Consider the following 87,559-nt stretch of genomic DNA (forward strand, 5'->3'; position numbering starts at 1 on the left):
GGCGGTCGCCGCGGCGGCCCTGGTCCTCGTGCTCGCGGCCTGCGTGCCGTCCGACGCGCGCATCCTCACGCTCGACGCGACGGAGATCCAGGACCCGCCGTGCGCCGCCGTCCGCGACATCCCCGCCGACGAGCTCGACGACGCCGACCGGGAGCCGTGCGTGCCGATCGGCTCGACGATCGTGTTCCCCGCCGGGGAGCGCCTCGAGATCGGGGACGGCGGAGGCGGCGGCACGTCCGACGTCGACCCGGCGGCGTGGATCGCGTACTCCACCGTGGGCGACTACGGCGTCATCGCGGGGCGCTACGGACCCGGGTGCACCGACCTGCAGGTCTGGGGCCCGGCGGAGGCGCTCGAGGTGGTGCGCGCGGCCTTCGGGCAGTGGTGGCCGTGCGACCCCTGAGCCTGATCCGCGTCCGCGGCGGACGCGTCAGCTCTCCGGGTCGTCCCCGAAGGCGCGCAGCTCCTGCGGGCAGCGGCACGCGGCCGCGATGCGCGCCGCCCACTCGAGCGCGGCCTGGCGGGTCGGGAGGTCGAGGATCGCGTAGCCGCCCTCCAGCCGGCTCGTCTGCGGGTAGGCGCCCGGCGTCACGATCCCGTCGGCCGCGACCCGCACGGGTGGGATCCCCTCGTCGATGCCGCCGCCGAAGACCCAGACGCCCGCCGCCTTCGCCTCCCGCACCACGGCATGCGACTCGTCCACCACGGTCTGCCACTCGCCCTCGGGCACGACCATCTCGCCGCTCGGGAACGAGATCAGGTACTTCGTCATCTCCGGCCTCCTCGCCGTCCTCGCGCCGCCTCCGCCGCGCGACCCCATCCTGGCCCCGGACCGCAGGGCCACGGGGACGAGGGGACGGCCGACCGGGCGCCTCCCACCAGGTCCCCCGCCCGACCCCCGCCCGCTCCGCCGCCCGCTGTGGAGGGGTCGCGAGGTAAGGGCACCCTCACCTGCACGATGTCCCGATGACCCCGATCCCCTCCATCGCACCCCTGCCCGCCCGCCTCCCGGAGCGCGCGGGCCCGGATCCGCGGACCCTCACCCGGCTCCGGGCCGCCGCCGCGCTCCGCATCGCCTTCGGCCTCGTCTGGGCCGTCGATGCGGCCCTCAAGTGGATGCCGGGGTTCATCGAGGGGCAGACGCTGCCCGACGAGCTCGGCAGGGCCGCGGACGTCGACACGCCCGTGGTCCACGACTGGCTGCTGCTGTGGAACCGCGTGGGCCTGTCGGACCCGTCGCTCTTCGCGCACGTCATCGCGATCGTCGAGACCGCGGTCGCGGTGCTCCTGGTCCTCGGGCTCCTGTCCCGCACGGCGCTCCTCGCCAGCGCGGTGCTGAGCCTCGGCATCTGGACCGGAGCGGAGGGCATGCACCTGCCGTGGTTCCGCGACGGGCAGACCGACCTCGGGCCCTCCGTCGGCTACGTCGTCGCGTCCCTGGGTCTGTGCCTGTCGTCGGCGGGTGCCGTGTGGAGCGTCGACGCCCTCCTCGCACGGCGGCGGGGCGGCGCCCCGGGCCGGGTCGGGAGCGGGCGCGCCTGACCGCCGTCAGCGGGTCGCGGGATCCAGCTCCATCCGCATGAAGACGCTCGCGCGCGCGTACGGGACGTGGCCGGCCTCCTCCGGCGCGACGTGGCGGAAGCCGACGGCCTCGTAGAGGTGCACGGCGGCCGGCAGGTCGACGCTGCTCGCGAGCACGAGGGCGGCGGCGCCGCGGCGACGGGCCTCGGCGACGGCCGCGTGGAGGAGGCGCCGCCCGGTGCCGCGGCCGCGCACGGTCTCGTCGACCGCCATCTTCGCGAGCTCCCACACGCCGTCGCCCTCGGGGATCAGCGCGACGCAGCCGAGGATCCGGTCGCCCGCGCGGGCCAGGAGCACCTCGCCACCGTGGTCGACGATCTGTCCGCGCGGGTCGGCGAGCACGCGCTCGTCCTCGGGCTCGATCACGAAGTGCGTGGTGATCCACGCCTCGTTGAGCGCGCGGAAGGCCGCGGCGTCGGCCGCGTCGCGCATCGGGCCGATGTCGAGGGCGGGGGCGGCGGGGATCTCGCGGGCGGGCTCCTCGGCGGACGGGGTGCGGGTCTCGCTGCTCGTGCTCATGCCCCCAGCCTCGTCGCTCCGCACCGTCGCCGTCCAATGTGGAAGGCGCGTGATCGATAGCTTTTGTGCATGGATCTCGACCTCCGCCTCGTGCGCGCCTTTCTCGCCGTCGCCGACGAGCTGCACTTCGGGCGGGCGGCGGAGGAGCTCGGCATCGCCCAGCCGGTGCTGTCCCAGCAGGTGCAGCGCCTAGAGCGGCGGCTCGGGGTCGCGCTGCTGACCCGCACCTCGCGGAGCGTCGCGCTGACGCCGGCGGGCGCCGCCCTGCGCGACCGCGGCCGGGCGCTCCTCCGCCAGGCCGACGCGGGGATCGACGAGGTCGCGCGCATCGCCCGCGGCGAGGTGGGCCGGCTGGAGATCGGCATGGTGCACTCGACCGTCGCGATCGGCGCGGAGGACCTCGGGCCGGTGGAGAGCATCCGCCGCTTCCGCGCCCGGCACCCGGACGTCGAGGTGCGCGTGCGCGAGGGCTTCACCGTCGACCTGATGGACGCCCTCCGCCGCGGCGAGCTCGACGTCGCGGTGGTGCGCGACCCGGATCCGACCCCGGGGGTGGACCTGCGGGAGCTCGTGACGGAGCCGTTCGTCGCGGTCGTGCCGGCCGCGCATCCGCTCGCGGACGCCGACGAGGTGGACGCGGCGCTCCTCGCCGACGAGCCGTTCGTCTTCCCGCCGCGGCGCGCCAGCGAGGACGCCTACCGCCGGAACCTCGCGCCCCTGACCGAGCGCGGGCGGGTGGTCCGCGTGGTGCAGGAGGGCTCGACGTGGACGATGATCGTGCACCTCGTGGGCGCCGGCCTCGGGGTCACGATCGCACCGCGGAGCGCGGCCGTGGGGGCGCCCGCCACCGTCCGGGTGCTCCCGCTCACCGGATCCCGGGCCGTCTCCACCGTGCACCTCGCGACCCACGCCGGCGGCAGCCGGGCCGTCGTCGACGCGTTCCTCGCGGCCCGGCTCGGCTGACCGCGGAGCCCGACCGGGTCGCGCCGACGCGCCCTGCTGCCGGCCGTGCCCGCTCGATATCGTGGGCTCGACCGCGCCACCCGCGCGGCGTTCGAGGAGGAGCATCATGAGCAGCTACGCCGTCACCGATCCGACCACCGGCGAGACCGTCGCCGAGCATCCCGGGATCACCGACGCGGAGCTGCAGGACGCGATCGCGCGGGCCGAGGCCGCCTACCGCGGCTGGTCGCGCCGCACCACGGTCGCCGAGCGCGCCGCCCTCGTCGCCCGCGTCGCCGAGCTGCACGTGGAGCGCCGCGACGAGCTGGCCCGCATCATCGTGCGCGAGATGGGGAAGCCCCTCGACCAGGCGCTCGGGGAGGTCGACTTCGCGGCCGACATCTACGGCTACTACGCGACGAACGCGGAGGTGTTCCTCGCCGACGAGCCCATCGCGCTGGCCGACGGCACCGGATCCGCGTTCGTGCGCCGCTCGGGCCTCGGCGTCCTCCTCGGGATCATGCCGTGGAACTTCCCGTACTACCAGGTGGCCCGGTTCGCGGGCCCCGCGATCGTCACCGGCAACGCGATCCTGCTGAAGCACGCGCCGCAGTGCCCGGAGTCGGCCGACGCCATCCAGCGCATCCTCAGCGACGCGGCAGCGGACGTCGACGCCGACCCGGGCGTCTACGTGAGCGTGCTCGCCGCGAACGAGCAGATCGAGGGCGTCATCGCCGACCCGCGCGTGCAGGGCGTCTCCGTCACCGGGTCCGAGCGCGCGGGCGCCGCCGTGGCCGAGATCGCGGGCCGCCACCTGAAGAAGGTCGTGCTGGAGCTCGGCGGATCCGACCCCTTCATCCTGCTGTCGACCGACGACCTCGACGCGGTCGTCGCCGACGCGGTGGCCGCGCGCCTCGACAACAACGGCCAGTCCTGCAACGGCGCCAAGCGCTTCCTCGTGATCGACCACCTCTACGACGACTTCGCCGCCCGCTTCACCGCGGAGCTCACGGCCGCGCAGCCCGCGGATCCGCTGGCCGACGGCACCCTGCTCGGCCCGCTCTCCTCGCGCGCCGCGACCGAGCGGCTCACCGAGCAGCTGGCCCGCGCGGTCGACCAGGGCGCGACCGTGCTCGCGAGCGGCGACCCCGTGGGGAACATGTTCCCGCCCGCGGTGCTCGCCGACGTGACGCCCGCGATGGAGGCCTACCGCGAGGAGTTCTTCGGGCCGGTCGCCGCGCTGTACCGCGTCTCCTCCGCGGAGGAGGCGGTGGAGCTCGCCAACGACACCCCGTTCGGCCTCGGCTCGTACGTGTACACGACCGATCCGGAGGAGGCCCTGCGGGTCGCCGACGGCATCGACGCGGGCATGGTCTGGGTCAACCTGGTGCTGGGCGACGCGGCCGAGCTGCCCTTCGGCGGCGTGAAGCGCTCCGGCTCCGGCCGTGAGCTCGGCCGGCACGCGGTCGACGAGTTCGCGAACCGGAAGCTGATCCGCATCGCCTGACACCGGCGTGGGCGGATCGGCCGCTCCCATCCGCCTCGTCGAATACCCTGCACGTGTGAAGGATCCACAGGGGTCGACCCTGCGCCCGAGGTCCCGCGCCTGGCTGCTCGGCTGGCTGAGCCTCGTCGGGCCGGTGGGCGTCGTCGCCTCCATCGCGCTCGGGCGGCTGCTCGGCGAGCCGCAGCTCTACGTCGGCGTGTTCCCGTCGTCGATGCTGTCGGTCGCCACCTGCGTCCTCGGCATCGTCGCCGTCCGGCGCGGGATGCGCGACGGGCGGCAGCACGCGGCGGAGCGCCCGCGCCTCATCGGGGGCGGCATCGCGATCGGCGTCGTCGGGATCCTCGCCTCCGGCGCAGTGGTGCTCGTGGCCGGCTCCCTGCTCCTGGCGCTCAGCCAGTACCGCTGGGCCTAGCCGCGGAGCGGGTTGTCGCCCGCCGGCACCTCGCGGAGCGGCCGACCGATCCCGGTGGCGCCGTCCCTCCTCCTGGCCCGTGTCCTCGTGTGACGCGGGCGCTCGCCACGGCGGGGGGAAGCCCGGCATCGTGGCGTCATGGTGAAGGTCACGACGGCGCCGATCGACGAGATCCGCGGCCAGCGCACGAGCATCAAGTGGACGCGGTTCCCCGCGGACGTGCTGCCCCTGTTCGTGGCCGAGATGGACTACGCGATCGCCGAGCCCGTCGTCGACGAGCTGGTGCGGCGGATCCGCGCCTCCGACGTCGGCTACCTCGACGGCCCCGGCCCGATCGCGCCCGCCTTCGCCCGGTTCGCCCGCGAGCGCTGGGGCTGGGTCGTCGACGAGAGCCGCGTGCGCATCGCCACCGACGTGAGCGTCGGCATCGTCGAGACCCTGCGGCTCGCGGTCCCGCGCGGCGGCCGCGTGGTCGTCACGCCGCCCGTGTACCCGCCGTTCTTCGAGCTGGTGGAGGAGGCGGGCGCGCGCGTCGAGGAGGTGCCGCTCCTCGTGTCCGACGGCCGCGCGTCCCTCGACCTCGCGGGCCTCGAGCGCGCGTTCGCCTCCGGGGTCGACGCGTTCCTCCTCTGCAACCCGCACAACCCGATGGGGCTCGTGCACGACGAGCGGACCCTCGCCGCCGTGGCCCGGCTGGCCGCCCGCCACGACGTGCTCGTGGTCAGCGACGAGGTGCACGCGCCGCTGACGCTGCCGGGCGCGGCCTTCACGCCGTTCGCGCCGCTGGCCGAGGCGCTCGGCGCCAGCTCCGTGTGCGTCACGTCGGCGAGCAAGGGCTGGAACCTCGCGGGCGCCAAGTGCTCGCTCGTCATCGCGGGGGATCCGCGCACGCACGACCTCCTCGGCGGCCTCGTCGAGGAGGTGGCCTGTCGAACGAGCATCCTCGGGCTGCACGCCAACGTCGTCGCCTTCTCCTGTACCGACTGGCTCGACGACGCCATCGCCCGGATCGTCGCGAACGACCTGCTCCTCGCCTCCCTCCTCGCCGAGCACCTGCCCGGCGTGGTGCACCCACCGCCCCGCCGCCGGCTACCTCGCCTGGCTCGACCTCCGCCCGCTCGGCCTCGGCGCCGACCCGACGGCCGTGATCCTCGACCGCGCGCGCGTCGCCCTCAACGCCGGCCACCTCTACGGCACCGGTGGCGCCGGGCATGCCCGCCTCAACCTCGCCTGCGACCCGGACGTGCTGCGCGAGGCCGTGCGGCGGATCGCGGCGCTCGCCGCGTCCGGACCGGCGCCCGCGCCCGGATCCCGATCCGGATCCGCGCCCGCCGTCGCTCCGTCCACCACCGCCGGCGCCGACCTCCGCGCCACCGCCCGCGCCTCCGCCGTGCCCGACCACCGCGCCGCCCCCGCCCTCCGCGCCCACACCGCCATCCACCGAGGAGTCCCCGCATGACCGACCGCATCCTGACCACGCACGCCGGCAGCCTCCCGCGCACGCCCGAGCTGACCCGGCTGCTCGTCGCCCGCGACCAGCGGCGCGCGTTCGACTCGGACGAGCTGGCCGAGGTCACCGCGTCCGCGGTCGCCGACACCGTGCGGCGGCAGCTGGAGACCGGCCTCGACATCGTGAACGACGGCGAGGTGCCGCGCGTCGGCTTCTCGACCTACGTGCTCGAGCGCATCGACGGGTTCGGCGGCGCCGGCCACCGGAAGCCCACGCTCGACTCGATCAGGTTCCCCGACTACGCCGCGTTCCAGGCGCGGCAGATCGTGGAGGGGGCGGACGTGGCGCGCGTCCGGGACCCGCCGGTCGCGGAGGGCCTCCTCGAGTACGACCCGACGCTCGCCGGGATCACGGAGGACCTCGACGGCTTCGCGCGCGAGCTCGCCGTGCAGGCGGATCGCGGCCTCGCCCCCGCGGGCACCTTCTTCTCAGCCGCGACCCCGGGCATCGTCTCGACGACCCTCCTGCTCGACGCCGCCAACCCGCACTACGGCGACGACCGCGCCTACGTGTTCGCGCTCGCCGACCAGCTCAAGACCGAGTACGACGCCATCGTCGCGCGCGGGCACACCCTGCAGCTCGACGCGCCCGACCTCGCGATGGAGCGGGTCATCCAGTTCGGCGACGCCACCCTCGAGGAGTTCCTCGCGGCCGTCGACCTGCACGTGGACGCGCTCAACCACGCGATCCGCGACATCCCGCGCGAGAGGGTGCGCCTGCACGTGTGCTGGGGCAACTGGCAGGGCCCGCACCAGGACGACGTGCCCGTCGACGTGCTGCTCCCGCACCTGTACCGGGCCCGCGTCGGCGCGTTCAGCATCCCGCTCGGTAATCCCGCGCACCAGCACGAGGCGCCCGCCTTCCGCGACCACCCGCTGCCCGAGGGCGCCGTCCTCATCCCGGGGGTCGTGGACGTGACCACCAACTACCTGGAGCACCCGCAGGTGATCGCGAACCGGATCCTCGACGTCGTCGACGCGGTCGGCGACCCCGCCCGGGTCATCGCCGGCACCGACTGCGGCCTCTCCACGTTCGCGAGCTACGAGTTCGTCGCGACCGACGTCGCGTGGGCGAAGCTCGGGGCGCTCGTCGAGGGCGCGGCCATCGCCTCGCGTCGGGTGTTCGGCGCATGAGCGTCGTCGAGGGGATCCGCGCGGCCGCGTCCGATGCGCCCGCGCCCGCGCCCGACGCCCCCGCGCCCGCGGACGGCGCCCGGGTCGGCGGGGTCCCGGCCACGGCCGGCTTCACCACGCGGCAGATCCACGCCGGCGCCGCCGTCGACGCCGAGCACGGCGCCCGCGTCTCGCCCGTGCACCTCACCGCGGGCTTCGTCTTCGACAGCTTCGCGGAGGCCCGCGACCGCTTCGCCGGGGCCGACGAGGGCTACCTGTACACGCGGAACGGCAACCCCACCACCGACGAGGTCGAGAAGCGGCTCGCCGAGCTCGAGGGCGGCACCGAGGCGATCCTCCTCGCGAGCGGGCAGGCCGCGACCACCACCGCGCTGCTCGCGATCCTGCAGGCCGGCGACCGGATCCTCTCCTCGAGCAGCATCTACGAGGGCAACCGCGGCCTCTTCCGCCAGAACCTCGGCCGGCTCGGCATCGGGGTCGACTTCGTGGACGACCACCGCGACCTCGACGAGTGGGCCCGCCGGATCACGCCCTCGACGCGCGTGCTGTTCGGCGAGCCCATCCCGAACCCGAAGAACGACCTGCTCGACCTCGCCGGCATCGCGGACGTCGCGCACCGGCACGGCCTGCCGTTCGTGGTCGACGACACGCTCGCGACCCCGTACCTGCTCCGCCCGATCGAGCACGGCGCCGACGTGGTGGTGCACTCCACGAGCAAGTTCCTCGCGGGCCACGGATCGGTGCTCGGCGGCGTGGTCGTCGACGGCGGCACCTTCGACTGGGCCGCGCGGCCGGAGCTCTTCCCGCACCTGACCCAGCCCGAGCGCTCCTTCGGCGGCGCCAGCTGGGCCGACCGCCACGGCCGCGGTGCCTTCGTCGCGTACGCCCGCGAGATCGTCGCGTCCCGGTTCGGCCCGACGCCCGCGCCGTTCAGCTCGTTCCTCCTGCGGCAGGGCATCGAGACCCTGTCGCTGCGCGTCGAGCGGCACTCGGCGAACGCGCTCGCGGTGGCGCGCTTCCTGGAGGGGCGGCCGGAGGTGTCGTCGGTCGACTACGCGGGGCTCCCGTCGAGCCGGTCCCACGAGCTGGCGCTGCGGTACCTGCCCGACGGGCAGGGATCCGTGTTCTCGTTCACGCTCGCGGGCGGCGAGCCGGCGGCCGAGGCGTTCACCGACGCGGTGCGGCTCTTCAGCCGCATGACCCACCTCGGCGACGTGCGCTCGCTCGTGCTGCACCCGGCGTCGACCACGCACGCGGGCCGCACCCCCGAGGAGCGGGACGCCGCGGGGATCTGGCCGGGGCTGTCTCCGCGTCTCCATCGGGATCGAGGACATCGCCGACATCCTCCGCGACCTCGAGCGCGGCCTCGACGCCGTGCGCGCCCTGCCGGCGACCGGATCCTGACGGTGGCCCGCCGCCAGCACCTCGGCTGGTTCCTCTCCCGGGGCTTCGGCCCGCAGGGCTGGGGCCACCCGTACCGGGAGTGGAACCGCGACTGGACCCGCCCCGACCTCTACCAGCAGTCCGCCCGCGAGCTCGAGCAGGCGGGCTTCGAGCTCATCGTCATGGAGGACGCCGTCTCCCTCGGCTCGCCCGAGACCCTCGACCTCCGCGTGCGCGGCGCGTACGGCGGCCCCAAGCACGACCCGCTGCTCCTCGCGCCGTGGCTGTTCGCCGCCACCTCGCGGATCGGCCTGGTGCCGACGGTCAACGCCGGGATCACGCCGCCGTACCTCGCCGCCCGGCAGGCGCAGACGCTGCAGCACCTGAGCGCGGGCCGGTTCGGGATCAACCTGGTCACCGACGTCGGCAGCGCCCGGCACGTGGGCCTCGATCCGCTCTCGCACGACGGCGCCTACGACCGCGCCGACGAGTGGATGGAGGTGGTCCGCCGCCTCTGGCACAGCTGGGACGGCGGCGCCCTCGTCGAGGATCCCGCCTCCGGTCGCTTCGCCGACGGTGCCCTGCTCGACGCGTTCCAGCACCGCGGCGAGCACTTCTCCGTCGACGGCCCGCTCAACGCCGTGCCGTCCGCGTACGGCGACCCGGTGATCGTCTCGCCCGGCGGATCCCCGCGCGGCCTGTCCTTCGCGGGCACGCAGTCCGACGTCCAGCTCGGCCTGGCGCCGCTCGAGCCGGCCGCGCTCCTCGCCTACCGTGCGAAGGTGCTGGACGCGGCGGCCCGGCAGGGGCGCGGACCAGGACGGCATCCGGATCCTCTTCGTCGTGAAGCCCGAGATCGTGTCGAGCGAGGAGGAGGCGCGCCGGGTCGTCGACGCGTCGCGCCACCCCTCCGACGACGTGCTCCGGGCCATCGCGCTCGGCTGGTCGAGCGACCTCGAGACCGACCTCACGGGCCTCGACCTCGACCGGCCCGTCGACCGCGGCGTCTTCGGCGAGCACGTCTCGCACGGCACCATCGCCGGGCTCTACGGCGGCACCGAGGATGCGCCGCTCCGGGAGCTGCTCACCCGGAAGGCGCGCAAGGGCCTCGTCGCGGAGCGGTCCGGGTTCGTCGGCACGGCGGAGCGGTTCGCGGACTTCGTCGAGCAGCTGGGCGACGACGCCGACAACGACGGCCTGCTGCTCTCCGGCGACCTGCATCCCGTGACGCTGCACCGGATGCTCGACGAGCTCGTGCCCGTGCTCCGCCGCCGCGGGATCCTCCGCGACGAGCTGGCCGCGGGCGGGCTGAGGGCGAACCTGTTCGACTGATCCCTGAGGCGGACATCGTCCCGCCCGGGTCAGGCCGCGCCGGTGCCCGCGATGTCGCGCAGTCGGCGGCGCACCGCCGCGTAGGAGGCGACGAGGGTCGCGTCGAGGCCGGCGGCCCGCGCATCCGCCCACTCGTCGAAGGCCGTGCGCACCGCGACGCCCGCGAGCTCGGTGACCAGGCGCGCCTCCTGGGCCGTGATGCGCCCGTCGAACGCGGTCGTCATGCGCTCGGCCAGCTCCCACGAGCGCGTCGCGTCGAGGGAGACCGCGGCGGAGCGCAGCTGCGGCTCGTCGGCCATGAGGCGCCGCACGCGCAGCTGCTGCTGCGCGAGGGCGGCCAGCTCGCCGTCGAGGGAGGCCAGGACGCGCTCGTAGACGCGCTCGAGCTGGGGGAGCGGCGCGGATCCGCGGTCGACGTCGGCGAGCCAGGCGTCGATGGGCGGGTCGAACGCGGGGTGGAGCGTGAGGACCGACTCCTCCTTGCTCGGGAAGTAGCGGAAGCAGGTGCGGTCGGAGACGCCCGCGGCCTGGGCGATGTCGTGGATGGTCGTGGCGGCCATGCCGCGCTCCTCGAAGAGCGCGAGCGCGGCCTCGCTGATCTCGGTGGTGGTCGCCATGCGCCGCCGCTCGCGGAGGCCGGCGCCCGCGCCCGCGCCCACCGGCGCCAGGGCCTCGCCGGGGTCCGTGCTCGTGCCCACCGCGCTCATCCCGTCACCGCCGTCCGCTCGCGTGCAGCGTCCGGCCGCATCTGTCGTCGACGCCGATTGTGTCATAGACTGCCACTCGGTCCCAGTCTGACATCCGGACCTCCCCGGCCTCGCACCGTCGCGCGCGCCCCGCCATCCACTCCCGGAGAACGCATCCCATGAGCACGCCGCCCACCGCCGACACCGCACGCGACGAGACCCTGCCCCCCGCCGGGCACGCGGAGGCCGACCGCGCCGCGACCGCCGGCCCCGCGACCGCGGGCGCCGCGACCGCCGGCGGCACCGCCCGCCCCGCGACCGGCGACGACGAGCGCCTGCCCGCCGGCGCCCCGCTCGTCATCGGACTGCTGGTCGTCGCCGCCTTCGTCGTGATCCTCAACGAGACGATCATGAGCGTCGCGCTGCCGAGCCTCATGGTCGACCTCGACATCACCACGGCCACCGCGCAGTGGCTCACCACCGGCTTCATGCTCACCATGGCCGTCGTGATCCCGGCCACCGGCTTCATCCTGCAGCGCTTCTCCACCCGCCAGGTGTTCGGCGCCGCCATGACGCTGTTCTCGCTCGGCACGCTGGTCGCGGCGATCGCGCCCGGGTTCGGCGTGCTGCTCATCGGCCGCGTGGTGCAGGCCAGCGGCACGGCCATCATGATGCCGCTGCTGTTCACGACCGTCCTCAACCTGGTGCCCGCCGCGCGCCGCGGCCGCCTCATGGGCGTCATCTCCATCGTCATCGCGGTGGCCCCCGCCATCGGCCCGACGGTCTCCGGCCTCATCCTCAGCGCGCTGTCGTGGCGCTGGATGTTCCTCATCGTGCTGCCGATCGCGCTCATCGCGCTGGCGCTCGGGCTGTGGAAGATCACGAACCTGACCACGCCGCGGAAGCTCCCCTTCGACGTCCTCTCCGTGGTGCTCTCCACGCTCGCGTTCGGCGGCCTCATCTACGGCCTCAGCAGCCTCGGCGAGTCGGCGGAGGGCGAGGCGCCCCTGCCGCTGTGGATCCCGATCACGGTCGGCGTGCTCGCGCTCGCCGCGTTCATCGCGCGCCAGATCGGCCTGCAGCGCGAGGACCGCGCCCTCATGGACCTCCGCACCTTCCGCAGCCGCTCGTTCGTGGTGGCCGTGATCATGGTGAGCGTCAGCATGATGGCGCTGTTCGGCAGCCTCATCGTCCTGCCGCTCTACCTGCAGAACGTGCTGGAGCTCGGCACGCTCGAGACGGGCCTTCTCCTGCTCCCCGGCGGCGCGCTCATGGCGGTGCTGTCGCCCATCGTCGGCCGCCTCTTCGACCGCGTCGGCCCGCGCCCGCTCGTGATCCCCGGCGCCATCGTCGTCTCCATCGCCCTGTGGGGCATGACCGCGATGCTGCACGAGGGCACCTCGGTCGGCTGGGTCATCGCGGTGCACCTGGTGCTGAACGCCGGCCTCGCCTTCATGTTCACGCCGCTGCTCACCTCGGCCCTCGGATCCCTGCCCCCGCGCCTCTACTCGCATGGCAGCGCCACCGTCTCGACGATGCAGCAGCTCGCCGGCGCCGCGGGCACCGCGCTGTTCGTCACGGTCCTCACGACCACCACGGTCGGCGGCGTCGCCGACGGCCTGTCCGAGGTGTCCGCGACCGCGGCGGGCGTGCAGGCGGCATTCATGATCGGCGGATTCATCTCGCTCGCCGCGATCGTCGCCTCGTTCTTCGTGCGCCGCCCGGCGGAGCCGCTGCCCGAGGGCATCGCCGCGCACTAGCGCGTCCGGCCCGGCGCATCCGCCCGGCGCGGCGATGCCCTCAGTCCAGGACGCCGAGCCCGGCGGCACCGCCGCCTTCGTGCCGCCGCGCCAGCGCGCGATCGACTGCTCCACGTACTCGCCCACGAGCGCCGGCAGGTCGAGGCTCGGGTTGTGGATCCACTGGATCTCGAGCCCGTCGAGGATCGCGAGGAAGCAGGCGGCCTCGTAGTCGAGGGTCGCGTCGTCCATCGGCGGCACCTGCTCCAGGGCGACGGCCTCGGCGATGCGGCCCCGGATCTGCGCGATGGTCCGCGCGTACCGGGAGCGCATGTACACGTGCGCGGGATGGGTCGCGTCGCTCGTCTCGGTGGCGAAGGTCAGGTACAGCTCGAGGAAGCCGCGGTGCTCCACGTGGTACCGCATGAGGTCGACGAAGGCGCGGAGCGCGGGGAGGCCCGGCGCCGCCTCCGACACGAACGGCTGCTGCCGGTCCCACTGCCGCAGCACCTCGGTCAGCAGCTCCTCCTTGCGGAAGTAGCGGAGCACGGCCGCGGGGGAGACGCCGACCTCGTCGGCGATCTCCTTGATCGTGGCCGCGCCGTAGCCGCGGACGCCGAACACGCGGACGGCCGCGGCGACGATCTCCGCACGGCGTCGGACGCCCGTCGAGTAGAGCCCGCGGGACGCCATCCCGGCCGCAGCGGCCGGATCCGTGGCCGCGCTCTCATCCGCATCAGCATGCGGAAAGTTTTCCGTCGCGCCGTCAGATCCCCGGCGTTGCGGGGCGGCGCTCGTCGACTTGGTCACGATGTAGATCCTCCCCCTTGTGCCTCCGTGGACCCGGACGTACAGTGACGCAACCGTAAACGACGAGTCAGTTTTCGCCGTGCGGATCATTGCTAGGGACGAGGGCGTCGTGGGCGAAGAGGTGTTCGGTGTGGGCCTTGTCGGGGCCGGACCGGTAGGGCAGGCCATCCACCTGCCGACGTTGGCGCGCATGGCCGACCGGTTCCGGGTCGTCCACGTGATGGACGTCGACGCGGAGGTGGCCGAGCGGGTCGCGGCACGGGCGGGGGCCCGGCACACGACCGACGCGGACGCGCTGATCGCCGACCCGGCCGTCGCCGTGGTGGTCATCGGCAGCCCGAACCGCTTCCACGCCGAGCAGGTCATCGCCGCGTGCCGCGCGGGCAAGCGCGCCGTGCTCTGCGAGAAGCCGCTCGCCGTGTCCGCCGAGGAGGGCCGGGCCATCGCCGCCGCGTCCGCCGAGCACGGGGTGCCCGTCATCGTGGGGACGATGCACGCGTTCGACCCCGCGTGGATCGCCGCGGTCGACGCCTGGGACTCCTCGGGGGAGGCGCCGCACACCGTGCGGATCTCGGCCGTCATCCCGCCGAACCCCGACTCGGAGGACTCCGCCACGGAGATCGTCGGCCGGCCCGCGCCCCGCGCGGCGGGCGAGCCCGATCGGGAGGCGCAGGCCCTCGCAGTCAGCGGCGGCGTGCTCGGCCTCGCCATCCACGACCTGCCCCTCGCGCGCCGGCTGCTGCCCGCCGCGGCGCCGCGCGTGGTCAGCGCCCGCGCCCTGAAGCCGTGGGGCTACGAGATCGTCGCCATGGTGGGCGAGAGCGTGCTCGAGGTGCACGGCATCGGCGGGGCGTCGTGGGATCCCGAGTGGACGCTCGACGCCGTCGCCCGCGACCGCTCGCTCCACGTCGACTTCTCCCTCTCCTACGTGCACGCCGGATCCAGCACCGCCGCCCTCACCGACGCCCGCAGCACCACCGCCTGGGGCCCGTTCCCGGACAACGGCTACGTGGGCGAGTGGGAGCACGTGCACGACGTGATCACGGGCGCGGCCGATCCCGTACCCATGGACGTCCAGCTCTCCGACCTCGACCTCGCGACCGACATCGCGGAGCAGAGCGCCGCCATCATCCGCGCCGGCGGGGGGCTCGCCTCGGCGGACGCCGGATCCGCGCGCCACGCGTCCCGGACGGAGGTCGCGGCATGAGCGCCCTCACCCTCCGCATCGACCCTGCTGCGTCGGCCACCCACGCGCACGCGGCCGTCGCGACCCTCGCCTCCCTGCCCGAGTCCTTCCGGCGCACCGACGACGCGGGCGACGTGGTCGTGGTCGCCGGCGGCGACGGCTGGGCCGCCCGCGCTACCTCGGCCGCTCGCGCCGGGGCCCGTGCCCTCCTCGTGCTCGACCCCGTCCCCGCCGCCGACTCCGAGCTGGCCGAGCTCGCCGCGGCGGGCGTCCCCGTGGTCCTCGACGTGCCGTGGCGGCATGACGAGGCGGTCCGCCGGGTGGCGCCGCGCATCCACCGCCTCGCCGCGCCCGGCGCCCTGCTCGAGGCGCGCGCGACCGTCGCGGACCCGGGCGACCTCCCCGGCGCCGCCCGGGCGCTCGCGCTCACCGCGCAGACGCTCGTCGGCTCGCCGCTCGCGGAGCTCGCGCCCCTCGCCGAGACGCCCGACCACCTCATGCTCACGGGCACGACGGAGACGGGCGTGCACGTCATCGTGAGCGCCCTCGTCACGGCGCACGCCCACGCGTGCGCCACCTTCCGCCTCATCGTCGGCGACCGGGCCGCGCACGTGGCCCTGCCGGCGCCGGGCACCGCCGCCCCGGGCCGGTCGAGCGTCACCGACGCCGCCGGCCGCGAGGACCTCCCCGTCGTCTTCGAGTCCGGCCACCGCACCGCGATGCGCCTCGCCCGCGACGCCGCCCACGGCCGCTGCGTCCCCGACGACGTGGCCGACCTCCGCTCGCTCCTCGCCGCAGCCCCCGCGCTGGCCGGCGAGCGCCCGAGCTGATCCACGAACCCAACCCCTCCACCACACATCAGGCACCACAACATGCAACGGAGCACGAAATGCCACAGCAGTCATCCAGCGCCTTCGGCAACGGACTCACCCGTCGATCCCTCCTGAGCGCGGGCGTCGGCGCCGCGGCCGTCGGCCTCCTCGCCGCCTGCAGCGGCGGCGGAGGCGGCGCGAGCGGCGCCGCCGCGCCCCTGAAGTTCTGGAACATGCCCTGGGGCGCGCCCGCCTTCCTCACGGAGGACAAGGCGATCTCCGCGGCGTACAAGCCGGCGAGCGGCATGGGCGCCGTCAGCTACCAGCAGGTCCAGTGGGCGAACTTCACCCAGACGTTCTCCACGGCCGTCGCGGCCAACAACGGCCCCGCCGTGAGCTCCGGAGGCGGGACGACGGCGTTCCTCTTCGAGTCGCAGGGCAAGATCGCGTACGCCGACGACCTCATCGAGTCGTGGAAGAAGAGCGGGCTGTACGACGACTTCCTCCCGGGCCTCGTCGACACCCTGAAGACGGACAACGGCTACGCCGCCGTCCCGTACAACCTCGACATGCGCATGTACTGGTACCGCAAGGACCTCCTCGAGAAGGCCGGCGTCGAGGCGCCCACCGACTGGGACTCCTACGAGGCCGCGTGCGCGGGGCTGAAGAAGATCGGCGTCTACGGCTACGGCACCCGCTCGGGCGCCGGCGCCTTCACCGGCTTCCACCAGATCGTGGCCCACATGATCAACAACGGCGGCGGCCTCTTCGACGGCGACCAGAACCCGGACGTGGTGACGGACAAGAACATCGAGGCCGTCGAGTGGGTGCTCGGCATGGTCAAGAACGGCTACGTCGACCCCCGCAGCGCCACGTACACGTCCGACAACGCGTACCAGCAGATGGATGCCGGCACGTTCGGCATGCTCTGGGACGGCGCGGGCGCCACGGCGAACGTCAGCCCGGAGACCGCGGCCAACATGGTGGTCGGCGACCCGCTCGTGGGCCCCGGCGGCGAGAAGGGCGCGCTCTACTTCCCGAACAACATCATGATGTACAAGTCCACGCCCAGCCAGGAGAACAGCGAGGCGTTCCTCACCTACTACTACGAGAACATGAAGACGCTGTGGACCAAGCAGACCGGCATCGGCCTGCCGCCGCTGAAGTCCATCGCCGAGGAGGCGTACGCGGACGACGCGAACACCACGAAGATCCTCAACGACTGGCAGCCGATCTCGAAGACGTGGGGCGCCCCGGGCTCCAACACGGTCTTCCAGAACGTGACCAAGGTCGACGGCACCCAGCCGACCATCTCCTTCGCGCAGGCCGTCCTCGGCGGCACCGTCACCGCGAAGGGCGCCCTCGAGACGCTGCAGAAGGAGCTGGAGGCGGGCGCCTGATGCGCGCGCGTCCGGAGTCCCTGACATGGACGGGGTGAGCTGATGGCGCTCGACACGAGGGTCGTCGACAAGATCGGGCAGGCGCGCCGCGGCGTCGGCGTGGCCGGCTCCGGCCGGCCGCCCGGCGCGCCCCGGAAGGGGCGCGGCAAGACGCCGCTCGGGCGGGCCGGCAAGACGCTGGCGCTGTTCGCGCTGCCGTCGCTGATCCTGCTGGTGCTGCTCAACGTCTACCCGGTCGTCTACTCGTTCCTGCAGTCCCTGCAGCAGGGCACGCCGTCGACGCTCCCGTGGGAGACGCCGTTCGTCGGCCTGCAGAACTACACGAACGTCTTGACCTCCGAGTCGTTCCGCAACGCGACCACGTTCACGATCGTCTTCACGGTCACGGGCGTGTTCGGGTCCTGGCTCGTGGGGCTCGCCCTCGCGCTGCTGCTCCGCACCCGGATCCCGGCCAACGGGCTCTTCAAGGTGCTGCTGCTCCTGCCGTGGATCGTCCCGGTGGTCGTCTCGTCGACCTCCTGGAACTGGCTGGTGGCGACGCCGCAGAGCCCGGTGCCGATCATGCTGGAGACGCTCGGGATCCCCGACGCGAACTTCCTCGGCGATCCCGTCCTGGCGCAGGTGGTGGTCTGCGTATTCAAGGTCTGGATCAGCTTCCCGTTCATGCTGATGATGATGTCCTCGGCCCTCGCGTCGGTGGACACCAACGTCTACGAGGCGGCGAAGATGGACGGCGCGAACGCCTGGCAGGCGTTCCGCGGCGTCACGCTGCCGATCATCTCGCGGACCACCTACATCAGCTGGGTGCTGATGACGATCTTCTGCGTCAACGACTTCCCGACGATCTTCCTGCTCACGCAGGGCGGTCCCGTGAACGCGACGACGTCGCTCATCGTGCTGGCGTACCAGCAGGCGTTCCAGAACCTGCAGACCGGGCCGGCGACGGCGGTGGCGTTCATGATGACCGCCGTGCTCGTCATCGTCTCGACGCTCCTGTACCGGCAGATCAAGAAGGCGGACATCGAATGAGCCAGGCACTCGCGGTCGGCGGAGCCACCTCGGCGACCGTCGGCGACATCAAGCGCGGCGACACCAAGCGGACGTCGGCGAAGGAGCGGGAGCAGAAGGGCCAGTGGTGGCGCTTCCTGTTCATCGCGATCATCACCCTGATCGTGATCACGCCCATCCTCGCGGTCCTGTTCCTCTCCACCCAGCCGGGCCAGAACTCGACGGCGACCGGCTTCACGCTGGAGAACTTCGAGCGCGTGCTGGGCGGCACCGACGTGATGATCTGGCTCGGCAACAGCCTGCTCGTCGCGCTCGTGACCGTCGTGGTCTCGGTCGTCATCGCCGCTCCCGCCGGGTACGTGCTGAGCCGCTCGCGGTCCAAGCTCGTGTCCGGGTACTCGCTCGTGCTGTTCGTGGTGCAGGCCCTGCCGGTGGTGACGGCGGCGATCCCGCTGTTCATCACCTTCTCGGCCATGGGCCTCATCAACACGCTGCAGGGCGTGGCGATCATCTACATCGGGTCGACCATGTCGGTCGCGATCTGGATGATGGCGGCGTACATCGACTCCATCCCGATCACCCTGGAGGAGGCGGCCTGGATGGACGGCGCGAGCGTGTTCAGCGGCTTCGTCCACGTGGTGCTGCGGAACTCGCTGCCCGGCATCCTGTCCACCGCGATCTTCTCGTTCCTTCTGGCCTGGAACGACTACCTGATCGCGCTCCTGTTCCTGCAGGACTTCACGAAGTACACCCTCCCCATCGGCCTCAACACGTTCTTCCAGCAGAACGCGGCCGACTGGGGCTCGGTGATGGCGGTCGCGGTCATCATGATGCTGCCGCCCGTGCTGATCTTCGCCTTCCTGAACAAGTACTTCAGCGTCGGCGGGATCGGCGGCTCGCTCGCCGGCAGGTGATGCGCGCCGGGCGCAGGTGAGACCGCGCCCACGACGAGAGCCCGCCCTCGCGGATCCGATCCGGATCCCGGGGGCGGGCTCTCGTCATGCGCGGTGGCCGCCGCGGTCACACTCCGTCACGTCCCGACATGCACCCCTCCCGAGATGACAGGCTCCCGAGCACCCGGACAGGAGCACCACGTGACGATCACCGCACCCACGACCGCCGCCGCCGCGCGCCCGCTCCGTCCCGTCCCTCCCACGGAATGGCCGCTCATGACGGACGAGTTCGCGTTCAGCATCACCACCACCCCCTTCGACGAGGACTACACGCCGGCCGACAGCTCGCGGGTCACCACGAACTTCGCGAACCTGGCCCGGGGGGAGCGTCGCCGGGAGAACCTCCGCGACGCCCTGGCGATGATCGACGCCCGGTTCAACGGGCTCGCGCACGCCGCCGCCGACGCCGACGCCGGGGACCGGGACCGCTACACCGTGGGACTCGACATCGTCTCCGTGGGGCTGCGCTTCGCCGACGGGGGCGACGAGGACTTCCCGCTGCTGGAGATGCTGAAGACCCGCATCCTCGACCGCCGGACCGGTCGATGTCACCCGGGGATCCTGGGCAACAACCTCTCGTCCTACATCCGCGACCACGACTTCAGCGTGGTGCTGCCCGCCCTCGGCGGCTCGCCGGCCGGATCCGCCCTCCCCGACGACTTCGGCGCCCTGCACGGGGCCCTCTTCCGGCACTTCCGCGAGTCCGCCGCGTACGCGGAGCACTCGGCGACGCCGCCCGTCGTCTGCATCAGCGTGTCGACGAGCAGGACGTACCGCCGGACGGGGCTGCACCACCCGGTCCTCGGCGTCGAGTACGCGCAGGACGAGCTCTCGCTGACCGACCGCTACTTCGCGAGGATGGGCCTGCGGGCCCGCTTCTTCATGCCGGCCGGCAGCGCGGCGCCCCTCGCCTTCTACACCTGCGGCGATCTGCTGCGCGACCACTCCGACCTGCAGCTCATCGGCACCATCAGCACGATGGAGACGTTCCAGCGGATCTACCGGCCCGAGATCTACGGCGCGCGGACGGCCGCCGCCGACGTCTACCGCCGGACCTGACGGCCGAGGACCACGTGCGTCCCCTCATCGCCTACGACCGCGAGGAGCGGGGGCGGCTCGCGGTCGAGCAGGGCAGGTACGCGGAGGAGCACCTCATGGCGCCGCACGGGGACCGGCTGCGGCGATGGGCCGCCGCGCGCGTCGGGGCAGCCCGATGACCGACCGCGCATCCCGGGGGACGCCCCGGCTCCTGCCCACCTCGCCCGTCGGCAGCCTGCCCAAGCCGTCGTGGCTCGCGCAGCCGGAGACCCTGTGGTCCCCGTGGCGGCTGGAGGGCGATGCCCTGGTCGAGGGGAAGCAGGACGCCCTGCGCGCCGCCGTCCACGAGCAGCACCAGCGCGGCATCGACGTCGTCAGCGACGGGGAGCAGACCCGCCAGCACTTCGTCACGACGTTCATCGAGGGCCTCTCCGGCGTCGACTTCGAGCGGCGGGAGACCGTGCGGATCCGCGACCGGTACGACGCCGAGCGTGCCGACCGTCGTCGGCGCCGTCGGCCTCGAGGAGCCGGTGTTCGCCGCCGACGCCCGGTTCCTGCGCGAGCAGACCGACCAGCCGATCAAGTGGGCGCTGCCCGGGCCGATGACCATGATCGACACCCTCGCCGACCGTCACTACGGGAGCCGGGAGGCTGGCGTGGGAGTTCGCGGCCATCCTCAACGAGGAGGCGAGGGCCCTCGAGGCGGCGGGGGTCGACGTGGTCCAGTTCGACGAGCCCGCCTTCAACGTGTTCTTCGACGACGTGCGGGACTGGGGCGTCGCCGCCCTGGAGCGGGCTGCCGAGGGGCTGCGCGTGGAGACCGCGGTGCACATCTGCTACGGCTACGGGATCACGGCGAACACCGACTGGAAGGCGACCCTCGGGTCGGAGTGGCGGCAGTACGAGGAGTCGTTCCCGCTCCTCGCCCGGTCCACGCTCGACATCGTCTCGCTGGAGTGCCGGAACTCGCACGTGCCGCTGGAGCTGCTCGAGCTCGTCCGCGGGAAGAAGGTCATGCTCGGCGCCATCGACGTGGCGAGCGCCGGGATCGAGACCCCGGAGGAGGTCGCCGACACTCTCCGCCGGGCCCTGCGGCACGTCGACGCGGAGCTGCTCATCCCGAGCACCAACTGCGGGATGGCCCCGTTGGCCCGGCCCGTCGCGCTGGGCAAGCTGAGCGCGCTGAGCGCGGGAGCGGCCCTCGTCCGCGAGGAGCTGGGGTCCTAGGCTGAGCGGCGCGTCCCGCACGCTGGAGTGCGCGGCGTCGACCCGAGGAGCACCATGAGCGCCGCACCGCACCCCGCCGACCGGCACGACCTCATCCGCGTGCGGGGTGCCCGCGAGAACAACCTCAAGGACGTCTCGCTCGACATCCCGAAGCGCCGCCTCACGGTGTTCACGGGCGTCTCGGGATCCGGCAAGTCGTCGCTCGTGTTCGGCACGATCGCGGCGGAGTCCAAGCGCATGATCGACGAGACGTACCCGGCCTTCGTGCAGGGCTTCATGCCCTCCCTCGCGCGGCCGGAGGTGGACCGCCTCGAGGGCCTGACGACGGCGATCATCGTCGACCAGGAGCGCCTGGGCGCGAACCCCCGCTCGACCGTCGGCACCGCGACCGACGTGAACGCCATGCTGCGCATCCTCTTCTCGCGTCTGGGCGACCCGCGCATCGGCTCGGCCAACGCGTTCTCCTTCAACGTGCCCAGCGTGCGCGTCCAGGGGTCGCTGACGGTCGAGGGGCGCCGCGACGCACCCGGTCGAGCAGGACCACACGATGCTCGGCGGCATGTGCCCGCGCTGCGAGGGACTCGGCCGCGTCAACGACATCGACCTGACGCAGATCCTCGACGACTCGAGGTCGCTGCTCGAGGGCGCGATCACCGTGCCGGGCTACACGGCCGACGGCTGGATGGTGAAGATCTTCGCCGCCTCCGGGTTCGTGCCCGGCGACGTGCCCATCCGCGACCTCACCGACCAGCAGCGGCGCGACTTCCTCTACAAGGAGCCGACCAAGGTCAAGGTCGACACGATGAACATGACCTACGAGGGTCTCGTGCCGCGGATCCAGAAGTCGATCCTGTCGAAGGACCGGGAGTCCATGCAGCCGCACATCCGCGCGTTCGTCGACCGCGCGGTGACGTTCCAGACGTGCCCCGACTGCGACGGCACGCGGCTCGCGGCGCCGGCGCGGTCCTCGAAGGTCGCGGGGATGTCGATCGCGGACGCCTGCAGCGTGCAGATCTCCGACCTCGCCGCCTGGGTGCGGGGGATCGACGAGCCGACGGTCGCGCCCCTCGTGCAGTCGCTCGCGCAGACGCTCGACTCGTTCGTGTCCATCGGCCTCGGGTACCTGTCGCTCGACCGGTCCTCGGGCTCGCTCAGCGGGGGCGAGGCCCAGCGCACCAAGCTCATCCGGCATCTCGGCTCGGCGCTCACCGACGTCACGTACGTCTTCGACGAGCCGACGATCGGCCTGCACCCGCACGACATCCAGCGCATGAACGACCTGCTGCTGCAGCTGCGCGACAAGGGCAACACGGTGCTGGTGGTCGAGCACAAGCCGGAGACGATCGCGATCGCCGACCACGTCGTCGACCTGGGGCCTGGCGCGGGCTCGCAGGGCGGGGAGATCCGGTTCGAGGGCACGGTCGAGGAGCTGCGCGCCAGCGGCACCCTCACGGGTCGGCACCTCGACGACCGGGCGGCGCTGAAGGACGCGGTGCGCGAGCGGACGGGCGTGCTCGAGGTGCGCGGTGCGTCGACCCACAACCTCAAGGCCGTGGACGTCGACGTGCCGCTCGGCGTGCTGACCGTGGTGACGGGCGTCGCCGGCTCCGGCAAGTCGTCGCTCATCCACGGCTCGGTGGCCGGGCGCGACGGCGTCGTGTCCATCGACCAGACGGCGATCCGCGGCTCCCGGCGATCCAACCCCGCCACGTACACGGGGCTGCTAGAGCCCGTCCGCAAGGCGTTCGCGAAGGCCAACGGGGTGAAGCCCGCGCTGTTCAGCGCGAACTCCGCCGGGGCGTGCCCCACGTGCAACGGCGCGGGCGTGATCTTCACCGACCTCGGACCCATGTCGACCGTGTCGACGACCTGCGAGGACTGCGGCGGCAAGCGCTTCATGGCCTCGGTGCTCGAGTACACGCTGGGAGGCAAGGACATCAGCGAGGTGCTCGCGCTGCCCATCGCCGAGGCGCGCGCGTACTTCGCGGACGGCGAGGCGAGGACGCCGGCGGCGGTGGCGATCCTGTCGCGCCTCGAGGACGTGGGGCTCGGGTACGTCACACTCGGCCAGCCGCTCACGACGCTGTCCGGCGGCGAGCGGCAGCGGCTGAAGCTCGCCGTGCAGATGGCCGAGAAGCAGGGCGGCGTGTACGTGCTCGACGAGCCGACCACCGGTCTGCACCTCGCCGACGTCGCGCAGCTGCTGGGCCTCCTGGACCGCCTCGTCGAGTCGGGGAAGACGGTGATCGTCATCGAGCACCACCAGGCGGTGATGGCGCACGCCGACTGGATCATCGACGTCGGGCCGGGTGCCGGTCACGACGGCGGCCGGATCGTGTTCGAGGGCACGCCGGCCGAGCTCGTCGCGTCGCGCTCGACGATCACGGGGGAGCACCTCGCGGCGTACGTCGGCGGGTGATCGGGCGCCCCGGAGGCGGGGTTCAGCCCTCCCCGAGGTCGACCGGCTCTCCCGTGTGGTAGTCGACGAGCGCCCCGGGGGACCCGAGCACGGGCCGGTCGAAGCGGCCCGTGAGGTACATCGGCGTCACGAGGTAGGACTCGCGGGCGCGCTCCGGTCGCGCCCAGCGCACGCCGTTGGCGATCACGCGCTGCACGTCCGGGTGGTGGTAGACGGGGTAGACCTCGTCGCCGGGGCTGAAGTAGAAGACGCGCCCGGTCGCCGCGCCGGTAGGTGATGCCGCTGCGGAACACCTCGCCACCGGAGAAGCTGCTGATGAAGATGAGCTCGTCGGGCTGGGGATGTCGAAGAACTCGCCGTACATCTCCTGGCCGGGGATCTGGATGGGCTGCGACACGCCCTCGGTGATGGGGTGCCGCGGCGCCACCGTCCACACCAGCTCGCTGTCGCCGTCGTTCCGCCAGCGCAGGCTGCACGTGGTGCCCATGAGCCGGCGGAAGATCCTGGAGTGGTGCCCGGAGTGCAGCACGATGATGCCCATCCCCTCGAGCACGTGCCGCTGGATCCGGTCGACGACCTCGTCCGACACCTCCTCGTGGGCGGTGTGGCCCCACCAGAGGAGCACGTCGGTGCGGGCGAGCAGCTCCTCCGTCATGCCGTGCTCGGGGTCGTCGAGGACGCGCGTGGTGACGTCGGCGTCGGCCCCGAGGAGGGCGCGGATGCCGTCCGCGATGGTCGTGTGCATGCCGTCGGGGTAGATCTCCGCGACGACCGGCTTCACCTTCTCGTGCCGGAACTCGCCCCAGACGACGACGCGGATGGGGGCGGGGGCGCTCGTGGCGGTGTCGGTCATCGGGCGCCTCCTGACGCGGTCGGGGTCGTGGCGAGGGCAGATCCCAGGCCGGGGTGCGGATGCCGTCGGCCGCGCTCGTCCACGAGCGCAGCAGGTCGGCGACGTCGGCGCTGCGCTCATCGGCGATCGCCTGGGCGAGCGCGTCCTCGAGCAGGTCGGCGATGACGACGCGCTCGCCTCCCCGCTCGCTGCTGCGGATCGCGCCCTCCACCATGGCGAGGCTCATCACGTTGAGACGCACCTCGCTCTGCGGGGTGGTGCCGGTGCGGAGGGATCCGACGAACTCCTCGAGCGAGGCCGCGATCCCCTCGGGCGCGTCGAGCACGTCGAACCGCGAGCCCGGCACGTCGAGCCCGACGACGTCGTCGCCGTCCCAGTGCGCGGCGCCGTGCTCGCCGTAGGCCCGCCAGTCGGCGTTCCACGACGTCGGCATGCCCGGGGTGCAACGGCTCCCGACGTACGCGAAGCGGGCGCCGGACGCGAGCTCGAAGTCGGCGGTGGCGGCCGCGTCGCCCGCGTACCAGCTCCACGGCGGGTTCCACGAGCTGCAGCGCACGGCGACGGGCTCCTCGCCCGTCGCGTACCGCAGCTGGTCGAAGTGGTGGATGGACATGTCGATGAGGAGCGGATGCGCCATCTGCTCGCGGAAGCCGGGCTCGTGGTCCTCGTGCAGGAACTGCGCGTGCACGACCGCGAGCGGCCCCAGCCTGCGCGACCGCCTCGCGGAACGCCACGAGGTGGTTGAAGTACCGGCGCGACTGGCTCACCATCAGGAGCCCGCCGGTGATGTCGGCGAGGGCGACCTGGCGGAGGGCCTCCGCGACGGTCGGCGCGAGCGGCTTCTCGCAGAGCACGGGGAGGCCCGCGCGGAGCGCCTGCTCGTTCACGACCCGGTGCGCCTGCGGCACGGTCACGTTCACCACGGCCCGGGCGCCGGAGCGCTCGGCGACCTCCGCCACGGACGCGCCGACGGCGACTCCCTCGAGCCCGGCCTCGCGCACGGCGGCCTCCGCGAGCGGCACGTCGAGGTCGACGACCCCGGCGGGCGCCGCGTGCGGGCTGTCGGCGAGCATGCGGATCCACGCGCCGCCCATGGCGCCGGCGCCCACCACCACGACGGGCAGGCGCCCGTCGTGGTCGGCGGGCGAGGGAGCCGGGTGCTGTCGGAGGTCGGTCATGGTGGTCATCCCTTCACCGTCGACGCGCGGCGGACGCCGCACGGGGAGGGCGGCGCCGGTCAGCCGTCGGCCGGCCCGGTCGTGCCCGATGGAGACGTCGGAGCGGCTATCGCGATCGCGGACCGTGCGGGAGGGCCTGCGTCACGCCGTTCTCGCGCGGCGTCGCAGGGGCCTGGTCCCCGCGGGCGGCGAGGGCCGCGATCCACCGTGGACGTCCCATGGCGATGCCCCTCTCCGCGCCCCGGCCGGCGGCTGCCCTGCCACGTGGATCCGGGGGATCGCTGCGTCGATGTTAGGACATGCCGACATATGGCGTCAACGACACGGGTTCAGGCCGGCGGCTACTCCCCGGGTGCCCCTGCCGGGCGCTCCCGCCCCGGGCTCCGGGACGAGATGCAGGCCCGCGGCCGTGTCGGCCGTGCGCATGAGCGCCTCGGCCCACACGCGGTCGATGACGGATGCGTCCTCGGCGAAGTGGAACTCCACCGGGACGCCCGGGTGGATCCAGACGGTCCGGCGCCCGCCGCCCTCGGAGCCCGGGTTCCGCCAGGAGAACGCGAAGCCCTCCCGTCGGCGCAGCTTGGCGACGATGACGAGCTGCAGGTGGGCGAGTGCGCGGTCGTCGACGTTGACGCGGGTCGAGGCGCCGTAGACCAGGCGGCCCATCGCCGGTCCCGCCTAGGCGCCGGTCGCGCGGATCGCCCGGTCGACCGCACCGGACGGGAGGGAGGTCGCTTCGGCGCCGCGCTGATTGTTCATGCACAAGACGTTACGGGGATCTCGACATGGTGTCCGCGGGGTTGACACGGGGCTGTGGCGTCTGTGAGCGGCTGACACGCTCCGGCGCCGGACGGCCACCCGGGAACCGAGGGCGGCCGCCCGTGCGTGAGCCTCAGTCGCGCGGGGCCGCCGCCGTCTCGGCCTGGATCGTCGTCGGCGTGGGCGGCTCCGCATGGGCGCCGTGCCCGCCGTCGGCCGGCAGGCCGTCCGGGAGCGCATCCGCCGTCGCCGGGTCCGCGGCGCCCGGGTGCGTGCGCTCCAGCGCCGCGCCCTCGATGTCCACGTCCGGCAGGATCCGGTCGAGCCAGCGCGGCAGCCACCAGGCCGAGCGGCCGAGCAGGTGCATGAGCGCGGGCATCAGCAGCATGCGCACCACGAACGCGTCGAGCAGCACGCCGAACGCGAGCCCGAAGCCGATGGATCGGATGATGGTCGACTCGGAGAAGATGAACCCGCCGAACACCGACACCATGATGAGCGCCGCCGCGGTCACGACCGCGCGGCCGGCCCGGAAGCCCTGCACCACCGCGAGCCGGGCGGACGCGCCGTGCACGTACGCCTCCCGCATGCCCGAGGCCAGGAAGAGCTGGTAGTCCATCGCGAGGCCGAACAGGATCCCGACGAGGATCACCGGCAGGAAGCTCAGGATCGGCCCCGGGCTCTCCAGCCCGATGAGGCTCGCGCCCCAGCCGAACTGGAACACCGCGACGATGAGGCCGTAGGTCGCGAAGAGCGACAGCACGAACCCGCCCGTCGCGATCAGCGGCAGGAGGATCGAGCGGAACACCACGATCAGGATCAGCAGCGACAGGCCGACGACCACCAGCAGGTAGAGCGGCAGCACCGCGGCCAGCGCCTCGGAGATGTCGATGTTGGTGGCGGCCTGGCCGGCGACGCCCAGCGAGATGCCCCCGTCGAGCTCGGGCAGCGCGCGGATGTCCTGCACCAGCTGCTCGGTGGACGCGCTGTTCGGGCCCTCCTCGGGCAGCACCTGGAACGCGAGCACCGTGTTGTCGTCCGTGTTCGCGACCGGGGCGACGGCGACCACGTCGTCGAGGTCGTGCAGGGTCTGCGCGACGTCGACCTGCGTGGCGAGGAGGTCGTCGTCGGCGAGGCCGGCGGGCACGTCGGCGACCACGAGCAGCGGGCCGTTCGCGCCCTCGCCGAACTCCTCGGCGACGGTGGAGAACGCGCGCTCGCTGGTGGATCCGGAGGGCTCGCTCGAGCCGTCCGGCAGGCCGAGCCGCAGCGAGAGGCTGGGGATCGCGATGACGAGCAGGGCGACGACCGTGCCGACGACGGTGAGCACCGCGCGGAGGTTCGACATGGGCGCCAGGGCCTTGGCCGCCTGGTGCGGGTGGCGCTCGTGGCCGACGGCGGCGCGGTCGCGCTTGCGCAGCACCCGGGTGCCGGCGAGGCCGAGGACCGCGGGCGTGAGCGTGATGGCGACGAGCACCGCGACGGCGACGCAGACGGCCCCGACCGTGCCCATAGAGCCCGAGGAACGGGACGCCCGTGACGTTGAGGGCGAGGAGCGCGACGATCACGGTGGATCCCGCGAAGACGACCGCGGTGCCCGAGGTGCCGGTCGCGAGGCCGATCGACTCGCGCACGCCGGTGCCCTGGAGCATCTGCTTGCGGTGCCGGTTCACGATGAAGAGGGAGTAGTCGATGCCGACCGCGAGGCCGAGCATGACGCCGAGCACCGGGGTCACCGACGCCATGTCGACGACGCCGGAGAACGCGAGCGACGCCGTGACGCCGACGCCCACGCCGACCACCGCGGTGACGATGGGGAGGGATGCGGCGATGACCGTGCCCAGCATGACGATGAGGACGATCGCCGCGAAGAGGAGGCCGACGACCTCGCCGATGCCGAAGATCTCGGGGACGCCCTGCGCCAGGTCGGTCGCGAAGTCGACGCTGGTGCCGGCCACGGGCGCGTCCTGGAAGTGCGCGATGGCCTCCTCCTTGGTCTCCTCGGAGAGCTCGAGGCGCGGATCCGTGAAGGAGATGTTGACGATCGCGGTGGAACCGTCCTCCGAGACCACGCCGATGCCGTCCGTGAGGCCGAGCAGCGTGCGGCCGAGCTCGGCCTGCTCGGCGCCGGAGTCGAGCTGCGCCCTCGACGCGTCGACCGTGGCCTGCTGCTCCTGGAGCGCGGCGGTCTGCTGGTCGAGCTGGGCCTGCTGCGCGTCGAGCGGGGCGAGCTGCGCCGCCGGCGCTCCCGCCGCCTCGGCCTGCTGGCGGGCGGCGGTGAGCTGCTGCTGGCCAGCCTCGAGCTGCGCCCTGCCGGCGTCGAGCTGCTGCTGCGCGGCGTCGAGCTGGGCGCGCCCCGCGGTGATCTGGTCGTCGCCGGACGCGAGCTGCGCGGCCTGGTCGGCGCGCTGCTGCGTGACGGCGAAGGGATCCACCACCGAGGCGACGCCCGGCAGGTCGCCCGCGCTCGTCGCGAGGGCGGAGATGTCCTGCTGCTGCTCGGGCGTGAACGCCTGGCCGTCCTCGGTGCGGTAGACGACCGTGCCGGTGCCGCCCGCGGTGTCGGGCAGCGTCTCGGCGAGCTCGTCGGTGACCGCGCCGGACGCGGTGCCCGGGATGTCGAAGCTGTTGCCGAGGGTGCCCGCGAAGGCGAGGAACGAGCCGACGCCGATGCCGAGGATCACCACCCAGGAGACGATGACGAGCCACGCGCGACGCGCAGCCAGCGAGCCGAGCCGGAACAGCAGTGATGCCATGGGATCTCCTTCAGACGCCTCGACGATACGCTACGTCTCGTCTAGTTTTCTGGAGCTACCCTGTGCAGGTGAACGAGCACCGAACCGGACGGGTCCGCAGCGAGGCGGCCCGCGAGGCGATCCTGGGCGCCACCGTGCGCCTCATCCACGCGCGCGGCTACGACCACCTCACGATGGAGGGCGTCGCCCGCGAGGCCGGCGTCGGCAAGCAGACCATCTACCGGTGGTGGCCGTCCCGCGGCGCGCTCATCGCGGAGTGCCTGACCGAGGGGCGGCTGATCCCGGTCGACTTCGACGTGCCCGACACGGGCGACCTGCACGCCGACATCGAGCGCTGGCTCACCGGCGTGCTCGCCGTGCTCGACGCGCCCACGGGCGGGCCGCTCCTCCGCTCGCTGATCGCGGCCGCCGCGGAGGACGCGGCCGTCGGCGACCGCCTGAGCGCCAGCCTCGGCGTGGACCGCGGCCTGTCGGAGCGCCTGGCCGCGGGCATCCGCGCGGGCCAGCTGCCGGCTGACGCCCCCGTCCGCGAGCTGGGCCTCGCGATCCTCGGCCTCATCGTGCTCCGCGGCCTCGGCCGCGAGGGCGACCACGCGGACAGCGTGAGCCGGCTGGTGCGGTTCGTGCTGGGGGCGCGGGGCGCCTAGCGACCTGGGCCGGCCGGCGGGCGTCGACTACCATCGACGGATGACGACGGACCGGCTGCGAGGGCTCGCCGAGTCGCTGAGCGGCGAGGGGCCCGCCGCCGCCCTGCGCATCGTCGCGGAGCTCCGGGGCGAGCTCGCGCGTACGGAGGCGGGCCTCGTGCGTAGTGCCCGGCAGGCCGGCCTGTCCTGGGAGGCCATCGCGGAGTGCCTCGGCGTGAGCAAGCAGGCGGTCCACCGCAGGTACGGCAAGCAGTAGCGGCGCGCCCGGGCGCTGCTAGCCGGGGCGTCAACACTCGTCGACTCGAGGAGCGAGTGCCGATACGGTCGGGCGAGGGAGGTCGTCAACAGGTGTTGACGACCCGCACGCTCGCCGGCACGCTCGGCGCCGACGGAGGGGATCACGCCATGCGCAGCGACTGGACCGGGACGCGGAGCTGCGCGAGGCGGCGGGTCGGGCGCACCGCACGTCCTGGCCGGCAGCGGTGGCGGTCGCCTCCCCGCGGCGGGTGCTCGTCGCCACGGCGCGCGCGGACCGGCGGAGCGCCTTCGAGATCGGCTCGATCTCCAAGGTCGTCACGGGCATGCTCTACGCCGACGCGGTGCGCCGCGGCGTCGTCGCGCCGACCACGGTGCTGGGGGAGCTGCTCCCGCTCACCGCCCACGGGGAGGTCGCCTCCGTGACCCTGGCGAGCCTGGCCGTCCACGCCTCCGGCCTCCCGCGCCTGGCGCCGGGGATGCACGTGCTCCGCCGCAGCGTCGCCTCCTCCCTGCGGGGGGCGAACCCGTACGGCGACTCGCTCGCGGAGCTCCTCGAGCAGACGCGGGGCGTGCGGCTGGGCCCGCGACGCCCGCGGTACTCGAACCTCGGGTTCCAGCTGCTCGGTCACGGGCTGGCGAGCGCCGAGGGACGCGACTACGGGCGGCTCGTGCGCGACCGGTTCGGCGACGGGTTCTCCACGCCCGCGCGCGCGGAGGAGATCGATGCGGCCGACCTGCGGGGATCCTCGCGGACCGGCCGCCCGGTGGAGGCGTGGGTCGGGGAGGCCGTGGCGCCCGCCGGCGGCATCCGGGCCGGCGTCGACACGATGGGCGCCTTCCTCCGCTCCCTCCTCGACGGATCGGCTCCCGGCCTCGCCGCGCTCGATCCGGTCGCGGGCCTGTCGCCCCGGGTGCGGATCGGTGCCGCCTGGATCACGCTGGAGCACCGCGGCCGCACGATCACGTGGCACAACGGCATGACCGGCGGGTTCGCGAGCTGGATCGGTGTCGACCGCGAGGCCGGAGTCGGGGCGGTCGTGCTCTCGGCGCGGCAGCAGGCGGTCGACCGGGCCGGCTTCCGTCTGCTCGGCGACGCGGTGGCGGGCGGCATCGACCTGTCCTAGGCTCGGATTACAACGTTGTAATCGGAGGCGGCATGTACCGGATCGACCTTGCACGAGCTCGGAACCGCTGGCTCCTCGCCATCCTGGGCGGGTTCGCGCTGGGCGGCTTCACGCTGTCGAGCTGGGCCGCCCGGCTCCCGTCCATCCGCGCGGGGCTCGACCTGGGGGATGCGGAGCTCGGGTTCGTCCTGCTGGCGACGACCGCGGGATCCGGCGCGGGCCTCCTCGCGTCGCGCCTGCTGCTCGGCGGCGGGGGAGCCCGGCGGTCGTTGGCCGTCGCGGCCCTCGCGATGGCCGCGGGCGTCGGCGTCGTGGGGGTGGGCGTGGCGGTCGGGAGCGTCCCGGTCCTCCTGGTCGGGTTCGCGATCGCGGGGGCGGGGTCGGCGCCACCGACGTGCTCATCAACATCGACGGCGCCGTCATCGAGCGGCTGTCGCGCCGCACCCTCATGCCGCTCATGCACGCGGCCTGGCCGGCCGGCGCGGTCGTCGGCGCCGGGGTCGGCGCGGGATGCGCGGCGCTCGGGATCACCGCCGAGGCCCAGTTGATCGCGCAGGCCGTGGTCATCGCGGTCGCCGGGCTCGTGCTGGTGCGGGCGGTGCCGGCCGGCAGCCGCGGGACCCGTCGCGCGCGGCGACGACGCGGCCAGGCGCGGACGCGGCGGGCCCCGCACGTGGACGCGCGCCTGCTGGCGATCGGCGTCGTCATGCTCGCCGCGGAGTTCGGCGAGGGGGCCGCGAACGGCTGGATCAGCGTCGCCGTCCGCGACGCGATGGGCCGTCCGGAGGCGTTCGCCGCCGCCGCGATCGGCATCTACGCTGCAGCGCAGGTGGTGGTGCGGGTCGCTGCCGGCCCCCTCGTGGACCGCTTCGGCCGGGCCGCGATGATCCGCTGGACCTCCGCCCTCGGCCTCGCGGGCGTCGTCCTGTTCGTCCTCGACCTCGGCACGGTGCCCCTGGTGATCGGCGTGGTGCTCTGGTCGGTCGGCGTCTCGATGGGCTTCCCGCTCGGCATGTCCGCCGCGGCGGAGGGCGACGACCCGACCGCCCGCGTCACGCTCGTCGCGAGCGTCGGCTACGTCGCGAGCTTCATCGGCCCGCCGCTCATCGGCCTGCTGGCCCAGGGATTCGGGCTCCTGCCCGCGCTGTGGCCCGTCGCCGTGCTGTTCCTCGTGGCGGTGCTCCTGGCCCCGTCCTTCGCGCCGCGGCGCCGGGGCCCGGATCCCGTGGCTGCCGCGACGGCGTGAGGCCGCGGGCCCGTCGCGCTCACCGGTACGCGTAGAACCCCTCGCCCGACTCCACGCCGAGCTTGCCCTGGTCGAAGGTAGCTCGCCGTCGAGGTGCGCGGCCCACGCCTGGGCGCCCGGGTCGTCGCTCGCGGCGGAGATCGCGTAGGCGGTGCGGAGGCCGACGACGTCGTAGATCTGGAACGGGCCGAGGGGCGCGCCGGTGGCGATGCGCCACGTGGTGTCGACCGTGGCGGGATCCGCCACCCCCTTCAGCACGAGGGCCGCGGCGGCCTCGAGCAGCGGCACGAGGAGCGAGTTGAGCACGTAGCCCGGCTGCTCCTTCCTCAGCGGGATCGGCACCATCCCGATCTCCCTCCGCGAACGCGACGACCCGGTCGAAGACCTCGGGCGACGTGCGCTCGGTCCCCATGATCTCGGCGGTGTTCTGCACCCACACGTGGTTCGCGAAGTGCAGCGCGAGGAAGCGGTCGGGCCGGCCGGTGGAGTCGGCGATCGCGCTCGGCAGGAGGGTCGAGGAGTTCGTCGCGAAGACCGTGCGCGCCGGCGCTGCGTCCGCGATGCGGCGGTACACGTCCTGCTTGAGCTCCAGGCGCTCCGGCACCGCCTCGATGACGAGGTCGGCATCGGCGACGGACGCCGCCAGGTCGCTGGTGAGCGCGATCCCCGCGGCGGGCGGCCTCCGTGGCCGCGGCGCGGTGATCCTCGCCCGCGTCGGCGACGAACTGCGCGACGATCGCGTCCAGCCGGCCGCGCGCCGCCTTCGAGCGCGGCGTCGTCCACGTCGTTGAGCAGCGCACGGCCTTGCCGTGGTTCGCGGCCTGGAACGCGATCTGCGCCCCCAGCACCCCGGCTCCGAGCACGGTGACCTTCTCGAATGCGGGCATGGGGGCTCCTCCGTCGTCGGGCGCGGCCCGGCGGATCCGCGGGCGTCCCCTCCAGCGAAGCACCCGGCACCGCGCCCGACGCGGTCCGTGCGCCAGGGCGGACTCCCCGACCGTCATCCGTCGTGCCCGGTCCCGTCGGCGAGCCGGTCCAGCGGCAGGCGGGCCTCCTCGCGCCACGAGGGCCCGTGCCGAGCACGGGCCCTCCGGAGGATCACGCGGTCATCGGCGAGCCGATGTCCGGCGGTGGGTCATCGCCTGACGGTGATGGAGTCGAGCTCCGCGAATCCCGTGCCACCGGCGTAGTTCGGCGAGCCCTTCGCCAGGCGGATCACGTTGTACCCGGCGCGCAGCGTGACCGACGACGCAGCCGAGTCCTGGAACCGCCCCCAACCACCGGTCGGTGCGTACGACACGTTCGCGAAGGCGCTGCCGTTGACGGCCAGGCCCTGCGTCGATGTGGCGCTCCCGCCGTTCGCGTAGCGGCGTGTCAGGGAGTAGGTCCCGGCCGTGGGCACCTCGACGATGAAGTCGACGAAGCTGTTCGAGCGCCCGTCGCCCAGGCCGTCGATGCGTCCGACGTAGCCGCCGTTGGAGGCGCCGCTCGAGCTGAGGCGCTGCGCGTTGACGACCGTGGCGTTCTCGGCCTCGTAGACCTGCTGGTAGGAGGTGGTCGGTCCCGTCGAGGGCGTGACGACGACCTGGTAGGCGCCGAGGTAGTCCTGGTCGCGGATCGGCACGGTCACCGCTCCGTTCACGATCGGCACGGTCGTGGAGGACAGCCGCGTGGAGCGTCGACGTTCGTCATGCGGCCGGACCGAGGTGTGTAGTTGACCGTGACGGTCGCATTCGCCCCGAAGCCCGCGAGTCCCTTCACCTGCACGCTGTTGTCGCCGAAGGTGCCGCCGAGGGCGACGTTGACGATCTTGCGCGTGGAGTCGTAGGAGGCGAAGCCGTCGAGGTCGCCGGACGGGGTGACGGCGAGCATGTTGCCCGCCATCTCGCCGTACCACTTGTAGAGCCAGTACGACCCGGTGGGACGGTCGTTCCAGACCAGGCCGCCCACGGTGCCGGACGCGTACCAGTACGCGCGCTCGGCGTCGTTGATGCCCGTGCGCTCGAACTGGGCGATGTAGTGCGCGGCGACGCTGGGAGTGTCGACCTGCGACGGCGAGCCGTACTCGTTGATCGAGATGGGGCGCGGGCTGATGCCCAGCGAGCGCTCGATGGCCCGGTAGTCCGCGACGTGCTCGTCGACCGAGTTGTAGGTCTCGTCCTCCAGCTCGTGCCAGACGACGACGTCGGGCAGGGTGCCGTCGGCCTTCGCGCGGGCCATGAAGTCGCGCATGAGGTCCGGGTAGTAGCGGCTGTAGCTCGGGCCGACGATCGGGGTCGTCGTGTCCTGCAGCTTCACCTGGCGGTAGGTGCGGGTCCAGCCGTCGAGGAACGGCCCCGCCTTGGCGGTGTCCCAGGTGCCGTCGGGCTCGTTCCACAGCTCCCAGCCGTTGATGTTGGTGGTGCCGCGGGCATCGACGCGGGCCTTCACCATGGTGTCGATCTTCTGCGTCCAGTCCGCCCAGCTGATCCAGCGGTAGGGGAAGTTCGGGTACACGTCGGGCATCCGGGCGTAGGACTGGGCGCCGTCGCGGGTGAAGGCGGGCGCGGTCTTCAGGATGTCCCCGGTGGGGACCGTGGCGCCGTTGCCGAGCTGCTGCACACCCGGGGCCGGCTGCGTGTGCTGCTTGAGGCGGAGCGGCGTGAGCAGCCCGGGCGCCGGATCGGTGTCGGACGCGACGGCGTACAGGCCGCCTGCCCCGACGTGCGTCACCGGTCGGATGGGTGCCGCGGCGTCGACGACCAGTTGGTTGTCCGCCGCGAACGCGGGCGAGACCGGACCGGTGATCATTCCCCCGGCCAGCGCTGCCGCTGTCGCCACCCCCAGCAATGCGTATCGCTTCTTCATCGGTGCTCCCTTGCACTCGGATCCGGCCGTCCATGGCCTCATCTCCTGATGAGCCGCCATCGGCCGCATTCACAACATACGACGTGGAAATGTTTTCCGAAAGCGGTTTCTGCATATTGTCCGGAAATGGTTGAGAATGCGATGGCGATTCACGCCGAATAGCCCTCCGGGTGTCGCCGGTGGGCTATTCGAGGTCTATTCGAATTAGTTTCGGGAAATGGATGGGATCATCGATCCGGACATTCCACCGGAGCGATGATGCAGGGCCTGCAGCGCTGCGGGAACGGCTGCCGCCATCGCCTCGTGCTCCGCGGGCGGCCGCTCCCGCCAGTAGCGGCCCGCGGTCCTCCTCGGCTCAGCCCGCGGTCGGCAGCCACACCCGCATGGTCGACGGGCCGCGGTTGGCCCAGCTCGCGTAGGGCACCAGGGCGACCTCGTCGAGCGGCTCCTGCACCTGGTCCCGGGACCCGTAGGGCCACCCGTCGGCGTCCGGTCGGATCCGCTCGGCGTGGACGGCGGCTCCGGTGGCCGTGGTGCGCGGGGGTCGGGTCGTGTCGACGGCGACGTCGTTGACGCTCCCTGCGGGAGGTCCGTCGACTCGAGCACGAGCACCAGGGGGCCGCGTTCGACGGCGACCTGGCCGCGGACGGCGTCGATCCGGGGATCCGGAGCCACCCAGCGCGCCTCGATCGGGAACTCCATCGACATCTCGTCCCCGGGACGGAACCGGCCGCGGACCTTCGTCATGCGTCCTTCGTGCCGGGTGCCGCCGGTCTCGCCGGGGAGGGCGATCCGCGCGGAGCCCGCCCACGCGGGGATGCGCATCGTGAGGTCGACGGACGGCCGGTGTCCGTGCGCCAGGTGATCGTGACATCGCCGGCCAACGGGTACCCGCTCCGCACCGACAGGGCGATGGGGGTGCCGTCGTCGAGGGTGGTGTCGATGTCGTAGTCCCCGTACTGATGGAGCTGGACCCCGGCGGCCGTGCGGGTGGCGAAGGAGAGCTCGACGCTCGCGAGCGTGCGCGCCACGTTCGTGGGGCAGCAGGAGACCTCGAACCAGGGCGCGCGGAGGCTGGCCAGGGCGCGCGCGTTCAGCTCGTCCTCGTCGGGGGCGACCCCGTCGGTCCGCTGGTGGAGCGTGTTCGTGTAGTAGAAGGCCCGGCCGTCCTCGCGGGGCGACGCCATGACGTTGTTGAGCAGGGTGCGCTCGATGAGGTCCGCGTAGCGGGGGTCGCCGTCCTGCAGGAGCAGTCGCCAGGACAGCATGTTCGAGGCGATGCCGGCGCAGGTCTCCGAGTAGGCGCGGTCCGGCGGCAGCTCGAAGTCGGCGCCGTAGGCCTCGTCCTGGTGGTGGGAGCCCATGCCGCCGGTGATGTACGTCCGGCGGGCGACGGTGTTCTCCCACTGGGTGCGCACGGCGTCGACGAGCTCGTCGTCGCCCGTGTCGACGGCGACGTCGAGGGCGCCGGCGGCCAGGTAGAGCGCACGGACGGCGTGGCCCCGGAGGACGTGGGCGTCGCGCACGGGCACGTCGTCCTGGAAGTACTCCTGCCCGTACTCGATGGGCGCCAGCAGGCCGTGGCCGCGGCGTTCGACGAAGAGGCGGGCGAGCTCGATCCAGCGCGGTTCGTCGAGGGCTCGACCGAGCTCGGCCAGGGCGACCTCGACCTCGGGGTGCCCGCACACGGCGACGCGGCCGTCGGGGCCGAAGGCCTCCCACAGGTGCTCGGCGAGCCGGCCGGCCACGTCGACGAGGGCGTCTCCGGCTCCGGTACGGGCGGCGGCGACGGCGGCCTGGATGAGGTGCCCCGCGCAGTACAGCTCGTGCCCCCATTCGAGGTCGCTGTAGCGGGGGCGCTGCCAGGGGCGGCCGAAGGCGGTGTGGAGGTACCCGTCGTCGTCCTGCGCGGCGGCGACGCGGGCCACGAGCCGTGCGTAGCGCTCGGCGAGATGCTCGTCGTGGGTGCGGCCGAGCTCCCAGGCCATGGCCTCGAGGAGCTTGTAGACCTCGGAGTCGACGAACTCGATCCCGGAGTGCTCCCACTCGGCGGTGTCGGATGCGGCGCGGTCGAAGTTGCCGGTCCAGCCGATCCGCTCCATCCAGTCCTCGCAGTGCTGGAGGATGACGTCGGCGTTGAGCCTCTGCTTCTCGCCCCAGTAGCCGCCGGTGAGGCGGATCTCGGTGGCGTCGAGCGGGGTGAGCCTCGCGTGGCGGGGGGCGACGGGGCCGCCGAGGGTCGGGGTGCGGGTGTGGACGGTCGTCACAGGGATCCTCCTGGGTGGGTGGTGGTCATGGTGCGTCAGTCCTTCACGGCGCCGGCGGTGACACCGGCGGCGACGTAGCGCTGGGCCACCACGAGGAGGACGGTCGCGGGGATGGAGGCGACGACGGCGGTGGCCATGATCGAGTTCCACTCCTGGTTGTTGTTGCCGATGTAGCGGTAGATGCCGAGGGTGATGGTCTGCGCCGTGCCGCCGCTGTTGAGGGTGGAGGAGAAGACGAAGTCGGACGACGCCCAGAGGAACGCGAACAGGCCCACCGTGACGGCGGAGTTGCGGCTGACCGGCAGCACGATGGACGTGAAGGTGCGCCAGGAGCCCGCGCCGTCGAGCTTCGCGGCGCTCATGAGCTCGTCGGGGATGCCGCGCATGAACGCGGTGAAGATGAGCACGCCGAAGGGGACCGCGAGCGTGGAGTCCGCGATGACGAGGCCCCACCACTCGTTGAGGATGCCGAGGTTCAGGTAGATGGCGTAGAAGCCCATCGCCATGATGACCTGCGGGATCATCTGGGCGACGATCATCACGAAGCTCAGCGCACCTCCGCCCTTGGGTCGCAGCTTCGCGAGGGAGTACGCCGCCGGGGCCGCGAGGGCGATCGTGACGACGACGGTGCCGATGCCCACGAGCAGGCTCGTGCCGAGGTAGGGGAGCTGATCGGCGACGACCGCCTGGTAGCCGTCGAGCGTCGGCGCCGAGGGGAACCAGGAGGGCGGGCTCTGGCGCATCTGCGCGGTGGGGGTGAGGGAGACGTTCACCATCCAGTAGATGGGGAACAGCATGATCGCGGTGAGCACGACGCCGATGGCGGTGGTGCCCAGGTGCCGCTTCGGCCGCCGGGTCGCCCCGTGGCGACGGGCCGCGGGCCCGGTGCCGGCGCTGCGTGCTCCGGCCGGTCGGGGGCGGGTCAGGGTGCTCATGACGCGTCCTGCTTCCTCTGCACGCGCAGGTAGACGAAGCCGCAGACCAGGGCCATGACGATCAGCAGGTTGCCGACGGCCGCAGCCGGTCCGAAGGAGGGGAGGGTGGAGCCGAAGCCGAGCTGGTACGACCAGATGGCGAAGGTCGTGGAGGCGTCTCCTGGCCCGCCGCGGGTCATGATCCAGATGATGTCGAACACCTTCAGCGTGTAGACGAGGCCCAGCAGGATCGTGATCGCGGACACCGGGCGCAGCAGCGGGAACGTGATGCGCCAGAACACCTGCCAGGCGTTCGCGCCGTCGAGGCTCGCGGCCTCGTAGACGTCGCCGGAGATGTTCTGCAGCCCGCTGTAGAGGATCACGAGGTTGAACGGGATGCCGATCCAGATGTTCGCGATGATCACGCTGGTCAGCGCCCACTGGGGCGAGGTGAGCCAGTTGACCGGCGATCCGCCGGCGGTGCCGATGACGGAGTTGATCACGCCGCTGTCGCTGTTCATCATCCACGACCAGGTCGAGGCGCTGACGATGAGCGGCAGCAGCCACGGCACGAGGAACAGCGCCCGCAGGGTCGCCGAGAGCGGGAACCTCTGGAAGAAGAAGACCGCCAGCGCCATGCCGATCGTGAACTGGAACGCGATGGAGACCCCGGTGAACAGGAGCGTGTTGACCAGCGCCGGACCGAAGGTGGGGCTGGCGAACACGGCGGTGAAGTTGTCGAGGCCGATGAACGGGCGCTGCCGTCGACGAAGGAGCGGATCGTGTAGTCGTGCGTCGAGAGGTCGACGTTGCGGACCAGCGGCCACACGTAGAAGACGCCGAGGTAGGCGACGACGGGGGCGAGGAACGCCCACGCCACGGCCTGGCCGGCGTCCAGGCGCGTGCGTCGTCGAGGTGCGGTCTCGGGGAGCGGGACGGGGCGCCCGGGAGGTCCGACGAGCCGGCCTCCGGTCGCTCCATCGTGTGCGTGCTCATGGTTCTCCTGTTCGTGGTGGTGCGTGGCCCTGCATCGCAAGGAGGGGAGGGGGCCGCGTGAGCTGCGGCGGCCCCCCTCGGGTCGTGCTACTGCGTGAGGGCGGCGGCGGCCTTCTGGGCCTCCTGCAGCGCGGACTCCGGGTCGGCTCCGCCGCTGAGGCTGTTCTGCACGGCCTTCCACATCTGCTCGGAGATCTTCGGGTAGTCCGTGCCGAGGTCGTCGCTCGTGCGGCCCTTCGCGTCGGAGACCGCGGTCACCCACGGCTCGAGGTCGGGATCCGCGGCGACCTGCTCGGCCTGCGCGTCGGTGGTGGGGGCCACGTACGACAGCGTCGTGTCGGTGGCGACGAGGTTCTCCTCGTGCTCGCGAGGCAGGCCTGGATCTTCGCGCTGACCTCGTAGCGGGCGTCGTCGCTCTGGACCGGGACCGTCAGGAACTCGCCACCGGTCGGCGCGGGAGCCGCGCCGCCGTCCTTCGCGGGGATCGAGATGATGCCGTAGTCGATGCCGGACTCCTTGACACCGGCGAGCTGCCACGTGCCGTTCTCGCCGAACGCGAAGTCCCCGGTGAGGAACTCCTGCCAGCTCGTCGTCTGCGTGTTGCCGATGACCGAGTTCGGGGCGTAGCCCTTCTCGACCCAGTCGGTCCAGAGCGTCAGCGCGGAGACGGCGTCGTCGGAGTCGAGCTCGGTGAGGTCGGCGCCGGAGCCCCAGTACCAGGGCAGGAACTGGAAGCTGCCCTCCTCGGTGCCGATGCCGGAGAACGTGATGCCCTTCTTGCCCGAGGCGGTCACCTTCTCGAGCGCCGCGGTGAGGCTGTCCCAGTCGGTGATGGACGCGGGGTCGACGCCGGCCGCGTCGAGGACCGCCGCGTTGTAGTAGAGGGCGAGGGTGTTGGCGCCGATGGGGACGCCGTAGGTCTTCCCGTCCAGCTGGCCGGCGGCGAGGATGTTCTCCTCGATGCTGCTGGTGTCGGCGCCGGTCTGCTCGGTGTCGGTCAGAAGGCCGCCCTCGGCGAGGGTCGACACCACGGGGTTGTCGACGAGCAGCAGGTCGGGGCTGTTGCCCTGCTGGCCGGCGAGCAGGGCCTTGCTGGTGAGGTCCGACGTGTCGTAGCCGGTGCGCTCGACGGTCACGCCGGCGTCCGTGCCGCACTGCTGGACGAGCTTCACCCAGTCGGACGACTCGTCGAACTGGGGGTACGGGTCCCAGAAGGTGTAGGTGCCGGACGCGGCGTCCGGCGAGTCGCCGGATCCGCCGGCGCAACCGGTGAGCGCCGCGGTCGCGGCGAATCCGATGACGGTGACGAGTGCTGCCTTGCGGCGGAAGGACGAGTGCACGGGGTTCCTCTCAGGTGGTGCAGGTCTCGCAGAGAGGCACGCGTGGTCGCGCTTCTCGCCGTCGAGAAAGGATGGTGGGCGCTTGTCGGCTCGGACCGAAAGTGCTTTCGGGTTGAAAGCTATGTCGCCGTCCCTTGCTTGTCAACACCGTGATGAACTATTTTCGGACGGTGACGTACAGCGGCAATCGGAGTGGGGTGTCCGTGGCGACCCTGGCGGACGTGGCCAAGATGGCGGGGGTCTCCATCGCCACCGCCTCGAAGGCGCTGAACGGTCGCGCGCAGGTGGCCGAGAGCACCCGGCGACGCGTGCAGGAGGCGGCGTCCGCCCTGTCCTTCACGCCGAACTTCTTCGCGCGTGCCCTGAACTCCGCCCGCACCGGCACCATCGGCATGGTCACCAGCGACCTCGACAACCGCTTCGTGCTGCCGATACTGCTCGGCGCCGAGGACGCGTTCGGCTCCGGGTCGCTGTCGGTGCTCCTCGCGGACGCCCGCGACGACGCCCTCCGCGAGCAGCTGCAGATCGACTCCCTGCTCACCCGTCGGGTGGACGGCCTGCTCATCGTGGGACGGACCACCAACCCCCGGCCGCCGGCCGCCGTCCCCGGCGACGTGCCCGTCGTCTACGTCTACGCGCCGTCCACCGGGGAGGGCGACGTCTCCTTCACTCCCGACAACGTGCAGGCGGGAGCGGAGGCGGCTCGACACCTCCTCGCGCAGGGTCGCCGCCACCTCGCGCTCGTCAACGGGGAGTCCTCCTACGCCGCCGCGCGCCGCGACCGCGCCGAGGGCGTCGCCACCACCGTGCGGGAGGCGGGGCTCGAGCTCGTCGGCGGCGACGCCCTGTACGGGCAGTGGGGCGAGGCGTGGGGACGGGACTGCGCGCGCCTGCTCGTCCGCGGATCCGACCCGGTGGGGACGCGATCATCGCCGGCAGCGACCACATCGCGCGAGGGGTCCTCGACACGCTGCGGGACGAGGGGCTCCGCGTCCCGGAGGACGTGGCGGTGATGGGCTTCGACAACTGGGATCTGCTCGTGACCGAGTCGCGGCCTCCGCTCACCAGCATCGACATGGAGCTCGAGCAGCTCGGCCGGACCGCCGCGCAGCACCTCGTCGACGCCATCGACGGGACGGCTGCGGCGGGGGTGTTCCCCCAGCCGATCCGCGTCGAGGGAAGGGCGTCCACCTCACGCCCGACGGACCCCGCATGACGCACGGCGCGACATCGGCCCTGGGGGCGTCCGTCCTCCTGCCGGGAAGCGGCTGCCGCCGCTCGGCCGCTGCCGCCAGTCGTGCACGGTCCCGTCGGCGAGCCGGTTGAACGGCAGGTAGGCCTTCTCGTAGGGGTACTTGCCGGCTTCGTCGACGTCGAGCTCGACGCCGATGCCGGGGGCCCCTGCTCGCCTGGGTGCAGGAACCCGTCCGACCAGGTGAACGACTGCTGGAAGACGCGGTCGGTCGCCTCGCCGTGCTGCATGTACTCCTGGATGCCGAAGTTGTGGATCGCGAGCCCGAGGTGCATCGCGGCGGCCATGCCGACGGGGGAGATGTCGGTCGGTCCGTGCATGCCGGACTTGATCTGGTACTGCGCCGCGTAGTCGAGCACCTTCCTCAGGTGCGTGATCCCGCCGGTGTGCGTCACGGCGGAGCGCACGTAGTCGATGAGCTGCTCGCGGATGATCTGCTGGTAGTCCCACACCGTGTTGAAGATCTCGCCGATCGCGAGCGGCGTGGTCGTGTGCTGCCGCACGAGCCGGAGCGCCTCCGGGTTCTCGGCGGGCGTCACGTCCTCCAGCCAGAACAGGTCGTAGGGCTCGAGGCTCTTGCCGAGCTGCGCGGCCTGGATCGGCGTCATCCGGTGGCGCCCGTCGTGCAGCAGCGGCAGCTCGGGCCCGAACTCGTTCCGCACCGCCTCGAAGACGCCGGGGATGTGGCGCAGGTAGCTGCGGGTGTCCCAGTCCTCCTCGGCGGGCAGGGCGCCGCGCTGGGCGGGCTCGTGGTCGTAGCGCTTGCCCGCGTTGCCGTCGAAGGTCGCGTTGGAGGCGATGCCGTAGATGGACTTGAGGCCCGGCACGCCCGTCTGCACGCGGATCGCCTTGTAGCCCTGCTCCTGGTGCGCGCGCACGCTGTCGAACAGCTCCTCGTTCGACTTGCCGGACGCGTGGCCGTAGGCGAGGAGCCCGGTGCGGGAGGCGCCGCCGAGCAGCTGGTAGAGCGGCATGCCGGCGGCCTTGGCCTTGATGTCCCAGAGGGCGACGTCGACCGCGGCGATGGCCGCCATGGTCATACGGGCCCGCGTCGCCAGTAGGCGCTGCGGTAGAGGAACTGCCACGTGTCCTCGATCCGGGACGCGTCGCGCCCGATGAGCAGCGGCGCCACGTGCTCCTGCAGGTACGCGACCACGGCCAGCTCGCGCCCGTTCAGGGTCGCGTCGCCGAGGCCGGTGATGCCGTCCTCGGTGGTGAGCTTCAGGGTGACGAAGTTGCGGTCGGGGCTGGTGACGATGATCTCGGCGCTGAGGATGTCCATGCTCGAGTCTCCCCGGAGTGCGGGGTGCGCGTCCACGGTCGCGCCGGTCGCGCCGCCGCGCGATCGGTAGCCTGGCGACGACGGGGGCGATCGACGATGGTGAGGGATTCCGCATGAGCGACACTCCCGGGCGCGAGCCCGTGCGCACGACCGGACCCCGTCCGAGCGAGCAAGGGCCCGAGGGCGAGATCCGGCAGGACCGCTTCCTCGGCGACCGCGACCTCACCCGCTGGGTCACCCCGCTCGGGCGGCTGCTCGCGCGGCTCGTCGAGCGGATCACCCGCGCGCTCGGCCCGTACGCGGCGCTCGTGGTGACGCTCGCGGTGGGCCTCGCGCTCGCCGTGGGGCTCTCGGCGATCGCCGCGCAGGTCTACGACAACGTGACCGACGCCGACGGGGTCGCCGGCCTCGACAAGCCGCTCCTCGCCTTCATGATCGGCCTGCGCTCGCCGTGGCTGGACACGGCGGCGACCGCGTACACCGACATCGCGGGCGTCGTGATCATGCCCGCCATCGCGGTGGTGACGATGCTGTTCCTCGCGATCCGGCGCCGCTCGTGGACGCCGGTCATCCTCGTCGTCGCGGCTGGCGGCGGATCCCTCCTCCTCACCATCGCGGGCAAGCGCATCATCGGCCGCGCCCGCCCCAACCTCGCCGACGCGGTGCCGCCGTACGAGACGTCGCCGTCGTTCCCGAGCGGCCACACGCTGAACGCCGTGGCGATCGCCGGGATCCTCGCCTACCTGCTCCTCCTCCGCCAGCACCGCCGGGTGACGCGCGTGCTCTCGATCACGATCGCCGTGGTCTTCGCCGTGACCATCGGCATCTCCCGCGTGTACCTCGGCCACCACTGGTTCACCGACGTGCTCGCCGCCTTCTTCCTGAGCGGCGCGTGGCTGGCGCTGGTGATCACGGCGCACCGGCTGTACCTGACGGCGCGTCGGCCGGATCTGGTGGTGGCGGTCGCCGACCGCTGACCCGAGCGGCATGTGGGACGGTGGAGACATGGACGACAGGCACAGGTTCGAGGGCGACTCCGCGGCACGGCAGCGGCTGACCGGTGAGCCGTCCGCCCGTCAGGTGCTCGTGCTGACCGCGATGGCCGCGTTCCTGTCTGCCTCTGCGCTCGCGTTCGTCGAGCTCGACTTCGTCATGCGGATCGTCCTCATGGTGGTCGTGATGCTGGTGCTCGTGCTGATCGGCCGGGTCGTCATCCGCCGCATGAACCTCCGCCGGAACCGCTAGCCCGACGGCACGCGGTCGCTGCGTGGGACGCTTGCCGCATGGACCTCCCGGTGACGCGCGCGCTCACCATCCCCGCGGCGGAGCTGCGATGGCGGTTCTCCCGGTCGTCGGGGCCCGGCGGGCAGCACGTGAACACGTCCGACAGCCGCGTGCAGCTCACGTGGGACATCGCGGGGTCGCTCGTGCTGGGGACGCCCAGCGCGAGCGGATCCTCGAACGGCTCGGCCGGCGCCTGGTCGCGGGCACGATCACCGTGACGGTCTCCGAGGAGCGGTCCCAGCTGCGGAACCGCGTGGCCGCTCTCGACGCGCTCCGCGAGCTCGTGGCCGATGCGCTGGCCCCGCCCGCGGCGCAGCGGCGCCCGACGCGGCCGACCCGCGGATCCGAGAGGCGGCGTCAGGCCGCCAAGACGCAGCGGTCGGCCACGAAGCAGCAGCGCCGGCGCCCGATCGGCGACTGACGGCTGGGCCGGCGACCGGCGGAAAACGACCGCGGTCTCGCCGGTGCCGACCGCCGCGCGGGTCAGGCGGTCGCGCCCACCGTGGCGTCCGTGCGATCCCACCCGAGCTCCCGCCCGATCTCCTTCAGCGCGGCGAGCGAGCGCAGGTTGAAGTCCACGCCGAGCTGGTTGGGGATCGTGACGAGGAGGGTGTCGGCTGCGGAGATCGCCGCGGTCGGCCCCGAGTTCCTCGATGAGGCGCTCCGGGGTGCCGATGTAGGAGCGGCCGAAGCGCCACTTCTCGCCGCCGACCTGGCCGACCTGGTCCCGGCCCTCGAGTTGCGCGCGGATGCCGAAGAACGCCTCACTCGTCGTCCACGATGGGGATGATGCTGCGGCTCACGCTCACGCGCGGCTCCCAGGCGTGCCCTGCGGCGGCCCAGCCGTCGCGGAACAGCTGGATCTGCTCGGCCTGGAGCACGTCGAGCGGCACGCCGGTGTCCTCGGAGAGGAGCGTCGACGACATGAGGTTCATGCCCTGCTCGGCCGCCCACTGGCCGGTGGCGCGCGTGCCGGCGCCCCACCAGATCCGCTCGCGGAGGCCGGGCGACTGCGGCGTGATCGCGACGCGTCCCGTCGGCATGCCGCGCTGCGGGGCGGCGTCGGCTGAGCTCCTCGCCCTCGAGGGCGAGGAGGAACAGGCCCGTGTGGCGGCGGGCCATGTCGGCGTCGGTCTCTCCGTCGCGCGGCACGTAGCCGAACGACTCGTAGCCCGCCTCGACCTGCTCGGGCTGATCCGCGGCTGACGCCGAGTTGCACCCGGCGGTTGGAGATGAGGTCGGTCATGGCCGCCTCCTCCGCCATGTAGAGGGGGCTCTCGTAGCGCATGTCGACGACGCCGGTGCCGATCTCGATGCGGCTGGTGCGGCTCGCGATGGCCGCCAGCAGCGGGAACGGCGAGGCCTGCTGCGGCGCGAAGTGGTGCACGCGGAAGTACGCGCCGTCGATGCCGATCTCCTCGGCCGCGACCGCGAGGTCGATGGACTGCAGGAGCGAGTCCTGAGCGGTGCGCACGCGGGATCCCCGCACGTCCTGCCAGTGGTTGAACGACAGGAAGCCGATCTTGGTGCTCATGCCCGCTCCTCGGTGCTGGGGCGACGCCACCTGGATGGATGCGTCTGCATGGAAGTGGAACCCGCGCGGGGCCCGGCCCATTCCCGCCTCCCATCACCGGGATCCCGCGCTCCTCGGCCTGGACCCCGCGCCCCTCCCGGCCTACGCTCCCGACATGGAGCACCGCATCTTCCGCACGCCGTTCGCCGCGGTCTACCCGCACTACGTGGCGAAGGCCGAGCGGAAGGGCCGGACGCGCGCCGAGGTCGACGAGGCGATCACGTGGCTCACCGGCTTCGACGCCGCGGCGCTGCAGCATCACCTCGATGCGGAGACCACGTTCCAGGACTTCTTCGCCGCCGCACGCCGGAATCCGTCCGCCGACGAGGTGCGCGGCGTGATCTGCGGCGTCCGCATCGAGGAGATCGAGGACCCGCTGATGAAGGAGATCCGCATCCTCGACAAGCTGGTCGACGAGATCGCCCGCGGTCGGCCGATGGTGAAGGTGCTGCGCAGCTGACGCTTCATGCTCAGTAGTGATCACGCGCCTGCAGTACGACCACGTGGGCATCGGTCACGAGGTAGACGAGGCGGTTGGCCTCGTCGATGCGACGTGACCACGCACCGGACAGGATGTGCTTGAGCGGCTCGGGCTTGCCGGGGCCTGCGAAGGGGTCCCGCATGACGTCTCGGATCAGTGCGTTGATCCGCTTGAGCGTCTTGCGATCCTGGCCCTGCCAGTACGTGTAGTCCTCCCAGCCGTCGGCGTCGAAGGCGAGCCGGCGGGTCACTCCTCGATCAGCTCGTGCGTCTCGAACTCGCCGCGACGTGCGCGCTCGAGCGCGCCGAGCAGGCGCTGGGCGCCCTTGGCGTTGCGGAGCAGGTAGGCCGTCTCCGTGATCGCGTCGAAGTCGTCCTTGGAGATCAGCACGGCATTGCCGTGCTTCGAGACGACCTCCACGGGCGAATGGTCGTCGTTGACCTGCTGGATCAGGCCGAACAGATTCCGGCGAGCGTCGGATGCGGTGATGGCGGACATGTCGTGTCTCCTCCTAGTGGTACCAGAAAGCGTACCACTCACGCATGGATCAGGCGAGATCCTTCTCGGCGTCGTGCTTGAGTCGCTCGGCGTCCGCCAGCACACCAGTCGGCAGCACCGCGCTCGCGTGCAGCACCTCGATGCCGAGGAGGCGGCCGTCCGCGTCGAAGTCGAGGGCGACCTCGCCACGGTCGCCGGGTGTCGTGATCGAGTGGACCTGCGTCGCGGACTCGCCGTCGCCGATCGGGCCCGCGAGGTACAAGTAGGCGGCGTCCGCGGACGGGTCGTAGGTGAGGCGCATCAGGCGCCCGTCGCCATCAGTCGACGGAACGCGTCGAGCGTGTCGTGCAGCACGGCGGCGAGGTCGGTCTCGGGGCCGCTCTCGGTGAGCCAACGGCCGATGGAGACGCCGAAGACCGTGGCGGTCGCGTGGGCGACGAGCAGGGCGGTGAGCGGATCCGACCCGCGCTCCACGAAGCCCGCGCGCACTGCCTCCTGCATCGCGTGGACCTTGCGCAGCTCGCGCTCCTGCAGCCCGGCGTCGTCGCCGATGATGCGCTTGCGGGCGAGCATCGCGTCGCGTCCCTCGGCGAACTGCGAGGCGATGACCTCCTCGAAGCCGTCCGCGACGACCTGGAGCGGAGTGCGGTCGGCCGGAGCGCTGCGGATCATGCGGGTCACGAGGGCGGGGAGGTCGTCCTCCCCGGCGAACAGCACCTCGCGCTTGTCGGCGAAGTGGCGGAAGAACGTGCGCGTGGTGAGGCCGGCGCGCGCGGTGATCTCGGGCACCGTCGTCTCGGCGAAGCCCTGCTCGCCGAAGAGCTCGAGGGCGGCGGCGGCGAGCCGCTCGCGCGCATCGGGCTGCCATCTGCTCATGCGTCGATCCTGAGTGATGACATCTCGTGCCATCACTCGCTATGGTGATGACACGCGATGTCATCGGGCAGCGCGACGACCGATCGGAGAACTGCCGTGCCCACCGAATCCGCCGCCTGGCTCGCCTCGTCCGCCGCCGACCTCACCGTCGGCCCGGCACCGCGCACCGCACCGCGGGCGGGCGAGGTCGCGATCCGCGTCCGCGCCGTCGCGATCAACCCGCTCGACACCATGAAGCAGCACATGGGCGACCTCATGTACCGCTGGCTCCCGCACCCCGCCGTGCTCGGCGAGGACGTCGCGGGCGTCGTCGACGAGGTCGGCCCGGGCGTCACGCGCTTCGCCGTCGGCGACCGCGTCGTCGCGTACGCGGTGGGCATGGAGAAGGGGCGGCGGCACGCGCCGGAGGGCGGGTTCCAGTCGCGCACGATCGTCCGCACGGACCTCGCCGCCCCGATCCCGGACGCCGATGCGCTTCGAGGACGCCGCCGTCCTCCCGCTCGGCATCTCGACCGCCGCCTCCGGCCTGTTCGGTGCAGGTCAGCTGGCGCTCCGCCACCCCGACGCGAGCACCCCGCCCACGGGCGAGACCGTGGTGGTCTGGGGCGGATCCACGAGCGTCGGCGTCAACGCGATCCAGCTCGCGGTCGCGGCCGGCTACGACGTGGTCACGACGGCGTCGCCGCGCAACCACGAGCTGGTGCTCGCCCTGGGCGCGGGTCGGGCGTTCGACTACCGGAGCCCGACGGCGGTGCGGGACATCACGCGGCACCTGGCGGGGCGCCGGGTCGCGGGCGTGCTGGCCATCGGCACCGGATGCGGCGACCCGGCCGTGCGCATCGCCGCCGCCACGGGCGCGACGCGCGTGAGCATGGCGAGCCCGCCCGTCGCGTTCGACACCCTGCCGCGCGGCGGGCGCATCGGCCTGCCGCTCGTGCGCCTCGGGATCCGCATGGGCACCGCCACCCCGGCCCTGATGCTGCGGGCGCGCGTCCACGGGATCCGCGCGACCTTCATCTGGGGCAGCGCCCTCATGCACGACGGGGTCGGCCCGATGCTCTGGGAGCGGTTCCTCCCGGCGGCCCTCGCCGAGGGGCGGTACGTCGCCGCGCCCGAGGCCGAGGTGGTCGGCACGGGGCTCGCGGCGATCCAGCCCGCGATGGACCTCCTGCGCGCCGGCGTCTCCGCGCGGAAGCTCGTCGTCTCGCTGGACGACCGCGCGTGACCCGCGCGGCTAGCGTGGGGGGCACCGACACCGAGGAGCACCCGCATGAGCCGCATCACCGTCGACCAGCTCGCCGCCCTGGACGCGCCCGTCCTCATCGACGTGCGCGAGCCCGACGAGTACGCCGCGGGGCACGCGCCCGGCGCCGTCAACCTGCCCATGTCGCAGCTCGACGCGCGCGCCGACGAGGTCCCGACGGACGCGCCCGTGCACGTGATCTGCCAGTCCGGCGGGCGCAGCGCGCGGGCGACCGAGGCGCTCGTCGCCCCGCGGGGTCGACGCGGTCGACGTCGAGGGCGGCACGAGCGCGTGGATCTCCGCCGGTCACCCGGTCGACCGCGCCTGAGCCTGGCGGCGTCCGCCGTCGCGTCCGTACGATCGGGGCATGCCCGCCGCCGCGCACGAGCTCCTGACCGTCCCTGACCGCGCGGCCTGGCGCGCCTGGCTCGACGCCGAGGAGGACGCGTCCGACGGCGTGTGGCTCGTGCTCGCGAAGAAGGGCACGACGGATCCGACCTCCCTCACCTACGCGGAGGCCCTCGACGAGGCGCTCTGCAGCGGGTGGATCGACGGGCAGACCGCGAGCATCGACGAGCGGGTGTTCCGCCGCCGGTTCACCCCGCGGCGGAAGGCGTCGCTCTGGTCGGAGCGCAACATCGGCCTGGTCGCCACGCTGACCGCGGAGGGGCGGATGCGTCCGGCGGGGATCCGTGAGGTGGAGCGCGCGCAGGCGGACGGCCGCTGGGAGCGCGCCTACGCGGGCCAGGCGTCGGCGTCCGAGCCGGAGGACCTGCTGGCCGCGCTCGCGGCGTCGCCCGACGCCGCGGCCACCTTCGCGACGCTGTCCAAGGTCAACCGCTACGCCGTGATCCACCGGGTGACCACTGCGCCGAGCGCCACCGTGCGGGCGAACCGCCTGGCGAAGCTCGTCGCGATGCTCGAGCGCGGCGAGTCGCCGCACCCGCAGTAGGGGAGCGGTTGCGGGCGCCCACTCGGCCGCGTGGGCGTCAGGTGCCCGAGAGCGTGACCGTCAGGACCCCGTCGCGCACCTCGACGGTCGTCCCGCGGTGATCGCGGACGCGGGGGAGGCCGGCGGTGGCGTCGCTCTCGTGGTCGCCGACGACGACCACGCGCATGCCCGCGGCGAGGCCCGCGCGGATGCCCGCCTCGGCGTCCTCGTAGACGATCGCGTCGGCGGGATCCACGCCCAGGCGCGACGCGGCCAGCAGGTAGCCGGACGGGTCGGGCTTGCCGGCCGTCACGTCGTCCGCCGACACCACGACGTCCGGCACGCGGATCCCGGCGCCCGCGAGGCGGGCCCGCGCGAGGTCGGGGCCGGCGCTCGTGACGAGGGCGTGGTTCGCCGCGGGCAGGGCGGCCACGAGGTCGCGCGCGCCCCGGATCTCGACGGTGGCGGGGCTGCCGTCGAGCTCGAGACGGTCGAGCTCGGCGAGGAGGGCCGGCACGTCGCTGCCGGCGGGCGCGAAGCGGGCGATGCTGTCGGCGGCGCGCACGCCGTGGATCCGCCGCATCAGCTCCGCGGGATCCTGCCCGAAGCGCACGGCGAGCCCGGTCCAGATCTCCTCCACGAGCGCGGTCGAGTCCACCAGCGTCCCGTCCATGTCGAGGAGGAGCGCGCGGGCGGTGAGCGTGACGGGTGCGGTCATGGGTCCATCCTCCAGGACGCGCGTCGGCCAGGATGGGGAGCGTCCGGCGATCCGGCGCGGGACGAGTGGAGGCGGCATGGGCTCGGGGGACGCGCACGAGGTCGAGGCCACGAAGGTGCGCACCCTGGCCGGCATCGCCTCCTTCACGCTGATGCTGGGGCTGCTCATCGTCGGGCTCGTGCCCGACCTGTCGGCCCTCGGCGGTCGAGGCGGCGGCGTCCCTGCCTGGTTCGGCGCCGGCCTCTTCGTCGTGCTGGGAATGGCGGGCCTCGGCTGGGCGGTGCTGCGCGCGATCCGGTTGCGGCGGCGAGCCCGTGGATGACGCCGTCGGGACGGCGCTCCTCGTCCTCCAGCTCGTGGGCATGGTCGCGATGGCCGTGACGGCCGTGCGGGTCCTGTCGTTCGGCATGGTCTCGCGCGAGCGGCCGCCGCGCCGCATCGTCATGCCGGGACTCGTCTGCGGCGGCGTCGGGCTCGTCGCCTTCGTGCTGCGCCTGTTCCTGGCCTGACCGGCGGATGCCCGGCGCCTCCGCGTCGTCGATCCAGTCGTGTGGACCGGGTCAGGCGGCGCGCACCGCGGCGTCGATGAGCACCTCGGCGGCGCGGCGGGCGTGGCGGGCGGGCTCCGCGGATCCGGAGATGGCGGCCGTGGTCTGCGCGCCCTCGGCGAGGATCGCCAGCTGGTCGGCGAGGTCCGCCGGGGCGCCGGCGTCGCGCACCAGGCCCGCGACGTATGCCTGGAACGACGCCTTGTGGCGACGCGCGAGGTCGGCGACGGCCGGGGAGACCGCGCCGAGCTCGCCGAACGCGTTGATGAAGCCGCAGCCGCGGAAGTCGTCCTCGTCGAACCAGTCGGCGAGGTAGTCGTAGACCGCCAGCAGGCGCTCGCGGGGAGCGGCGGCTCGGGCGACGCGGCCGGCGACGCCGTCGGTCCACATCGCGTGCCGGTGCTCGAGCACGGCCACGACGACGGCCTCCTTCGACGGGAACTCGGCGTAGATCCGCTTGAGCGAGACGCCGGACGCAGCCCGGAGGTCGTCCATGCCCACGGCGGTGATCCCGCGGCCGTAGTAGAGCCGGTCGGCCTCGGCGACGATGCGCTGCCGCACGTCGGGCGCGGGGCTCGTCGTCGGGGCGGGAGCGGGCGCCGGTGCGCTCGGCGCGTCCACCGTCGTGACCGCGCCGCCCGCCGATCGTCCATCTGCCATGCACCGATCCTACCTTGCGCGGAGAACGACCGTTCCCCTATGGTGGGCACACCGGAGAACGTTCGTTCTCCGCCTTCGTCTCATCGAGAGGACACCGCTCATGGCATTCGTGACCGTCGGCACCGAGAACAGCACCGACATCGACCTGTACTACGAGGACCACGGCACGGGCCGGCCGGTCGTGCTCATCCACGGCTACCCCCTCGACGGGGTCCTCCTGGGAGAAGCAGACGGCGGCGCTCCTCGACGCCGGCTACCGCGTCATCACCTACGACCGCCGCGGCTTCGGGCGCTCCAGCCGCCCCACCGTCGGCTACGACTACGACACCTTCGCCGCAGACCTGAAGACCCTGGTCGACACCCTCGACCTGCAGGACGCGGTGCTCGTCGGCTTCTCGATGGGCACCGGCGAGGTCGGCCGCTACCTCGGCGCCTACGGGTCCGAGCGCATCGGCAAGGCCGTGTTCCTCGGATCGCTCGAGCCCTACCTCCTGAAGACCGACGACAACCCCACCGGCGTGCCGCAGGAGGTCTTCGACGGCTTCCTCGCCGCGGTGCAGGACGACCGCTACTCGTTCTACACGGCCTTCTTCCAGAGCTTCTTCAACACCGACGAGAACCTCGGCTCGCGCCTCAGCCAGGAGGCGCTGACCGCCAACACCGCCCTCGCCTACGCCGCGTCGCCGCACGCCTCCGTCTGGGCGCAGCCGACCTGGCTCACCGACTTCCGCGCCGACATCCCCCGCATTGACGTGCCGACGCTGATCGTGCACGGCACGGCGGACAACGTGCTCCCGATCGACGCGACGGGCCGCCAGTTCGCCAAGGCGCTGCCGTCGGCCGAGTACGTCGAGCTCGAGGGCGCCCCGCACGGCATGCTCTGGACGCACGGCTCCGAGATCAACCAGCTCCTGCTCGACTTCCTCGCGAAGTAGCCGCTGGGCGTACGGCGGGCGGTCGACGCCTGCCGAGCCTGAAGAGGCCGGGATCCGCATGGATCCCGGCCTCTCTCCGTCTCCACGGCCGTGGCGCGCCTCCGCCACGGGTCGGGACCCCTCACGGCTGCCCGAGCGACCGGTGCGCCGGCTCCCCGTCCACGTAGCCTGGATCGATGACGGCACGGCAGACGAGGGCGGGCGGCGCCCGGGCGACCGCATCGCACCACGTCGTCATCGGCGCCGGGCTCGCGGGGGCGGCCACCGCATGGCAGCTCGCGAGCCGCGGCCACGAGGTCACCGTGCTCGAGCGCGACCGGCCGGCCAGCATGCTCGGCAGCTCGCACGGGTCCGCCCGCATCCTCCGCTACGCCTACGAGGACCCCTTCTACGTGCGCCTCGTGCGCGACGCCCGCGTCCTGTGGGACCGCCTCGAGCGCACCACGGGCGCGCGGCTCGTGACGCCGACCGGATCCGTCGACTCGGGTCTCGTGCGCCGACCCGCGGAGCTCGCGCGCGTGCTCGAGCGCGTCGGCATCGACCACGAGCTCCTCACCGCGCGCGCCGCCGAGGACCGCTGGCCGGAGATGGCGTTCGACTCCGACGTGCTCTGGCACCCGGCCGCCGGCGTCGTGGACGCCGAGGCCGCCGTGCGCACGATGCTCGACCTCGCCGTCGGCCACGGCGCCGTCGTGCACGAGGGCTGGACCGCCGCGTCGGTCGAGCGGGTCGGCGCGGGCCTCGCCGTGGTGTCCGACGACGGCCGGCGCGTCACGGGCGACAGCGTGGTGGTGGGCGCCGGCGGCTGGCTGCCCGACCTCCTCGGCGCGCTGCCGCTGCCCCGGGCCGCCCTCGACCGCGTGCCGCCGCTGCGCGTGCGCCAGGAGCAGGTGTTCCACTTCGCCTACATGGACGGCCCGCGCCCGGTGCCGACCTCCATCCACATGGACGAGCTGATGCAGGTCTACGCGCTGCCCGGCGGCCGGGACGTGGAGGGCCGCGGCCACAAGGTCGCCGAGTTCGACGGCGGGCGCGTGATCCCGTCGGCCGCGCACCAGGACGGCCACGTGGATCCCGCGAACCGCGCCCGCGTCGTCGACTGGGTGCGGCGGAACCTCCCGGGCGCGGAGCCCGTGCCCTACGCCGAGGCCACGTGCCTGTTCACGAGCACGCCGAGCGAGGACTTCGTGATCGACCGGGTCGAGGGGATCACCATCGTGTCGCCATGCTCCGGCACGGCGCCAAGTTCGCGCCGCTCATCGGCAGCCTCGCGGCCGACGCCGCGACCGGCGAGCGCGTCGAGCCGCGTTTCGCGCTCGCGCCCTGAGCCGGGCGGCCCGCCTCCGCCTCCGCTCCTGACCCGAGGTGATCCGGGTGGTGCGGTCGCGCCGACCCTCAGACCTTCGTGCGTCCCCGGCCGCCGGCGCGCGGGCGGTCGCGCTCCGGGCGGTCCGGCGACGGACCGGCGCCGTCCGTTCCGCTGCGGGCGGAGGCGCGCTGCCGTTCCGCCGCGAGCCGGCTCAGCTCGTCGCGCAGCTCGGCGACGCGGTCCTCTCGCCCCTCCTCGGGCACGGCGCCGGGCAGCAGCTGCGGTGCGAGCCGCGCGCGCACGATCTGCTCGAGCGCCGAGTCGCGCGCGATGACGAGCACCTCGCGGAGCGCGTCGGGGTCGCGGCTGAGCGCGCCGAGCCGCTCGACGATCTCCTCCGCGATCTCCGCGCGGAGGGTCAGTCCCGGCACGTCGCCCTCGCGGTAGTCGTCGGGTCGCTTCCCCTTGCCCTCGCGCAGCGCCGCGCGGTCGCGGGCCATGCGCAGCCGCTCCGCCTCGCCGCGCTTCTCGCCCGTCAGCTCGGCCAGCTCGCCGCGCAGCGCCTCGATGAGCGACTCCTCGTCGAAGGCGCGGCGCTCCCGCAGCGTGCGCAGGATGATCAGGTTCTCCATCTGGAGCCGGAGCGCGACGCCGACGAGCAGCAGGGACTCCTCGATCAGCACCTCCTTCTGCGCCGGATCCGCGGCGACGCGGGCGGCGACGGAGGGCGGCGGGGCGCCGGGCTTGGAGGGCTTCACGGGGCGGATGCGGGGCCGGGGCATGACGTCCTCCCGCTCCGCCCGCTCCACCGGCGAGGTGCTCCCAGGGTACGCGGATCCTCCGACGCGGGGGCGGGTCGCGCGTCAGGCCAAGCGCTGCCGGAGGAACGCGAGCGTGCCGAGCTCGTCGTCGATGCCGCCGCCCTCGTGGCCGCTGTACTCCCACTCGGCGATCTCCTTCTCGCCCGCGTACGCCTCGAACGCGCCGTAGACGGTGGAGGCCGGGCAGATGGCGTCCATGAACGCCACCGAGAAGCGCGCGGGCGCGGTGGCCCGACGGGAGAACGCGACGCCGTCGAAGTAGCGGAGCACCGCGTGCACGTCGTCGGCGCGGCCCCGGTACGTCTTCAGGTAGTCCGCGATCTCGCGGTAGGGGTAGGCGTCGGTCATGCGCGCGGCGCGTTCGATGTCGCAGAGGAACGGCACGTAGGCGGAGACGGCGGCGAGGTCGTCGCGGAGGCCGGCGACCGCGAGCGCCAGCCCGCCGCCCTGGCTGCCGCCCTGCACCGCGATGCGGGCGGGATCCACGACGTCGAGCGAGCGCGCCACGTCCACGGCGCGCACGGCGTCGGTGAAGAGGCGGCGGTAGTAGTAGGTCTCGCGCGAGCCGATCCCGCGGGTCATGAAGCCGGGGATCTGCGGTCCGGAGGCGTGGTCGTCGGCCGTGTCGCCGGTGCTCCACACGGAGCCCTGCCCGCGCGTGTCCATCTGGAGGTGCGCGTAGCCGGCGGCCACGTACATCAGCGACTCCTCGGCGCGTCCGCGCCCGCCGCCGTATCCGACGTAGGAGACCACGGTGGGCAGCGGGCCGGTCGCGCCGGCGGGGGTGCGGAGCCAGGCCCGCACGTCGGTGCCGCCGGATCCGGCGAAGGTCACGTCCTGCACGTCGACGAGGGCGAGGTCGGTCTCGACCGGCGTCCGCCGCACGTCGAGGTCGTGCTGCGCCGCCTCCGCGAGCGTGTCGGCCCAGAACGCGTCGAAGTCGTCGGGATCGACGTGGCTGCTGACGTGGGCGCGGGCGGCGTCGACGGGTTCGATGAGCATGGATCCTCCGGGGCGGTGCGATGGGCGGTCGGCGTCCCGCGAGCCCCGGTGGGCTGCGTCGCCTCGATCATCATGCCCGGAGGGCGGCGCCGGCTGCACGTCCGGCAGCGGCCCTTGACCGGCGCGCTGACCCGGGCGGCGTGTGGCGGCGGGCCGGATGCGGGGCGCCCTCAGCTCACGTGCACGTCCGGCCGCCGCGATCGCACGGGCTCGGCCCGGCGGAGCACCTCGCGCGTGACGGGCGCGACCTCGCCCGTGCCCGTGACCAGGAAGCGGAGGAGGTTGCCGACGGGCGAGCCCTCGGTCCACTCGAAGTAGACGCCGGGCTTCACGCCCGTGAGGTCGCGGACGGCGAGGAGCACCGCGGCGATCGTGTTGGGGACGTTGCCGCTCGTGACCTGGAGCACGCGGAAGCCGCAGCGCACGATGCCGCGCACCACGAGGTCCTCCTCGAACTCGGAGGAGTCGCCGGGCGTGACCTCGAGGAAGATCACCGGCGCACGCGCCGGGATGCCGCTGTCGCGCCGCTGGTCGCTGGCCTTCCGGCGGTACTCGGCGATGCGCTCGTCCTCGGTCAGGCGCTCGTCGGGCTCGTCCGGCTCGTGGGCGATGATGCTCACCGCGCCGTAGTCCTCGGCGTCCTCCATGACGAAGGCGCGCGCCCGCTCGTCCATGGTGAGCGAGGTGGCGCGCAGCTGGAAGGAGCGCTGCACGCGGCTGACGATGGACACCGCGAGGATCCCGAGGATGAACAGCGCGGCGATCCGCACGCCGTCCGGCCGCTCGATCACGTTGACGACCGTCGTGTACGCGAACACCGTGGCGATCGCGGCGAACCCGACCGTGCGCTTCCGCTGCCCGGCCTTCCGCGCGGACAGCGTCACCGCGACCGACGCGGAGGTGATGAGCACCAGCACGCCGGTCGCGTAGGCGCCGGCCTGCGCGTCGACGTCGGCCTGGAACACGAGGGTCACGATCACGGCGATGGCCGTGAACACGAGCACCAGCGGGCGGACCGCCGCCGCCCAGTGCGGCGCCATGCCGTAGCGGGGGAGGTAGCGCGGCACGATGTTGAGGAGGCCCGCCATCGCGGAGGCGCCCGCGAACCAGAGGATGCAGATGGTGCTGATGTCGTAGAGCGTGCCGAACCCGTCGCCGAGGAACCGGTGGGCGAGGTACGCGAGCGCCCGGCCGCTGGCCTTCCCGCCGTCCTGGAACTCGGCCTGCGGGATCAGCAGGGTCGTCACGAAGCTCGACGTGATGAGGAAGGCGCTCATGATGAGCGCCGCCGTCGCGAGCAGCCGCTTCGTGCCGTGGATGCGCTGCCGCGGCACCCCGTCGGCGTCGTCCTCGCCGCGCACCTGCGGCATGACGGCGACGCCCGTCTCGAAGCCGGAGAGGCCGAGCGCGAGCTTCGGGAAGACGATGAGCGCGATGCCCACCATGACGAGCGGGTTGCCGTGCTGGGCGGTGAGGGCCGCCCACCAGTCGTCGATGACGACCAGGTTCCCGGCGACGTGGAAGATCGAGACGACGATGACGATCGCGTTGAGCGTGAGGAACACGGCCACCAGCACGACGGCGATCGAGATCGCCTCGCGGAACCCGCGGAGGAACACGAACGCGAGCGCGGCGAGGAGCACGAGCGTCAGGAGCACCTCGTTGCCCGCGAACCACGACGGCGCGAACGGGTTCTCGACGGCGTGGGCGGTCGCGTCGGCCGCCGACAGCGTGATGGTGATGAGGAAGTCGGTCGCCGCGAAGCCCAGCAGCACGAGCACGAAGAGCTTGCCGCCCCACCAGGGGAGGAGGCGCTCCAGCATCGCGATGGAGCCCTCGCCGCGCGGGCTCTCGCGGGCGACGCGCCGGTACACGGGGAGCGCGCCGAGCAGCGTCAGGAGGATGAGGACGAGCGTCGCGAGCGGCGACAGGAGCCCGGCCGCGACGGCCGCGATGGCCGGCTGGTAGCCGAGGGTGGAGAAGTAGTCGACGCCGGTGAGGCACATGACCCGCCACCACGAGTGCGTCTTCCCGACCGTCTCGGCGTGCGGGCCGGGGTGCGCGCCGGACGCGCCGGGCAGGCCGTCGAGGAGCCAGGCGGTGATCCCGTCGCGCGCGCGACGCTGCTCGGGTGCGCGCAGCAGCTCGGGGGCGCTCACGCGCGGGCTCCCGGTGGCGCAGCGGAGCGGGGACGTCATCCGACCGTGATCCGGGCAGTGCACGGGGATCCTCCTGAGGCGGCGCCGGGACCCCGTCTCGCGGATGCGACGGTCGGGCCCGGCTGCATCGTCGCCTCATCGTGCCACCTCCGGCGGCGTGCGGCGTGCGCGTGCAGGCGGCGGTCAGGTGGGCGGGCGCTCCGCGGTCATCCGCCCGTCCGGGCGCGGGATGCCCAGAGCTGCGCGGCGAGCCCGACCACGATGAAGCCGGACATCAGCGCCCCCATCGCGGTCGCGGTGCCGCCGAGCGCGCCCGTCAGCGGCGTCGCCAGGCCCCCGAGGCCGAACTGCAGGCCGCCGACGAGCGCCGAGGCCGTGCCGGGGTGCCGGTGGCCGAGCGCCTGCGTGAGGGTGATCGAGCCCGGGATCACCCACCCCCAGCCCGCCGTGACGAGGGCGAGCGCCGGCCAGACCAGCGCGGGGCCCGTACCCGCGACCGCTCCGGCCAGCACGAGGATCGAGCCGGTCGCGCAGGTGACGAGGCCGATCGTGAAGAGGCGGTCCTCGTCGAAGCGCCCGATGAGGCGTCGGAACACGAGGGTCGACACGATCATGCAGGACGCGTTCGAGGCGAACACCACCGTGTAGAGGCCCTCGCCGAACCCGTACTGCTCCTGGAACACGAAGGAGGAGGCGGCGATGTAGGAGAAGAAGCCGATGGTCGCGGCGCAGCCGGTGACGAGGTACCAGCGGAAGCGGGGGATGCGCAGCAGCTCCGCCATGCGGCCGAGGACGGCCCGGGCGAGGTGCCGCCGGTGCCGGTGCGGACGAGCGTCTCCGGCAGCAGCCGGGCCGCGGCGACGGTGAGCACCAGACCGAGAGCGGCCAGCACGGTGAACGCCGCGCGCCAGGACCAGGACGTGAGCACGAGCCCGCCGACGAGCGGGGCGACGACCGGGCCGACGGAGTTGACGACGGCGAGGGTCGCGAACAGGCGGCTGCGGAGGGTGCCCGTGGCCGCGTCGCCCACCATGGCGCGGGCCGAGACCGCGGCGGCGGCACCGCCCAGGCCCTGCACGACGCGGGCGAGCACCAGGGTCGTCACGTCGGGCGCGAGGGCGCAGACGACGCTGGCGAGGGTGAAGAGGGCGGTGCCGGTGAGGAGGATCCGCCTCCGGCCCACGCCGTCGCTGATGGGCCCGACGACCAGCTGGCCGACGGCGAACGCCACGAGGAACGCGGTCAGCGTCAGCTGCACCGAGGCCGTGGAGGCGTCGAGGTCGGTGGCGATGGCCGGCAGGCCCGCGATGTAGAGGTCGGTCGCGAACGGCGAGATGCCGACGATGAGGGCGACGGTCAGGAGCGGTGCGCGGCGCGCGGTCCACGACGTCCGCGGGTCGGGATCGGGGCCGGATCCGGGTGTCGGGCGTCGTCGCTCATCCATCCCGACAGTAGCCCGGTCCGCTCGCGTCCTGCCGCCGTCGCGGGATGCGCCTAGCCTCGACGGAGGGCGCCGCGACGGCCGCCCCCACGCATCCACGAGGAAGAGGAACGCGCATGACGACCTGGCTGATCACGGGATGCTCCACGGGGCTCGGGCGCGCGTTCGCCGAGGAGGCGCTGTCGCGGGGCAACGACGTCGTCGTCACGGCGCGCGACGCCGCGAGCGTGCAGGACCTCGCCGACCGCTTCCCGGAGCACGCGCTCGCGCTCGACCTCGACGTGACCGACCCGGCGCAGGTGTCGCTCGCGGTGGATGAGGCGACCGCCCGGTTCGGCGGCGTCGACGTGCTCGTCAACAACGCCGGCTACGGCTACCGCGCGGCCGTCGAGGAGGGCGACGACGCCGACGTCGCGCGCCTCTTCGACACCCAGTTCCACGGCAGCGTCCGCATGATCAAGGCCGTGCTGCCCGGCATGCGGCAGCGTCGGAGCGGCACCATCGTGAACCTCTCGTCCATCGGGGCGGCCCGCACGGGCGCCGGATCCGGGGTACTACGGCGCGGTCAAGGCCGCGATCGAGCAGATGACCATGGCGCTGCGCACCGAGCTCGAGCCGCTCGGCATCGTCGCGACGGTGGTGGCCCCGGGCTCGTCCGCACCGACTTCTCCGGCCGCTCGCTCACGCAGTCCTCCACCGTGATCGACGACTACGCCGAGACCGCGGGCAAGCGCCGCAAGGAGGTCGACACCACCGACGGCACGCAGCCCAACGACCCCGCTCTCGGCGCGAAGGTGCTCGTGGACGCGGTCGAGGCCGGCGCGCCCTACTACCTGCTGCTCGGCGGCGACGCGATCGAGATCGTCACCGGCGCGCTCGACGACCTGCGGCGGGACATCGACGACTGGGCCGACGCCAGCCGGTCGACCGCGTACGACGCGGGCTGAGGCGCGCGGGGTCGGGCCTCCGCGGCCGGCCGCGTCCGTCGGACCGTCCTCGGCAGGACCGTCGGCCGCGGGCGCGGCCTTCCCGGTGACCATCGACGAGCGGATGACCTTCGCGAAGTAGAAGAGGCCGAGCACCAGGAACGGCAGCCCGACCACGCGGGCGTCCTCGAGGAGGAGCATCAGCACGGCGCCGGGCACCGCGAAGGCGATCGCGAGCGCGACGTCGTTGTCCGACGAGTCGTCGTCGTCCGCCGGGGCGGCGGGCCGGGTCGGCGCGTCGGGCACGTCCGGGGTGCCGGCGGTGGGGTCTGCGTCCTTCGGTTCCTGTGTCCCGTCCATGCCCTCCACGCTAGGCAGGGTGCGGGGTCGGGCGCGTCCGCCGGAGGGGGAGGGCTCGCGGTGGACGCGGCGCCCGCATCACGCGCGCCCCTCCAGCTCCAGCAGCGTCGTCTTGGCGGCGAGCCCGCCGATGTAGCCGCCGAGCGTCCCGTCGGAGCGGAGGACCCGGTGGCACGGGATCACGACCGGCAGAGGGTTGGTCGAGCACGCCGTGCCGACCGCGCGGGTCGCCGCCGGGCTGCCCGCGGTCTCCGCGACCTCGCGGTAGGTGCGCGTCGACCCGTACGGGATCTCCGGCAGCAGCCGCTGCACCCGGTCGCGGAAGCCCGACGACAGGCGGCGGTCGAGCGGCAGGTCGAACGTGCGGCGGCGGCCGGCGAAGTACTCGTCGAGCTCGCGGGCGGCCCGGTCGAGGCGCCTCGGGGCACGGAGGATCCGCGGGCCGAGCCGCCGGGCGAGGTCGCCGAGCACGGTGTCGTGGTCCTCACGGGAGTAGGCGACGCGGATCAGGCCGCGCTCCGTGGCGGCGAGCAGGAGCGGGCCGACGGGGGAGTCGATCGTGGTGAAGCCGACGTCGAGGGCGTCCGCGTCGTCGGCCGCGTCGGCGAGGCGCAGGCGGAGCGCCGCCAGGGCGGGAGCGGTGGGGGCGGCCTGCTCGAGCGAATCCGCGTCGAGGAAGGGGGCCTCGAGGAAGGGAGCATCGTGGGCGGGGTCGGTCACGGTCGTCCTCCTCGGGCGGGTGCGGGTGCGGGTGCGGCGGATGCGGATGCGGGGCCCTCCCGCTCGCCCGGCGGATCCGTCCCCATCGTGCGCCGCAGGCTCGCCACCCCGTCGGAGGCCGCACGTCGCGCCGCCTCCGGGGTGCCGCCGACGATCGCGGCGACCTCCGCGTAGGGCAGCCCGCCGAGGTAGCGGTACGCGACCGTCAGGCGCTGCCGCTCGGGCAGGCCCGCGACCGCGGACCACAGGTCGGGGTCGCCAGATCCCGGCACGCCGAGGTCGGAGATCTCCTCGGGCACGTCCTCCACCGGCAGGGCGCGACGGCCGCGGGCGCGGATCGCGTCGAGTGCCTTCCGGTGCGCGATGGTCACGAGCCAGGCGCGCACGTCGGCGCGCGGCCCCAGACCCGGGTACGCGACGAGCGCCGACAGGAACGTCTCCGACCAGGCGTCCTCGGCGTCCGCGTGCCCGCCGAGCACCGCCCGGCAGACGCGGAGCACCACGGCGCCGTGCTCGGTCACGACCCTGTCGAACGGCTGCATCATCTCCACACCGGGTAGACGCCGGGGCGGGGTGGTCCGTGAGGTCGGCGTGCGGATCAGTCTCGCGGATCCGGCGGCCGGCGCGCGCTCCCGGACGCGCGGCTTCGCCGGCGGACGGCCCTGCGCCCCGGAATGTCCTCCCTGCGGACGCGCCGTGCGTGCGCTCGCGGTCTCCGGTGCCCCGGCAGTGCGGGTCGTAGGGACTACCCGTGACCCTCCCCGGGGATGACGACCCGGGACGCGCGCGTGACGAGGATGGAGACGCGGCGTCCCCCGTCCGCGAACCGCTCCGTCCGGAGCGTCCCGTCGCCGGCTCGACCCCCTCGGGTCGGCGGCGGAGCCCGCGCGACAGATGAGGATCCGCATGGACAGCACCCTGAGCCCGGCCGCCCGCGACGACGAGGAGGCCCTGCCCGGCACCGCCCCGCGCGCCCTCCGCGTGTTCGTGGTCGACGAGGAGGCGCCCATCACGCAGCTGCTCTCGCTCGCGCTGCGGATGGAGGGCTGGGACGTGCGCGTCTTCGCGACCGGTCGCGGCGCGATCGCCGCCGCGGTGGACGACGCGCCCGAACGCGATCCTGCTCGACATGACGCTGCCCGACGTCTCCGGCGTGGAGGTCGTGGGCGAGCTCCGGCGCGCGGGCATCGCCACGCCCGTGCTCTTCCTCACCGGCCGCGACTCCCTCGAGGACCGGCTCGCGGCCTTCGGCGCCGGGGCCGACGACTACGTGACGAAGCCCTTCGGCCTCGAGGAGGTCGTCGAGACGCTGCGCGTGCTCTTCCGCCGGCGCGGGCTCGCCGCGGCGATGGTCACCGCGGGCGACCTCGTGCTCGACCCCGCCTCCGGCGAGGCGTGGCTGGCGGGCGTGCCGCTGGACCTGGATCCCATGGACCTCGTCGTCGTGCGCGCGCTGGCCGAGGAGCCGTCCCGGCGGCTCTCGCGTCGGGAGCTCGTGCACCGGCTGACGGACGCGGGCTTCGACCTCGTCGCGCCGCGCGCGCTCCTCGACCTGCCGTCGGTCACGGGCCGACGCGCCGGGCGCGACCAGGTGGTCCTGGTGGCCGTCGCGGGCGACGAGCTGGTGCTCGCGCCGGTCGTCTGACGTCGATCGGCCAGCGACCGTCCCGGTCGGCCACCCCAGTCCGGGGGTGTATCCCGCAGTGTCACCCCCGCAACTCCGGGGATCACGAGTCACACGCGTAGCACTGCGCCGGAGATTTCCCCAGGTGAGTAGCGGGAATCCCTACAGTCGGCGGTAGGGAGCAGATCCTCCCCGCCGCGTTCCCCGGACGAAGGAGCGCGTCCCCACTACCGCACGGACGCGGCACAGCCATGGCGCGGACGGCGGTCGGCACCACTGGAGATGTCATGACCCGTCCCACCCCCGCCGCATCCCGCGGCAGGTCGTTCCGCCGCGCCGCCGCCGGCGCCTGCCTCTCGGCGTCGCTCGTGATCCTGCCCCTCGCCATGGCGCCCGCCGCCCACGCCGAGACCGTCCCGGTGGACTCCGCTCCCGTCGCCGTGGAGGCACCCGCCGAGGCGCCCGTCGCGACCCCGACCCCCGAGGCGGAGGCGCCCGCGCCCGTCGACGAGGCGGCGCCGACGCCCGCCCCCACCGAGGTCCCCGAGGAGGGCGCGCCCGCGCCCGTCGTCGACGCGCCCGTCGAGTCGACGCCGGCCCCGACCCCCACGACCGGCACGCCCGCGCCCGGCACCCCGACCCTCGAGCCCACCGTTCCCGTCGTCGAGCTGCCCTTCACCTGGACCGCGCCCGACCGCGGCGTCGCCCTCCCCATCACCGAGGCCGTGCCGTTCGCCGGCACCGGCACCGCGGGCAGCATCGTGACGGCCAGCTACTTCAACGCGGTGGGCGTCAAGTCCATCGCGGGCATCGGCATCGTCGGGGCGGACGGCTCGTACGCGTTCCCCGCGAGCTTCACCGAGCTGCTCGAGGGCTCCCGGACCGCCAGCGTCACGCTCACGCAGGTCGGCCTCGACCTCACCGTCAAGGGCGAGATCCGCGGCCTGGTGCGCTTCACCGAGGCGCCCGTCGGCCCGTTCGTGCGCGCCGAGGCGTCGTTCTCGACCATCTCCCCGATCACCGTCACCGAGGCGACCAGCCTCCTCGGGGGCCTCAAGGTCTCCGCGACGGGCTACCTGCGCTACGAGGCCGTCGAGGTCACGGTCACCGCGCCCGACGGGCGCGTCATCGAGATCAGCGACGCGAACGCCGGTGTCGGCGTGGGCACGCGGTCGCTCGAGGACCTCGTGCGCGCCGACGTCGACGGCACCTTCGCGCAGCCGATCATCCTGTTCGGCGACGTCCAGCCGGGCGTCTACACCGTGTCCGTCGCCGGCCTGGAGTCGGGCCTCACGCAGGGCGGCACCGTCGAGCTGACCGGCGCGGACGCGGGCGGACCGGTCCTGCCGGGCGTGCCCACGCCGACCCCGGCGCCCACCGCGCCGTCGGTCGAGCCCGCGGGCATGCCGGCGAAGCCGATCCACAAGCCCGCCGCGCACCACGGCGACACGCTGCCCGTCACGGGCACCGACGGCGCCGCGGCCCTCGGCCTCGGCGGCCTCGGCGCGCTGCTCGCGCTCGCCGGCGCGGGCACGCTCGTCGCCCGTCGTCGCCTGCGCTCCGCGGAGTAGCGGCACCGCACCACCCGCACGACCGACGGCCGGATCCCCACGGGGTCCGGCCGTCGGTCGTGCGGCTGGGCGGGGGCGCGGCGGACGAGGACGGGTCGGCGCCTGTGCACGGACGGCGTCACGATCCGCGCCGGGCGGGCAGGATCATCCGGTCGCGGCGCGCCCGGTCGCCGCCCACCCACCCGACGTCGATCCACTCGAGGACGAACATGCCTGATCCCGTGCGCCTCCGCGCGCCCGCCCGCACCCTCCGCACGACCATCGCGCTCATGCTCACGGGGCTCTGCTGCCTCGGCGCGGGAATCGACCCCGCGTCCGCGTCGACGCAGCCGCGAGAGACGTCGGTCACCATCCAGTCGCGCATCCTCTCGACGGGCCATGCGGTGCGGTCTGTCCGGATCGGCACCGTGGGCCGTGCGACGGGCGCGCACTGCGTCGACCTGCCCGACCCGACGCCGCCGGAGTACGGATGGCGGCGCACCGACCGGCGCCTCTACCAGGACGTCTACGAGGTGGTCAGCTTCAGCGTGCCGGGCTGCAGGCTGGGGTTCGGCATGGCGGGGTCGCACGGGTACATCGACACCCGTCGCGGGGACCGGTGGACCGTGTACGGGGGCATCTCACCGAAGCGCAACGCCTGACGCGGTGGGCCGGGGAGCGCCGCCCGCCTGCCTCCCATCGCGGGACCGGAGGCCGTCGAACGCACCTGGTCCCCTCGGCCCCGCCTAGGGCAGCGTCGCGTACTGCACGGCGCAGGCCGCGCCCACGGCGAGCAAGGCCGGCGCGGCGAGCATCCCGCACCAGGAGCTCGGCGCCTGCTTCACGCGCGGCAGACGGAAGGCGGCGATGCCGACGAGGATGCACCAGGCGGCGATGAGCGCGAGGACGGGCTGCTGGAACACCCAGATCATGGGGATCCAGTGGATGCCGACGACGATCATGATGACGGGGGCGACGAGCTCGGGCAGTCCCCGGCGGACGAGCACGGCGGCGGCGATCCCGCCGGCGACGAGCTCCACGGCGACCATCGCGACGTAGACGGCGAACGGGGCCGAGTCGACCACGAGCGCGGTCGGGGTCTCCCAGTCGCGGATCGCGGCGGGCAGCGTGAGGCCCACCACGGCGACGCCGGCCAGCGCGAGCGCGCCGAGCACGATGCGCCAGGCGGTGCTCGGGGGCCGCTCCTGCGCCCAGCCGGCCCAGACGAACGTGGCCATGCCGAACACGGCGGCCATGAACGCGACGTCGCGCGGGAACTCCAGCGAGATCACGTCGTCCCCCTCCGGCCGGTCCCTCCACCCTAGGGCGGCGTCGGGCCGAGGGGGAGGGAGGCCGGTGGTGCGCCTTGTCAGGCCCAGCGGCGTGCCCGTAGGTTTGGGGCGGGCCGCAACGAATCACCCGACGCGGATCCGCAGAGCCAGAGCACGACCACGAGCCAGAGCACCAGCACGCCACCCGCACGCCGGAGACGAAGGAGTCCCATGTCCGACACGCAGCCCGCAGCGTCCGCCCCCGAGACCGGAGGCGCCCTCGGCGTCGCGATGATCGGGCACGGCTTCATGGGCGCCGCCCACTCGCAGGCCTGGCGCGTCGCCCCCGCGTTCTTCGACCTGCCGCTCGCGCCGCGCATGGTGTCCGTCGTCGGCCGCGACCGGGCCCGCACGCAGGAGTCCGCGGACCGCTGGGGCTGGGACCGCGCCGAGACCGACTGGCGCGCCGCCATCGAGCGCGACGACATCGACGTCGTCGACATCTGCTCGCCGGGCAGCACGCACGTGGAGGTCGCGGTCGCCGCCCTCGAGGCCGGCAAGCACGTGCTGTGCGAGAAGCCGCTCGCCAACACGGTGGAGGAGGCGGAGATCATGGCCGCGGCGGCCGAGAGGGCCGCCGCGAAGGGGATCCGCGCGATGGTGGGCTTCAGCTACCGCCGCGTCCCCGCGATCACCTTCGCCCGCGACCTCGTCGCCCAGGGCGCCATCGGTGAGCTCCGCCAGGTGCGTGCGCTCTACCTGCAGGACTGGCTGACCGACGCCGAGGCCCGATGACCTGGCGCCTCGACAAGGAGGCGGCCGGATCGGGCGCCCTCGGTGACATCGGCGCCCACATCGTCGACGCGGTGCAGTTCATCACCGGCGACCGGCTCGACGCGGTCAGCGGCCTGCTCCGCACGTTCGTCGAGGAGCGCCCGCTGCTCGCGGAGACGCGCGGCCTCGGCGGCGTCGCCTCGAGCGAGCGCGGCAGGGTGACCGTCGACGACGCGGCCTACTTCACGGGGAGGCTCTCCTCCGGCGCCCTCGCGAGCTTCGAGGCGACCCGCATGGCGACGGGCCGCAAGAACGCGCTGCGCCTGGAGTTCAGCGGATCCGACGGCGCGATCTCCTTCGACCTGGAGCGCCTCAACGAGATCGAGCTGTACGACGCGACCGCGCCCGCCGACCGGCTGGGCTTCCGCCGGATCCTCGTCACCGAGCCCGAGCACCCCTACACGGCCGCGTGGTGGCCCACCGGCCACGGCCTCGGCTACGAGCACGCGTTCAGCCACCAGGTGCGCGACCTCGTGCACGACATCGCCGAGGGCCGCGAGCCGCAGCCGTCGTTCGCCGACGGGCTCCGGGTGCAGCGCGTCCTCGACGCCGTGGAGCGCAGCTCGGCTGACGGCAGCGCGTGGACGACGGTCGACCCCGCCGGCGCCTGACCGTCGATCCCCTGCTCTAGCCTGGACCGGACGACCGGGAGGCGGACGGGTGCAGGCACGGCAGGAGCGGACGCTGCGCGCCGTGCTGTCCGCGCTGGTCTGCACGCTCGTCACGGCGACCGCGCACGCGGCGGCCGGCGGCGGGATCCCGCATCCGCTCGTCCTGGCCCTCGCGCTCGTGCTCGGTGTGGCCCTCTGCTCCGCGCTGGGCGGACGCCGCGTGACGCTGATCCACCTCGTCCTCGCGATCGGGGCGACGCAGGGCGTGCTGCACGCGGCCTTCACCTTCGGCGGGACGGCCCACGGCGCGTCCGCGTCCGCCTCCGCCGGCATGACCTCGGGCGCCGCGGCCGGCGGCCACGCCCACGCCGCGGCGGCCGACGCGACCCGCGCGCTCGCCGACCCCGGGGCGATGGCCGCGATGCCCGCGGGGCACGAGGGCGCCATGCTGCTCGCGCACGTGATCGCCGGGATCGTCAGCGTCTGCTCGCTCCGCGCCGGTGCCGACGCGGTGCGGAGGGTCGTGCGCGCCCTCGCCCTCGGGGTGGGCGCCGTCGTGTCCGGTGCCGTCGGCGCGCTCGTCGGGGCCGCGGTCGCGCTGGCCGCCGCCCTCGCCGCACCGGCCGCCGCGCCCCGACCCCGCCGGCTCGTCACGGACCCCCGGCCGGCGCGCCTCGCCTCGCTGCGCGCAGCGCGCATCCCCGACCGTCGCGGACCCCCGCGGCTCGCGCTCGCCGCCTGATCCCGCGCCCGCCGCGGCTCCCCGGAGCCCGGGGCGCGGTCCCGCGCCGCCGCGCACGACCGCCCTGCCGCCGCGCCTCCCGCGCGCTCCGGCCGGGGGCCGTCGTGCCGCCGCGCGCCTCCCGCACGCCCGGACACCGCACGGCCTCGCCGTGCCGCCCCCGAAGGACAGCCATGCCCGCACGAACCGATCCCCGTCCCGCCCGCTCCCTCTCCCGCTGCCGTCCCGGCCGCGCCGCCGCCGGCCGCCTCCTCGCGGGCGGCGCCGTCGGCCTCGCCCTCGCCGTGTCGGCGCCGCTCGCCGCCTCCGCGCACGTCGAGCTCGACGCGTCGTCGACCGCACCCGCCACCCTCAGCGTCCTGACCTTCGCGGTCGGGCACGGCTGCGAGGGATCCGCCACGACCGCGCTCGCCATCCGCTTCCCCGCCGGCGTGCAGGCCGTGAAGCCGACCCTCGCGCCCGGCTGGTCGGTCGCCGAGCAGGAGGCCGCCGAGGGCACGACCGTGACCTACACGGCCGACGCCCCGCTGCCCGACGCGCTGCGCGCGACCGTCCAGGTCGAGGCGCTCCTGCCGGTGGACGGCGCGGCGGGCGACGTCGTCGAGTTCCCCACCCTGCAGACGTGCGAGGTGGGATCCACCGACTGGTCCGAGGCCTCCACCGCGGGCACCGAGCCGGACCACCCGGCGCCCGCGATCACGCTCGCCGACGCGACCGCCGAAGCCGCCGATGGCGCCCCCTCCGCCGACGGCACCGCGGCGACGACCGCCCCCGCAGCTGCCCCGGTCGACCCGGTCGCGCGCCTCCTCGGCCTCGGCAGCCTCGTCGTGGGGGTCGTCGCCGTGATGCTCCTCACGCTCGGCATGCGCCGCCCCGAGCAGGGCGGCCGCCGATGACCGCCGTCGACGATCGCGCGGGCGTCGCGGATCCCGCTCCCGAGGCCCCCGCTCCCGTGCTCACCCGCCCGCAGCGCGGCTGGTTCCTCCCGCTGCTGCTGCGCCTGCACTTCCTGGCGGGCATCCTGGTGGGGCCCTTCATCCTCGTCGCGGCGCTGAGCGGCGCGGCCTACGCGCTCGCGCCGTCCGTCGAGCAGGTGGTCCACGCGGACGAGCTGCACGCCCCCGCGACGGGCAGCACCGTGCCGCTCGCGACGCAGATCGAGGCGGCGGAGGCCGTGGTCGGCGGATCGGGTGCGCTGGTCGCCGTGCGGCCCGCCCCGCGCCCGGCGACACGACGCGCGTCATGTTCACGGGAGACGGCCTCATCCCGAGCCAGACGCGCGCGGTCTTCGTCGACCCGGCCGACGCGTCGATCCGCGGCGACCTGCCCGTCTACGGCACGAGCGGATCCCTGCCGCTGCGCACCGCGATCAGCCACTTCCACCGCACCCTCGGGCTCGGCGACCCCGGCCGCCTGTACAGCGAGCTCGCCGCGAGCTGGCTCGGCATCGTGACGCTCGCGGGCCTCGGCCTGTGGGTGGCGCGCTGGCGCCGGGCGCCGCGCCGCCTCGACCTCGTGCGACCGGACCGGCACGCCACCGGCTACCGGCGGATCCTCTCGTGGCACGCGTCCACCGGCGTGTGGCTCGTGGCGGGGGCGCTGTTCCTCTCCGCCACGGGCATCACGTGGTCGCAGCTCGGCGGGCAGAACGTGACGGACCTCCGGGCGGCGCTGAGCTGGCAGACGCCCGCCCTCACGACCGCGACCGGGACCGCGACCGGCGGCGCTGCTTCCGCGGATCCGCACGCCGGCCACCATGCCACCCCCGTGCCGTCCGCACCCACCGCGGCGGACCCCGCGACCTTCGACGCGGTCCTCCGCGTCGCCCAGGGCGTGAACGTGGACACGGGCCTGCGGTCGAGATCAAGCCCCGCGGAGGCCGGGACGGCATGGACGGTGAGCGAGATCCAGCGCAGCTTCCCGACCGAGGTCGACCAGGTCGCCGTCGACGGCAGCACGCTCCAGGTGGTGGGCCGCACCGACTTCGCGGACTACCCGCTCCCCGCGAAGCTCGCGCGCTGGGGGATCGACACGCACCAGGGGACCATGTTCGGGCTGGCCAACCAGCTGCTCCTCGCGGTGACCGCGCTCGGCATCGCCGCCATGGTCGTCTTCGGGTACCTCATGTGGTGGAGGCGACGGCCCGGCGTCGCGCGTCCCGGCCGTCCCGCGCCGTCGGGCGCGCTCGTGCGCGCGCCGTGGTGGGGGCTCGCGGCCGTCGTCGCGGTCGGCGTCGGCGTGGGCCTCTTCCTGCCGCTCGTCGGGATCCCGCTGGTCGGCTTCGTGCTGCTCGACGCGCTCATCACCGCGGCACGGGCGCACCGGGCGATCTCGACCCGGCGCCCGCGGCCTGATCGCGGCCGGTCCCGGTCGTCCGCGCGTCAGCGGACGGCCGGCGCCGGCCCCGTCGACGCCGCCACGTGCAGCCGGCAGGGCAGGAGGGCGTGCGGCAGCTCCGTGGCCGTGCCGTCGAGGCGGGCGAGGAGCAGCTCGACCGCGAGCCGCCCGAGCTCGGGGCCGGGCGCGTCCATCGTGCTGAGGGCGGGCTCCACCAGCGCGCCCACCTCGGTGGACGTGGCCATCGACAGGATCGACACGTCCTCCGGCACGCGGCGCCCGGCGTCGTCGAGCCCGGAGATGAGGCCGCGCGCGGCCTGGTCGTTGAGGATCATGACCGCCGTGATCCCCGGATCCGCGGCCATCAGCTCGGCCGCCGCCCGGCGTCCGCCCACCGGCGTGGGGGCGCAGCGCACCACCGCGGCATCGAGCCCGCGCGCGGAGGTCTCCGCGCGGAAGGCCGCCTCGGTGCGCGTGGTGGGCCCGTAGCCGCGGAGCGGTCCGCTCTCCAGGTCCTCGACCATGAGGCCGAACCGGCGGTGCCCGAGCGACTGCAGGTGGTCGAGCCCCTCGGCGACGGTGCGCTCGAAGTCCATGTCGACGAAGGGCAGCTCGCGGGTGTCGGCGGTGCGCCCGATGGAGACGAACGGCACGTCGAGCGCGGCGAGCTCCCGGATGCGGGCGTCGTCCATGCGCACCTCCATCACGATGACGCCGTCGACGAGCCGCCCGCTGACCAGGTCGGACACGTCGTCGGGCGACGTGCCGGTGGGCCAGAGCACCAGGTGGTAGCCGAGCTCGGAGGCGCGCGTGGCCGCGTTCATGAAGATCTCGAGGGCGATGCGGCTGAGCCGCTGCACGTCGGCGGGGAAGAGCAGCGCGATGATGCGGGTGCGCTTGCTGGCGAGCGCGCGGGCCACGACGTTGTTGCGATAGCCGAGCTCCTGCATCGCCGCGGTGACGGCCCGGCGGGTGGGCTCGGACACGGCCTTGGTGCCGTTGACGACGAAGGAGACCGTGGCGATCGAGACCCCCGCGCGTGCGGCGACCTCGCGCATGGTCGGGATGGCGGCTCCTCGCGGTCGGGCGGCGCCCGGCGGGCGCGACCTCAGCGTATAGCGGGGACGGCCACGGGGAGCGGGACGACGGCCTCACGTCGGCGCGAGGTGCGGATCAGCACGAGCGTGATCGCGCACACCACCGCCGTGAGTCCGAGCACGTACGCGGCGACCATGCCGTACCCGCTGGGCGACGACGCCGGGTCGAGGAACCCGTACGGGTAGTAGGTGGCGGACCCGTGGACCTGGTCGCCCGTGACGGGCCCCCGGAGGAGCGTGACGAGCACCCACGCGAGCGGGAACGGGACCACGCGCCCGAGCGCACCGGCGCGGAGCGGTCGGCGGTCCGGCGCCACGAGCCAGTCGAGCAGCACGATGGCGGGGACGGCCACGTGCACGATCTGGTTGGCCCAGTCGAGCTCGAGCTCGGGCGGGCCGGGCTGGCCCCGGAGGAGCACGTTCCACACGATGCCCGTGATGAGGAGGTACACGGTGGTCGCGAGCCGCAGCGTGACCCATGCGGTGCTGGGATCGGCGACCCGGCCGCGCAGGAGGCGCACGCCGCCGACGACCAGGACGACCATGCCGAGGAGGTTCGACTCGATGGTGAAGAACAGGAGGAAGTCGAGCGACTTGCCGGCGATGCCGGTGACGCCGAGCCCCTGCCAGTAGGCGAGGTTGACGAGGTACTGGGCCACGACGCCCACGAGGGCGGCGACCGCGGTCGCGAGGCGGACGAGGGCGAGGAGGAGGATGCGCACGGGAGACGACGTTCCCATGCGCCCGTCCACTCGTGCGTCCCACTGTCCACGGGGACGGGTGCCCGCGTGCTCGGGTGCTTGGCGTCGCGGCGCGGGGTCCTGCCCGCGCCGGCTCCCGCGCGCGGTGGCTCGCGCAGGCGGCGGCCCCTGTCAGGCGCGGCCCGGTCCGGACGCGCGGCGGGCGTCCCGGGCCCGCCGGCACGCCTCCTCGACGCTCCGGGCGTGCGCATCCGGCGCGACCGCGGCCGCGAGGCGGGCCGCGGCGCGCGCGGGGGCGTCGAGCTGGCCCCGGTCCGCGGCGAGACGCAGGATCGTCGCGGCGAGCCCCTCCGCGTCCGGACCGTCCGCCGCCAGCGCGGCGTCGCCGAACTCGACGGCGAGGACAGGGTCGCTGACGATCACCGGCCGATGCTCCGCGAAGGCCTCCATCGCGATCATGGGCTGGTTGTCGAAGCCGTGGGAGGTGACCACGGCGGCGTGCGCCCCGCGGAGGAGCGCGGCGACCTCGGCGGTCGACAGGCGACCGTGCACCGTGACGCCGGGCGGGACGGCGGCCCGCGGGTGCCCGCCCGCGACGTCGAGGTGGACGGCGTCCGGCCCCCCGCGCTCGCCGACCAGGGCCACGGCCCGCAGCATCACGTCGAGCCGCTTCTCCGGCGCGAGCCGGGCCGCCCACACCAGCCGCAGCGCACGGGAGGCGGGGAGCGCGGCGGACGCCTCGCGCGCGGTGCAGCTGGTGTTCGACAGCACCTCGACGCCGCCGAGGCCCCGGCGCGGCGGAGCGCGGCGGCCTGGTGCGCGGACGGGGAGAGGACGACGTCCGCCTCGCGGCACGCGGCGAGCGTCATGCCCCGGAGGGCGCTGTCGAGGCGGCGCGGGGAGAGTCGCACGCGCGGGTCCGGCAGCCCGGTCATCGCGCGATGGACCGCCGTCACGGCCGGAGCCAGGAAGCCGCCCCACGCCGGTCCGCGCAGGAAGAACGTGTGCACGGTGTGCAGCGTCGGGATGCCGCGCTCGCGGCCGAGGCGCAGCGCGGTCGCGGCGAGGCCGTGCTCGGAGTGCGTGAGGACGAGGTCGGTCCCGGCCTCGTCCATCAGCGCGGCGAGGTCGCGCCGCGTGACGGCGTCGGCGCGGATGAGCGGCAGCCCCAGCAGCGGCACCGGCACGGAGGGCGCGACGTCGTGGAGCGTCACGCCGGTGCCGCGCAGCGCGAGGACCGAGCTCGCGTCGGGGGCTGCGACCGTGACCGCATGCCCGGCGCGCGCGAGCGCGAGCGCCTGCTGGACGACGGCCGTCTGCGCGCCGCCGAGGTAGGAGAAGGCGTAGTCCATCACGAGGAGGGGGTGGAGGGTGCTCACCGCGTGACGCTATCCGTCCGGGTCGGCGCGCGGATCCGGCCTGGGGATGCAGCCGCGGGCTCGGGAGGGATCGCGCGCGCGGAGGGCGGATGCGGTATCGGTCCCGCCGATCAGGTGCGGGGCTCGGCGCGGTCCCGCGCCCGCCGCAGGACAGCGACGACGATGGCGAGCGGCTTCATCCACGCCACCTCGCCGAACCGGTAGTCCTGGGCGCGGGCGAGCCGGTCCGCGAGGTCCGGGCGCAGCCCGCGCAGGATGCGGCGCGCCTCCTCGGCGTGCACGGGATCCGAGACGATGCGGATGGTGTCGGCGTGCTCGACGAGCGGGATCGCGTTCGCCACGTTCTCGCGGGTGCTCCGGCTCGTCTCGTCGAGCGCGACGGGGCCGGCGTAGTCCAGCCCCTCGCGGGCGTACCGGGCGAGGATCCGGGCCTCGGGCTCGTCGCCCCGGACGGATCCGCCGCACAGGACGAGCACCGTCGACGCGGCCCGCGGGTCCATGGAGCGCAGCGCCGCGCGCACGCGGTACCGGTTGACGCTGTTCGCCCGCGGCCCGGCGTCGCCGAAGCCCAGCACCACCACCGCCTCGCGGCCCACGTCGCGGCGCGGGCGGCCGAGCCCGCGCGTGCTCGCGAGCCGGTGGATCCCCTCGCTCGCGAGGAGCAGCGCCGCGAGGGCGGCGAGGAGCGCGGCCGGCACGGCGACGACGATCCGGCGGGTCCGCATGCGCCCAGGCTACGGGGCGGACGCCGGCGGAGCGGGGCGTGACCGGCCGGGACCCGGACCGGCACCGGGTCCGTCAGCCGGAGGAGCGCGCGGCCTTCACGAAGGCGACGACCGCGTTGGCGTGCCCGTGGCCGAGGCCGTGCTCCGCCTTCAGCCACGCCACGACCTGCATGTGCGGCTCCTGGTCGAGACGGCCGTCGGCGAGGTCGATCCAGTGCTGGACGGGCTGCCCGTACGTCCGCTCGATGCTCGGGAAGTAGGAGGCGGGCCCGCGGGCCCCCTGCCCGTCGGCGGGCGGGGGCGGGGCGACGATGCCGTGCGCGTTCATGGTGCGACGGTACCGGCTCGCGCTCCCCGCGGCCACGGGCGGCGGCGTCGCGCGCCACGCTCCCTCCCGCCGCTGTCAAGGGGGCGGCGCCGTCGGTCCGTCGGGCTTGGGGTCGGAGTCACAGCGTGCACGCCCGCCCGGACCCCGTGGGCCGCTCGTCAGGTACGTCGGGCCTTCCCCGGCGCCGGAACCCGGGGGTCACATGGACAGCGTCACCAGCATCCGCATCGACGGACATCCGTTCCAGCTCGCCGACGGCGAGGACGTCGCCGAGCTCAAGTCGCGCATCGTCGCCGCCGTCACCGACGGGTCGCGGTTCGTCGACTTCTCCACCGCGTCGCAGGGGGCCGTGTCCTTCCTCGTGACGCCCCGCTCCGTCGTCCGCTTCGAGGTGCGCGAGCGCGTCGAGGAGGAGCTCGCGGCGTTCGACGACGACGCGTCCGTCGGGGACGCGGACGTGGACCTGTACCGCTTCGGCTGATCGCCGCGCCGACCCGGGAGCCCGGGACGGCGCGGATCCTGCGCCGTCCCGGGTCGCGCTCGCGTGCTCGCCGGGTTCCGTGCGGCACCGGTCGCGTGGCACGGCCGCACCGGGGTGCGGCGTGTCCGGGTCCGGCTCCGCGGCGGCCCGCTCGGGGCTCCGCACGCCCAGGGTGCGGAGGCGGCGCGATCCGACGCCATGTTCCCGGTGACCCCTTGACTCCGGGCCTGCGCTCGTGGCAGGGGCGTCGAGGGCCCTCCGGCTCCCGGCACGGCCGTGGTTCAATGGGGCGTCCTCCTCCGGGAGGGGCCTCCCGCGGGAGGCGCGGCGGTGGGGCTCGCCGTCCCCGGACCTCGACATCCCCGTCGACGACGGTCCCTGTCCCACGGCGCCGCGATGCCCTCCGAGAGGGGAGACCCATGACCGCCTCTCGTCCATCCCCCCGCCCCGGCGGCGGGCACGCCGACACGGCGGATCCGGGGCGTCCGGTGCACCTGCGCTGGTCCTCGCTCGGGCTCGTCGCGCTCGGCGGCGCCGTGGGCACGGGCATCCGCGAGGCGCTCGCCCTCACCTGGCCGGCACCCGCCGGCGGCATCCCCGTGACGATCCTCCTGATCAACGTCGTCGGCGCCTTCGCGCTCGGCGCCCTGCTGGAGCGGCTCGCGCGGCGGGGGCCCGACGAGGGACGCCGCCGGGCGGTCCGCCTCCTCGTGGGGACGGGCGTCCTCGGCGGCTTCACCACCTACGGCTCGCTCGCCACGGACGCCGCCGTGCTCGCGGGATCCGCGCTCGGCACGGCGCTCGCGTACGCGGGGCTCACCCTCGTCGCGGGCGCGACGGCGTCCGTCGCCGGGATCGCGGTGGGTGCGGCCCTGCACCGGCGCACCGCTGCCGGGCGCGACGCTGCCGACCGCGACGCTACCGGCCGCGACGCGGAGGCCGCGTCGTGACCGGCCCGCTCGTGTTCGCGCTGATCTGCGTCGCCGGCGGCGTCGGATCCGCCCTGCGCCTGCTTCTCGACGGTCTCGTCCGCGGTCGCGTGCGGACGGCGTACCCGGTGGGGACCACGGTCGTCAACGTCACGGGATCGCTCGGGCTCGGCCTCCTCACCGGCGCGGCCGCGCAGGCCGGCCTCCCGCACGACCTCCTGCTCATCCTCGGCGGCGGGCTGATGGGCGGATACACGACCTTCAGCACCGCGAGCGTCGAGACGGTGCGCCTCGCGCAGGCGGGCCGTCCGGTCGCGGCCCTCGCGAACGGCCTCGGGATGCTCCTCGCCTCGATCGCCGCCGCGGGCCTCGGCCTCGTGGTGGGCGCGGCGCTGTGATCGCGCCGACGGCCGCGGCCGAGCCCCTCTGGACCACGACCGGACGGCGCGACCTGCACCGCGGGCGCGTCGTCCTCGTCGAGCAGGACGTGCTGCTGCCGGACGGCAGCGCGTCGCGCTACGAGGTGGACGAGAGCGTGCCGTTCGCGGTGGCGACCCTCGTGGTCGACGGGGACGAGGTCGTGCTCTCGCGGCAGTACCGGCACCCGCTCGGGCGGTGGATCCTCGACCTCCCCGGCGGCGCGGGCGACGCCGGCGAGCGGCCCGAGGACGCCGCCCGCCGCGAGCTCGAGGAGGAGCTGGGCCTCGTCGCGCCCGACCTCCGGCACCTGCGCACCTACGCCGTGAACCCGGGCCGGGCGTCGTGGCTCGTGCACGTGTTCGCGTGCACGGCTCCCACCACCGCGGGCGCGGCCGACCGCTCCGACCCGTCCGAGCAGGTGCGCCTCGTGCGCATGCCCGTGGCGGAGCTGGACGCGCTCATCGCCGCGGGCGGCGTGGAGGACCCGACCCTGCTGATCGCGCGCGCGGCGGCCGCGGAGCAGGGCCTCCTGCCGCCGGTCGGGGCGGTCCGCGGGGGCTGAGCCCCGGCAGACCGGCCGGCCGCCGGCGACGCGTCAGTCGCGCAGGGCGTAGGTGAGCAGCGCGTTCCCCGCGCTCGTGATCTCGGAGCGGAGGAGCGTCAGCCGCGTGGTCGGGTCGTCGGGCGCGAACAGGCGGCGGCCGGATCCCGCGACGACCGGGTGCGTCATGAGCGTCAGCTCGTCGAGCACCCCCGCGAACAGCAGCTGCCGGGTGAGCGAGATCGTGGCGAACAGGGAGATGTCGCCGCCGTCCGTGCGCGTGAGGGCGGTCAGGGCCTCGACGACGTCGCCTTCGATGAGCGTCGCGTTCCAGCCGAGGTCGCCCGTGAGGGTCCGTGAGGCGACGAGCTTCTCGATGGGGTTGATGAACGCGCCGAACGGGTCGTCCGCGGGTGCCGACGGCCAGTACGACGACCACTCCTCGTAGCCGTGCCGGCCGAGCACGGCCGTGGTCACGGTGCTCATCAGCCGTCCCATGCCGGCGCCGAGCTCGGCGTCGAAGCTGTCGAACTGGAACCGGTCCGGCGACTCCACGACGCCGTCGACGGACATGAACAGACCTGCGGTGAGCTTGCGCACGGGCTCCTCCTCGAGCTTCGGGGTGCTCCCACATCATCCGGCCTCGCCCGCCGCACGTCGAAGCCGTCGCCGCGGGACGGTTTCCGGTTAACCGCTTTCTACACGAGCCCGCCACCGGCGTCAGCGTCGCCGCCATCGGGTGCGCGACGACGCCTCCCGGATGCGCGCGGAGCTGGCGGATCAGGGTGTCGTCGACGCCCGGACCCCCGCCGCCTCAAGGAAGAGACCACGCGATGTCCCCTCGATCCACCGCCCGCCAGCCGCCTCGTCGAGCGCGCGCCGCCCTCGCGGCCGCCTTCCCCCTCGTCCTCGCCGGCTGCTCCGGCGGCGGCGGTGGCGGATCCTCCTCGGGCGGCAGCCCCTCGGAGATCACCGTCACCGACTACTACAACGAGGGCAACGACAACGAGGTGATCGGCGAGACGCTCACGAAGTGCGGCGAGTCGCTCGACGTCACCATCAAGCGCACCTCCATCCCGGGCTCGAGCCTCATCCAGAAGGTGCTGCAGCAGGCGTCCTCCAAGACGCTCCCCGACGTGCTCATGCTCGACAACCCCGACCTGCAGCAGATCGCCGCGACCGGCGCGCTCGCCCCGCTCGAGGACTTCGGGATCTCCACCGACGGCTACGCGCAGGGCGTGGTGGACGCCGGCACCTACGAGGGGAAGACCTACGGCCTCGCGCCCACCGTCAACACCATCGCGCTCTTCTACATCACGCAGATGCTGGCCGACGCCGGCATCCAGCCGCCCACCACGTGGGACGAGCTGAAGACCGCGTCCGCCGCGCTCACCGAGGGCGACCGTTACGGCATCGCCATGGACGCCAACGCCACCTACGAGGGCACCTGGCAGTTCCTGCCCTTCATGTGGTCCAACGGCGGCGACGAGAAGGACATCGCGACGCCCGAGACCGCGGAGGCCCTGCAGCTCTGGACGCGACCTGGTGAAGGACGGCTCGGCCTCGCAGAGCGTCGTCAACTGGACCCAGGCCGACGTCAACGACCAGTTCATGGCCGGCAAGACGGCGATGATGGTCAACGGCCCGTGGCAGATCCCGGCCCTCACCGAGTCGGGCGCATCGACTACGGCATCGCCACCATCCCCGCGCCCGAGGCGGGCGGCGCGTCCGTCGCCCCGCTCGGCGGCGAGGTGTGGACCGTCCCGCAGACGGGCGACAAGGCGAAGCAGGCGATCGCCGCGAAGGTCGTCGAGTGCCTGAACAGCGACGAGAACCAGCTCGACATGGCCACCAAGCGGTTCACCATCCCGTCCAAGACCGCGGTCGCCACGCAGTTCGGCGAGCAGGTGCCCGAGGAGCAGGTGTTCGTCGACCTCGTCGCCGACGCCCGCGCCCGCACCGGCGAGCTCGGCGAGGAGTGGCCGAAGGCCGCCACCAAGATCTACACGGCCGTGCAGTCGGCGCTGACCGGCCAGTCCTCGCCGGAGGACGCGCTGAAGAACGCCGAGCAGGGCTGATGGCGACGACCGCCGTCCCGGCCCGTCCCGCCGCCGCCCACGGCGGCCGGGCGGGACCGGGGCGCCGGCGCCGCGGCCGACGCGCCGCGGCCCGTGCGCCGCCGACCCCGCTTCAGGTGGGAGCGCTTCTTCCAGGCGATGTTCCTGGTGCCGGCGGTCGTCTACCTCGTGCTCTTCTTCGGCTTCCCCGTCGTGAAGAACGTCGTCATGAGCTTCCAGGAGTACACGACGACCACGTTCTACACGGGCGAGGCGCCGTGGGGTCGGGTTCGCGAACTACGCGTCCGTGATCTCCTCGGGGATCTTCTCGACCGCGGCTCCTCAACACGTTCCTCTTCACCGCGGGCTCGATCCTCGGACAGTTCGTCATCGGGCTCGTGCTCGCGCTGTTCTTCCGTCGGTCGTTCCCGCTCAACGGGCTGCTCCGGGCGCTCCTGCTCCTGCCGTGGCTCCTGCCGCTCATCGTCTCCAGCGCGGTGTGGAAGTGGATCCTCGACCAGGACTCCGGCGTGCTCAACCAGTTCCTGCTCGGCGCGGGCGTCGTGCAGGACCCGGTGCCGTGGCTGACGAGCCCCGCGTTCGCCCTCATCACGGTGATCGCCGTGAACGTGTGGATCGGGATCCCGTTCAACACGACGATCCTCTACGGCGGCCTGCAGGACATCCCGCCGGAGCTGTACGAGGCGGGCTCCCTCGACGGGGCGACCGGCTGGCGCGGCTTCCGGTACATCACCTGGCCGCTGCTGCGGCCCGTGGTGGGCGTGGTGCTCGTGCTCGGCGTCGTCTACACGATCAAGGTGCTCGACATCATCCTCGGGCTCACGAACGGCGGGCCCGCGAACGCGACGCAGACCATCGCGACGCAGTCGTACACGCTCTCGTTCCAGCAGTTCGACTTCGGGTCGGGCGCCGCCCTCAGCAACATCCTCATCGCCATCTCGGCGGTGTTCGCGGTGGTCTACCTCCGCGCGAACAGGAAGGCCGTCGATGAGTGACACCGTCGTCCCCGTCCGCCCCCGCGGGCGGACCCGCGGGCCGCTGCCGCAGCGGGTCGGATCCCGGCGGCCGCGCGCCGACCGCAGCTGGATCTCCACGGTCGTCGGCATCGCGATCCTCGCCCTGATGCTGTTCCCCGTCTACTGGATGATCAACATCTCCCTGCAGCCGGCCGGCCCCGCCATCGAGGCCGCCTGGTTCCCGTTCGAGGCGCAGTTCGAGGGCTACGCGACGGCGCTCCGCGAGCAGGGGCAGGCGCTCGGCACGAGCCTCGTGATCGCCCTCGGCAGCGTGGTGCTCAGCCTCGCCATCGCCACCCCGGCGGCCTACGCGCTGGCCCAGTTCCGGTTCCGCTGGATCAACGCCGTGCTGTTCGGGATCCTCATCTCGCAGATGATCCCCGGCATCGTCGTCGCCAACGCGCTGTACGCCGCGTACAACGACGTGGGGCTGCTCAACTCGATCCCGGGCCTGATCCTCGCGGACTCCACCGCGGGCATCCCGTTCGCGATCCTCATCATGCGGGCGTTCATGGCGAACATCCCGCCGTCGATCATCGAGGCGGCCAAGGTGGACGGCGCCGGGAACTTCCGGGCGTTCCGCTCCATCGTGCTGCCGGTGAGCCTGAACGCGGTGATCACGGCCGGGCTCTTCACGTTCCTGTTCACGTGGAGCGACTTCCTGTTCGCGCTGACGCTCACCACCACCGACGACGTGCGCCCCATCACCCTCGGGATCTACCAGTACATCGGCACGTACACCGCCGACTGGAGCACGGTGATGGCGACGGCCGTGCTCGCCTCGCTCCCCGCGATCGTGCTGCTCCTCGCGGCGCAGCGCTTCATCGCGGCCGGCGCGACCGGCGGCGCCGTCAAGTGACCGGCCTCCCGCGGCCGCGCGCCCCCGACGGCGCGCGCCCCTCGACCCTCCGCACGACACCTCCGAGAGAGAGACACCATGACCGACACCCCCACCCCCCTCCGCGTCACCGTCTGGGGCGAGAACCGCCACGAGCGGATCGAGCAGCACGTGCAGGAGCGCTACCCCACGGGCATGCACGGCGCCGTCGCCGAGGGCGTGCAGGAGAACCTGCCCGAGGCCGTCGTGGAGATCGCGACCATGGACCAGCCCGAGCACGGCCTCACCGAGGAGCTGCTCGCCCGTACGGACGTGCTCACCTGGTGGGGCCATGCGGCCCACGCGGAGGTGGAGGACGAGATCGTCGAGCGCGTGCACCGCCACGTGCTCGCGGGCATGGGCCTCATCGTGCTGCACTCCGGGCACTGGTCGAAGATCTTCACGAAGCTCATGGGCACCACGTGCACCCTCCGCTGGCGCAGCGAGCACGACCGCGAGCTGGCGTGGACCGTGAACCCGCAGCACCCCATCACCCGCGGCGTCCCGAACCCGATCGTCATCGGCACGAGCAGGAGACGGCACGGCGAGCACTTCAGACGCGCGCCACGCCGCCGACGAGCTCGCGTTGATCTCGGGCTTCACCGGCGGGCGAGGCGTTCCGCAGCGGCACGCCGCACCGCCGCGGCTTCGGCCATCTTCTTCTCGCCCGGCGACCAGGACTTCCCCGTGTACCACCACACCGACGTCCGCCGGGTGATCGCGAACGCCTGCGAGTGGGCGCGCCCCGACCGCGAGCGCGAGACGCCCACGCTGCTGCGCTACGAGCAGGGCGAGTTCTTCCAGGGCGCCGACTACGCCGGGGCGCTGGAGCGATGACTGGGACACCGCCCGGCGCACGTCCGCGGACGCGCCCGCCCACCTGGGTCGTCGCGCCCTCGGACGGCGCCCGCCTGCGCGTCGTGCAGGTCGGCGCCGGCGGCATGGGGCAGGCGCTGGGCCGCGCACCATCGCGGAGGATCCCGACGTCGAGCTCGTCGGCGTCGTCGACCTCGACGAGGCGGCCGCCCGCGCGGGCGCATCGGCCCACGGCGCATCCGCGGAGGCGTCCACCGACCTCGGCGAGCTCATCGAGCGGGTGCGCCCGGATGCGGTGATCGACGTCACCATCCCCCGCGCCCACCATCCCGTCACCACGCAGGCGCTCTTCGCGGGCCTGCCGGTGCTCGGCGAGAAGCCCGTGGCGCTGACGGTCGCGGAGGGGCTGTCGCTCGCGGCGGCCGCGGAGGTCACCGGCGAGCTGTTCATGGTGAGCCAGTCGCGTCGGTACAACGACCACCTCGTCGCCCTCAAGCGCCGGGCCGCCGACCTCGGCGGCGTCGGCATCGTCACCACGGAGTTCTTCAAGGCGCCGCGCTTCGGCGGCTTCCGCGAGGAGATGGACGACGTGCTCCTCCTCGACATGGCGGTGCACCAGTTCGACGCCGTCCGGTACCTGCTCGACGCGGATCCGGTGAGCGTCTACTGCGAGTCGTACAACCCCGCCTGGAGCTGGTACGCGGGAGATGCCGGGGCCACCGCCGTCTTCACCTTCGAGGGCGGGGTGCGGTACGTCTACACCGGCAGCTGGTGCAGCCCCGGCGCGGAGACGTCGTGGAACGGGTCCTGGCGGTTGAGCGGCGCCCACGGCACCGCCCTCTGGGACGGCGACCACGAGCCCACGAGCGAGATCACGGAGGCGCCCGACGGTCCGCCCGCGGAGCCGGAGGCCGCCGACCCGGTCGGCGTGGAGATCGCCGGGTCGCTCCGCGCCTTCGTCCGCGCGCTCCGCACGGGCGACCGGCCGCACGGCGAGGTGCACGGCAACGTCATGAGCCTCGCCATGGTGGAGGCCGCGATCGAGTCGAAGGACACGGGTGCGCGCCTCGACGTCGACGACGTGCTCGACCGCGCGTACGCCACCGCGCTCGCCGACGAGCGGCGCGACGACGTGCGCGCGCAGCTCGAGGAGTGGCGTGAGCGGGGGGTGCGGGAGGCGCTCCAGGGGCCGCCGGCGTCGGAGGCCCTCGTGGGCGCCGCGGCCGTCGCCCACCCGGCCGCCGCCGGGTAGCCTCGTCGGGTGGGGATCCAGTGACCGGGCTCGAGCCGGACGACGCAGTGGGCGCGTCCGCGACGGGCGCACCGCTCCCGGACCCCGCCCGCGCCGTCCCGCTCGCCCCCGACCCGCGCTCCCGCGAGCTCCCGCCCGGCGGCGACGCCCGCTCGCGCGGCACCACCCCGGACCACGTGCGCCGCTCCAACCTCGCGACCGTGCTCCAGATCGTCCACGAGACCGGGCCCGCCTCCCGTTCGGAGCTGACCCGCGAGACGGGCCTCAACCGCTCCACCATCGCGGCGCTCGTCGGCGAGCTGCAGGACCTCGGCCTCGTCGTCGAGTCCGAGCCGCCCGGCACCAACCGCGTCGGCCGGCCGAGCCCCATCGTCTCCGCCGAGCCGGGCGTGGTCGTCTTCGCCGTGAACCCCGAGATCGACGCCGTCACCGTGGGCCTCGTCGGGCTCGACGGCACGGTGCAGCGGCGCCTCCGCCGCGACACCGACGGGATCCCCACCGCCGTCGAGGCCGCCCGGCTCGCGGCCGGCATCATCGCGGAGCTGCGGGCCGACCTCCGCGCGACCCGGCCCGGCGCGCGCGTCCTCGGCGTCGGCGTCGCCGTCCCCGGGCTCGTGCGCTTCGACGGCGGGCTGGTGCGCCTCGCGCCGCACCTCGGCTGGGTCGACGAGCCGTTCGCGGCGTCCTCGCGGAGGCGACCGGGCTGCCGGCGCTCGCCGCCAACGACGCGAGCCTCGCGGCCGTCGCGGAGGGGCGGTTCGGATCCGGCCGCGACGTCGACGACCTCGTCTACCTCAACGGCGGCGCGAGCGGCGTCGGCGGGGGAGTGCTCATCGGCCGCCGTCCGTTCGGCGGCGCGGAGGGCTACGGCGGGCGCAGCTCGGCCACACGCTCGTGGACTCGGCCGGCGAGCTGTGCCACTGCGGCGCGGTCGGCTGCCTGGAGACCACCGTCGGCCAGGACGCCCTGCTCGAGGTCACCGGGCTCCCGCGCTCGCGCGCCGACGAGCTGGGCGACGGTGCTCGCGGCGGCGCTCGCGGCCGGCGACCCGGCGGTCACCGCGGAGGTCGAGCGTCGGATCGACAACCTCGCCGTGGCGCTCCGCAACGTGGTCAACATCTTCAACCCGTCGCTCGTGGTGCTCGGCGGCTTCCTCGGGTCGCTGCACGCGGCCGATCCCGACCGGATCCTCGCCCGCGCGACCGCCCAGGCGCTCCCCGGCGCCCGCGAGGCCCTCCGCATCCGCCGCGCGGCCCTCGGCCCCGACCGGTTCATGATCGGCGCGGCCGAGCTGGCCTTCGCGCGCGTGCTGGTGGATCCCTCGGGCGTGATGCGCGCCGCCGTCGCCGACCCCGAGCGCACCACCGGACGAGCGATCCGCCCGCGCGCGCTCTGGGCGCCGCCGCCGTCGCGCTGCTCGCGCTCGGGGGTGCTCGCGGTCGGCGTCTGGTCGGGCGGCTGCCGCGACTACGCGGGCATCCCCGGCGAGTGCTGGGCGGAGCCGAGCCTCGGCTGGCCCGGGGCGGTGCTCGCCGCCGTGGTGTGCGCGTCCGCCGCGGCACTCTGCATCCGGCGGGCCACCCGGAGCACCCCGCGACGCCCCGGCTCCTGAAGCCGCCGCTCCTCCGGGCGCGGCGGCTGCTGCTGCCGCGGAGGTGCGCGGATCCGGATGCGGTCGAGCGAGCCTCAGGCGGAGGCGGCGCCCAGGCGGTCGACGAAGCGGTGCAGCGTGTCGCGGAGCCCGGTCAGCTCGGCGACCGACATGCCGGTCCTCGCGGCGACCCGTCCGGGCACGTGCTCGGCCTCCGCGCGCAGCGCCCCGCCGGCGTCGGTGAGGGTGACGAGCACCACCCGCTCGTCCTCCTCGCTCCGCGCGCGCTGCACGAGCCCGGCGCCCTGGAGACGCTTGAGCAGGGGCGTGAGGGTCGCGGGCTCCAGCTGCAGGGCGGAGCCGAGGTCGGAGATCGACCGGCCGTCGCGCTCCCACAGCGCGAGCATGACGAGGTACTGCGGATGGGTGAGTCCGAGGGGCTCCAGGATCGGGCGGTAGACCGAGACGACGGTGCGCGCCGCGAGGACGGCGGCGAAGCAGACCTGGCTCTCGAGCGCGAGGGGGTCGGTGCTCATGCGCGTCCCGTCTTCCTGTCCCGGCAGCCTCCGGCGACGAGCGCCGGAATACCGCGTACACTGAATACTATGACACGCGGTAAAGGTGAGGGCGACGGCCGGGCACGCCGGCTTCGGCGCGGCGGTCGAGCGGTTCAACGAGCGGCTGCGCACCGTACCTCGGAGCGCCGCCCCTCGGGCCCTACACCGACGACCCGGTGCCCGAGCCGCAGTCCCGGCTCTGCCCCATGTGCGGGAAGCCGATGCCCGACGACGACATCGACCGCTCGGGCCCCCGGACGCAGGTGCGCTGCCCAGTCTGACGCCGGCGTGGCAGGGCGTGCCCGGGAACTGGCGCGCCGAGGCGGCGCAGGGCAGGCACGCGATTCCGCGGGGGCGGCGCGAGTACGCCGAGACGCCGAGACGGCGACCGGTGTGCCGGTCGCCGTCTCGTCATGTTCGTGCGGGGTGCGGTCGGGTCAGCGGACGCTCTCGGAGACGCTGAGGCTGGCGCGCTGCGGGGCGGGGAACGCGAAGTGCGCGTAGCGCTGGTCCTGGTCGACGAACGTCTTGAGGAACGCGATCGACGCGCTCAGGATGTCCACGTTCTTGTGCTGGGGCGCCTCGTGCGTGGCGCCGGCCAGTTCGATGTACTGGCGCGGCGTCGTCTTCGGGAGGTGGTCGTAGTAGCTCCGGCCGAACGTCGCGGGGACCGCGAGGTCGTCCGCCTGCCCCGTGATGATGAGCGTCGGCGTCGTGATGGAGCCCGCGGCGGGCAGGTCGGTGCTGCTCAGGTCGTCGTTGCCGTAGTAGGGCGTGAACGCGAGCACGGCCTTCAGCTCCGGATGCGTGGTCGCGAGCTTCAGGGCGCCTCCGCCGCCCATGGAGTAGCCGGCGACGGCGATGCGCGACGGGTCGAGGCGGCCCTTCAGCACGGGTGCCTCCTTGAGGTAGTCGACGGCGGCGCCGATCTGGTCGGCACGGGCGTTCGGGAAGTCCGACGGGTCGAGCGTGTCCATGTTGAGCACGATGAAGCCCTGCGAGGCGAGCGCCGGGCCGTACCAGCCGACGCTGCCCTTGAGGCCCGTGAACCCCTGGGGCCAGGACCACCGCGCCCACCGTCCTCCCCTGCGTGTTGGTGGGATAGAAGATCGTGCCGCCGCCGAAGCCGGTGACGTCCGTGGGGAGCACGCGCGTCTTGTGCGCCTTCTCGGGCCCCGTCATCGAGGAGATGCGCGAGCGTGGATCGGGGCACCGGCAGGGCCCGGATGATCGGCGCGCCTGGCTGGAGCTGGAGACCGAGCGCGGTGACGACGGTGACGGCGGCGACCGTCCGGCATCCGCGGCCGGAGAAGAAGTCGGCATGGCGGTTCCTTCGTCGCGCTGGGCACGGCGATGCCGACGGCGCTGGGGAAGCCTCGTCGGCTGCACGGGGATGCGCTCGCCATCGGTCTCGAGCCGCGGACGGTGCCGGGCTCGTGCCGAGCTCGTCCGGGATGCCGAGGCTAGGTCGCCGAGCGCTGGCCGCGGACCCGGCTGTCCACATGCCCGAGCCGCCCTCTCCGCCTGTGGACACGGGGCGCGCCGAACGGCCGGATGCGCATGGCGGGCCGGCCGGGCCTCGCCACCGTCGGTCGGCCGGGCCTCAGCCGCCCGACCGGCCGCTCGTCGGGCGCCGGATCCTGCCCGGCGTCAGGCCGTCGTCGCCGACGTCGGCCGCGAAGGACGCGACCCGGGACCCGAGGTCGTCGATGAGCTGCGCCGTCGCCGCATCCGGGTCGAAGCCCAGGTACGGACTGGGCCGGGGCCGTCTGCATGTTCGCGCTGCACTCGAAGTCCGTGCACACGAGCGTGCCGATGGTGTTGCCGTTGCGGCCCGCGGCCCCGGCCCGGCGGGCGCTGTAGAAGGAGACCGACAAGCCGGGTGAAGCGACGAAAAACGCGAAAGCGTTTCACGATAAATGCGAAAACATCTCTTGACACTGCACGAGGAACGGTTAAACACCCGGTTTGCACAACCGAACGAGTAGATGAACATAAACA

At 73.7% G+C, this 87,559-nt stretch carries 75 protein-coding genes and 27 pseudogenes (1 of these 102 running past the window's edge); 56 read left to right on the top strand and 46 right to left on the bottom strand.

Annotated elements, in window-relative coordinates:
- Nucleotides 1-403, top strand: the 3' portion of a protein-coding gene (locus ACZ411_RS12420; protein WP_464170990.1) for a hypothetical protein. It extends 77 nt beyond the left edge of the window; the window shows 403 of its 480 coding nt (coding positions 78-480); its start codon lies beyond the left edge, outside the window; it ends in the stop codon at nt 401-403.
- A gap of 27 nt (nt 404-430) precedes the next feature.
- On the opposite strand, the gene ACZ411_RS12425 is transcribed toward ACZ411_RS12420, so the two are convergent.
- The gene (locus tag ACZ411_RS12425; protein WP_464170992.1) at nt 431-772 is read right to left on the bottom strand and encodes a YciI family protein; all 342 of its coding nucleotides are present in this window, start codon (nt 770-772) and stop codon (nt 431-433) included.
- Nucleotides 773-966: 194 nt separating this feature from the next.
- On the opposite strand from ACZ411_RS12425, the gene ACZ411_RS12430 reads away from it, so the two are divergent.
- Complete coding sequence (locus tag ACZ411_RS12430; RefSeq protein WP_464170994.1) at nt 967-1,542, top strand: DoxX family membrane protein; 576 nt, start codon at nt 967-969, stop codon at nt 1,540-1,542.
- Between the two features lie 6 nt (nt 1,543-1,548).
- On the opposite strand, the gene ACZ411_RS12435 is transcribed toward ACZ411_RS12430, so the two are convergent.
- Nucleotides 1,549-2,100, bottom strand: a complete 552-nt coding sequence (locus ACZ411_RS12435; protein WP_464170996.1) for a GNAT family N-acetyltransferase — start codon at nt 2,098-2,100, stop codon at nt 1,549-1,551.
- 69 nt (nt 2,101-2,169) lie between these two features.
- Between ACZ411_RS12435 and ACZ411_RS12440 the strand changes: the two genes are divergently transcribed.
- The 6 genes and pseudogenes from ACZ411_RS12440 (at nt 2,170) to ACZ411_RS12465 (ending at nt 10,319) form a co-directional block, all read left to right on the top strand.
- Entirely contained in the window at nt 2,170-3,063 is an 894-nt protein-coding gene (locus tag ACZ411_RS12440; RefSeq protein ID WP_464170998.1) for a LysR family transcriptional regulator, read from the top strand.
- A gap of 106 nt (nt 3,064-3,169) precedes the next feature.
- A complete protein-coding gene (locus ACZ411_RS12445; protein WP_464171000.1) occupies nt 3,170-4,549 on the top strand; it encodes an aldehyde dehydrogenase family protein in 1,380 nt (459 codons plus the stop codon).
- A gap of 55 nt (nt 4,550-4,604) precedes the next feature.
- A complete protein-coding gene (locus ACZ411_RS12450; protein WP_464171002.1) occupies nt 4,605-4,961 on the top strand; it encodes a hypothetical protein in 357 nt (118 codons plus the stop codon).
- Nucleotides 4,962-5,099: 138 nt separating this feature from the next.
- Nucleotides 5,100-7,604, top strand: coding sequence for an aminotransferase class I/II-fold pyridoxal phosphate-dependent enzyme (locus ACZ411_RS12455; RefSeq protein WP_464171004.1), 2,505 nt, complete (start codon nt 5,100-5,102; stop codon nt 7,602-7,604).
- Nucleotides 7,601-9,008 (top strand): annotated as a pseudogene (locus ACZ411_RS12460) (O-acetylhomoserine aminocarboxypropyltransferase/cysteine synthase family protein). Before ACZ411_RS12455 ends, ACZ411_RS12460 begins: the two are co-directional and overlap by 4 nt.
- 2 nt (nt 9,009-9,010) lie before the next feature.
- Nucleotides 9,011-10,319 (top strand): annotated as a pseudogene (locus tag ACZ411_RS12465) (LLM class flavin-dependent oxidoreductase).
- 29 nt (nt 10,320-10,348) lie between these two features.
- On the opposite strand, the gene ACZ411_RS12470 reads toward ACZ411_RS12465, so the two are convergent.
- Nucleotides 10,349-11,092 (bottom strand): TetR/AcrR family transcriptional regulator, encoded by a 744-nt coding sequence (locus ACZ411_RS12470; RefSeq protein ID WP_464171006.1) that lies wholly within the window; start codon nt 11,090-11,092, stop codon nt 10,349-10,351.
- Nucleotides 11,093-11,184: 92 nt separating this feature from the next.
- Between ACZ411_RS12470 and ACZ411_RS12475 the strand changes: the two genes are divergently transcribed.
- Together ACZ411_RS12475 and ACZ411_RS12480 are read left to right on the top strand one after the other, a co-directional pair.
- Complete coding sequence (locus ACZ411_RS12475; protein WP_464171008.1) at nt 11,185-12,765, top strand: MDR family MFS transporter; 1,581 nt, start codon at nt 11,185-11,187, stop codon at nt 12,763-12,765.
- A 34-nt stretch (nt 12,766-12,799) separates the two neighbouring features.
- Nucleotides 12,800-12,976 (top strand): hypothetical protein, encoded by a 177-nt coding sequence (locus ACZ411_RS12480; RefSeq protein WP_464171010.1) that lies wholly within the window; start codon nt 12,800-12,802, stop codon nt 12,974-12,976.
- A 287-nt stretch (nt 12,977-13,263) separates the two neighbouring features.
- On the opposite strand, the pseudogene ACZ411_RS12485 reads toward ACZ411_RS12480, so the two are convergent.
- A pseudogene (locus ACZ411_RS12485) lies at nt 13,264-13,746 on the bottom strand (helix-turn-helix domain-containing protein); the annotation flags it as partial.
- On the opposite strand from ACZ411_RS12485, the gene ACZ411_RS12490 reads away from it, so the two are divergent.
- The 9 genes and pseudogenes from ACZ411_RS12490 to ACZ411_RS12530 all read left to right on the top strand — a co-directional run bounded on the left by ACZ411_RS12490 (nt 13,664) and on the right by ACZ411_RS12530 (nt 23,597).
- Entirely contained in the window at nt 13,664-14,761 is a 1,098-nt protein-coding gene (locus tag ACZ411_RS12490) for a Gfo/Idh/MocA family protein (protein WP_464171012.1), read from the top strand. The pseudogene ACZ411_RS12485 and the gene ACZ411_RS12490 sit on opposite strands and share 83 nt — an antisense overlap.
- The gene (locus ACZ411_RS12495) at nt 14,758-15,570 is read left to right on the top strand and encodes a hypothetical protein (RefSeq protein ID WP_104344329.1); all 813 of its coding nucleotides are present in this window, start codon (nt 14,758-14,760) and stop codon (nt 15,568-15,570) included. The genes ACZ411_RS12490 and ACZ411_RS12495 overlap by 4 nt, the downstream gene beginning before the upstream one ends.
- Nucleotides 15,571-15,629: 59 nt before the next feature.
- Nucleotides 15,630-16,952 (top strand): extracellular solute-binding protein, encoded by a 1,323-nt coding sequence (locus tag ACZ411_RS12500; protein ID WP_094114711.1) that lies wholly within the window; start codon nt 15,630-15,632, stop codon nt 16,950-16,952.
- A 42-nt stretch (nt 16,953-16,994) separates the two neighbouring features.
- Nucleotides 16,995-17,981 (top strand): carbohydrate ABC transporter permease, encoded by a 987-nt coding sequence (locus ACZ411_RS12505; RefSeq protein ID WP_094114712.1) that lies wholly within the window; start codon nt 16,995-16,997, stop codon nt 17,979-17,981.
- On the top strand, nt 17,978-18,874 hold the full coding sequence (locus ACZ411_RS12510) for a carbohydrate ABC transporter permease (protein ID WP_094114713.1): 897 nt from the start codon (nt 17,978-17,980) through the stop codon (nt 18,872-18,874). Before ACZ411_RS12505 ends, ACZ411_RS12510 begins: the two co-directional genes overlap by 4 nt.
- 255 nt (nt 18,875-19,129) lie before the next feature.
- Nucleotides 19,130-20,130, top strand: a pseudogene (locus ACZ411_RS12515) (putative oxygenase MesX).
- Nucleotides 20,127-21,178 (top strand): annotated as a pseudogene (locus ACZ411_RS12520) (methionine synthase). The pseudogenes ACZ411_RS12515 and ACZ411_RS12520 overlap by 4 nt, the downstream one beginning before the upstream one ends.
- Nucleotides 21,179-21,232: 54 nt before the next feature.
- Nucleotides 21,233-21,659, top strand: a pseudogene (locus ACZ411_RS12525) (P-loop NTPase family protein); the annotation flags it as partial.
- A gap of 66 nt (nt 21,660-21,725) precedes the next feature.
- Nucleotides 21,726-23,597, top strand: a complete 1,872-nt coding sequence (locus ACZ411_RS12530; protein ID WP_464171017.1) for an ATP-binding cassette domain-containing protein — start codon at nt 21,726-21,728, stop codon at nt 23,595-23,597.
- A 22-nt stretch (nt 23,598-23,619) separates the two neighbouring features.
- Here the strand turns inward: ACZ411_RS12530 and ACZ411_RS12535 are convergent, their stop codons facing one another.
- The 5 genes and pseudogenes from ACZ411_RS12535 to ACZ411_RS12555 form a co-directional block, all read right to left on the bottom strand.
- Nucleotides 23,620-24,450 (bottom strand): ThuA domain-containing protein, encoded by an 831-nt coding sequence (locus tag ACZ411_RS12535; protein ID WP_464171019.1) that lies wholly within the window; start codon nt 24,448-24,450, stop codon nt 23,620-23,622.
- 439 nt (nt 24,451-24,889) lie between these two features.
- Nucleotides 24,890-25,138 (bottom strand): annotated as a pseudogene (locus ACZ411_RS12540) (Gfo/Idh/MocA family protein); the annotation flags it as partial.
- A 136-nt stretch (nt 25,139-25,274) separates the two neighbouring features.
- A pseudogene (locus ACZ411_RS12545) lies at nt 25,275-25,637 on the bottom strand (Gfo/Idh/MocA family oxidoreductase); the annotation flags it as partial.
- A gap of 306 nt (nt 25,638-25,943) precedes the next feature.
- Complete coding sequence (locus ACZ411_RS12550) at nt 25,944-26,294, bottom strand: DUF7882 family protein (RefSeq protein ID WP_464171021.1); 351 nt, start codon at nt 26,292-26,294, stop codon at nt 25,944-25,946.
- A gap of 226 nt (nt 26,295-26,520) precedes the next feature.
- Nucleotides 26,521-29,143: pseudogene (locus ACZ411_RS12555) on the bottom strand (MMPL family transporter).
- Between the two features lie 68 nt (nt 29,144-29,211).
- Between ACZ411_RS12555 and ACZ411_RS12560 the strand changes: the two are divergent.
- From ACZ411_RS12560 to ACZ411_RS12575, 4 genes are all read left to right on the top strand, one after another.
- On the top strand, nt 29,212-29,790 hold the full coding sequence (locus ACZ411_RS12560) for a TetR/AcrR family transcriptional regulator (RefSeq protein ID WP_464171023.1): 579 nt from the start codon (nt 29,212-29,214) through the stop codon (nt 29,788-29,790).
- 40 nt (nt 29,791-29,830) lie between these two features.
- Entirely contained in the window at nt 29,831-30,046 is a 216-nt protein-coding gene (locus ACZ411_RS12565; RefSeq protein WP_317229112.1) for an AsnC family protein, read from the top strand.
- A 226-nt stretch (nt 30,047-30,272) separates the two neighbouring features.
- Entirely contained in the window at nt 30,273-31,172 is a 900-nt protein-coding gene (locus tag ACZ411_RS12570) for a serine hydrolase domain-containing protein (protein ID WP_464171026.1), read from the top strand.
- 394 nt (nt 31,173-31,566) lie between these two features.
- Complete coding sequence (locus ACZ411_RS12575; protein WP_464171028.1) at nt 31,567-32,418, top strand: MFS transporter; 852 nt, start codon at nt 31,567-31,569, stop codon at nt 32,416-32,418.
- 186 nt (nt 32,419-32,604) lie between these two features.
- Here the strand turns inward: ACZ411_RS12575 and ACZ411_RS12580 are convergent.
- From ACZ411_RS12580 to ACZ411_RS12630, 11 genes and pseudogenes are all read right to left on the bottom strand, one after another.
- A pseudogene (locus tag ACZ411_RS12580) lies at nt 32,605-32,763 on the bottom strand (3-hydroxyacyl-CoA dehydrogenase family protein); the annotation flags it as partial.
- Nucleotides 32,764-32,833: 70 nt separating this feature from the next.
- A pseudogene (locus ACZ411_RS12585) lies at nt 32,834-33,121 on the bottom strand (3-hydroxyacyl-CoA dehydrogenase NAD-binding domain-containing protein); the annotation flags it as partial.
- A 432-nt stretch (nt 33,122-33,553) separates the two neighbouring features.
- Entirely contained in the window at nt 33,554-34,069 is a 516-nt protein-coding gene (locus ACZ411_RS12590) for a CBM35 domain-containing protein (protein WP_464171030.1), read from the bottom strand.
- Nucleotides 34,057-35,265 (bottom strand): hypothetical protein, encoded by a 1,209-nt coding sequence (locus ACZ411_RS12595; protein ID WP_464171032.1) that lies wholly within the window; start codon nt 35,263-35,265, stop codon nt 34,057-34,059. Before ACZ411_RS12595 ends, ACZ411_RS12590 begins: the two co-directional genes overlap by 13 nt.
- A gap of 355 nt (nt 35,266-35,620) precedes the next feature.
- Entirely contained in the window at nt 35,621-35,944 is a 324-nt protein-coding gene (locus ACZ411_RS12600; RefSeq protein WP_464171144.1) for a hypothetical protein, read from the bottom strand.
- Nucleotides 35,893-36,090, bottom strand: a pseudogene (locus ACZ411_RS12605) (glycoside hydrolase family 127 protein); the annotation flags it as partial. The gene ACZ411_RS12600 and the pseudogene ACZ411_RS12605, both read right to left, overlap by 52 nt.
- Complete coding sequence (locus ACZ411_RS12610; protein WP_464171034.1) at nt 36,009-37,532, bottom strand: glycoside hydrolase family 127 protein; 1,524 nt, start codon at nt 37,530-37,532, stop codon at nt 36,009-36,011. The gene ACZ411_RS12610 and the pseudogene ACZ411_RS12605, both read right to left, overlap by 82 nt.
- Before the next feature lie 35 nt (nt 37,533-37,567).
- Nucleotides 37,568-38,467 carry a carbohydrate ABC transporter permease gene (locus tag ACZ411_RS12615; RefSeq protein WP_464171036.1) on the bottom strand — a complete coding sequence of 300 codons (900 nt, stop codon included), beginning with the start codon at nt 38,465-38,467 and terminating at the stop codon, nt 37,568-37,570.
- A complete protein-coding gene (locus ACZ411_RS12620; RefSeq protein ID WP_464171038.1) occupies nt 38,464-39,321 on the bottom strand; it encodes a carbohydrate ABC transporter permease in 858 nt (285 codons plus the stop codon). The genes ACZ411_RS12615 and ACZ411_RS12620 overlap by 4 nt, the downstream gene beginning before the upstream one ends.
- Nucleotides 39,322-39,529: 208 nt before the next feature.
- Entirely contained in the window at nt 39,530-39,763 is a 234-nt protein-coding gene (locus tag ACZ411_RS12625; protein ID WP_464171040.1) for a hypothetical protein, read from the bottom strand.
- Entirely contained in the window at nt 39,697-40,782 is a 1,086-nt protein-coding gene (locus ACZ411_RS12630) for a sugar ABC transporter substrate-binding protein (protein ID WP_464171043.1), read from the bottom strand. Before ACZ411_RS12630 ends, ACZ411_RS12625 begins: the two co-directional genes overlap by 67 nt.
- A gap of 230 nt (nt 40,783-41,012) precedes the next feature.
- Between ACZ411_RS12630 and ACZ411_RS12635 the strand changes: the two are divergent.
- Nucleotides 41,013-41,552 (top strand): annotated as a pseudogene (locus ACZ411_RS12635) (LacI family DNA-binding transcriptional regulator); the annotation flags it as partial.
- 20 nt (nt 41,553-41,572) lie between these two features.
- A pseudogene (locus ACZ411_RS12640) lies at nt 41,573-41,998 on the top strand (substrate-binding domain-containing protein); the annotation flags it as partial.
- Between the two features lie 75 nt (nt 41,999-42,073).
- On the opposite strand, the pseudogene manD reads toward ACZ411_RS12640, so the two are convergent.
- A pseudogene (manD, locus tag ACZ411_RS12645) lies at nt 42,074-43,316 on the bottom strand (D-mannonate dehydratase ManD); the annotation flags it as partial.
- Between the two features lie 113 nt (nt 43,317-43,429).
- On the opposite strand from manD, the gene ACZ411_RS12650 reads away from it, so the two are divergent.
- The 3 genes and pseudogenes from ACZ411_RS12650 (at nt 43,430) to arfB (ending at nt 45,021) form a co-directional block, all read left to right on the top strand.
- On the top strand, nt 43,430-44,293 hold the full coding sequence (locus tag ACZ411_RS12650) for a phosphatase PAP2 family protein (protein WP_464171045.1): 864 nt from the start codon (nt 43,430-43,432) through the stop codon (nt 44,291-44,293).
- Nucleotides 44,294-44,321: 28 nt separating this feature from the next.
- The gene (locus ACZ411_RS12655) at nt 44,322-44,561 is read left to right on the top strand and encodes a hypothetical protein (protein ID WP_464171047.1); all 240 of its coding nucleotides are present in this window, start codon (nt 44,322-44,324) and stop codon (nt 44,559-44,561) included.
- Nucleotides 44,562-44,599: 38 nt separating this feature from the next.
- Nucleotides 44,600-45,021 (top strand): annotated as a pseudogene (gene arfB / locus ACZ411_RS12660) (alternative ribosome rescue aminoacyl-tRNA hydrolase ArfB).
- Nucleotides 45,022-45,083: 62 nt separating this feature from the next.
- Here arfB and ACZ411_RS12665 read toward each other — a convergent pair.
- Nucleotides 45,084-46,134, bottom strand: a pseudogene (locus tag ACZ411_RS12665) (LLM class flavin-dependent oxidoreductase).
- Nucleotides 46,135-46,288: 154 nt separating this feature from the next.
- On the opposite strand from ACZ411_RS12665, the gene ACZ411_RS12670 reads away from it, so the two are divergent.
- Nucleotides 46,289-46,633, top strand: a complete 345-nt coding sequence (locus ACZ411_RS12670) for a DUF2200 domain-containing protein (RefSeq protein ID WP_464171146.1) — start codon at nt 46,289-46,291, stop codon at nt 46,631-46,633.
- A 10-nt stretch (nt 46,634-46,643) separates the two neighbouring features.
- Here ACZ411_RS12670 and ACZ411_RS12675 read toward each other — a convergent pair whose 3' ends face one another.
- The 4 genes from ACZ411_RS12675 to ACZ411_RS12690 are packed head-to-tail and all read right to left on the bottom strand — an operon-like array spanning nt 46,644 to nt 48,028.
- Complete coding sequence (locus ACZ411_RS12675; RefSeq protein ID WP_104344313.1) at nt 46,644-46,904, bottom strand: Txe/YoeB family addiction module toxin; 261 nt, start codon at nt 46,902-46,904, stop codon at nt 46,644-46,646.
- Nucleotides 46,901-47,152, bottom strand: a complete 252-nt coding sequence (locus ACZ411_RS12680; RefSeq protein ID WP_086527408.1) for a type II toxin-antitoxin system Phd/YefM family antitoxin — start codon at nt 47,150-47,152, stop codon at nt 46,901-46,903. Before ACZ411_RS12680 ends, ACZ411_RS12675 begins: the two co-directional genes overlap by 4 nt.
- A gap of 49 nt (nt 47,153-47,201) precedes the next feature.
- A complete protein-coding gene (locus ACZ411_RS12685) occupies nt 47,202-47,453 on the bottom strand; it encodes a DUF2283 domain-containing protein (RefSeq protein ID WP_464171051.1) in 252 nt (83 codons plus the stop codon).
- Nucleotides 47,453-48,028: a TetR/AcrR family transcriptional regulator gene (locus tag ACZ411_RS12690; RefSeq protein WP_464171053.1), complete on the bottom strand. Its 576-nt coding sequence runs from the start codon at nt 48,026-48,028 to the stop codon at nt 47,453-47,455. The genes ACZ411_RS12685 and ACZ411_RS12690 overlap by 1 nt, the downstream gene beginning before the upstream one ends.
- A 231-nt stretch (nt 48,029-48,259) precedes the next feature.
- On the opposite strand from ACZ411_RS12690, the pseudogene ACZ411_RS12695 reads away from it, so the two are divergent.
- The 4 genes and pseudogenes from ACZ411_RS12695 to ACZ411_RS12710 all read left to right on the top strand — a co-directional run.
- A pseudogene (locus ACZ411_RS12695) lies at nt 48,260-48,433 on the top strand (alcohol dehydrogenase catalytic domain-containing protein); the annotation flags it as partial.
- Nucleotides 48,434-48,497: 64 nt separating this feature from the next.
- Entirely contained in the window at nt 48,498-49,253 is a 756-nt protein-coding gene (locus ACZ411_RS12700) for an MDR/zinc-dependent alcohol dehydrogenase-like family protein (protein ID WP_464171055.1), read from the top strand.
- 45 nt (nt 49,254-49,298) lie between these two features.
- On the top strand, nt 49,299-49,676 hold the full coding sequence (locus ACZ411_RS12705; protein ID WP_464171057.1) for a rhodanese-like domain-containing protein: 378 nt from the start codon (nt 49,299-49,301) through the stop codon (nt 49,674-49,676).
- Nucleotides 49,639-50,223 (top strand): YdeI/OmpD-associated family protein, encoded by a 585-nt coding sequence (locus tag ACZ411_RS12710; RefSeq protein ID WP_464171059.1) that lies wholly within the window; start codon nt 49,639-49,641, stop codon nt 50,221-50,223. The genes ACZ411_RS12705 and ACZ411_RS12710 overlap by 38 nt, the downstream gene beginning before the upstream one ends.
- Nucleotides 50,224-50,260: 37 nt before the next feature.
- On the opposite strand, the gene ACZ411_RS12715 is transcribed toward ACZ411_RS12710, so the two are convergent.
- The gene (locus ACZ411_RS12715; RefSeq protein WP_464171061.1) at nt 50,261-50,920 is read right to left on the bottom strand and encodes an HAD-IA family hydrolase; all 660 of its coding nucleotides are present in this window, start codon (nt 50,918-50,920) and stop codon (nt 50,261-50,263) included.
- 76 nt (nt 50,921-50,996) lie between these two features.
- Between ACZ411_RS12715 and ACZ411_RS12720 the strand changes: the two genes are divergently transcribed.
- The gene (locus ACZ411_RS12720) at nt 50,997-51,242 is read left to right on the top strand and encodes a hypothetical protein (RefSeq protein WP_464171063.1); all 246 of its coding nucleotides are present in this window, start codon (nt 50,997-50,999) and stop codon (nt 51,240-51,242) included.
- Nucleotides 51,235-51,429 carry a hypothetical protein gene (locus tag ACZ411_RS12725; protein ID WP_104290746.1) on the top strand — a complete coding sequence of 65 codons (195 nt, stop codon included), beginning with the start codon at nt 51,235-51,237 and terminating at the stop codon, nt 51,427-51,429. The genes ACZ411_RS12720 and ACZ411_RS12725 overlap by 8 nt, the downstream gene beginning before the upstream one ends.
- Nucleotides 51,430-51,480: 51 nt before the next feature.
- Here ACZ411_RS12725 and ACZ411_RS12730 read toward each other — a convergent pair whose 3' ends face one another.
- Nucleotides 51,481-52,128: a TetR/AcrR family transcriptional regulator gene (locus ACZ411_RS12730; protein ID WP_094114735.1), complete on the bottom strand. Its 648-nt coding sequence runs from the start codon at nt 52,126-52,128 to the stop codon at nt 51,481-51,483.
- Between the two features lie 100 nt (nt 52,129-52,228).
- Between ACZ411_RS12730 and ACZ411_RS12735 the strand changes: the two are divergent.
- Both ACZ411_RS12735 and ACZ411_RS12740 read left to right on the top strand, forming a co-directional pair.
- Nucleotides 52,229-53,063 (top strand): annotated as a pseudogene (locus ACZ411_RS12735) (alpha/beta fold hydrolase).
- A gap of 176 nt (nt 53,064-53,239) precedes the next feature.
- A pseudogene (locus ACZ411_RS12740) lies at nt 53,240-54,390 on the top strand (FAD-dependent oxidoreductase).
- Between the two features lie 68 nt (nt 54,391-54,458).
- Here ACZ411_RS12740 and ACZ411_RS12745 read toward each other — a convergent pair.
- The 4 genes and pseudogenes from ACZ411_RS12745 to ACZ411_RS12760 form a co-directional block, all read right to left on the bottom strand.
- On the bottom strand, nt 54,459-55,154 hold the full coding sequence (locus ACZ411_RS12745) for a hypothetical protein (RefSeq protein ID WP_464171066.1): 696 nt from the start codon (nt 55,152-55,154) through the stop codon (nt 54,459-54,461).
- 81 nt (nt 55,155-55,235) lie between these two features.
- Nucleotides 55,236-56,195: an acetylxylan esterase gene (locus ACZ411_RS12750; RefSeq protein WP_464171068.1), complete on the bottom strand. Its 960-nt coding sequence runs from the start codon at nt 56,193-56,195 to the stop codon at nt 55,236-55,238.
- A gap of 170 nt (nt 56,196-56,365) precedes the next feature.
- Nucleotides 56,366-58,354, bottom strand: coding sequence for an APC family permease (locus ACZ411_RS12755; protein ID WP_464171070.1), 1,989 nt, complete (start codon nt 58,352-58,354; stop codon nt 56,366-56,368).
- Nucleotides 58,355-58,560: 206 nt separating this feature from the next.
- Nucleotides 58,561-59,798 (bottom strand): annotated as a pseudogene (locus ACZ411_RS12760) (multidrug effflux MFS transporter).
- A gap of 113 nt (nt 59,799-59,911) precedes the next feature.
- Between ACZ411_RS12760 and ACZ411_RS12765 the strand changes: the two are divergent.
- Complete coding sequence (locus ACZ411_RS12765; RefSeq protein WP_464171073.1) at nt 59,912-60,742, top strand: SDR family NAD(P)-dependent oxidoreductase; 831 nt, start codon at nt 59,912-59,914, stop codon at nt 60,740-60,742.
- A gap of 417 nt (nt 60,743-61,159) precedes the next feature.
- Here the strand turns inward: ACZ411_RS12765 and ACZ411_RS12770 are convergent, their stop codons facing one another.
- Nucleotides 61,160-61,801 (bottom strand): methylated-DNA--[protein]-cysteine S-methyltransferase, encoded by a 642-nt coding sequence (locus ACZ411_RS12770; RefSeq protein ID WP_464171075.1) that lies wholly within the window; start codon nt 61,799-61,801, stop codon nt 61,160-61,162.
- Nucleotides 61,798-62,343, bottom strand: a complete 546-nt coding sequence (locus ACZ411_RS12775; RefSeq protein WP_464171148.1) for an RNA polymerase sigma factor — start codon at nt 62,341-62,343, stop codon at nt 61,798-61,800. The genes ACZ411_RS12770 and ACZ411_RS12775 overlap by 4 nt, the downstream gene beginning before the upstream one ends.
- 587 nt (nt 62,344-62,930) lie before the next feature.
- Here ACZ411_RS12775 and ACZ411_RS12780 point away from each other — a divergent pair.
- From ACZ411_RS12780 to ACZ411_RS12790, 3 genes are all read left to right on the top strand, one after another.
- On the top strand, nt 62,931-63,446 hold the full coding sequence (locus ACZ411_RS12780) for a response regulator transcription factor (RefSeq protein ID WP_464171077.1): 516 nt from the start codon (nt 62,931-62,933) through the stop codon (nt 63,444-63,446).
- A 266-nt stretch (nt 63,447-63,712) separates the two neighbouring features.
- Entirely contained in the window at nt 63,713-64,996 is a 1,284-nt protein-coding gene (locus ACZ411_RS12785) for a sortase (RefSeq protein ID WP_464171079.1), read from the top strand.
- A 209-nt stretch (nt 64,997-65,205) separates the two neighbouring features.
- The gene (locus tag ACZ411_RS12790; protein ID WP_464171081.1) at nt 65,206-65,637 is read left to right on the top strand and encodes a hypothetical protein; all 432 of its coding nucleotides are present in this window, start codon (nt 65,206-65,208) and stop codon (nt 65,635-65,637) included.
- An 84-nt stretch (nt 65,638-65,721) separates the two neighbouring features.
- Here the strand turns inward: ACZ411_RS12790 and ACZ411_RS12795 are convergent, their stop codons facing one another.
- Nucleotides 65,722-66,267 carry a hypothetical protein gene (locus ACZ411_RS12795; protein WP_104290390.1) on the bottom strand — a complete coding sequence of 182 codons (546 nt, stop codon included), beginning with the start codon at nt 66,265-66,267 and terminating at the stop codon, nt 65,722-65,724.
- A gap of 210 nt (nt 66,268-66,477) precedes the next feature.
- Between ACZ411_RS12795 and ACZ411_RS12800 the strand changes: the two are divergent.
- The 4 genes and pseudogenes from ACZ411_RS12800 to ACZ411_RS12815 all read left to right on the top strand — a co-directional run.
- A pseudogene (locus ACZ411_RS12800) lies at nt 66,478-67,691 on the top strand (Gfo/Idh/MocA family protein).
- 49 nt (nt 67,692-67,740) lie between these two features.
- On the top strand, nt 67,741-68,433 hold the full coding sequence (locus ACZ411_RS12805) for a hypothetical protein (RefSeq protein ID WP_464171083.1): 693 nt from the start codon (nt 67,741-67,743) through the stop codon (nt 68,431-68,433).
- A gap of 173 nt (nt 68,434-68,606) precedes the next feature.
- Complete coding sequence (locus ACZ411_RS12810; protein ID WP_464171085.1) at nt 68,607-69,329, top strand: YcnI family copper-binding membrane protein; 723 nt, start codon at nt 68,607-68,609, stop codon at nt 69,327-69,329.
- Nucleotides 69,326-70,512, top strand: a pseudogene (locus ACZ411_RS12815) (PepSY-associated TM helix domain-containing protein); the annotation flags it as partial. The gene ACZ411_RS12810 and the pseudogene ACZ411_RS12815, both read left to right, overlap by 4 nt.
- Nucleotides 70,513-70,814: 302 nt before the next feature.
- On the opposite strand, the gene ACZ411_RS12820 reads toward ACZ411_RS12815, so the two are convergent.
- The 6 genes from ACZ411_RS12820 to ACZ411_RS12845 form a co-directional block, all read right to left on the bottom strand.
- Entirely contained in the window at nt 70,815-71,828 is a 1,014-nt protein-coding gene (locus tag ACZ411_RS12820; RefSeq protein WP_104344650.1) for a LacI family DNA-binding transcriptional regulator, read from the bottom strand.
- Nucleotides 71,829-71,878: 50 nt separating this feature from the next.
- Nucleotides 71,879-72,589 (bottom strand): Pr6Pr family membrane protein, encoded by a 711-nt coding sequence (locus tag ACZ411_RS12825; RefSeq protein ID WP_464171088.1) that lies wholly within the window; start codon nt 72,587-72,589, stop codon nt 71,879-71,881.
- 150 nt (nt 72,590-72,739) lie between these two features.
- Complete coding sequence (locus ACZ411_RS12830) at nt 72,740-73,225, bottom strand: glycosyltransferase (protein ID WP_464171150.1); 486 nt, start codon at nt 73,223-73,225, stop codon at nt 72,740-72,742.
- Nucleotides 73,225-73,947: a glycosyltransferase family 4 protein gene (locus ACZ411_RS12835; RefSeq protein ID WP_464171090.1), complete on the bottom strand. Its 723-nt coding sequence runs from the start codon at nt 73,945-73,947 to the stop codon at nt 73,225-73,227. Before ACZ411_RS12835 ends, ACZ411_RS12830 begins: the two co-directional genes overlap by 1 nt.
- Nucleotides 73,948-74,057: 110 nt before the next feature.
- Nucleotides 74,058-74,672: a YdcF family protein gene (locus ACZ411_RS12840; RefSeq protein WP_464171092.1), complete on the bottom strand. Its 615-nt coding sequence runs from the start codon at nt 74,670-74,672 to the stop codon at nt 74,058-74,060.
- Nucleotides 74,673-74,745: 73 nt separating this feature from the next.
- Nucleotides 74,746-75,000: a DUF4287 domain-containing protein gene (locus ACZ411_RS12845; RefSeq protein ID WP_094116854.1), complete on the bottom strand. Its 255-nt coding sequence runs from the start codon at nt 74,998-75,000 to the stop codon at nt 74,746-74,748.
- Nucleotides 75,001-75,202: 202 nt separating this feature from the next.
- Here ACZ411_RS12845 and ACZ411_RS12850 point away from each other — a divergent pair, with 202 nt between their 5' ends.
- The 4 genes from ACZ411_RS12850 (at nt 75,203) to ACZ411_RS12865 (ending at nt 77,392) form a co-directional block, all read left to right on the top strand.
- A complete protein-coding gene (locus ACZ411_RS12850; protein ID WP_104290396.1) occupies nt 75,203-75,481 on the top strand; it encodes a hypothetical protein in 279 nt (92 codons plus the stop codon).
- A 419-nt stretch (nt 75,482-75,900) separates the two neighbouring features.
- Nucleotides 75,901-76,431: a fluoride efflux transporter FluC gene (locus tag ACZ411_RS12855; RefSeq protein ID WP_464171096.1), complete on the top strand. Its 531-nt coding sequence runs from the start codon at nt 75,901-75,903 to the stop codon at nt 76,429-76,431.
- A complete protein-coding gene (locus tag ACZ411_RS12860; protein WP_094114754.1) occupies nt 76,428-76,808 on the top strand; it encodes a fluoride efflux transporter FluC in 381 nt (126 codons plus the stop codon). The genes ACZ411_RS12855 and ACZ411_RS12860 overlap by 4 nt, the downstream gene beginning before the upstream one ends.
- Nucleotides 76,805-77,392, top strand: coding sequence for an NUDIX hydrolase (locus tag ACZ411_RS12865; RefSeq protein ID WP_464171098.1), 588 nt, complete (start codon nt 76,805-76,807; stop codon nt 77,390-77,392). The genes ACZ411_RS12860 and ACZ411_RS12865 overlap by 4 nt, the downstream gene beginning before the upstream one ends.
- Nucleotides 77,393-77,425: 33 nt before the next feature.
- Here ACZ411_RS12865 and ACZ411_RS12870 read toward each other — a convergent pair whose 3' ends face one another.
- On the bottom strand, nt 77,426-77,971 hold the full coding sequence (locus tag ACZ411_RS12870) for a dihydrofolate reductase family protein (protein ID WP_464171100.1): 546 nt from the start codon (nt 77,969-77,971) through the stop codon (nt 77,426-77,428).
- Between the two features lie 233 nt (nt 77,972-78,204).
- Here ACZ411_RS12870 and ACZ411_RS12875 point away from each other — a divergent pair.
- The 7 genes and pseudogenes from ACZ411_RS12875 to ACZ411_RS12905 form a co-directional block, all read left to right on the top strand.
- A pseudogene (locus ACZ411_RS12875) lies at nt 78,205-78,897 on the top strand (ABC transporter substrate-binding protein); the annotation flags it as partial.
- A gap of 19 nt (nt 78,898-78,916) precedes the next feature.
- Entirely contained in the window at nt 78,917-79,192 is a 276-nt protein-coding gene (locus ACZ411_RS12880) for an extracellular solute-binding protein (RefSeq protein ID WP_464171152.1), read from the top strand.
- Between the two features lie 256 nt (nt 79,193-79,448).
- Nucleotides 79,449-80,444 (top strand): annotated as a pseudogene (locus ACZ411_RS12885) (carbohydrate ABC transporter permease).
- Nucleotides 80,437-81,324 (top strand): carbohydrate ABC transporter permease, encoded by an 888-nt coding sequence (locus tag ACZ411_RS12890; protein ID WP_464171102.1) that lies wholly within the window; start codon nt 80,437-80,439, stop codon nt 81,322-81,324. Before ACZ411_RS12885 ends, ACZ411_RS12890 begins: the two are co-directional and overlap by 8 nt.
- 78 nt (nt 81,325-81,402) lie before the next feature.
- A complete protein-coding gene (locus ACZ411_RS12895; protein WP_464171104.1) occupies nt 81,403-82,179 on the top strand; it encodes a ThuA domain-containing protein in 777 nt (258 codons plus the stop codon).
- Nucleotides 82,176-83,410, top strand: a pseudogene (locus ACZ411_RS12900) (Gfo/Idh/MocA family protein). The gene ACZ411_RS12895 and the pseudogene ACZ411_RS12900 overlap by 4 nt, the downstream one beginning before the upstream one ends.
- A 1,018-nt stretch (nt 83,411-84,428) precedes the next feature.
- The gene (locus ACZ411_RS12905; protein ID WP_464171106.1) at nt 84,429-85,022 is read left to right on the top strand and encodes an ROK family protein; all 594 of its coding nucleotides are present in this window, start codon (nt 84,429-84,431) and stop codon (nt 85,020-85,022) included.
- Between the two features lie 74 nt (nt 85,023-85,096).
- On the opposite strand, the gene ACZ411_RS12910 is transcribed toward ACZ411_RS12905, so the two are convergent.
- The 4 genes and pseudogenes from ACZ411_RS12910 to ACZ411_RS12925 form a co-directional block, all read right to left on the bottom strand.
- A complete protein-coding gene (locus ACZ411_RS12910; protein ID WP_464171108.1) occupies nt 85,097-85,537 on the bottom strand; it encodes a MarR family winged helix-turn-helix transcriptional regulator in 441 nt (146 codons plus the stop codon).
- A gap of 458 nt (nt 85,538-85,995) precedes the next feature.
- The gene (locus tag ACZ411_RS12915) at nt 85,996-86,661 is read right to left on the bottom strand and encodes a dienelactone hydrolase family protein (protein WP_464171154.1); all 666 of its coding nucleotides are present in this window, start codon (nt 86,659-86,661) and stop codon (nt 85,996-85,998) included.
- Nucleotides 86,600-86,881: pseudogene (locus ACZ411_RS12920) on the bottom strand (poly(ethylene terephthalate) hydrolase family protein); the annotation flags it as partial. The gene ACZ411_RS12915 and the pseudogene ACZ411_RS12920, both read right to left, overlap by 62 nt.
- 140 nt (nt 86,882-87,021) lie before the next feature.
- Entirely contained in the window at nt 87,022-87,435 is a 414-nt protein-coding gene (locus ACZ411_RS12925; protein ID WP_464171110.1) for an FBP domain-containing protein, read from the bottom strand.
- Nucleotides 87,436-87,559: the final 124 nt, after the last annotated feature.

Source organism: Clavibacter sp. AC415, assembly GCF_979252985.1.

Bases quoted from the DNA above. Each gene is read 5' to 3' on its own strand.
- ACZ411_RS12655 (WP_464171047.1), top strand. From the start codon at position 44,322: ATGGACGACAGGCACAGGTTCGAGGGCGACTCCGCGGCACGGCAGCGG.
- ACZ411_RS12495 (WP_104344329.1), top strand. From the start codon at position 14,758: ATGAGCGCCCTCACCCTCCGCATCGACCCTGCTGCGTCGGCCACCCAC.
- ACZ411_RS12705 (WP_464171057.1), top strand. From the start codon at position 49,299: ATGAGCCGCATCACCGTCGACCAGCTCGCCGCCCTGGACGCGCCCGTC.
- ACZ411_RS12855 (WP_464171096.1), top strand. From the start codon at position 75,901: ATGACCGCCTCTCGTCCATCCCCCCGCCCCGGCGGCGGGCACGCCGAC.
- ACZ411_RS12690 (WP_464171053.1), bottom strand. From the start codon at position 48,028: ATGAGCAGATGGCAGCCCGATGCGCGCGAGCGGCTCGCCGCCGCCGCC.
- ACZ411_RS12650 (WP_464171045.1), top strand. From the start codon at position 43,430: ATGAGCGACACTCCCGGGCGCGAGCCCGTGCGCACGACCGGACCCCGT.
- ACZ411_RS12830 (WP_464171150.1), bottom strand. From the start codon at position 73,225: ATGCTGCGGGCCGTGGCCCTGGTCGGCGAGCGCGGGGGGCCGGACGCC.
- ACZ411_RS12595 (WP_464171032.1), bottom strand. From the start codon at position 35,265: ATGAAGAAGCGATACGCATTGCTGGGGGTGGCGACAGCGGCAGCGCTG.
- ACZ411_RS12470 (WP_464171006.1), bottom strand. From the start codon at position 11,092: ATGACACAATCGGCGTCGACGACAGATGCGGCCGGACGCTGCACGCGA.
- ACZ411_RS12765 (WP_464171073.1), top strand. From the start codon at position 59,912: ATGACGACCTGGCTGATCACGGGATGCTCCACGGGGCTCGGGCGCGCG.
- ACZ411_RS12435 (WP_464170996.1), bottom strand. From the start codon at position 2,100: ATGAGCACGAGCAGCGAGACCCGCACCCCGTCCGCCGAGGAGCCCGCC.
- ACZ411_RS12425 (WP_464170992.1), bottom strand. From the start codon at position 772: ATGACGAAGTACCTGATCTCGTTCCCGAGCGGCGAGATGGTCGTGCCC.
- ACZ411_RS12890 (WP_464171102.1), top strand. From the start codon at position 80,437: ATGAGTGACACCGTCGTCCCCGTCCGCCCCCGCGGGCGGACCCGCGGG.
- ACZ411_RS12680 (WP_086527408.1), bottom strand. From the start codon at position 47,152: ATGTCCGCCATCACCGCATCCGACGCTCGCCGGAATCTGTTCGGCCTG.
- ACZ411_RS12790 (WP_464171081.1), top strand. From the start codon at position 65,206: ATGCCTGATCCCGTGCGCCTCCGCGCGCCCGCCCGCACCCTCCGCACG.
- ACZ411_RS12475 (WP_464171008.1), top strand. From the start codon at position 11,185: ATGAGCACGCCGCCCACCGCCGACACCGCACGCGACGAGACCCTGCCC.
- ACZ411_RS12440 (WP_464170998.1), top strand. From the start codon at position 2,170: ATGGATCTCGACCTCCGCCTCGTGCGCGCCTTTCTCGCCGTCGCCGAC.
- ACZ411_RS12700 (WP_464171055.1), top strand. From the start codon at position 48,498: ATGCGCTTCGAGGACGCCGCCGTCCTCCCGCTCGGCATCTCGACCGCC.
- ACZ411_RS12850 (WP_104290396.1), top strand. From the start codon at position 75,203: ATGGACAGCGTCACCAGCATCCGCATCGACGGACATCCGTTCCAGCTC.
- ACZ411_RS12445 (WP_464171000.1), top strand. From the start codon at position 3,170: ATGAGCAGCTACGCCGTCACCGATCCGACCACCGGCGAGACCGTCGCC.
- ACZ411_RS12505 (WP_094114712.1), top strand. From the start codon at position 16,995: ATGGCGCTCGACACGAGGGTCGTCGACAAGATCGGGCAGGCGCGCCGC.
- ACZ411_RS12670 (WP_464171146.1), top strand. From the start codon at position 46,289: ATGGAGCACCGCATCTTCCGCACGCCGTTCGCCGCGGTCTACCCGCAC.
- ACZ411_RS12745 (WP_464171066.1), bottom strand. From the start codon at position 55,154: ATGCCCCGGCCCCGCATCCGCCCCGTGAAGCCCTCCAAGCCCGGCGCC.
- ACZ411_RS12685 (WP_464171051.1), bottom strand. From the start codon at position 47,453: ATGCGCCTCACCTACGACCCGTCCGCGGACGCCGCCTACTTGTACCTC.
- ACZ411_RS12780 (WP_464171077.1), top strand. From the start codon at position 62,931: ATGACGCTGCCCGACGTCTCCGGCGTGGAGGTCGTGGGCGAGCTCCGG.
- ACZ411_RS12535 (WP_464171019.1), bottom strand. From the start codon at position 24,450: ATGACCGACACCGCCACGAGCGCCCCCGCCCCCATCCGCGTCGTCGTC.
- ACZ411_RS12615 (WP_464171036.1), bottom strand. From the start codon at position 38,467: ATGAGCACCCTGACCCGCCCCCGACCGGCCGGAGCACGCAGCGCCGGC.
- ACZ411_RS12785 (WP_464171079.1), top strand. From the start codon at position 63,713: ATGACCCGTCCCACCCCCGCCGCATCCCGCGGCAGGTCGTTCCGCCGC.
- ACZ411_RS12480 (WP_464171010.1), top strand. From the start codon at position 12,800: ATGCCCTCAGTCCAGGACGCCGAGCCCGGCGGCACCGCCGCCTTCGTG.
- ACZ411_RS12500 (WP_094114711.1), top strand. From the start codon at position 15,630: ATGCCACAGCAGTCATCCAGCGCCTTCGGCAACGGACTCACCCGTCGA.
- ACZ411_RS12810 (WP_464171085.1), top strand. From the start codon at position 68,607: ATGCCCGCACGAACCGATCCCCGTCCCGCCCGCTCCCTCTCCCGCTGC.
- ACZ411_RS12775 (WP_464171148.1), bottom strand. From the start codon at position 62,343: ATGCAGCCGTTCGACAGGGTCGTGACCGAGCACGGCGCCGTGGTGCTC.
- ACZ411_RS12750 (WP_464171068.1), bottom strand. From the start codon at position 56,195: ATGCTCATCGAACCCGTCGACGCCGCCCGCGCCCACGTCAGCAGCCAC.
- ACZ411_RS12910 (WP_464171108.1), bottom strand. From the start codon at position 85,537: ATGAGCACCGACCCCCTCGCGCTCGAGAGCCAGGTCTGCTTCGCCGCC.
- ACZ411_RS12430 (WP_464170994.1), top strand. From the start codon at position 967: ATGACCCCGATCCCCTCCATCGCACCCCTGCCCGCCCGCCTCCCGGAG.
- ACZ411_RS12455 (WP_464171004.1), top strand. From the start codon at position 5,100: ATGGTGAAGGTCACGACGGCGCCGATCGACGAGATCCGCGGCCAGCGC.
- ACZ411_RS12845 (WP_094116854.1), bottom strand. From the start codon at position 75,000: ATGAACGCGCACGGCATCGTCGCCCCGCCCCCGCCCGCCGACGGGCAG.
- ACZ411_RS12840 (WP_464171092.1), bottom strand. From the start codon at position 74,672: ATGCGGACCCGCCGGATCGTCGTCGCCGTGCCGGCCGCGCTCCTCGCC.
- ACZ411_RS12510 (WP_094114713.1), top strand. From the start codon at position 17,978: ATGAGCCAGGCACTCGCGGTCGGCGGAGCCACCTCGGCGACCGTCGGC.
- ACZ411_RS12720 (WP_464171063.1), top strand. From the start codon at position 50,997: ATGGGCTCGGGGGACGCGCACGAGGTCGAGGCCACGAAGGTGCGCACC.
- ACZ411_RS12730 (WP_094114735.1), bottom strand. From the start codon at position 52,128: ATGGCAGATGGACGATCGGCGGGCGGCGCGGTCACGACGGTGGACGCG.
- ACZ411_RS12710 (WP_464171059.1), top strand. From the start codon at position 49,639: ATGCCCGCCGCCGCGCACGAGCTCCTGACCGTCCCTGACCGCGCGGCC.
- ACZ411_RS12565 (WP_317229112.1), top strand. From the start codon at position 29,831: ATGACGACGGACCGGCTGCGAGGGCTCGCCGAGTCGCTGAGCGGCGAG.
- ACZ411_RS12820 (WP_104344650.1), bottom strand. From the start codon at position 71,828: ATGCGCGAGGTCGCCGCACGCGCGGGGGTCTCGATCGCCACGGTCTCC.
- ACZ411_RS12550 (WP_464171021.1), bottom strand. From the start codon at position 26,294: ATGGGCCGCCTGGTCTACGGCGCCTCGACCCGCGTCAACGTCGACGAC.
- ACZ411_RS12895 (WP_464171104.1), top strand. From the start codon at position 81,403: ATGACCGACACCCCCACCCCCCTCCGCGTCACCGTCTGGGGCGAGAAC.
- ACZ411_RS12715 (WP_464171061.1), bottom strand. From the start codon at position 50,920: ATGACCGCACCCGTCACGCTCACCGCCCGCGCGCTCCTCCTCGACATG.
- ACZ411_RS12530 (WP_464171017.1), top strand. From the start codon at position 21,726: ATGCTCGGCGGCATGTGCCCGCGCTGCGAGGGACTCGGCCGCGTCAAC.